The organism is Blautia sp. AM42-2, from assembly GCF_003480245.1.
Classification (GTDB): domain Bacteria; phylum Bacillota; class Clostridia; order Lachnospirales; family Lachnospiraceae; genus Fusicatenibacter; species Fusicatenibacter saccharivorans.
Genome location: NZ_QUIM01000001.1, coordinates 288,358 through 403,700 on the forward strand (window position 1 = coordinate 288,358; position 115,343 = coordinate 403,700).

Sequence of the window (115,343 nt, forward strand, 5' to 3'; positions counted from 1 at the left end):
GCTACGGCATCGACGAGGACGGTTTCCATGCAGCAATGGAAGAGCAGAGAGAGCGTGCAAGATCGAGCCGTGAAGTAACAAACTACATGGGTGCTGATGCAACCGTTTACGATGAGATCGACCCGTCCGTAACAACTGAGTTTACCGGATACGATCATCTGGAGGATACCTCCAAAGTAACCGTTCTGACGACAGAGACTGAGATTGCAGAATCTCTGATGGAAGGCCAGAAGGGAACTATTTTCGTAGAGAAAACTCCGTTCTACGCTACCATGGGCGGTCAGGAAGGCGACTGCGGTATCATCAAAGGAGCAAATGGTGTATTCGAAGTAGAAGATACCATCAAACTCCGCGGCGGAAAATACGGCCACGTCGGTGTCATGAAATCCGGTATGATTTCAAACGGCGAGGAAGTTACACTTCAGGTCAACGAAGAGGCAAGAAAAAATATCGAGAAGAACCACAGCGCAACACACCTTCTGCAGAAGGCATTAAAGACTGTTCTCGGTGCACACGTAGAGCAGAAAGGTTCTCTCGTAACCCCGACCAGACTCCGTTTCGACTTTGCCCACTTCCAGGCTATGACACCGGAAGAACTGGAAAAAGTTGAGAATCTGGTAAATGAAAAGATTCAGGAGCAGATCCCGGTTGTAACCGACATCATGGATACTGAGGAAGCAAAGAAATCCGGCGCGATGGCTCTGTTCGGTGAGAAATACGGCGACAAAGTACGTGTCGTTTCCATGGGAGACTTCTCCAAAGAGCTCTGCGGTGGTACCCATGTAAAGAATACCGCTGAAATCGGACTGTTCAAACTTGTTTCTGAGGCAGGCGTTGCAGCAGGTGTCCGCAGAATCGAAGCTCTGACCGGACCGTCTGTTACTGCATATTATAAAGCACAGGAAGAGAAAATACATGAGGCAGCAGCTCTCTTAAAGACAACACCGGCGGATCTCCTCGAGAAGATCGCTCATCTGCAGGCAGAGGCAAAAGCACTCCAGGCAGAGAATGAGTCCTTAAAGAGCAAACTGGCAAAAGAAGCGCTCGGCGATGTTATGGATAAAGTAACCGAAGTCAAAGGTGTAAAACTTCTCGCTGCATCCGTACCGGATGTCGATATGAACGGACTGCGTGACCTTGGCGACCAGCTGAAAGAAAAACTGGGAAGCGGCGTTGTTGTTCTGGCATCTGCAAAGGACGGTAAAGTAAGCCTTCTTGCCATGGTAACCGATGATGCGATGAAGAAAGGTGCACATGCCGGAAAACTGATCAAAGAAGTGGCAGCCGTTGTCGGCGGCGGCGGCGGTGGACGTCCGAACATGGCACAGGCCGGCGGAAAGAATCCGGAGAAGATCGACGAAGCAGTTGCAAAAGCTGCTGAGGTACTGGAAGGCCAGATCGCATAACAATAAGCAGGAAAAACAGCACAAAATCCTGCCGCCTGCAGGGCAGAAAAAGGAGCCAGGCAGGCGGCAGGGAAAAATTTTGCAAAAAAATGAAAAAACTTGTTGACGTACGAGATTTTTCTGGTATAATAAAAACAGTGCAAAAAATACCCATACAGTTGTATTATGCACAATCTACAACTGGAGGGAGGTTAGGTGTGAGACTATGTCAAATGTAATCGTTAAAGAAAACGAAACGTTGGACAGCGCTTTACGCAGATTTAAGCGTAGCTGTGCAAAAGCTGGCATTCAGCAGGAGATTCGTAAAAGAGAGCATTACGAGAAACCAAGTGTTCGTCGTAAAAAGAAATCTGAAGCTGCCAGAAAACGTAAGTATAATTAATGTGCAAAAAATCCCCGGCGATCTGTTTTGCCGGGGATTTTTATACTTGTAACTTAAAGTCGCAGGTTTTGACAAAACAGCAAGGCGGTGACAAATGAGAATTTTGTACAAAATAGCAAACAAGCTGTTTCGTATCGTGAAAAAGATTCTGAAGCTGCTTACCAGCCGTATGGTCATTATCGGTGTTGCACTTCTTCTGGAATTTTGCTGGCTGGCCGGAATTATGATGCAGCTCAATGAAAAATCTGTCTACATCAACTATGCGGTCACGATCCTTTCCCTGATTGCAGTGCTTTCGATTATCAATAATCCGAAAATGAATCCCGGCTACAAACTGATGTGGGCAGTCTGTATCCTGGCGCTTCCGGTAACCGGAATCTGCCTGTACGGCATTCTCGGCCATTCCAGTGTGGCAAGAAAATTCCGTACACATTACGATACAGTTCTGCTTTCGCAGGGAGGCGTTCTTGGAGAGGAAGAAGAGACGCGTAAAAAGCTCGAGGAAGAAAATATCCTGGCAGCGGGGCAGTCTTCCTATCTGACCAATTATGCGCATTATCCTGTTTATGAAAACACAGAAACAGAGTATTACCCGCTGGGAGATGTATGGTTTGAGCACTTTATTGAGGAACTCAAAAAGGCAGAACACTACATTTTTATGGAATATTTCATCATCAGCGAGGGGTATCTGTGGGATACGGTGCTGGAGATTCTGAAGGAAAAAGCGGCCGCCGGTGTGGATGTGCGGCTGATTTACGATGATTTCGGCTGCGTGACGACGCTGCCGTATCAGTATTATAAATCGCTGCAGCAGATGGGCATCAAGTGTGCGGCGTTCAATCAGTTCCGACCGGTGCTGAATGTCATTTTAAATAACCGTGACCACCGGAAAATTGCCGTGATCGACGGTCATACGGCTTTCACGGGCGGCATTAATCTTGCGGACGAATACATTAACCGCAAGGAGCGGTTCGGCCACTGGAAGGATTCCGGAATCTGTCTGCATGGTGAGGCGGTATGGAGTTTTACGGTGATGTTTCTGCAGATGTGGAGCACAATCACCGGTATGGAATGCAATTTCGAATCATACCGGCCGGAGATCTATCACGAGGAAGCGTTTAAAAAAGACGGTTTTGTGCAGCCGTACGGCGATTCCCCGCTGGATGGAGAGACAGTAGGCGAGCATGTTTATCTGAACATTATTTCACAGGCGAAAAAATATCTTTATATTTTTACTCCGTATCTGATTCCGGACAACGAGACGCTGACCGCTCTCTGCATGGCGGCAAAGCGCGGAGTCGATGTGCGGATTGTAACGCCGGGCATCCCGGATAAGAAGATTGTCTATATTCTGACGCAGGCCAATTACGAGATCCTGCTGGAATCCGGCGTTCAGATGTACCAGTATACGCCGGGCTTTATCCATTCCAAGAGCTTTGTCTGTGATGATGAAGTTGCGACGGTCGGAACGATCAACATGGATTACCGGAGCATGTACCTGCATTTTGAGTGCGGTGTCTGGATGTACGGCAGCAGTGCGGTTGCCCAGGTAAAAGAGGATGCGCTGATCACGTTTGAACAGTGTGAGCAGATCAATATGGACTACTGCCGAAAGAAAAATTTTGCAGTCCGTGCACTCCGCGGTGCGCTGAAGTTTCTGGCACCGCTGCTGTAAACGGAACAGACAGCATAGTTCTGCGGTCGTCTGCATAGCCTGTAGGGAAGAAAGAGCAGATGTTTCGGGGGAATATGAAGAGAAGAACACGAAATATCGTCTGGAGCCTGCTGATGATCCTGGCGCTTCTTGCAGCGCCCTTGAAAGTGACTGCGGCAGAGCAGAATGGAGAATCTTCCGACAAGCAGCAGAACGAAACAACGGAACAGAAAACAGAAGAGACGGAGGAGACAGCACCGGAGATGACACCGGACCTTGGGCTGACTTCGCCGTCTGTTCTTTTGATGGAGGCACAGACCGGAACTGTTCTGTACGAGAAAAATGCGTCGGAACAGCGAAGCCCGGCGAGCATCACAAAAATCATGACGCTGCTGCTGATTTTTGAAGAGCTCGAAAAAGGGACGCTCCAGCTGACCGACGAAGTGACGACGAGTGCGCACGCCAGAAGTATGGGCGGGTCCCAGGTTTTTCTGGAAGAGGGCGAAAAGCAGACCGTTGAGACGATGATCAAGTGTATTGTCGTTGCTTCGGGAAACGATGCATCTGTAGCGATGGCAGAGCATATTGCGGGGACAGAAAGCGAGTTTGTCAGCCGGATGAACCAGAAAGCAAAAGAACTCGGCATGAACGACACGAAGTTTGAGGACTGCTGCGGCCTCACGGATTCCGACGGCCATTACACGACAGCGGCAGATGTGGCGAAAATGTCTCGGGAGCTGATCGAGCGCTTTCCGCAGATCCTGAACTATTCCTCTATCTGGATGGAAGAGATTACGCATGTCACACAGAAGGGAAGCAAACCATTCACCCTCACCAATACAAATAAGCTGATCCGCGGCTATGAGGGCTGTGTGGGACTGAAAACAGGAAGCACCTCGAAGGCGAAGTACTGCGTCTCGGCAGTGGCGAAGAAAAATGATCTGACAATGCTGGCAGTCGTGATGGGAGCACCGGACTACAAGGTGCGGTTTGCAGATGCGGCGTCACTGTTCCAGTATGGGTTTTCGTCCTGCAGCATCTACATAGACCGGGAACGCGATCCCCTGCCGGAACTTTCGGTTGTTTATGGAAAGCAGGATACGGCAGAACTGGAATATGCGGAAGAATTCCGCTATCTTGCGACGGGCGGGACGGTGATCGGTGAAGTGGAAAAAACGATAGAACTGCCGGAAGAGGTGCAGGCCCCTATCCAGAAAGGCGAGTGTGCCGGAAGAGTTGTTTACAAAGCAGACGGTGAGGAACTTGGTTCCGTTGCGATTTTATATGGAGCAGACGTGGCAAGAGCCGGCATGTGGGACCTGTTCGGATGTACGATGAAACAATATTTTCTTGGGACGGCATAAAGCCGGAGTATCATGCGCGAAAAGGAGAAAAACATGGCAAAGAAAAATTACTATGCGGTAAAACAGGGAAAGGTTCCGGGCATCTACCGGACATGGGATGCGTGCAAAGCGCAGGTACACGGTTATCCTGGCGCAATTTACAAGGGATTTGAGCGTCTGGAGGAGGCAGAGGCCTTTCTGGGCGGCGGTAAAATGCCGGAACCATTGCTGCGGGAAACAATCGGAACGTATTTCGCTGCCCCGGAACGAAAGGCAGTACAGAGCACGGCAGCACCCGATCCTTCTTCTTGGGACTGGGAACACCTGATTCTGGCAGAAAAACCATGCGAAGACCCGGAATACGCCGGTGTCGGCAGGAGCGCCGTCGCATACGTGGATGGAAGCTATCAGCATGCGCTCGGAAAGTTCTCCTGCGGTGTGGTCCTCTTCCTGGACGGAAAAGAGTTGAATCTTGCAGAAGAATACAGCGACCCGGATCTCGTCTCCATGCGGAATGTGGCAGGCGAGATCAAGGGCGCAGAGCTGGCCATGGCTTACTGCCTGACACATGATATTCCGGAGCTGGCCATCTATCACGATTACCAGGGAATCGCAAGCTGGTGTACGAGAGAATGGCAGGCGAAAAAACAGGGAACCATCGATTACCGGAATTTTTACGATCTGGCATCGGCCAAAGTTGCGATCCGCTTCTGCAAAGTAAAGGGCCACACCGGCGTCACCTACAACGAAAAAGCCGATCAGCTGGCAAAACAGGCATTGGGCTTATAAACAGCAGGGAAAACGGGTTGTCATACACCGAAAAATCAAGTATAATGAACGGTATGAGAAAATTTACAACGACCTATTACAAACTTTCGTCAAATGGAAAATTTCCGGAAGGAAACGGTTTTCGTCTGGCGTTTATCAGTGATCTTCACAATATGGAGTTTGGCCCGGATAACACGGTGTTAAAGGCAGTCATCGATGAGGCGGCTCCGGATCTTGTCATCATCGGCGGGGACCAGATTGTGGCAAAGCCGGGGGAGAACCTCGACCCGGGTCTGAGTTTCGCGGAACGTCTTGCGGAGGAATACCAGGTAATCTATGGCTGCGGAAACCACGAATACCGTCTGAAGCTGTATCCGGAACAGTACGGCGATCTGTATGAAAAGCTCCGGGAGCGCCTGAAAAAGGCAGGAATCTGCTATCTGGAAAATGAGACGGCGGATCTTACCATCAGCGGCTGTCCGGTCCGGATCTACGGCTATGCCATGGACCGCACCTATTACAACCGCTTTTACCGCGGACCGCTGCCGGTTTCGGAACTGACGGACCACCTTGGAAAACCGGATCCGGCGCGCTACGGCATTCTGCTGGCGCATCACCCTGCCTACCGCAGCTCCTATGCATCATATGGAGCCGATCTGACGCTTTCCGGCCATTATCACGGCGGCGTGGTGGGCCTTGGCGCGCACCGGGGGCTTGTGACGCCGGATTTCCGCCTTTTTTCGAAAAACTGCCGCGGGCTGTTCCTGACGGGCGGCACCTGCCAGATCATCAGTGCAGGAACGGGCGAACACACCATTCCGGTCCGCATCTGGAACAGAAGAGAATTGATTATTACAGATATCGGGAAAACGTAAGGGAGAACAGAGCACATGGCGATACCAGTAAAGCTTCCGGTGTTTGAAGGACCGCTGGACCTTCTTCTTCACCTGATCGATAAAAACAAAATAGATATTTACGATATCCCCATTGTAGAGATTACGGACCAGTATCTGGAATACATTCATCAGATGGAGCGGGAAGACCTCGACATCATGAGCGAGTTCATGGTCATGGCGGCGACGCTTCTGGATATCAAATGCCGCATGCTGCTTCCGAAAGAAGTGAATGAGGAAGGCGAGGAAGAGGACCCGAGAGCCGAGCTGGTGCAGCAGCTTTTAGAGTACAAAATGTACAAGTACATGTCGTACGAGCTGCGTGACCGCATGAACGAGGCGAGCCGTTCCGTGTACAAGGAGCCGACGCTTCCAAGAGAAGTGCTGGAGTACAGGACGCCGGTCGACACCTCCGAGCTTCTCTCGCAGATTTCTCTCGCGAAGCTCCATACGATCTATAAAATGATTTTAAAGCGCCAGGAGGACAAGATCGACCCGATCCGAAGCAAGTTCGGAAAGATCGAAAAAGAAGAGGTCAGCCTGCCGGACAAGATGACGTATGTCGAGCAGTTTGCTGTTAAAAAACGCCGCTTCAGCTTCCGCGACCTTTTGGAATCCCAGCCGGGCAAGGTGCATGTGATTGTCACCTTCCTTGCAATCCTGGAGCTGATGAAAACCGGCAAAATCCGGATCAGCCAGGAGGAGCTTTTCGGGGATATCCTGATTGAATCCCTGGAGGATGAAGACACCGTAGTTGTGCCGTATACAGACGAGACAGACAGTGAGGACAAGACAGATGGAAGAACAGAACAGGAATAAAGAAACTGCCCTGGGTGAGGCAAGACGCCCCTCTTCGGTCGAGGAGGCGGAAGCAGCCATCGAGGCAGTCCTTTTTGCGATGGGAGATTCCGTGGAGCTGGGAAGGATTGCAAAAGCGATCGGCCATGACACGGAGACGACCCGCAGGATTCTGAACCATATGATGGAAAAATATAATACGAAAGACCGCGGCATCCACATCGTGGAGCTTGAAAATGCGTATCAGATGTGCACGAAACAGGAATATTATGATTATCTTGTCAACATCGCCATGCAGCCGAAGAAGGCGGTTCTGACCGACGTCATGATGGAGACTCTCTCGATCATTGCCTACAAGCAGCCGGTCACGAAGCAGGAGATCGACAAGATCCGCGGCGTCAAGAGCGATCACGCGGTCAACAAACTGGTGGAGTACAATCTGGTGCAGGAGCTTGGCCGCCTCGACGCGCCGGGCCGCCCGATTGTGTTCGGCACGACCGAAGAATTCCTGCGGAACTTCGGCGTCGATTCCACCGACAATCTGCCGGAGATCAGTCCGGTCAAGATGGAGGACTTCCGCGCAGAAGTGGAAGAGGAAATGCAGATCAAGCTGGATGTCTGATCCGGCAGGAGAAAAAAGAAGGGAGATACCGATATGCCTACTACGTACGCACACGACAGGTTCGGAAGAGAAGTCTATGAACAGCTTCCGGCAAATTTGAAAAAGATCATTCGAGAAAACAAAAAATTGTATCTGATCGGACTGCACGGGCCGGATATCTTCTTTTATTACCATCCGTTCTCGAAAAACCGTGTGTCTGATTACGGAACGCTTCTGCATGAGCAGACGGCTTCCGTTCTGTTCGAGGATGAGGTGAAAAAGTATCAGCAGAGCCCGTCAGAGGCGATGGAAGCGTATCTGTTAGGCTTTGCCTGCCATTACCTTCTCGATTCGACGTGTCATCCGTATATCGGGAAATTTGTGGATCACACTGGAATTTCCCATGCAAAGATTGAGACGAGCCTTGACCAGTACTTCATGCTGGAGGACGGCCTCGATCCGCTCGTATACCGTCCGGCATCGCCGATCTGCCCGCACACCGACGGCAACAAGGTCATCCACCGCTGTTTTCCGGAAATCGGGGAAACAGAAATTGTCGAATGCCTGAAGGGCATGAAGCTCTGGACGAGAATCACGATCTGCCGCAGCAGTGCGGTAAGAAGCCTTCTTCTTGGAGCGATGAAACTGGTCGGCTGCTATGATTCGATGGGCGGCCGTGTGATGCCTGGAAGGCCTCAGAAGGAATGCGAAGCGGGCACACGGAATCTTGTCCACCTGTACGAAAGAGCGCTTGCAGAGGCGCCGCAGGAGCTTGTAAAGCTGGATGAAGTGCTCCATGGAAACGGAACGCTTTCTCCGCGCTTTGACCACAATTTTGATTAAAACAGACTTTTGAGAGCAACAGTAAGAATAGAAAAATCCCGGCAGGAATCTTTCCTAAGAATTCCTGACCGGGATCTTTTTTTGTCCGAAAGCAGATCTTTAATTTGATTTTACTTCACGCCACAGCTGGTTGTAAACCTCATCGGCATCATCGCCAAGATACGTAAAGGTTTCGCACCGTGCAAGCGTTTCCTCATCCGGGAAGGCGATTTCACTGTTTCGGATATCGTCATCCTCAATCAGTTCACGCGCCGCATCATTCGGCGTAGAGTAGGTAATATACTCAAAGTTTTTCAGTGCGATGTCCGGCCGGCAGAGGAAATTCAGGAATTTCTCTGCGTTCTCGACATGCTGCGCATCTTTTGGAATGCACCAGGAATCGATCCAGACGTTAGAGCCTTCTTTTGGAACAACGTATTCCAGATCCGGGTTTTCACGCTTCGTGTAGATAGCTTCACCGGAGTAAATAACGCCGATAGCCGCCTCATTTCCGATCATCTTGTCACGCACCTGATCCACAACGTACGCCTGCACGAGAGGTTTTTGTGTCACAAGCAGATCCTTCGCCTCCGTCAGCTCCTTGATATTGGTGGAGTTTAAGGAGTATCCCAGATCCTTTAAAGCAACAGCAAACGCATCGCGCACGCTGTCCTGCATCAGAATGCTGTCGCGGTAATTGGTATCCCACAGAACAGACCAGGAGTCGATCGGCTCGGTTACCATTTTTTTGTTGTACAGAATACCAACTGTTCCCCAGCAGTACGGGATCGAGTAGAGATTGCCCGGGTCGAACTGCTCGGAAGTCTCGTAGTACATATCTCCAATGTTGGAAGCGTTCGGAATATGGTCAAAGTTGATCGGCTGCAGCAGATCGTTCTGGATCATCTTCTGAATCATATAGTCGGACGGGCAGACAAGATCGTAGGAAATCGCACCGGATTTGATCTTCGGATACATGATTTCGTTCGTCTCATACTCCTCGTAAACAACGTGGATACCGGTTTCTTCCTCAAAGATATCGATGACATCAGAATCCATATATTCGCCCCAGTTGTACACAATCAGCTGCTGGGAGCCGCCGGCTGAAGCATTCTGGCTTCCGTAGTAAATACCGCCGCCGCCGATGACAAGCACCATGGCGATCGGAAGAATCCGGCGGAAGACCACACGTTTCGTGATGCGGAAACGGATGCCCTTCTTCGCCATAGCCTCGCGCTCTTTTGCCTCCTCTTTTTCTTCCTTCGGAGAAGGATTCACATTCACAAGGAGCAGCAGAAGCAGTACGGTAACAAAAAGAATCGTGGAGAGCGAGTACATCTCCGGCTTGATTCCCTTGCGGACTTCGGCATAAATCTTTGTGGAGAGCGTATCAACGCCCGGTCCCTTGGTGAAGTAGGTGATAACGAAATCATCGAGGGACATCGTAAAGGAGAGCAGAAAGCCCGAAACAACGCCTGGCATGATGTCCGGGAAGATAACTTTCCAGAATGCATACAGCGGAGAGGCACCAAGATCGAGAGCTGCCTCGTACGTCGATTTGTTCGTCTGCTTTAATTTCGGCATAACGCTCAAGATAACGTAAGGAACATTGAACGTAATATGTGCCATCAGAATGGTACCGAATCCAAGCTGAATGCGGCAGATGATAAAGAGCAGCATCAACGAGATACCCATGACGATCTCACCGTTCAGCATCGGAATATTGGTGATGCCCATGAAAACCGTCCGGCTCTTTTTCGACATGCTGTTGATGCCGATGCACGCAAGCGTTCCCAGCACAGTCGCAATCGCAGAGGCAAGAAGCGCGATGATCAGTGTCGTATACAGCGCATTCATGATCTCTGTATTGGCAAACAGTGAGCGGTACCAGTGCAGGGTAAAGCCGCCCCATTTGGCACGCGTTTTTGAAGCATTAAAGGAGAGCACCACAAGGGTGACAATCGGCGCATACAGAAGAATAAAAATGAGTGCCATGTAAATTTTTTCCAGTTTCTTTCTCAAAATGCCGTTCCCTCCCCGTCTTTATCGTATTTGTTCATCAGAACCATCGACAGGATGATGAAGATCATCAGGACTGTGGAGAGTGCACTTCCGGCATTCCAGTTGTTGGTCTGTTTGAACTCCTGCTCGATGACGTTTCCGATCAGAAGGATCTTGCTTCCGCCGAGCAGGTCGGAAATAACAAAGGTTGTAAGCGCCGGGATGAATACCATGGTAATACCGCTTACGATACCCGGCGTGGTGAGCGGCAGCGTTACTTTCAGAAACGTCTGCACACTGTTTGCTCCGAGGTCCCTTGCTGCGTTGATGACATCACGGTCGATCTTAATCAGAACATTGTAGATCGGCAGAACCATAAACGGCAGGAAGTTGTACACCATACCGAGAATGATCGCTCCCGGTGTATTGATGATAGAAATGCCGGGCAGATGGAAAAACGCGAGGATGCTGTTGATGACGCCGTTTTTCTCAAGCAGTGTCTGCCATGCAAGCGTACGGAGCAGAAAATTCATCCACATCGGGAGAATGAAGATCAGCACAATAAAGCTGGTCTGATTGACATTCCGGTTTGCCAGAATCATGGCAAGCGGATAGGCAAGCAAAAGACAGAGCGCGGTGCTAAGAAGCGACAGCCACAGCGCCAGGCCGAGTGCCTTGATGTTTTCCTTCGTCGCAACGTAGGCGAAATTCGAAAGGGTAAAGCCGCCTTCTTCCCCGGTGAACGCATAGTAGAGAATCAGGATCAGCGGGATGATGATGAAACCGGCAGCCCAGACGGCATACGGTGCTGCCAGCCATTTCTTTAATTTATTACTCTTCAATGGCTGCCGCCTCCTCATCTTCGGATTCCGGTTTGTTCATAATCTGGATATCGAACGGATCGACGTGAATGCCGACTTCCTGTCCGACCGGGAACAGATCGGTAGAGTGAACGAGAAGCTCAAAGCCGTTCACCGTAACCTCCATCTCATAGTGAACACCTTTGAAAATCAGATGGGTGACACGTCCGCGGATGGTACCTTCCTCCGGCTTCACAAGATCAATATCCTCCGGGCGGATCACAACGTCGATCGGTTTGTTTTTGCCGAATCCGACATCAACGCACTCGAACTTCGCACCGAGAATCTCGACGAGACGGTCCTCAATCATGATGCCGTCGAGAATGTTGCTGTCACCGATGAAGTCTGCAACGAATGCGTTCTGCGGCTCATTGTAGATGTCTTCCGGTGTGCCGATCTGCTGGATATAACCCTGGTTCATGACAACAATCGTGTCCGACATAGTAAGCGCCTCTTCCTGATCATGGGTGACATAGACAAAGGTGATACCAAGCTCGTTTTTCAGACGGATCAACTCGTACTGCATATCCTGACGGAGCTTTAAGTCAAGTGCGCCGAGCGGCTCATCCAGAAGCAGAACTTTCGGTTCGTTGACAATCGCGCGCGCAATGGCGATTCGCTGCTGCTGGCCGCCGGAGAGAAGCGCCGGGGAGCGGTTTTCGTAACCCTCAAGGTTAACAAGTTTTAATGCGTATTTGATTTTGTCATCGATATATGCTTTGGGTTTTCCTTTGATTTTCAGCCCGAAAGCAATGTTTTCCGCAATTGTCATATGCGTGAAAAGAGCATATTTCTGGAACACCGTATTTAACTGGCGTTTGTTCGGCGGAAGCTGGGTGATATCCTGTCCGTTAAATAAAACCTTTCCGGCATCCGGTGTCTCAAAACCGCCGAGGATACGTAATGTGGTTGTTTTTCCGCAGCCGCTCGGGCCAAGGAGGGTAAGAAATTCGTTTTCACGGATATAAAGATTCAGATCATCCAGAATGGTAACTCCGTCGTACGATTTTGTGATGTTGACCAGATCAAGTAATTTGGTACTCATGTGTAATATGCTCCTTTCGGGTTGTGAAATTTGGAACACCGTTTCTCGTGAAAATCACGCGGTGTAAAAAATCTAAAAATAAGGCGGTGAACTGACCCAGAGAATGATGGCCGGCGTTTTACCCGGATTTTCCAGATAGTGATTACAGGAAGCGGGATAGTAGAAGCTTTCCCCTTTCTTCACTTTGTGGCATTCATCTCCAAGATGAAGGAGAATACGGCCGGAAAGTACATAGCCGAATTCCTCGCCTTCATGCGGTGAATCAATCTCGGTGCACGCGCCGCTTTGCAGCGTCAGCCGGATTGGCTCCATCCTGTTTTTCTGTGCATTCGGAACGATCCATGCGATCTCGTTGCCCTGCGCTTCAGCGGTCTTTACAAAGTAATCTTCTTCGCAAAAGACAACCTGATTGTCCTGCTCTTCGCCGAAAAACGTTTTTAGATCCGTTCCAAGGCAGGTAAGAACATCAACCAGCGTGGCGATCGAGGGAGAGGTCACATCGTTTTCAAGCTGGGAAATAAATCCCTTTGACAGCTCGCTCCGATCTGCCAGTTCCTCCTGCGTCAGCCCTTTCCACATCCGCAGTTCCCTGATTTTTTTTCCGATTTCCATAAAAAATCCTTTCTGCATCCAAAGTCTTTCCCGGGATCCTTTTGCTGAATACGGATTCTCAGGAAATCTCAGTAAAAATAAACAAAAAGTTTAGTAATTCTATACAAACATGGGGAATTATACATGATATGGATCGCAGTGTCAATAACTTTGTGAAATTTTACCATGATTTTACAGGAAACCTCATATAATGAAGAAGAAGCAGACAAAAAGCCGGTCCCAAAAGAGCGTCCGGCTTTTCCGTTTTTAAAGAGAAAAAACACAAGGGGGATCTGATTTTGAACAGAAAAAGAAGAAACAAGACAGGTTTTTTCCTGGGAATCCTGCTTCTGTTTTTGGGAAGTGTGTCCGTGACTGCGACAGAGCAGGAGAGCGAGCCGAATCAGCTGTTTGCAACGGCGGCATGCCTGATGGATGGCGATACCGGCCGTGTGCTGTTCGGAAAACGCGAGACAGATCCTATGGCAATGGCGAGCACAACGAAAATCATGACATGCATTCTGGCACTGGAAAACGGACAAGAGCAGACGGTCGCAACTGCATCGGCTAAAGCAGCCGCAGCGCCGAAAGTACATCTCGGTGTGAGGGAGGGAGAACAGTTTCTGCTTGGCGATCTTCTGTATTCCCTGATGCTGGAATCGCATAACGACGCGGCGGTAATGATTGCAGAGACCATCGGCGGAAGTGTAGAGGAATTTGCATCGCTTATGAATGAAAAAGCCGCAGCAATCGGCTGTACAGATACGCATTTTGTGACGCCGAACGGTCTCGATGCTTCTGACGCAGGCGGAGATCACCACACGACAGCAGCTGATCTGGCACGGATCATGCGATACTGTGTCTGGATTTCACCGAAAGCCGCCCAGTTTCTCGCAGTGACGCAGACGCGGTCCTATACCTTCTGGGATCTGGAAAAGAAAAACATGTTCAACTGCTATAATCACAACGCACTGCTGGATCAGATGGATGGAGCTGTTTCGGGAAAAACCGGCTTCACGGCAAAAGCCGGTTACTGTTATACCGGTGCGCTGGAGCGGGATGGAAAGCGTCTGATTGTGTCGTTGCTTGCGTGCGGATGGCCCAGCCATAAAAACTATAAATGGGCGGATGCCGCAAAGCTTTTAAACTACGGGCTGGAATCGTATATGTATCGTGACGTGCTGGACCATAGCTGGAACCCAGGGCAGATTGAAGTAGCAGACGGTGTTTACGACGGGATGCTGCAGGTAAAAAGCAGCGCCCGCCTTACCCTTACAAGCCCGGCGCTTGATCCGGCGCGCTCGCTTCCCGCTCTTCTGAAAGAGACAGAAATACCGGAAAAAGACATTTTTTTACCGGAGCTTTTGAAAGCCCCGGTAAAGAAAGGAGAAAAGGTCGGTTCGGTTACGTATTCGATCGACGGGATTCTTCTCGCGGAATATCCCGTCTATGCAGCCGAAACGATCGAGAAAATTGATTATGGGTGGTGCATGGAAAAGGTCGCAGAGCGCCTCTTTTGTCATTCTTCGGTATGAGTCACTTTTGCAAGTGTTTCTGTTGAAAGAATTTTCCGGATATTGCAGAGAAACAGCGTAACGGCAGTGATAACAGAACATACATCAGCGATCGGTTCTGCATAGTAAACGCCCATGACACCGAAGAAATGCGGCAGAATGAGTGCAAGCGGAATCAGAAGGATGACTTTTCGAAGCAGTGCAATAAAAAGAGAAATCTTCGCCTGGCCAAGACCGAGGAAGGAACTCTGTACGCCGCTCTGCAGTCCGAAAATTGCCATGCCGGCAATGTAAACCGGAAGTACCTTCTCTACGATGACAATCAGTTCCGGGTCAGTCGTGAAAAGACCGGCAAAAAGAGCCGGACGAAGCATTGCGAATACAACGTAGACGAAAGCGGCAGTAAAAGTAATGGCGATCATGCGCCGGATTGTCTGGCGGACACGGTCAAACTGGCCTGCACCAAAGTTGTAGCTGATGATCGGCTGTACACCGTTCGTAAAGCCGTTGACCGGTACGAAAATCAGCTGCAGCACCGACTGGAGAATTGTCATCGAGCCGACATAGAGGTCGCCGCCGTACGTCTGTAGCCCGTGGTTCATGACGATTGTGATGGCACTTTCCGTTGCAGACATGATAAATGGTGAGATGCCGAGTGCCATGACAGAGCCTAAAATGGAAAAATCCGGTTTCATGGTGCGAAGAGAAAGGCGGACACCTGATTTTTTTGAGGTAAGAAACCGAAGAACCCATGCAGCACTTAAAGCCTGGGAGAGAATGGTAGCAAGTGCGGCCCCGGAAACACCCATATGAAGAACGAAGATGAAAACCGGGTCAAGACCAATGTTGATAACAGCGCCAATGAGAACGGAGCACATGGCCGTGCGTGCGTGTCCCTGACAGCTGATAAAAGTATTCAATCCGACAGCCAGCTCGACAAATACGGTTCCGACAAGATAAATGGAAATATACGTGGAAGCGTATCGGATTGTGTTGCTGCTTGCACCAAAGAGGTACAGAAGCGGTGTCTGAAAGAAAAAGAAAAACGCCATCAGACACACGGAGAAAAAGAGCAGCAGGGAAGTGGAGCTTCCAAGAATTTTTTCTGCGCGGTCCCGGTTTTTCTGTCCGAGTGCGATGGCGGCAAGAGGAGCACCGCCTCCACTTGCGAATCCGGCAAAGGCGGAGATGATTGTGATAATCGGAAACGTGACGCCGACACCGGTCAGTGCCAGGGAACCAACATCAGGAATCCGGCCGATATAAATGCGGTCTACAATGTTATATAGTACATTTACAATCTGTGCGAGGACAGAGGGAAGGGCCAGTTCGAGCATCAGTTTCCCGATTTTTTCGGTGCCGAGACGGCCATCTTGCTTGGTCTGCATGAAAAAAACCTCCAGTTTTTTTGTTGATGAAACGTATATTTTTCTGCGTCCTTTTCGTGGACATTGCTTCTATTATAGCTTTTTAAGGGCAATCCTGCAAGAAAAAAACGAAAAACTTTGCAATCCGTTGTGAAAGTCTACAGGCTTTTCCCGGAAACGCAAAACAGGGTGTACGGAAGAAAAAAAATATGGTACGCTATAGGACGAAGCGAAAGTGATTTCGTGAAAAACTTTTAGAAAGTAGTGGGAATAGATGGAGGAAAATCATATGCGAAATCTGTTAGTAGCGCAGTCTGGCGGACCGACCGCGGCGATCAATGCAACGGTGGCAGGAGTTGTTTCCTGTGCTGTACTGTCCGGAAAAGTAGATCATATTTATGGTGCGGTAAATGGAATTGAAGGCGTGCTTGCAGAAAAATTTCTTGATCTTGGAAAAAAACTGGATTCAGCAGAAAAAATCTCTCTTCTGATGCAGACCCCGGCAGCAGCGCTTGGCTCCTGTCGTTATAAACTGGGCGATCCGGAAGAAAACAAGGAGGATTTTGAAGAAATACTTCAAATTTTTCGCAGACATGAGATCCGTTATTTTATTTATATCGGCGGAAATGATTCGATGGATACCGTAGACAAGATGTCAAAGTACTGCAAAGAAAACGGTGTGGACGATGTGTTTGTTGTCGGGGCGCCAAAGACGATTGACAATGATCTTGTCGAAACGGATCACTGCCCGGGCTTTGGATCTGCGGCAAAATATCTGGCAGCAACCTTTGCAGAGCTGGAGAGAGACTGCCATGTATATGAAAAGAAGGCTGTGACCATCGTGGAGGTCATGGGAAGAAACGCAGGATGGCTGACGGCAGCGTCTGCACTGTCCCGTGTCAACGGCGGAGAAGGGCCGAGCCTGATCTATCTTTGCGAGCCGGTCTTTGACACCGAACAGTTTTTAAAGGATGTGCAGGAAAAACTGGAACAGAAGGACAGTGTTCTGGTTGCAATCAGCGAGGGCATCCATGACAGCGAGGGCCGCTATGTTTCTGAGCAGGTGCAGAGCGATGCACAGGATCAGTTTGGGCACAGCTACATTGCAGGTTCTGCAAAAGTACTCGAAGAGCTGGTGCGTGACCGTATCGGCTGTAAGGTAAGATCGATTGAACTGAACCTGATGCAGCGGTGCGCGGCTCATCTTGCGAGTGCGACCGATCTTGAGGAGTCCCGTATGCTCGGCATGAAAGCCTGCCAGTGTGCACTGGAAAAACAGGGAGGACAGATGGCATCGATCCGAAGAATCTCCGCGGATCCTTACCGCGTGGAGTATACCTCCGTTCCGGTATCGGAAGTGGCAAATAAAGAAAAGAAAGTGCCGCTTTCCTGGATTACAGAAGATGGTCATGATGTGACCGAGGAGATGATGGCGTATCTTCGTCCGCTGATTCTTGGCGAACCGGCGATGCAGTATGAGAATGGAATTCCGGTTCACATTGAACTATATTAAACCGAAGGAAAAACGTGTAAGAAAAGCCGCCGCCGGGCGGCTTTTTTGTACGATGCGGAAAGAAAACAGGACTTTTTGAAAAAGGAAAGGCCGGGAAAAATCAAGTTTGACCTTCCATTTATAATAGGAAAAATCTGAAATTTTTCTGTCTATTTTCTGTCAAAAAGGTGAGAAAAAGTATTGAAAAAAAACGAAAAAACAGATATGATAGACTTGTATAAAATTTGTTTAAAATTTTATAATGAAAATAGAAAGATGGAGGTTTGAAGAATGAGTAACACAGCACAAAGTTTAGCGAGCACAAGAATCGCCTCTTTGCTGGATGAAAACAGCTTTGTGGAAATCGGCGGACAGGTTACTGCCAGAAGCACAGATTTCAACATGACCGGCATGGAGACACCATCCGATGGTGTAATTACTGGTTACGGTGTGATCAACGGCAGCCTGGTATACGTATACAGCCAGGATGCGTCTGTGATGGGCGGTACCATCGGCGAAATGCATGCAAAAAAAATCGCGAGACTGTATGAGTTTGCACAGAAAACAGGTGCTCCGGTCATCGGACTGGTAGACTGTGCCGGTATGCGTCTGCAGGAGGCAACTGATGCTCTGAACGGTTTCGGCGAAATCTATATGGCGCAGGCAATGGCATCCGGCGTGATTCCACAGATCACAGCAGTATTTGGTACCTGCGGCGGCGGTATGGCACTCATCCCGGCTATGACAGACTTCACGTTCATGGAGTCTAAAAACGGAAAACTTTTCGTAAACTCCCCGAACGCACTGGACGGAAACCACGTATCCAAATGTGATACCGCATCCGCAGATTTCCAGGGCGAAGAAGCAGGTCTTGTTGACTTTGCTGGAACCGAGGAAGAAATCCTCGGACAGATCAGAAACCTGGTATCTATGCTTCCGGCAAACAACGAGGACGAAGCATACACCGAGTGCGAGGATGATCTGAACCGTGCATGTGCAGACCTTGCAAACTGCGCAGGCGATACCGGAATCCTTCTTTCCCAGCTCAGCGACAACGGCATCTATTTTGAGACCAAAGCCGCTTACGGAAAAGATGTTGTAACTGCATTTATCCAGTTAAACGGAGCAACCGTAGGAGCAGTTGCAAACCGCTCTGAAATCTACGGCGAGGACGGAACGGTAAAAGAGAAAATGGATGGAACCTTAAGCGCAAGAGGAGCCAAAAAAGCAGCAGATTTCGTAAACTTCTGCGATGCTTTCTGCATCCCGGTACTTACCATCACAAACGTAACCGGATTCAAGGCAACCAAATGCTCTGAGAGAACCATGGCTAAGAACGCAGCAGCCCTGACCGCAGCTTTCGCAAACGCAACCGTTCCGAAAGTAAACGTTGTTGTCGGCAAAGCATACGGAAGCGCATACGTTGTCATGAACAGCAAATCCATCGGAGCAGACATGGTATTTGCATGGCCGAACGCAGAAATCGGAATGATGGATGCAAAATCTGCAGCAAAGATCATGTACGAAGGATCTGACGCTGCTACCATCAACGAGAAAGCAGCTGAATATGCAACCCTTCAGAACAATGTAACTTCCGCAGCCAGAAGAGGCTATGTGGACACCATCATCGAGCCGGAAGACACCAGAAAATATGTTATCGGCGCATTCGAGATGCTGTATACCAAGAGAGAAGACAGACCGGACAGAAAACACGGAACAGTCTAAGGAAGGTGGCATACGATGAGAAAGAACTGGAAAAAATTAGTAAGTCTCGTCCTTACCGCAGCCTGCACCATGGTTGTGACCGTAGCTCCTGTTTTTGCGGATGCGGCATCTACACCGGCTTATTCACCGGTTGAGGCATCTACGGTAGATTCTCTGCTCTCCTCCAGTGTTCAGTGGGTAGGACAGAGCCTGATGACCTACAGCGATGACGATCTTGCCAATATGGAAGCTTCCGACCAGCAGTTCTATGCAAGAGCAGCTGAGGCATGGGAAGAGGCAAAGGCTGACCTCGGAGAGGTAAAAAGCCTGGAAGACGGTACTCTCGAAGTAGACGGAGATTTTGTAACCTGCACAATTCCGGGTGAATTTGAAAAAAATCCTGGTATTGTCCGCGTATTCTGGAACATCAGCACCGGAACACCAGTTCCGACCGACCTCACCATCACCGTTGAGGAGTCAAAGGGCGTTCTGATCGGCCAGGCCGGCATGAACACCATCATCGGAATCGGTACCGTATTTGTTATGCTGATTTTCCTGATTTTCGTTATTTCTTCGTTTGATTACATTTTGGGAGACAAGAAGAAGAAAAAAGCACCGGCAGCACCTGTACAGGAAGCACCGAAGGCTGTCGCAGCACCGGTTGTTGAAGAGACAGCACCGGAAGCAGACGATATGGAGCTGCAGGCTGTTATTACAGCTGCAATCGCCATGTATGAAGAAGATATGGCTTCTGCATCCGGAGATGCTTATGTTGCACGTCCGATCCGCAGAAAAGGCAAAAGAGCTTAAGGAGGAAATTTTCAATGAAAAACTACACCATTACCGTAAACGGAAATGTATATAACGTAACTGTAGAAGAAGGAACCACAGCAGGCGCAGCTCCAACAGTCAGCGCAGCAAAAGCAGCTCCGGCACCAAAAGCAGCACCGGCAGCACCGAAAGCAGCAGCTCCGGCAGGCGCAGCAGGCAGCGTAGAGGTTACTGCTTCTGTACCTGGTAAAATCTGCAAAATCGAAGCAGCAGCAGGCACCGCTGTAAAAGCAGGAGATGCTGTTCTTGTACTGGAAGCCATGAAGATGGAAATCCCGGTTGTAGCACCGCAGGATGGCACAGTAGCAACCATCAATGTAGCAGTAGGCGATGCAGTAGAATCCGGTGACGTTCTTGCAACCATGAACTAATGCCCGTTGTAAGAAAAAACCGGAGGTGAAAAAATGATTACTGAAACTTTAAACAACCTGCTTCACCAGACGGCGTTTTTTAATCTGGACTGGGGCAATTACGTTATGATCGCAGTGGCTTGCTTCTTCTTGTATCTTGCGATTAAGCATGAATTTGAGCCGTTGCTTCTTGTACCGATCGCATTCGGTATGCTGCTTGTAAACATTTACCCGGACATCATGGCTGAGCCTTATACCGACGTACAGGGTCTTGAGCATGCGGGCGGTCTGTTCTACTATTTCTTTACTCTGGACGAGTGGAGTATCCTTCCATCCCTGATCTTCATGGGTGTAGGTGCGATGACAGACTTCGGTCCGCTGATTGCAAACCCGATCAGCTTCATCATGGGAGCTGCAGCACAGCTTGGTATCTATCTGGCGTACTTTTTCGCTATTTTCATGGGATTCAATGGAAGAGAGGCAGCAGCTATCTCCATCATCGGCGGTGCCGACGGCCCGACTTCTATCTTCCTTCTGAACAAGCTCGGACAGCAGCACCTGATGGGACCGATCGCAGTAGCAGCATATTCCTATATGTCACTTGTGCCGATCATCCAGCCGCCGGTCATGAAGCTTCTGACTACAGAAAAAGAGCGTAAAATCAAAATGGAGCAGCTTCGCTCCGTATCCAAACTTGAGAAGATTCTGTTCCCGATTGTCATTACAATCGTTGTCTGCATGATTCTTCCGTCTACCGCTCCGCTGGTAGGTATGCTGATGCTTGGTAACCTGTTCCGCGAGTGCGGCGTTGTAAAACAGCTTCAGGAGACAGCTTCCAACGCCATGATGTACATCGTTGTTATCCTTCTTGGTACTTCCGTTGGTGCATCCACAAGTGCGGAGGCATTCTTAAATGTCAGCACTTTAAAGATCGTTGCACTGGGTCTGATCGCATTCGTATTTGGTACTGCAGGCGGTGTCCTGTTAGGAAAAATACTGTGCAAGGCAACACATGGAAGAATCAACCCGTTGATTGGTTCTGCAGGTGTATCTGCGGTTCCGATGGCAGCCCGTGTATCCCAGAAGGTTGGCGCTGAGGCAGATCCGACGAACTTCCTGCTGATGCATGCGATGGGACCGAACGTAGCCGGTGTTATCGGTACAGCAGTAGCGGCCGGTACCTTCATGGCGATCTTTGGTGTATAACTTCTTAAGACAAACAAAAGTGAAAAACACTTCATTTAGGAGGATAGAAATGGCAGTAGAAAAGAAACCTGTCAAGATTATGGAAACTGTTCTGCGTGATGCACATCAGTCCCTGATCGCGACAAGAATGACAACAGAACAGATGCTTCCGATCATTGATAAAATGGATAAAATCGGATATCACGCAGTAGAGTGCTGGGGTGGCGCAACCTTTGATGCTTCCTTACGTTTCCTGCATGAAGATCCATGGATGAGACTGAGAAAACTTCGTGACGGATTTAAAAACACGAAACTGCAGATGCTGTTCCGCGGACAGAATATCCTGGGATATCGTCCGTACGCAGACGACGTAGTAGAGTATTTCGTACAGAAATCCATCGCAAACGGAATCGACATCATCCGTATTTTTGACTGTATGAACGATCTGCGCAACCTGCAGACCGCTGTCAGCGCAGCAAACAAAGAAAAAGGCCACGCGCAGGTAGCACTTTCCTATACATTAGGAGACGCTTACACCCTGGATTACTGGACCACCATGGCAAAGAGAATCGAAGAGATGGGTGCAGATTCCATCTGTATTAAAGATATGGCAGGCCTGCTCGTTCCGTACAAGGCAACTGAGCTGGTAACCGCGCTGAAAGAAGCAACCGATCTTCCGATTCAGCTGCACACCCACTATACTTCCGGTGTTGCATCCATGACGTACCTGAAAGCAGTAGAGGCTGGTGTTGATATCATCGATACCGCAATGTCTCCATTCGCTATGGGTACTTCACAGCCGGCAACTGAGGTTATGGTTGAAACCTTCAAAGGCACTCCATACGATACTGGTCTGGATCAGAACAAACTGGCTGAGATCGCAGATTACTTCCGTCCGATGAGAGACGAAGCGCTCGATACAGGCCTCTTAAATCCGAAGAACCTTGGCGTAAATATCAAGACTCTTCTGTATCAGGTACCGGGCGGTATGCTCTCCAACCTGACAAGCCAGTTAAAAGAGCAGCACGCAGAGGACAAATACTACGATGTACTCGAAGAAGTACCGCGCGTAAGAAAAGACCTCGGCGAGTGCCCGCTGGTTACTCCGTCTTCCCAGATCGTTGGTACCCAGGCTGTATTCAATGTCCTGATGGGCGAGCGTTACAAGATGGTAACGAAAGAGACAAAAGACGTTCTTGCCGGAAAATACGGTGCAACTGTAAAACCGTTCAATCCGGAAGTACAGAAGAAATGCATCGGCGATACCGAGCCGATCACCTGCCGCTACGCAGACCTGCTTGAGCCGGAGCTTCCGAAACTGGAGAAAGAGATCGAGCAGTGGAAACAGCAGGATGAGGATGTATTAACCTACGCTCTGTTCCCGCAGGTAGCTGTAGACTTCTTCAAATATCGTGAAGCGCAGCAGACAAAAGTAGATCCGGCAGCCGCTGACAAAAAAGACGGCGCATATCCGGTCTAAATAAAATCTGAGTAAAAAAATCAGCCGGTGTTCTGTGTTCCCTGTAAAAAGGGAATGCAGAACACCGGCTTTCCTTTTCAGCTTTTCAGCCATTGCGTCAGTAATTTATTCGTGTTATAATTCAAAAGATCGAGGTGTGTCCGAAAAAGAATCAGGATGCTCCCAAAAGAAAAAATGTGGATGCCGAACGGCATTTGCAGATCGGAAAAACAAATCAGGAAGAAAATAACATGAAAAAAGAAAAAGAACAGTCTTCTTCAGAAGAGCAGAAGGCAGCGAACGAGAATCTCCTCATTCGTCTGAATCAAAATTACGGAAAGTTGAGCAAAGGACAGAAGAGGCTGGCAGATTTTATTACGGCACATTATGACCAGGCCGTATCGATGACGGCAGCGCGCCTGGGACAGCAGGTCGGCGTCAGCGAATCGACAACGGTTCGCTTTGCGATGCAGCTTGGCTACGCGGGATATCCGGAGTTCCAGCGCGCACTGGAGGAGATGGTGATGAATCGTCTGAATTCAGTGCAGCGGATGCAGTTTACGTATGGCCGCGTGCCGCAGGGAGAAATTCTGGAGACCGTCCTGCAGTCGGATATTGAAAAAATCAAGATGACGCTGGAAGAAGTGGACCGGAGCGCCTTTGAGCGCGCTGCGGATACGATTCTTTCTGCGCGGACAATTTACATTGTCGGCATTCGGAGCTGCGCGCCGCTTGCGAGCTTTCTGGCGTTCTATTTCCATATGATTTTCCCGGATGTGCGCCAGGTACAGACAAACAGTTCCAGCGAGATTTTCGAGCAGATGATCCGCATCACGGAGGATGATGTGGTGATCGGCATCAGCTTCCCGCGGTATTCGATGCGTACGATGAAGGCACTGGAATTTGCGAACAGCCGCAAAGCGAAGGTGATTACGATCACAGACAGTGTGCATTCACCGATGAATGTTTATGCAGCCTGTACGCTGATTGCCAAGAGCGATATGGCATCGATCGTTGATTCTCTGGTGGCCCCTTTGAGTGTAATCAATGCGCTTGTCGTGGCGCTCTGCATGAAACGCCAGGCGGATGTGAAAAAGACACTTGAGAGCATGGAAAAACTGTGGGATGAGTACCAGGTTTACAGCAACGATGAAATCAACGGGCTGGACGATGCACGTCCCATGGGCGGAAAAAAGGCAGCTCTGCCGGTAAAGGAGAAAGCATGAGAAAAGCAGCAGTAATCGGCGGAGGCGCCGCCGGAATGATGACCGCCGTGCTTGCCGCCGGCGAAAAGACAGAGATTCATCTCTATGAAAAAAATGAAAAGCTGGGAAAGAAGCTGTTTATCACAGGAAAGGGCCGTTGCAATGTGACAAACGACTGCCCGACAGAAGAGTTCTTCACGAATGTGGTGACAAACCCGAAATTTCTGTACAGCTCCGCCTACAGCTTTGACAGCGCCCAGGTGCAGGAGTTTTTCGAAGCGGCAGGTGTCCGCTTAAAAGTGGAGCGCGGAAACCGTGTCTTCCCGGAGTCAGATCACTCCTCGGATATTATCCGCGCGCTGGAGACGGAACTGAAACGGAAAAATGTGCAGGTGCATAAGAATACAAAAGTAAAAGAGCTTCTTTTCGAAGGAGACCGCGTGAAAGGAATCCGCCTGGAAAACGGGAAAGAGCTTTTTTACAATGATGTCGTTGTCGCAACCGGCGGTATGTCGTACCAGACGACGGGATCGGATGGAGACGGCTACCGTTTCGCAGAAAAGGCAGGACTTGCCGTCACTCCGCTCCGCCCGGCGCTGGTGCCGCTGGAAACAGAGGAAGCGTACATCCGTGAGCTGCAGGGACTCTCCCTGAAAAATGTGACGATGACGATTAAAAACGGCAAAAAGACGCTGTTCGATGGATTCGGCGAGATGCTGTTTACACATTTCGGAATTTCCGGCCCGCTGGGGCTTTCTGCGAGCTCCTACATCGGAAAAGCACTGGAACAGCAGCCGCTGAAAGGATATCTGAACCTGAAGCCGGCACTCACGGAAGAACAGCTGGATGCGCGGATCCTGCGTGAATTTGAGGAAAACCGGAACAAACAGTTCCGCAACGTGATCAACAGTCTGTTCCCGGCGAAACTGCTTCCGGTGATGCTCTCTCTTGGCGGGATCGACCCGTACAAACAGGTCAATGCCGTATCGAAAGCGGAGCGTCAGCACTTTGAAGAGCTGATCACGCATTTCCCGTTTACAGTAACCGGAACACGGGGTTTCCGTGAAGCAATTATCACACAGGGTGGTGTTTCCGTGAAAGAGATCCGTCCGGGCACGATGGAGGCAAAGAAAAAAGAAGGTCTGTACTTCGTAGGAGAAGTGCTCGATCTCGATGCACTGACCGGCGGCTTCAATCTGCAGATTGCCTGGGCAAGTGCCCACGCTGCAGCCGAAGAGATCCGGGCAAAGGAAGAACAGGAATAAAATATGGATCACAGATTTTAGAATTTTCAGGAGGAAGAGAGAAGATGAGATTTAATCTTGCAATTGACGGACCGGCAGGCGCTGGCAAAAGTACAATCGCAAAACGTGTGGCAAAGGAGCTTTCGTTTGTCTACGTTGATACAGGAGCAATGTACCGTGCCATGGGCATCTATTTTTCAGATCTTGGCATTGCACCGGAAGAGCAGGAAAAAATTGAGGCAGCCTGCAAAGATGTGAAAATTTCCATTTCCTACGAAAACGGAGAGCAGCAGGTTTATTTAAACGGCGTCAATGTCACCGGAAGACTGCGCACCGAGGAGGCTGGAAAGATGGCATCCGCGACAAGCGCCTATCTGGAAGTACGGAAAAAACTCGTGGAGCTGCAGCAGGAGATGGCGGAGAATACGGATCTTGTGATGGACGGCCGCGATATCGGAACTGCCGTTCTGCCGAACGCACCGTTGAAAGTCTATCTGACAGCAAGTGCCCATGTCCGCGCACTGCGCCGCTGGAAAGAGCTGACCGAAAAGGGACAGACAGCCGATCTTGCGAAAATCGAGGAAGATATCAATGAGCGTGATTATCAGGACATGCACAGAGAGCATTCCCCGCTGGTACAGGCAGAAGACGCCGTACTCGTTGACAGCTCTGAAATGACGATCGATGAGGTTGTGGAAAAGATCTTAAGCCTTGCCCGCGAGCGTATGTAAACGCGGCAGAGAAAAGAGGAGAAGAAAAACAGATGGAAGTAACTGTTGCAAAAAGTGCAGGCTTCTGCTTCGGCGTCAAACGGGCGGTCGATACGGTATACCGTGAAATTGAGAGCGGTGAAAAGCCGGTCTACACCTTCGGGCCGATTATTCACAACGAACAGGTTGTGGAGGATCTCGAAAACCGCGGCGTGCAGGTGATCCATTCGGAAGATGAACTAGAGGGGCTTTCCGGCGGAACCGTTGTGATCAGGTCGCATGGCGTGTCGCGGGATGTCTGTGAAAAGATCGAAGCGCGCGGCATGAAGATTGTAGATGCGACGTGCCCGTTTGTCAAGAAGATCCACCGGATTGTGGACGAGGAGGGCAGAAAAGGCCGCCACGTCGTCATCATCGGAAGCGCGGATCATCCGGAGGTACAGGGCATCATGGGATGGGCGAGCGGCCCGGTTACCGTGATGCATACCGCCGAAGAAGCGGAAAGTTTTGTGCCCGAAAATGGAAAACCAATATCTATTGTGGCACAGACGACATTTAATTACAACAAATTTAAAGATTTAGTTGAAATTTTTTTGAAAAAGAGTTATGATAGTACTGTTTTAAAGACTATCTGCAACGCTACCGAGGAAAGACAGACGGAAGCGAGAGCAATTGCCAGGAAGGTTGATGCCATGTTTGTCGTGGGAGGCAGACATAGTTCAAACACGCAAAAGCTGTATGAGATATGTAAAGAAGAATGTAAAAATACTTACTTTATAGAGACACTCGTTGATTTGGAATCTAAGCCTTTTCAATCATTTGGTCGCGTAGGTATTACAGCTGGGGCATCCACCCCGAATAAAATAATTGAGGAGGTTCAAAAAATGTCAGAAATGAGTTTTGAACAAATGCTGGATGAATCATTTAAAACAATCAGAAACGGAGAAGTCGTTGAGGGTACTGTAATCGATGTCAAAGACGATCAGATTATCCTGAATATCGGATACAAAGCCGATGGTATTCTTACCAAAAACGAATATTCCAACGATTCTTCCATCGATCTTCACACCGTTGCACAGCCAGGTGACAAAATGGAAGTCAAAGTTCTGAAAGTAAATGATGGAGAGGGACAGGTCCTTCTTACTTACAAGAGACTTGCTGCTGAAAAAGGCAACAAGAGACTCGAGGAAGCATTCGAGAATCATGAAGTTCTGAAAGCAAAAGTAACACAGGTACTGAACGGAGGATTATCCGTAGTTGTTGAGGAGACCAGAGTATTCATTCCGGCCAGCCTTGTATCTGATGTATATGAAAAAGATCTGTCTAAATATGCAGATCAGGAAATTGAATTCGTTATTACCGAGTTCAACCCGAGAAGAAGACGCATCATCGGTGACCGCAAACAGCTCATCGTTGCTGAGAAGAAGAAACTGCAGGAAGAACTGTTCGCACGCATTGCAGTTGGCGATGTTGTAGAGGGAACTGTTAAGAATGTTACCGATTTCGGCGCATTCATCGATCTGGGCGGAGCTGACGGACTGCTTCACATCTCTGAGATGTCCTGGGGCCGCGTAGAGAACCCGAAAAAAGTATTCAAAGTTGGTGAGACTGTAAAAGTTCTGATCAAAGACATCAACGGCGACAAGATCGCTCTTTCCTTAAAATTCCCGGAAGAGAATCCGTGGCTGAACGCTGCTGACAAATACGCTGTAGGCAACGTAGTAGAAGGCTGTGTTGCCCGTATGACTGACTTTGGTGCATTCGTTGAGCTTGAGCCGGGCGTAGATGCTCTGCTTCATGTTTCCCAGATCTCCAGAGAGCACGTTGAGAAACCGTCTGATGCACTGAAAATCGGACAGGAAATCACTGCAAAAGTAGTTGATTTCAACGAGGAAGACAAAAAAATCTCTCTGAGCATGAAAGCTCTGGAAAACGAAGAGCCAGTAGAAGAGTAAGAATAATTTAACTTGCAGGTGCTGCAGTTGGATGATTAGAATGCCGTAGACAACCGGGTTTCCTGAACAGACAGGAAACCTGTTGCCTGCGGTATTTTCTTATCATCCTGTTTTTGGCACCAGAAAAGAAAAAGGGGATGAAAGTTTATGTGGGAGACGAAGATTCTGGGTGTGGATCTGTACCACGTTCTAGCATGGTTCTGGCTGTACAGCTTCTGCGGATGGATCTGGGAGAGTTCCTATGTATCGATCCGGCAGAAAAAACTGGTCAACCGCGGTTTTGTCAATGGTCCGCTGCTGACACTGTACGGCACCGGCGCTGTTATGGTATACTTGATCCTGCGCCCGTTTGAAGCGAACGTCTGGGCACTGTATTTCGGAGGTGTCATTGTAGCGACGGTTCTGGAATATGTAACCGGCGTGCTGATGGAGACCATTTTTCATGCGCACTGGTGGGACTACAGCAATCAGAAGTTTAATTTTCAGGGAAAGATCTGCCTCAGCAGTTCGATTGCCTGGGGATTCTTTACACTGGGGCTGTTCTATATTCTGCAGCCGATTGCCGTGAAAGTAGTGAATCTTGTTTCGGATACTACAGGAGAGATCATTGTTTCCGTTGTTACCGTCTGCTATCTGGTAGATTTTGGATTTTCCGCAGCCGCAGCATTCCAGCTGGGACAGAAGATGCGCAGTCTGGAGAAAACGTGGGGAGAATTTATGAAATATCTGCAGAAATCCCGCTTTAACCAGCTTGCCGAGGAGATGAATGCGAAAGTACAGCAGTATCGTGCAGAGTATTCCAGAGATAAGATGAAAGAATATCTGGCCGAGAAACGCCAGACACTGTCTGAGGCAATGGAGCAGATGCAGAAGCTGGAGAAGGAGCGGAAAGAAGCCGAGGGAAGAAGAAATCCGCTTTCCGAGTCGAAGAACCGCCTGATGGAGTTCGGAGCAGAGCAGAAGGAACGCCTGACCGAGTTCGGAGCAGAGCAGAAAGAACGGTTTGCGGCACTTGGATTTGATGTGCGCAGCGATAAGATGCCGGATCTTAAAGAGCTGCTGGAGCGCTTTGACCAGATGACAAAACCGCAGCTTCCGACCAACTGGCTGATGCGCCTGACAACGAAACGTTATCTGCGCGCCTATCCGCATCTGCAGGGAACGCATCATGCTTCTCTGAAAAAGGAAGAAAAAAAGGTAGAAGAGAAAGAAGAGAAAAAATAAAGGACTGCTTGGAAAGGACAGTCCCGGAAAAACGGCCGTGCATGCAAAAACGTGTACGGCTGTTTTATTTTCTGGTTTTGCTATCGTATTTGAAAAAGAGCTGAAGCTCGGAACAGAGATACTCTTTCAGGAGATTTTCCTGCGAAAGAAAGGCATCGGACCACTCAAAATAGTAAGGGCGGCTTTTGAAATCCTCGCGGAAGGCCGGGGTGAAAAACTCTTTCTGCTGCGGAAGAAATGTACCGGTCCGCCGCTGATAGCAGTTGGCAGCCTTTGCTTTCTGACGGTGTTCCGGATCGACAAACGCGCCAACGCTCTTGTGAACAGCCTGATCCTCCAGCGGAAGATAATAGTAATTCTTATAGTCCGGGAAGAAATATTTCAGCTCCGCCGTATGCGTCTGCAGGGAGAGAGAAACCCGTGAACCAAAGGCTGTAAGAGAACCATCCGCGCAGACACGGGAGAGGAAAACCGGAACTTCCCGCTCGGGCTGCAGTGAAACTTCCAGTGTCTGTCCGGTAAAACGACACGACTGGACAGAAAAATCGCCGTGAAACAGGGCAGGAAGCGCGAGCAGTTCCAGAACAGAACCCATGCCGAGGACATCCTCATAATTGTGAAGGAAAAGCAGTTCCAGTTTCTTTTCATCCAGTGTCTGAAGATAGTCGTGGTAAACAGAAATCAACTGTTTTCCGTTAAGTTGATCCTTCCGTGGGAATGAGAGATACTGTTCCACATTTTTCTGTTTCATTGAAGAAAGTCCCAGGATTGACTGAAACGGGCGGAGTGCCTGATAAAGATCCAGGGATGCGATTGACGAAAGCGGATCTTCCATCTGATAAAACAGTGCTTTGTGTGTGAGGTAAGGAAGATCAAATGTCGTTCCATTAAAATGCACCAGCTGCTTCACGTCGGAAAGAAACGTGAAAAAAGAGACAAGCATCTCTTTTTCTTCGGTCGGTCGATCAAGAAACCACTGGCGCAGTGTGAAAGCATCCGCGGCCGGGTCAAAGAACAGCGCACCAATCAGATAGAGATGCGAGGTACGCCAGGAAAGGCCGGTCGTCTCAATATCGAAAAAGACATCGCCGTTTCTCAGATACATCTGAAGATTGGCAGAGAGAGCAGCGGGGGTAGAATCTATGATCTGCATAAGGTTTTTTGTCTCCTTTGAAAAACTTTTTTGAATCTAAAGATATTATAAGACGAAAAAATCTGACATGCAAGAAAGACAGCGACTAATCGTTGCGTGATGAGAAAAGTTCTGCTATAATAGAATGTGCGTTCGCTTTCGAAAAAAGAAAACGGCGCTTTGGAGGAAAAACATGATTGCATTTATCAAAGGAACTGTAGATTCTCTTTCGGAAGGAAAAATGATTCTCGAAAGCCATGGAATCGGCTATGAGCTGAATATTCCAGCGAGTATGTTCGACGCAGGCATCCGGGAGGGAGAAGAGTTAAAGATATATACCCATATGAGTGTGCGGGAAGACGGAATTTCCCTATTCGGCTTTCTGTCCCGTGAAGATCTTGAAATATACCGTATGCTGATCGGCGTAAGCGGCATCGGACCAAAAGCGGCGCTTGCGGTGCTGTCCACGCTTACTGCAGACAATCTGCGCTTTGCCGTCCTCTCGGAAGATGTCCAGGCGATTGCCAAAACACCGGGCATCGGAAAGAAGACCGCGCAGAAGCTGATTCTGGAATTAAAAGACAAATTCGACCTGCAGGAAGCGTTCGAGCAGAAGCTGGCAGGAAATCAGGCGGCTGCGGCGGTACGGCAGACAGGCGAACCGGATGCCTTCCAGGATGCGGTACAGGCGCTGACTGCGCTTGGCTACTCCGGAACGGAAGCACTGCAGGCAGTAAAGAAAGTCGAAATCACCGAAGGCATGGACAGCGAGGCTGTGCTGAAAGCGGCATTGAAGCATATGTTTTAGCAGATGGTCCTAAATTGTGGAAGAAGGAAACCTTATAACGATGGAAAGAAGAATTATCACAACTGACGTTCTCGAGGAGGACGTGAAAATCGAAGGTTCGCTCCGTCCCCAGCACCTGGACGACTACATCGGACAGGAAAAGACGAAAAAGAACCTGAAAGTATATATTGAAGCAGCAAAACAGCGAAGTGATGTTCTCGATCATGTGCTGTTTTACGGCCCTCCGGGACTTGGAAAAACAACGCTGGCGGGCATCATTGCAAATGAGATGGGAACCCATATGAAGGTAACGAGCGGCCCGGCGATCGAAAAACCGGGTGAGATGGCAGCGATCCTCAACAATCTGCAGGAGGGCGACGTCCTGTTTGTTGATGAGATCCACCGCCTGAACCGCCAGGTCGAGGAGGTTCTTTACCCAGCGATGGAGGATTTTGCGATTGATATCATGATCGGAAAAGGCTCTTCGGCGCGCTCGATCCGCCTGGATCTGCCGAAGTTTACGCTGGTCGGCGCAACAACGCGTGCAGGTCTTTTGACTGCCCCGCTCCGCGACCGGTTCGGTGTCATCCACCATCTGGAATTTTACACGGAGGAAGAATTGGCCAACATTATCCTGCACTCCTCAAAAGTACTGAATGTGGAGGTGGACCCGCAGGGAGCGCTTGAGATGGCGCGCCGTTCCAGGGGAACACCGCGTCTGGCAAACCGGATTTTAAAGCGTGTCCGCGACTTTGCCCAGGTGAAATACGATGGAAGAATCACAAAAGAGGTCGCATCATTTGCTCTCGATCTGCTGGAAGTAGACCGTTACGGACTGGATCAGACTGACCGGCTGCTTCTTACCACCATTATGGAAAAGTTCCAGGGCGGTCCGGTGGGACTCGATACCCTGGCAGCATCGATTGGAGAAGATGCCGGCACCATCGAAGATGTCTACGAGCCGTTCCTGATCAAATCCGGATTTATCAACCGCACTCCGCGCGGAAGAGTGGCAACGGAATTTGCCTGGCACCACCTGGGGCTGGAGGCACCGCGTAAGATCGAAGAGTAAAAGCCCTGAATCTTTCATTTTCTGTCGCTTTTTGCAGAAAAAGGTTGTTTTTCTTCCATTTTCGGTATATGATAGGTTATATTAGCCGGAAGTTTGGTCCGGTTAAATTCAGTGGAGGAAAAGCAAAAGAATGGCTGTAAAAAATACAACACAGGTTTTAATAGATGGAAAAATTATCACACTGGGAGGCTATGAGAGCCCGGAATATCTGCAGAAAGTAGCTGCTTATCTGAATCAGAAGATCAGCGAACTTTCCCAGTCAGCCGGATACAACCGCCTGTCGGTGGATACGAAGCACACACTGCTTGCACTGAACATTGCAGACGACTATTTCAAAGCAAAAAGCCAGGTAGATACCCTCGAAGAGGATATGGAAGCCAAAGACCGGGAAACCTACGATATGAAGCACGATCTGATCGCAGCGGAAATCCAGGCCGGCGATCTGAAAAAAGAGCTGGAAGAGAAACGAATCGAGCTGGAACATGTGCGCGGCGAGATGGAAGAACTGCAGCGGCAGCTTGATAAGGCAAATAAGGATCTGGAAGATTTATTAAAAGCGTAAAAGAAGGAAAAACGGGGGATTGCGGAACAGGTAATCGCCCGTTTTTAGGAGATAAAGATGAAGACAGAATTATTAGCACCAGCCGGTTCGATGGAAGCGTTAAAAGCGGCGGTTTCCGCCGGTGCGGATGCCGTCTATCTCGGCGGAGCCGCATTCGGCGCAAGAGCGTATGCAAAAAATCTGGATGAGCAGGAGATTCTCTCAGCCATCGATTACGTCCATCTGCGGAACCGGAAACTGTATCTGACGGTCAACACCCTCTTAAAAGAGGAGGAACTGGAAGAGAAACTGTATCCGTATCTGCGTCCGTACTATGAGCAGGGACTGGATGCCGTGATTGTCCAGGATATGGGCGTTTTAAAGGCGGTCCGCTCCTGGTTCCCGGATCTCGACATTCATGCGAGCACACAGATGACAGTGACAGGATCTGCGGGAGCGCGTTTCCTGGAGAGCCTTGGCGCGACGCGTGTGGTACCAGCCCGTGAGCTTTCGTTTGCGGAGATCCAGAAAATCCACCGGACGACCAACCTTGAAATTGAATGCTTCGTCCACGGGGCGCTCTGCTACTGCTATTCGGGACAGTGCCTTTTTTCCAGCCTGATCGGCGGGAGAAGCGGAAACCGCGGAAGATGCGCGCAGCCGTGCCGTCTGCCGTACGAAGCGTACGATAAAGACAACCACCGCATGGGGGAGCCGGGCGACCGCTATCCGTTAAGCCCGAAGGATATGTGTACGGTAGAACTGCTGCCGGAGATTGTAAAATCCGGGATTATGTCCCTCAAAATCGAAGGCAGAATGAAAAAGCCGGAGTATACAGCGGGCGTTGTCAGCATTTACCGCAAATACCTCGATCTGTACGAGAAAAAGCCGTCCCGTTTCCACGTTCTGCCGGAGGACATGAAAAAGCTGTATGAGCTGTATAACCGTGACGGTTTCAACAAAAGCTATTATACCGTAAGAAACGGACGCGATATGATGGCGCTGAAGAACGAAAAAGAGCAGGAAAATAAAAAGAAACAGCGCAGAAATGAGCAGCTCTTTTATGAGATCCAGAGAGATTATATCGAGACTGAGGCAAAAGAGCCGATTTCCGGCTTTCTGACCCTGTATCCGGGCCAGCCGGCGTTCTTAAGTGCAGAAAGCGGAAAATACAGCGTAACAGCAGAGGCGGGCATGGTAGAACCGGCAAAGAAGCAGCCGCTGACCGAGGAACGCGTAAAAACACAGCTGGAAAAGACAGGCGAGACACCATTCTATTTCAAAGAACTCGATGTCTGTATGGATGACAACTGTTTCGTGCCGATGCAGACGTTAAACGAGCTGCGGAGAGGCGTTTCGGACCAGCTGGTGAAAGAGATGACAGAGCCATACCGCAGAAAAGCAGCGGAAAAGCCGGAACAGGAAGCAAAAGCATCTGGAAAACTGGACCAGGAGAACAGGGCAGAAAAGAAAATGGAGCTGACCGCATCTGCCGAGACGAGAGCCCAGTGGAATGCACTGCTCGAGATTCCGGAGATCACGACGATCTACGCCGGCATGGGATGCTTCAAACGGGAAATTTTCGAAGAGCAGGCGGAAAAAGGCATCCTGCAGGCGAAAGAACTGGGAAAACAGGTTTATCTGATGCTGCCGCACGTTGTGCGTGAAGGCGATCTGAAGGAATACCGCGACACGTTCCGCTGTCTGAAGGAGATCGGTCTTGGCGGTTTCCTGATCCGCAATCTCGAAAGCTTTTCATTTTTGAAAGAGATGGGAATGGAAAAGGATATCCGGCTCGATTACAGCGTTTACACGTACAACAGCCGTGCGCAGGCATTCTGGCAGGAGCAGGGCGTGCAGCGTGATACCGTTCCGTATGAGCTGAACGAGCGGGAAATCGGAAAACGTGACAATACGAACAGCGAAATGGTGGTCTACGGCTACCTTCCGATGATGGTTTCCGCCCAGTGTGTCCAGAAGAACCTGAACGGCTGCAATCACAGTTATTCTCTGGTACGCTTAAAAGACCGGATGGGAAAATACTTCCCGGTGAAGAGTTACTGCACCTCGTGCTACAGTGTGATCTACAACAGCCTTCCGCTCGGCCTGGTAAAAGAAGCCGATGAGATCCGGTCCATGCATCCGGCTGCGGTGCGGCTGAATTTTACCATCGAGACACTGGAGGAGACAAAAGAAATCGCCGCTGCGTTTGCTGGAACGTACTGTAAAGGAATCGCAGTTCCGGCCGAACAGGAATATACCAAAGGCCATTTCCGCCGGAAAGTAGAGTAAACGGTGAGAAAAAATAAGGGGAATTTATGGAAAATACCATTGTTCAGTTATCAAAATATGTGATTACCTTCCTCATGATCTGTTTTACCGTGCAGTCGTTTGCTGCACTCAAAGAGCGGGATGAGGATGAGCGCCATTACATTCTGATGCGGCAGATCATCATGATCATTCTGATGAATTTCATCTGTTTCTTCGTGATGTTCCTCCAGGAGGGCGAAGTATCAACGATTCAGATGTTTCTGCTCACGATGGCGTATATCCTGGGCGTACAGATCCTGTACCGCCTGATTTACCGGAAGGCATCGATGATCCTGGTAAACAACATGTGTATGCTGCTCTCGATCAGCATGATTATTCTGACGAGACTGAGCGTGTCAAAGGCGATGTCCCAGTACAAAATTCTGGCGGCATCCACACTGCTCTGCTTCATCATTCCGGTCATTGTCCGAAAGGGCAAGTTCCTGAAAAATCTGACTTGGATTTACGCTGTGCTCGGAATTGCCATGCTTTCCGTCGTTATGGTGCTTGGCTTTACTTCCGGCGGTGCGAAGCTGTCGATCGAAATCCACGGCATTACGTTCCAGCTCTCCGAGATTGCCAAGCTCACACTCGTGTTCTTTATGGCAGGCATGCTGCGCGAGGATAATTCCTTTGGAAACGTTGTGAAAGCAACGGTCATTGCGGCAGTTCATGTGCTGATCCTTGTTGCATCCACCGACCTTGGAACTGCGTTCGTCTTCTTTATGGCGTACGTGGTTGTAATCTATGTGGCAACGAGAAAAGCCAGATATCCGCTTTTGGGACTTGCGGGAATGAGTGCCGCCTGCGTTGTGGCATATTTCCTGTTTTCCCATGTACGGAACCGTGTGGCACTCTGGCAGGATCCGATCGGAAACTGGGATATCAGCAGCCAGTTAGCACAGGGCCTCTTCGGCATGTGCTCCGGCGGATGGTTCGGAACCGGCCTTTTCGAGGGACGGCCTGACATTATCCCGGTTGCAACGAAAGACTTTATTTTCTGTGCGATCTGTGAGGAGATGGGCATTATCTTCGGAATCTGCCTGATTCTGCTGTGCATGTCCACATTCCTTCTGATTATCAATATTTCCATGAAGATGAGCAAACGGTTCTACAAACTGATTGCCATGGGTCTTGGAACGGAATATGCGACACAGGTGTTCCTCACCATCGGAGGAACCATTAAATTTATTCCTATGACAGGTATCACGCTGCCGCTGGTCAGCTATGGAGGAAGCTCTATGTTCTCCACGGTGCTGATGCTGTCGATCATTCAGGGATTGTACATCTTAAGGGAAGACGAAGGTGAGGAGCTTGAGAAAAGACGAAACAAGAAGAAACGAAACCAGCAGAAAAACGACCCAGGCGCCAAGAAAAAACGACGCCCGGACGAAGAGACCGAAAGACGAAAGAAGAGCGGCAGCCGGAACGATGGACAGGGAACCCGCCAGAAGTACCGCGAGCAGCCGGATGAATTCGAACGGCGGATCGAAGAGCAGACCGAGAACAGCCTCCACTGGTAAGGCGGCAAACAACGGCGCAGGGCCGTATCTGATCGTTTCGTTCCTGTTCGTGGCCATGTTTCTTGGGCTGATCGCGTATCTCGTTTACTTTAATGTCGTGCGGAAAGAAGAATTTCTGAATAGTTCTTACAATACGAGACAGAATAACTATGCAGAGCGCGTGATCCGCGGAACAATCTATTCTGCGGACGGCCAGGAACTGGCAAAGACGACGACAGATGAAAACGGGGATGAGGTAAGAACGTATCCGTTCGGCAGCCTGTTTGCGCAGGTGGTTGGCTACACGGGAAAAGGAAACAGCGGCCTCGAATCTTCCTACAACTATATGCTGATGGAGTCCCATACAAGTAAGTTAAAGCAGGTAAAGAATGAATTCAGCGATGCGAAGAACCCGGGAGACAGTCTCCATACAACGCTGAATACAACACTCCAGCAGGCCGCGGCCGATGCACTGGACGGATACCGCGGTGCAGTTGTCGTGCTGGAGGCAAAAACGGGCCGTGTACTTGCCAATGTGAGCAATCCGGTTTTTAATCCTAATACGATTGATGAGGACTGGGAGGCACTGAACGCAGACGATGAGAGCGGCGTGTTTCTGAACCGCGGTCTGCAGGGAAGATATCCGCCGGGATCTACGTTCAAGATTGTTACTTCGCTTGCGTATCTCCGTCAGAACGGCACACTGGACGGTTTTTCGTTCGACTGTGACGGTGAGCTGACAGCAGGAAACTATACGATTCACTGCTCCGGCGGTGAAGTGCATGGACCGGAAGATTTTGCAGGTGCGTTTGCACATTCGTGCAACTCTGCCTTTGCACAGATTGGCCTTGGGCTGGATAAAGATGCCTTCCGCTCGCTGGCGGATTCCCTGTATCTGAACAGCCGTCTGGATCTGGAGCTTCCGACCAGCAAAAGTTCTTTCGACCTTGATTCGACAACGGCGGATGCTCTTGTGATGCAGACCTCCATTGGCCAGGGCGATACGCTGGTAACACCGATGGAGATGGCACTGATCGCCTCCGCGGTTGCAAATGATGGAGAAATGATCAAACCGCGTTATGTGGACAACATTGTGTCTGCGGGCGGACAGGCAGTCAAAACCTTTTACAAAGAGTCTCTTGGCACGGTAATGTCCGAGAGCGAAGCCAATACGCTGACAGAGCTGATGAAAGGCGTTGTCCAGAGCGGAACTGCAGTTTCACTTTCGGATCTGCCGTACAATATCGCCGGTAAAACAGGAACCGCAGAACACGGAAGCGACGGAGAGACACCGCATTCCTGGTTTGTCGGATTCTCCAATGCGGATGATCCTGATATTGTCATTGCTGTTGTGGCAGAAAACGGCGGATATTCGAGTGAAGTCGCTGTACCGATTGCAAGACAGGTAATTGAAGCATATTATGCACAGCAGTAAACGATGAAAAAAACGCGTTCGAACCGGAAAGGATGGGTTCGGGCGCGTTTTCTGAATTTTTAGAAAAATGTTAGAAAAAGGATGCGGTTTTAAGGTTGCGCGGGGGCGGGAAAAGAGGTATACTTTTTAACAGAAGATCTGGCGGCAAGCGGGAAGAAAAGAGCTGTCAGGGAATGGAAAAAGCCAGAAGGAGCTTAAAACGTATGATCGAAGCAGTAAGCTGCGGAGGTATCGTAATCTACCGTGGAAAAATATTGACGCTTTACAAAAGCTACCGCAACAAATATGAAGGCTGGGTTCTGCCGAAAGGAACCGTTGAGCCGGGAGAAACCCATGAACAGACTGCTGTCCGCGAGGTATATGAGGAGTCCGGCGTACACGGCACCATCATCAAGTACGTGGGAAAAAGCCAGTACAGCTTCAGCATTCCGGAGGACACCGTGGAAAAAGAGGTGCACTGGTATCTGATGGTCTCATCCGGCTACTACAGCCGTCCACAGAGAGAAGAATACTTTGTGGATTCGGGCTATTACAAGTATCACGAAGCATATCATCTGCTGAAGTTTTCCAATGAACGGCAGATTCTGGAAAAGGCCTATCAGGAGTATCTGGAACTGAAGAGAGCAAATTTATGGAAGGTTCAGCCACAGGCTCAGGGAAAATATGGTAAACTGGTATAAAAATCTGTACGTCGGGGATACTGCAAAAAAGAAACAGAAAAAATGGATGCGCCGGATTGAGAACAAAAAAGCAGTTCCGGGAGTCTGGCTCCTCACACTGCCTTCCAATCAGCAGAACAATCTGGATGTAATTCCGGCGGATCTGCTTTTGCAGCCGGCCGTGCGGAGAAACTGTCCGATGATTGTCGGACTTGCCGTGTCGCGCGAGGAAGCTTTTGAGCTTGTGGAGGCGATCGCATTGGAAACTTATCGGGAAACCGGAGAAGTAAAAATCCGGGAATGGCTGCTGAACCGGATTGAGGGATGTGAATGATACATATACTATTCATGATTTTGAAGGCACTGGGGATTTTAATCCTTGTTTTACTGTTTCTCGTGCTTCTTATCGTCTGCACCGTCCTGTTTCTTCCTTTTTGCTACCGGGCGCAGGTTCTGAAAGAAGAAGAGGGATTTGCCTGCGTAAAAGCGAGCGGAAGAGTATCGTGGCTTTTCGGAGCTGTCGCGCTGACGGCCTCGTATGAGGAACAGAAGCCGGAGGCGCAGATTCTGCTTTTCGGGGCATCACTGGAAACATGGAAACGGCGGCTGAAAAAGATCCGCCGGGGAGAAGCGTCCGTGCCCCGGACGGAGGAAAATGAGACAGAAAATGCGCTGGAAGCAGAAAAAACAGCAGAGCAGAAAGCACCGGACCAGAAAGAAAAGCAGCAGAAGGTGACAGCACAGAAGGAGCAGCCAGAGCAAGAGCAGGAACCGGATGCGCCGAAAAAAAGCATTCTGGAACGGTTTTTCGGAAGGATCGAATATCTTCCGGAAAAACTGCTGAATCTTGCCAGCCGTCTGCTGCAGACAGCTTTCCGGCTGTTGGAACTTCCGTTCCGTCTGCTTGAAAAACTGGAGCAGAAAATCCAGGCAGGCAGACGGTTAAAAAGAAAGTGGGAGAGTGTGAAAAAATTCTTCCGTTCGAAGATGTTCCGTGAGGCGCTGCTCCATGCAAAGAAAGAAGTGCTTTATTTCCTGAAGAAAGCAGCACCGAAAAAAGTAACCGGCACAGTCCGGTTCGGATTTAACGATCCGGCACTGACCGGAGAGACACTCGGCATTCTGGGTATGATTTATGGAAAACTGCCGAAAGACCTTTCCATCCAGCCGGATTTCGAACAGGAAATTCTCCAGGGCGATGTCCGGATGAAAGGAAGTTTTCAGGCTGTGACAGCAGCCGGCATTGCACTTCGATTATTCCGGGATCAGAATCTTCGGAAAACCATACGACATTTCAAACACAAGGAGGCCTAAAAGATGGCAGAAAAGGACAACACATTTCAGAATACCGTAGAAGCACTGTTCCGCGGAATGGACAGTTTTATCACAACAAAGACGGTCGTAGGTGAGGCGATCCACATTGATGATACGATTCTTCTGCCGCTGGTAGACGTTTCCTTCGGCGTGGGAGCGGGTGCATTCGCAGAAAATGCAAAGAACAATGCAGGAGGCGGTATGGGCGGAAAAATTTCTCCGAGCGCCGTTCTTGTCATCAGCAAAAACGGAACGCGTCTGGTCAACATCAAAAACCAGGATGCTGTCACCAAAATCATTGACATGGCTCCGGATCTGATCAGCCGCTTTACCGGCAAAAAGGAAGAGGACGGGTATACCGCAGAGAAAGTAGAGCATATAATAAACCAAGAGGCGGATAAGGAGTAAGCTCGTTTGTGCAGAATTTTAGGTTTTCTGCTGTTTTGGATGGGGGTCGGGCTTCTCATCAGCCTGATGATCCGCAGCTCATTTCTTACGGTTCTTGCGGCCGCTCTGCTGCTGTGCGTGGGATATCATCTGTTCTGCAATACAGGGGAATAGTGAAAGATGCACAAAAAGATCGGAAATGAACTGGCTGATTTGTACAGAGAAATACTTGCAAAATGAAGAAAGCTGCGCTATAATAAGTCCATCTTAAATGAATCAGCCAACTATACTAATATCATAGATCAAGACGAGGGCGTCTTACCAGAATGAAAGTTTCGGTAGGATGCTCTTTTTCTTTTGCTAAGCATATGGATCGTTGGCAGGTTCAGCTTAAGAGACCACGCTATTTTTTTCTCCCTTTTAAAATATAAAAAATAGAGCACAACAGGGCATAAGCGAAAACTTATGTCCTGTTTGCTCTTCCCAGAACTTTTTTTAAAATCTTAATTCTATTTTTAAACAGCAAAAAAGCCTTCCCGGACTGGAAAGGCCTTTTAACCATTCAACTTATGCACGCTCTACTTTTCCGGATCTTAAGCAGGAAGTACATACGTACATTTTCTGCGGTACACCGTCAACTTTAACTTTGACAGATTTTACGTTAGATTTCCACATTTTATTGCTTCTTCTATGTGAATGACTTACGTTGTTTCCGAAATGAGCACCCTTCTCACAAATTGCACACTTTGCCATGATTGCACCTCCTTGACATACGTACTTGAGTCAAAACGCATTTTAGACTCACAACATAAGTCATTCTAACAGATCTATACCGGTTTTGCAAGTAAAAAATGAAAAAATTATATGAATTTTGAAGGTTTTTCATTTTAAACTTTCTTTTTTGCGGAAAAGCGGTTATAATGTATCGTAGAGTGGAGTCAGTTATTCCTGTCTCCATGTGTTTTGAATAGTATGATGGAATTGGAGGATACAAGGCATGAAAGGTCGTATGAATACAGGCTTGGGAGAAATCGTAATCAATCCGGATGTAATCGCCCTGTATGCGGGCAGCGTTGCTGTGGAGTGCTTCGGCATTGTCGGAATGGCAGCGGTAAACATGAAAGATGGACTGGTCAAACTTCTGAAAAAAGAGAGTCTGACACACGGAATCAATGTATCGATTTCGGAAAATAAAATTTCCCTGGATTTCCACGTGATTGTTTCTTACGGAGTCAGTATTTCTGCCGTAACAGATAACCTGATCAATAATGTGAAATACAAGGTGGAAGAGTTCACCGGAATGGAAATTGAAAAAATCAACATCCTGGTTGAAGGCGTTCGCGTCATCGACTGATGGTAATAGGAGGAAATGAAGAAAGTGGCTACAAATACAATTGATGCCGGCTTACTGGCAAAAATGTTTCTGGCTGGTGCAAAAAATCTGGAAGTAAAGAAAGAGTGGATCAATGAGCTGAACGTGTTCCCGGTACCGGACGGCGACACAGGTACCAACATGACGCTGACGATCATGTCCGCAGTCAAGGAAGTAAACTCGCTCACAGAAGTGAACATGTACAACCTTTCCAAGGCAATCTCTTCCGGTTCTCTGCGCGGTGCCAGAGGTAACTCCGGCGTTATTCTTTCCCAGCTCCTTCGTGGCTTTACCAAGAAGATCCGCGACTATCAAGAGCTGAATGCAGAGATTCTTGCAGAGGCAATGGAAAAAGCAGTCGAGACTGCATACAAAGCCGTTATGAAGCCAAAAGAAGGTACCATCCTGACCGTGGCAAAGGGAGCAGCAGAGAAAGCAGCAGAGCTTGCACCGGAAAGCGAAGATCTGAACGCATTCATCGAGGACGTTCTCGCGCATGCAGAGTACGTGCTCTCCCAGACACCAGAGATGCTGCCGGTATTAAAAGAGGCAGGCGTTGTGGATTCCGGCGGACAGGGTCTCTTAACCGTACTGCAGGGCGCATATGACGCGTTCCTCGGGAAAGAGATTGATCTGAATTTCGAGATGCCGGAAGCAAAGACAGAATTTGTCAGACCGTCCAAAGAGACAGAAAAAGAAATCAAATTCGGCTACTGCACCGAGTTTATCATTATGCTGGAAAACCCGCTTCCGGATGAAGAGGTTTATGCATTCAAAGATTTCCTGAACGGAATCGGAGATTCGATCGTTCTCGTTGCAGACGATGAGCTGGTTAAGGTACACGTACATACCAACGATCCTGGAAAAGCAATTTCCAAGGCGCTGACGTACGGACAGCTGACCAGAATGAAGATCGACAACATGCGTGAGGAGCATCAGGAGCGCCTGATCAAGAACGCAGAAAAGATCGCAGCACAGCAGGCAGAGGAAGATAAGAAGAGAAAAGAAGCAGCAAAACAGCCGCCGAAGGAGAACGGATTCATCGCCGTGTCCATCGGAGAGGGAATCAAAGAGATCTTCCAGGGACTCGGTGTTGATTACCTGATCGAGGGCGGTCAGACCATGAACCCGAGCACCGAGGATATGCTGACTGCAATTGAGAAGGTCAATGCAAAGAATATCTTTATTCTGCCGAACAACAAAAATATCATCCTCGCAGCAAATCAGGCAAAAGCCATGACTGAGGACAAAAATATCATCGTTGTTCCGACCAAAACCGTTCCGCAGGGCATCACAGCCATGATCAGCTATGTGCCGGAGAAATCTGCAGAAGAGAACGAGGAGGCCATGACAGAGGGCATCCAGATGGTAAAAACCGGTCAGGTAACGTACGCGGTACGTGATACCCACATCGATGAGAAAGAGATCCATCAGGGCGACATCATGGGACTTGGCGATCATGGACTTCTCGCTGTCGGACAGGATATTCTTACCGTTGCAGAAGAAACCATCCGCGCCATGGTCGATGAGGACAGCGAGCTGATCAGCATCTACTACGGTGAAGATATGAGTGAGGAAGATGCCGAAAGCCTTGGCGAAAAAATCGAGCAGGCATATCCGGACTGCGATGTGGAAGTAAACTATGGCGGACAGCCGATTTACTACTGTGTCGTTTCGGTTGAATAAGAGTAAGGAAAGAAAAATATGAATACGGAACCCCTGACAACACTGAAGGGGATCGGTGAAAAAACGGAGAAGCTGTTTGCAAAAGTAGGAATCTACAATTTGCAGCAGCTTCTGCATTATTATCCAAGAGATTATGACTGCTATGCAGAGCCGGTTCCCCTTCGCGAATGCAGACAAGAGGAAAAGAATGCGGTATACGGAAGAATTGTCCACAGTCCGTCGGTAAAAGGAAACCAGAGAAAGAGCGTCGTTGTCCTGGAACTCTACGAGGAGCCGGTGCGGCTGCAGCTTACCTGGTTTAATATGCCGTTTCTGCGGAGCACGCTGAAGAAAGGCAGTGTTTTTATCTTCCGCGGAAAGATACAGGAAAAATCAGGCCGTCTCGTGATGGAGCAGCCGGAAATCTTCACTCCTGCCGCATACCATGAGCTTCTGGCAAGTCTTCAGCCGGTTTATGGGCTGACAGCCGGTCTCACGAACAAGATGGTGAGCAAGGCCGTTGCACAGGTGCTGGAACGATGCGCACCTGCGCAGGACTATCTGCCGGAAAAAATCCGTGCCCGGTATGAACTCTGTGAAATCAATTATGCCCTCCATGAGGTTCATTTTCCAAAAGACCAGGAGCATCTGGAAACGGCGCGGCGCAGAATTGTGTTCGAAGAGTTTTTTCTCTTCATCCTGTCCCTGCGGCAGTTAAAAGAGCAGACGGAGGGAATTACCAATGTGTTCCCGATCCGCGCCGTCTGGAAGACGGAGGAAGTCATCGAAAATATGCCGTACCGTCTCACGAATGCACAGATGCGCGTGTGGGGCGAACTGGAGCGGGACTTAAAAGGCCATACCCGCATGGCGCGGCTGGTACAGGGAGATGTCGGAAGCGGAAAGACGATTCTGGCATTCCTTGCAATGATTATGACAGCTGAGAACGGCTACCAATCGGCGCTGATGGTTCCGACGGAGGTTCTGGCGCGGCAGCATTATGAATCGCTCTGCACTCTGTTGAAAGAAAACAATCTGACGGGATACAATCCCCGCCTTCTGACTGGATCCACGAAAGCAAAAGAACGCCGGGAATTCTATGCCAGTCTGGAAGACGGAAGCTGCAAAATGGTGATCGGCACACATGCACTGATTCAGGAAAAGGTACAGTACAAAAATCTGGCGCTTGTCATCACAGACGAACAGCACCGCTTCGGTGTCCGGCAGAGAACGGCACTTGCTGAAAAAGGGGAACCGCCGAATGTTCTCGTTATGAGTGCAACGCCGATTCCAAGAACCCTGGCTATCATTCTGTACGGAGATCTTTCGATTTCTGTGATTGATGAACTTCCGGCGAAGCGTCTGCCGATCAAAAACTGTGTGGTGGATACGTCTTACCGTCCAAAAGCTTACCGCTTTATCACGCGTCAGGTCGAACTGGGCCGTCAGGCGTATGTGATCTGCCCGATGGTGGAGGAGAGCGAGGGTCTGGAAGCGGAAAACGTCACCGACTATACACAGCTCCTGAAAAAAGAGCTGCCGGGCATCACAGTAGAGATGCTGCACGGACAGATGAAGGCGGCGCAGAAAAACGAGATCATGGAGCGGTTCGCCAGCGGAGAAATCCAGGTACTCGTCTCGACGACAGTCGTGGAGGTCGGTGTCAACGTGCCGAATGCGACGGTGATGATGGTGGAAAATGCCGAACGGTTCGGCCTTGCACAGCTCCATCAGCTCCGCGGACGTGTCGGAAGAGGAGAGCATCAGTCCTACTGTATTTTCATCCGCGGAAACAAAGATCAGGAGACCGCCAAACGTCTGGAAATCCTGAACCATTCGAACGACGGGTTTTATATTGCTTCGGAAGATTTGAAACTGCGCGGCAGCGGCGATCTGCTGGGAACGCGCCAGAGCGGGGATATGGAATTCCAGATGGCAGATATTTTCCGGGATGCCGATATCCTGCAGAAAGCGAGTGAGGCGGCTTCAGAACTGCTTGCCGACGATCCTTATTTTGAAAAACCGGAGCATGAACTGCTGAAAAAGGTAATGAAATCGTATCTTGATCTGGAAAACCACGACATTGGATTGTGAAAAATTACAAAAAAAATCCGGCTTTAAAATGCAAAATCGGATAAAAGTAACAGCCTGATTGGATAGTATGGAAAATGACTGTACAATTTCGTGGAAAATTCGTGCGAAATCAGATATTACTTGAAATGACAAAAAAATTCATGTATCATAAACAAGGAATCAAAAAATGTGCGGACCGTGAGTGTCAAGCGTTCGCCTGAATAATAGTTCGCAGGATGGCTCTTCCAAAATATACAGGGCCGGTCCAAATGGGAGGAAACAGATATGGTAAAGAAAAAACCAGCTGCCCAGGCTAAGACAGCAGAGAACGAGACAGTAAAAGTAGAGACCAAAGCAGCAGAAAAAACAACCGCAGCAGAGAAAGAAGCTGTAAAAGAAGTTGCAAAAGAAGTTGTAAAGGAAACTGCAGCAGCAGAGGAAGCACCTGCAAAAGCAGAAGAAAAACCGGCAGCAAAAGCTGCAAAAACAACCCGCACAACAGCAAAGAAAACAACGACAAAGAAAGCGGCTGCACCGAAAAAACCAGCAGCAGTGAAAAAGCCGGCAGAGAAAAAATCACCTGCAAAAGCAGCAAAGAAAGAAGCGGAGCAGGAGATGATTCTGCAGTTCGGCGGAAGAGAAATCAAGGAGAAAGATCTGTACGAGAGAATCCAGCAGATCTGGATCGAAGGATATGGCAAGAAAGCAGAGGAATTAAAGAGCCTGAAGGTTTATGTAAAACCGGAGGAATTTACTGCTTACTACGTAATCAATGATGATGTAACCGGAAGCATTGATCTGTAAGTATTATGTACCAGCTCTGCAGGAGCAAGAAAAAAGCGTGAGCTTTTCCGAAAAGAAAAGAGCTCACGCTTTTTGATGCCTGTTCCGGCATCAGGATGTTATACCGGGATGATTAGTACTGGCCAGAAGAACCGCCGGACATCTGGCGTTCCTGCTGCTCAATCATCTTTTTGACCATATAACCTCCGACAGAACCATTCTGTTTGGAAGTCAGGTTACCGTTGTAGCCATCACTGAGCGGCACGCCGAGTTCGCTTGCCACCTCAAATTTGAATTTGTCCAGAGCGCCTTTTGCTTCTGGTACTGCTGCGGTATTCGATGAACGATTCGCCATGTTCATTCCCTCCTTTATCTTTGTGCTTGTTAAAAGCTGCTGTGAAGCAGATCCGGATGTGTTTTTCATCTGTTCTGCTACGGTCATAGTATGTGGAAAGAAAACAAAAATAAACTTCCAGATTCTGTATTTTTTCCGGAAAAGCGGAGAAAGTAAAAGAAGAAGGAAAAATGGAACGTCAGAAAAAAATATAAAAACTGTGTAAAAAATTCACAAAAAGAATTGCGTATTGAAAATAAATTTGTTATAATTGCTGTACATGGTAGTAAAAACAGGAGAAGGGGCGGTTTGCAGTAATGAATATTGGAATCATAGCACACAACAGCAAGAAGAGTTTGATCGAGGATTTCTGTATTGCATACAAGGGAATCCTCATGAAACATGAGGTGTACGCCACCGGAACCACCGGACGGCGGATTGAAGAGGTGACGAACCTTCATGTACACAAGTTTCTGCCTGGAAGCGTAGGCGGAGACAAACAGTTTACCGAGATGATTGAACGCGGCGATATGGATATGGTAATTTTCTTTTACAATCCGACGATGATCAATCCGAAAGAGCCGGATGTCTACAAAATTATCCGTACCTGCGACCAGTACAATATCCCGATTGCAACAAATATCGGAACCGCGGAGTCTCTGATTTTGGGACTTGCAAGAGGAGATCTGGACTGGAGAGAGCAGTTGAAAGCCGACTGATCCATCAAACAAAAACAGTAAGGACGAAAATAAGACCAACATGAGAGTAATAGCAGGAAAATGCCGGAGTCTTCCATTAAAGACGGTTCCCGGCAGACAGACCCGGCCGACGACGGACCGGATCAAAGAAACCTTATTTAATATGCTTCAGCCGTATCTGCCGGATGCGCGTTTTCTCGATCTGTTCGCCGGAAGCGGGGCGATCGGAATCGAGGCGTTGAGCCGCGGCGCCGAGCGCGCGTGGTTCGTAGAGCAGAACAAAGCTGCAGCAGACTGTATCCGGCAGAATTTAAAATTTACGAAGCTGGAACAGCAGGCAGTGCTCCTGCCCATGGAAGCGCATGCAGCTCTGCAGTCGCTTCAGGGACAGGAGCCTTTTGACTGCATTTTTATGGACCCGCCATACGATAAGGGACTGGAAAAGGACGTGCTGTATGCGTTCCGCGACGCCTCTTTTATCGGTGAGGATACCTTAATTATTGTAGAAGCATCGCTGAATACTGATTTCGACTGGGCGGAGGATGCCGGATACGAAATTCTGAAGAAAAAAATCTATAAGACAAATGTCCATGTATTCCTTACCCCGAAAAGCAAACACGAAGGAGTAAAAGAATCATGAAGACAGCCGTATACCCGGGAACTTTTGACCCTGTAACGTATGGTCATCTGGATGTTATCTTGCGTGCATCCAAGCTTTTTGACCGCGTAATCGTGGGAGTTTTACATAATTCCTCAAAATCTCCGTTGTTTTCTGTGGAAGAACGTGTTAATATACTAAAGAAAGCGACCCAGGACATTCCAAATGTCGAAGTCCGTTCTTTCAGCGGGCTCGCTGTTGATTTTGCGAAGGAATGCCAGGCGCATACGATCGTCCGCGGACTCCGCGCGATCACAGACTTTGAATATGAACTGCAGATGGCACAGACGAACCGCGTTCTGGAACCGGAAGTAGATACCACGTTTCTGATTACCTCGCTGGAGTATGCGTACCTCAGCTCCACGGTAGTAAAAGAAGTAGCTGCTTTTGGCGGCGACATTCACAAATTTGTTCCGGATTTTGTGGAAAAAGAAATCCGCGCAAAGTATGCCGCCCGAAATTCAGAAGGAATGCCGCAGGATAAAAGATAAGGAGAATTAAAATGAGCAGCAGAATTGAACAGATCATCGAAGAAATTGAGGAGTATGTAGAGAGCTGTAAATATCAGCCGCTGTCTACCACCAAAATCGTTGTAAATAAAGAAGAATTAGAAGAGCTTCTCCGTGAGCTCCGTCTGAAAACACCGGACGAGATCAAACGGTACCAGAAGATCATCAGCAACAAAGATGCGATTCTGGCAGATGCACAGAACAAGGCAGATGCCATCATTGCAGAGGCACAGGCAAAGGCAAGAGAGATGGTAGAGCAGAGTGAAGTGATGCAGTCAGCATACGCACAGGCAAATGAGACCGTCAACAATGCAAACCAGCAGGCACAGGAAATCCTGGATGCTGCAACCAACGATGCCAACAGCATCCGTCTCGGTGCCATCGGATATACCGATGATATGCTTGCCAACTTAAGCAATATTATGACGACTGCATTAAACGATGCAGGAGAGAAATACAACAGCTTTGTAGAATCCCTGACAAGCTGCTACAATACCGTTGTTCAGAACAGAAGTGAGCTCTCCCCGCAGGGTGCTCCGGAAGAAGAGCAGCCAGAGGAAGAAGTTGTCGTACCGGAATATGATCCGGCATCAGAAGAGGAAAGCGAAGAGGAATAAACCAAGCGTTCCTGCGAAAGCAGCACAGCAGAGCTTCCCGGCAAGATAAGGCCAGAGGGGCAGACCGCTGTTATGGATCATACAGTTTGTCTGGGCAGCGACAGAGAGACCGCCGAAGGCGGCGCAGGTAAGGACAGCAGAGACTTTTCCGGCGTAAGGAAGAGAGGACGCGGTAAGCTGTGCGATTCCCGTCGTGATTTCCAGCACGCCGCAGAGCAGGGGCGAGGCGGAACCAAACGGATGCAGATCCATCAGAAGTCCGGACAGAATGGAAAACAGGATGATGTATCCGCCAAGCTGTGTAATGATTTCAAATCCGTTCATGATAGAGGTGTCCAGCAGGTTTCCTTTGGAAGTCTGTTTTGACATCTCTTTTTTTTCCACGGAATGTGTCCGATGGGCGGTGTGCCGGTGCAGGCGGAAGCGGCGGAAAACAAGCCGGAACAGAAAACCAGTTAGAAAATTGGAACCGTAGAGCACGCCGAAGACGAACCCGGGATGGATCTGTCCGGAAAACGCAGTTAAGATAACATAGGAAGACAGAAAAGCAGGACTCGGACTGCTGCAGAAGGTTAAAAGATAGCACGCTTCGTTCCGGTCAATTTCTTCTGCCTCATAGAGCTGGGCAGTGATGCGCGCTCCCATGGGAAAACCGCAGAAAAGACCGAGAAAAAGTGCATAAAACCCAGCCGGGGAAAGACCGAAAACCGTTTGAAAAAAAACTTCTGCACGGGCAGAGATCCGCCGCGCGGCTCCTGTTTCCAGAAGAAGAGATGTCAGAATCAGAAACGGCAGAAGTGACGGAAGAATGGTATGAAACCAGAGATTGACACCCTCGCAGGCATAGAAAAAAGTCCGCGCGGGAAAGATAAGAAGACAGAAAAAAAGAAGCAGGGAAGAGAGAAATAAAAGTGATTTTTTCATGACGTTCGAACCTCCTCCCGCTTTCTAAAATAGAGTATGACGAAGCTTTGAAAAAAAGAAGATGGGAGAAGAAAAAATGAGCGTATTAGCAGGATTAAAACCAGAACGTGTATTTTATTATTTTGAAGAGCTCTGCCGCATTCCGCACGGCTCCGGAAACACAAAAGAAGTGAGCGACTATCTGGTTCAGTTTGCAAGGGACCATGAATTATCCTGGTATCAGGATGCGTCCAACAACGTGGTCATCCGCCGCCCGGCATCGAAGGGATGTGAATTGGCTCCGACCGTGATTCTGCAGGGCCACTGCGATATGGTCTGCGAGAAGAAGCCGGGCAGCAGCCACGATTTTACGAAGGACGGCCTTGAGCTTCACATCGACGGCGATGAGATTTATGCCAGGGACACGACGCTTGGCGGAGACGACGGAATTGCCGTTGCCTATATGCTGGCTGTGCTGGAATCGGATGATCTGCAGCTTCCGGCCATCGAGGCACTGATTACGACGGATGAAGAGATCGGACTGCTCGGCGCAGCAGCATTAAACGGGAATGAATTAAAGGGAAGAACACTGTTAAATATGGATTCTGAAGAGGAAGGCATTCTCACCGTATCATGCGCAGGCGGTATGACAGCCATGATGGATCTGCCGGTGCGCAGAAGCGAAGTGATGGGTGAGCAGATGGAAGTGACGATTTCCGGTCTTGCCGGTGGCCATTCCGGTACGGAAATCCACAAAAACCGTGCCAACTCCAACATTCTGGCGGGCCGTTTCCTGTACGAACTGGCAGGAAAGATGGATTATGCCCTGATCGAGCTGGAGGGCGGTTTAAAAGACAACGCCATTCCGCGGACAACCCGCATGCTTCTTGCCATCGACGGCGGAGAGAAAGAGATCTTAAAAGAGGAAGCATCACGCTTCACCGAAAATCTTTGCAGAGAGTACAGCGGAACAGATGACGGTATTACCGTTACGGTAGCGAAAACAGGCGAGGGCGCTGCACCGGCGCTTCATCCGGTCAGCCTGCAGAAAACCGTCTTTTTCCTGATGAATCTTCCGAACGGGGTACAGAAGATGAGCGGCCAGATCCCGGGACTGGTGGAAACATCCCTGAACCTCGGTATTCTGAAATTAGAGTCGGATCACCTGCATGCGTGTGCAAGTGTGCGGAGCTCCGTGGGAAGTGCAAAGGAAGCCCTTTCCGACAAGCTGGAGTATCTGATCGGTTTCCTGGGCGGTGAGTTCCACGTAGAGGGCGCGTACCCGGCATGGGAGTATAAAGAGGATTCTGCCCTCCGCGATCTGATGGTGGCGGAATATGAAGCCATGTATGGACAGAAACCGGCAGTGGAAGCGATTCATGCCGGACTGGAATGCGGTCTGTTCTATGAAAAGCTTTCCGGTCTTGACTGTGTATCTTTCGGCCCGAACATGAAAGCAATTCACACGACCGAGGAGCGGCTTTCGATTTCCTCCGTGGAGAGAACGTATCAGTACCTGTGCCGCGTTCTGGAGCAGCTTTCGAAACGGCAGGCATAAAAAACTGCCCGTGTCTATTTCAAAAAAGTTTCTGAAAAACAGTCATAAAACAGAAAAGACAGGCATAAAGTAACAGGGTGGGGATTGAATTTCCAAAGCGTTTACCATCCGATAAGAAAAATGGCTGAAAGCAGGAGCAAAAAAGGAGATTAGGGGACATGGATATACTGTTATGGCATGAGATTCTGGAACCATACGAGCTGGCTGTCAAGGAATTACAGGTGAAATTCCGGCATCTGATCAAGGAGCACCACGGAAAAGGGCTGTACTCACCGATCGAGAGCGTGAGCGGCCGTGTGAAGAGTGTTTCCAGTATTCTGGAAAAAATGCAGAGAAAGGGCATTGTGCCCGAAGAGATGGAGGAGCAGGTGGAGGATATCGCGGGCATCCGCATCATCTGCCAGTTCGTTGAAGATATTGAAAAGGTTGCCGACCTGATCCAGAAGCGGTCGGATATTGAGATTAAGAGCGAGAAAGACTACATCCGCCACATGAAGGACAGCGGTTACCGGAGTTATCACCTCATTGTTTACTATACCGTGGAGACGATGAACGGCCCGAAGCGCATCCAGGTGGAAATCCAGATCCGCACGATGGCGATGGATTTCTGGGCGACGATTGAGCACTCGCTGCAGTACAAATATAAGGCAAACATTCCGGATCACATCCGGGAGCGCTTAAGCGCAGCTGCAAAGGCGATTATTGTGCTGGATAATGAGATGTCCTCTGTGCGGAGTGAGATTATGGATGCACAGAATTCCTCCCAGATACAGCGGAATCTGATCACGGATATCCTGAATAATATCGAGAATCTTTACAAGGTGACGAACAAACGCGAAGTAGAAAAAATTCAGGATGAGTTTTATCACATCTATGCGCAGAACGATCTGCAGGAGTTAAAACGGTTCCACAAAGAACTGGATCTGATTGCAGAGGGATACCGCGCACAGGCAATTACAGACGAACTTTAGAACAAAAGGGGATAAACGGATATGATCACACTGCCGGAAGCCTTTGAGCAGGAGATGAAACAGCTGCTCGGTGAGGAAGAATATGAGGCATACCGCAAGACATTTGACGAGGCGGTACATAGAGGACTGCGGGTAAACAACGGAAAAATTTCGACAGAAGAGTTTCTTAGGCGGACCGATATTCCGCTTAAGAAGGTTCCGTGGATCCCAAATGGATTTTATTACGATGAAGAGAGCTGCAATCCGGCAAAGGATGCCGATTACTATGCGGGCCTGTATTATCTGCAGGAGCCGAGTGCGATGACACCGGCATCCCGCCTTCCAATTGAGCCGGATGACCGTGTGCTCGATCTCTGTGCGGCACCGGGCGGAAAGGCAACGGAGCTGGGAAGCCGGATCGGTGAGGGCGGCATGCTGCTGGCAAACGATATCAGCAATTCGCGGGCGAAGGCGTTGCTGCGCAACCTGGAAATCCAGGGAGTGGGACGTCTTCTCGTGACGAGCGAGGATCCGGAAAAATTAGTAACCTTGTATCCGGCCTTTTTTGACAAGATCCTTCTTGACGCGCCGTGCTCTGGGGAGGGCATGTTCCGAAAAGAGAGCTCAATGCTGCGCTACTACAGTGAAAATGGGCCGGAGCATTATGTGCCGATCCAGAAAAAACTGATCGAGCAGGCGTATCAGATGCTTGCAGAGGGCGGAGAGCTGCTGTACTCTACCTGTACGTTTTCTGTAAAGGAGAACGAAGAGGTCATCGCAGGGCTGCTGGATGCGCATCCGGATATGGAAGTACAGGAGATTACCCCGGGTTACGAAGGGTTTGCGCCGGGAGTATCCGTGAATGGCCGCGATCTTTCCCGGTGCGTTCATATTTTCCCGCAGCGGATGGAGGGAGAAGGCCATTTCGTGGCGCTCCTGAAAAAGCAGGGAGAGAGCCGGAAACGGCAGCCTTCCCGCCTTTTGGAAACGACAAAGAAGCTGCCGAAAGAGGCGGAAGAGTTTCTTGCTGGCGTGCGCATGGACTGGAAGAATGGTTCGTTTGCCCTTGTGAAAGACCAGCTCTATTTTCTGCCGGAAGGTGTCTGTGCGGCAAAGGGTCTGCGCTATCTGCGGACCGGACTTTCGCTTGGCACCGTAAAGAAAAACCGCCTCGAGCCGTCCCAGGCGCTGGCGGCGTATCTGAAAAAAGAAGAATACGTTTCGTGTTTGACCATTCCCAAGGGAGATGACCGTGTCATGCGCTACTTAAAGGGTGAGACACTCTCGTTTTCCGAGGAAGAGTGTCAGGGGAAAAAGGGCTGGGTGCTTGTGTGCCTGGATGATTTCCCACTTGGCTGGGGAAAAATAAACAACGGAACGTTAAAGAATAAATATTATGCAGGATGGCGGATGGTATGAGTAAATTACGACTCGATAAATATCTGGCGGACATGGGTGTGGGAACACGCCAGGAAGTAAAGGCCCTGATCCGGAAGGGACGGGTGGCCGTAGACGGAATTACGGCAAAAGCCCCGGAACTGAAAGTCGACCCGGATGAAGCGCAGGTGACTGTGGACGGAAACAGCATTTCCTATGTGAAAATGGAATACTGGATGCTCCACAAACCGGCGGGTGTCGTCTCTGCGACGGAGGACCGCCGTGACCGGACCGTACTCGATCTTTTAAGTGATGCGGCAAGAAAAGACCTCTTTCCGGTCGGACGGCTCGACAAGGACACCGAAGGGCTGCTGCTGATTACGAACGACGGAGCCCTTTCCCACCGGCTGCTCTCTCCGAAATCGCATGTCTCGAAAGTGTATGAGGCCGTGATTGACGGAAAAGTGAAAGAAGAAGATCGGCAGGCATTTGCCGAAGGACTCGACATTGGGGACGACAAACCGACACTTCCGGCCGAGCTTACCATTCTGGAAACGATAGAAAAAGAGCCTGGCATTTTTGAAAGCCGGATCCGCATTACCATCTGTGAGGGCCGCTTCCACCAGATCAAGCGCATGTTTGAGAAGGTCGGAAAAACGGTCGTCTATTTGAAACGGCTGTCGATGGGGAGCCTGGAACTTGATCCGGCGCTGCCAAAGGGCAGTGCCCGTCTCCTGACGCAGGAAGAAAAAGCGGCGCTTGGCATAGCGGACGCCGAAACACAGAAAGGAAAGTAAAGCATGCCTTTTTTACCAATTACAAGAGAAGAGATGAAGGAACGGGGAATCGAACAGTTTGACTTTGTCTATGTCATCGGAGATGCCTACGTGGACCATTCCTCGTTCGGACCGGCAATCATCAGCCGTGTGCTCGAGGCGAACGGCTATTCCGTCGGCATCATCTCACAGCCGGACTGGAAGGACGAGAACAGCATTTCGATTTTCGGTGAACCGCGTCTTGGCTTTCTTGTCTCTTCCGGAAATATGGATTCCATGGTCAACCATTATACCGTGGCGAAAAAGCACCGAAAAACAGATGCCTTTACGCCGGGCGGTGTCATGGGAAAACGGCCGGACCGCGCGGTTACCGTGTACGGCAATCTGATCCGGAGAACGTATAAACATACACCGATGATCCTCGGCGGCATCGAGGCATCGCTCCGGCGCCTTTCGCATTACGATTACTGGTCTGACCAGGTGCGCCGCTCCGTCCTTCTCGATTCCGGTGCGGATCTGATTTCGTACGGAATGGGAGAACTTTCGATCGTAGCGATTGCAGATGCACTTGCGGCCGGCATTGACGTTCATGACATCACCTTTATTCCGGGAACCGTTTATCGGAGCAAAACGCTGGATCACCTGATTGACCCGGTGGTGCTGCCGTCATTCGAGGAGGTGCGGGAGAGCAAGCGGACGTATGCGGAGAGCTTTGCGATTCAGTATAAAAATACCGATGCCATCAATGCGAAGCCGATGGCAGAGCCGTATGAGGGCCAGGGCTACATTGTACAGAATCCGCCTTCCCGTCCTTTGACAGAGCAGGAGATGGATGATGTCTATGCGCTTCCATACATGCGCGCCTATCACCCAAGCTATGAAAAAGACGGCGGTGTGCCGGCGCTTGGAGAAATCAAATACAGTCTGACGAGCAACCGCGGCTGCTTTGGATCCTGCAGTTTCTGCGCGCTGACGTTCCACGAGGGACGCGTTGTGCAGACAAGAAGCCACGAATCCATTCTGGCGGAAGCGCGGCAGATGGTTCAGGAAAAAGAATTTAAAGGCTATATTCACGATGTCGGCGGCCCGACGGCGGATTTCCGCGGTCCGGCATGCAAAAAGCAGCTCACCAAAGGCGCCTGCCCGAACCGGAACTGTCTCTTCCCGGAGCCGTGTAAAAATATGGTGGCAGATCACAGAGATTATGTGAAGCTGCTGCGGGAATTAAAAGACATTCCGGGCGTGAAGAAAGTCTTTATCCGCTCCGGCATCCGTTTTGACTATGTCCTGGCCGATAAAGACCAGACGTTCCTTTCCGAGCTGGTAAAGGATCACGTCAGCGGTCAGCTCCGCGTTGCGCCGGAGCACGTTTCGAACCGTGTGCTTTCCTATATGGGAAAACCGCGCCACGAAGTATATCAGGAATTTATCCGCCGCTTCGATGCGTGCAACAAAAAGACGGGGAAGCAGCAGTACGCACTTCCGTATTTTATGTCGTCCCATCCGGGGTGTGACTTGGAGGATGCGGTGGAGCTTGCCGAGTACATCCGCGATATGGGATTTATCCCGGAGCAGGCACAGGACTTCTATCCGACGCCTTCCACACTTTCCACCTGTATGTACTATACCGGTCTTGACCCGCGGACGATGGATCCGGTTTACGTGCCGAAATCGCCGCATGAGAAGGCGATGCAGCGTGCGCTGATTCAGTACCGGAATCCGGAGAACTATGAGCTCGTCTGCGAGGCACTGCGCCGGACACACCGGGAGGATCTGATCGGATTCGGACCGAAATGTCTCGTACGGCCGAGAAAGATGGCCGGGGAGGCAGGAAAACCGTCAAGAGGAAAAGGGTCCAACGGAAAAGGCTTTGGCCAGAAGACGGCGAATGACCGTTCCGGACAGGGAAAAGCCAAAACAGGCGGACGGCCGAAAAAGACGCTCCGCAACGTGCACAAAAAGAAATAAACACGCAGAAGATGAGCGGGGATCTTATCGAAGAAGGGAAATGACAGAAGAATGAAGATCAGAAAAGGGGATTACGGCTATATCCGCCGGGAAAAGAAAAAAAGACTGCTTGTGACACTGGGACTGTTCGTCCTTCCGGCCATCGTTTTTATTGTCGGACTTGTGCTTGCAGACGGAAACAAGAGCAACATTTTTACGGTTGTCGCCGTAGTAGGCTGTCTGCCGGGCTGCCGCGCCGCCGTCGGTTTTATCATGATGGTTATGCAAAAGCCAGTGGACAAAGCAGTGTACGATGCCATTGAGGCAAAAAAAGGAAAACTGCTGATGGGATATGAAATGTATATCACACAGGAAAAATCGAGTCTGATGATCGAAGCAGCGGCGTTCTGCGGTGAGGAGATCGCCTGCTACACCACGCGCGCCAAAGACCAGAAACAGATCGAGGACTGCACTACGTATCTGAACAAGATCATCCGTGCCAACGGCTACAAATGCCATGTGAAGATTTTTGATCGGGAAAAAGCATTTCTGGAGCGCCTCGATTCCCTGAACCGCAACTACGATGAGCTGGAAAAGAGCGCCAGTGAAAACTTCAAACCGGATGAGCGGTACCCGGATCTGTCCCGCACGGAACTGGTGAAACACACGATGCTGGCGCTGGCACTGTAGGAGACCATTGCTATGAGAGAACTGACCGTGACAGAAAAAGACTGCGCGCAGCAGCTCATCAAATATCTGTCCAAATATATGGAGGAGGCGCCAAAGAGTTTCTTCTATAAAATGCTGCGAAAGAAAAACATTGTGCTGAACCAGAAAAAGGCGGACGGCAGTGAAAAGCTGAAAACAGGCGATACGATCCGGCTGTATCTGGCGGAAGAGACCATCGAAAAATTTCGGAAAACACCGGAAAAACCGGCGGCTGGAAAACAGGTAAAGTATCCGAAGCTGGATATCGTCTATGAAGACGAAAAAGTAATTTTCCTGAACAAGCCGGCAGGTGTCCTCTCACAGAAGGCGAAAGAGACGGATGTGAGCCTTACCGAAGCGCTCGGCGCCTATCTTTCGGAAAAAAATGCCGGGGAGGAGACCATGTTCCGCGCCGGACTCTGCAATCGTCTGGACCGGAACACCAGCGGTCTGATTCTTGCCGGAAAAACCGTTGCGGCGACGCAGCAGCTTTCAGAACTGATCGCAGAGCGGGCTGTTGGAAAATACTATCTGGCGGTTGTAAAAGGAACCGTGACAGAGACAGAGCGGATCCGCGGATACCTCACAAAAAATGAGAGGACAAACCGTGTTTCGATTCAGAGAGAGCAGCAGGGAGATGCTGTTTACATAGAAACCGCATACCGGCCGCTCTGTGCCGGAAGAGGCTGTACGCTGCTGGAGGTTGAGCTGGTGACCGGAAAGAGCCATCAGATCCGCAGCCATCTCGCGAGCATCGGTCATCCGCTTGCGGGAGATACGAAATACGGGGATGCGGAGTTTAACCGCCGCTTCCGGGAAAAATACGGACTGAAATACCAACTTCTCCATTCGTGGAAGGCGGTATTTCCAGAGCTTACGGGCACCTTATCGGATCTGTCCGGAAAAACCTTTACAGCGCCCCTGCCATCATCCGTGCGCCGGATTTTACAGGGAGAACATTTGACGGGAGAAGGATTATGAGCCGAAAAGACAACGAAAAGAAAGAAACAAAACCAAGAAAAACGGAGGAGACGAGCATCGGACGGGAAATCTGGGAATATGTAAAAATGATCGCCATTGTCGTGGCAGTCGTTGTTTTTGTGGAGCAGGTCATTGTCATCAACGCAAGAATCCCATCTCCTTCCATGGAAAACACGATTATGACCGGAGACCAGATCTTCGGTAACCGCCTTGCTTATGTAAAGAGCGATCCGCAGCGGTATGACATCGTTATTTTCTATTATCCGGACGACGAGAAGCAGAAGTTTATCAAGCGCGTCATCGGACTGCCGGGAGAGACGGTTACGATCCGCGACGGAAAGGTGTATATCAACGATTCCACCGAGCCGCTGCGCGATGATTTCTGCCCGGAAACACCGGTCGGCGATTTCGGACCGTATGAGGTGCCGGAGGGCTGCTACTTTATGCTCGGCGACAACCGGAACGTATCAAAGGATTCCCGCTACTGGCTGAATCCGTACGTAGAGAAAGACAAGATCATCGGCAAGGCCTTTCTGCGCTACTGGCCGCTGAACAAAATTTCTCTGATTGAATAAGAACAGAACGAAGACGAGGACAGGAATTATGGCATGGACATCGAGGGGACTCCGCGGATCAACGCTGGAGGAAATGATCAACCGCACAAACGAGCAGTACCGTGACAGGCATCTGGCACTGATCCAGAAGGTGCCGACGCCGATCACCCCGATCAAAATAGATAAGGAGAGCAGACACATCACGCTGGCTTATTTTGAAAAGAAGAGTACCGTTGATTACATCGGCGCTGTACAGGGCATTCCCGTCTGCTTCGATGCAAAAGAGTGCAAAACGGATTCCTTTCCGCTCGCAAACATCCACGAGCACCAGGTTACGTTTATGAAAGATTTCGAGCAGCAGGGGGGGATTTCCTTCCTGCTGCTGTATTTTACGGCGCGGGACGAATATTATTACCTGCGGTATGAAACGATGAAAACCTTCTGGGACCGCGGACAGAACGGCGGAAAGAAGCATTTTTCCTACACCGAGCTTGAAACGTCATTCTTCCTTCCCAGAACGGGAAGCAGCGTTCTCGTCCCGTACCTGAACGGAATCCAGAAGGATCTGGAGATACGGGATTCGAAAGCGGATTAAAATTTTGGGTTGACAGGGAAAATGTTTTCCGATATACTAACCATAGTTTTAAATTCAATATGGTAATATGGTAGCGAACTAAAGCGAAAAAGTGAGGACAACAAAACATGGATCGATTAATTCATACCCCGGAAGGCGTCCGGGATGTCTACAATCAGGAATGTACGAAAAAATTATACCTGGAGAATCAGATTGAGCAGGTATTTCATGCGTTTGGATATCAGGATATTGAAACACCGACGTTCGAGTTTTTTGATGTATTCGGAAGAGAAGTGGGAACAACACCGTCCCGCGAGCTCTACAAATTCTTTGACCGCGACGGCAACACCCTTGTGCTCCGTCCGGACTTTACCCCGTCGATTGCACGCGCAGCCTCCATGTATTTCATGGAAGAGACGATGCCGATCCGCCTTTGTTACAGAGGAAGCAGCTTCGTCAACAGCAGCAGCTATCAGGGCCGCTTAAAAGAGTCCACCCAGATGGGTGTCGAGCTCTTAAACGATGATTCCGCAATGGCAGACGCAGAGATCATTGCGATGACCGTAAAAGTTATGCTGGATGCCGGTCTTACCGATTTCCAGATCAGCATCGGCCACGTAGGTTTCTTCCAGGCGCTCGCCGAGGAAGCTGCTCTCGCCGAGGATGTTCTGAACGAATTAAAAGAACTGATTTCCATTAAAAATCATTTTGGCGCCGAGGAGCTGCTGGCAAAACAGAACCTTCGAAGTGATCTGTTTGAAGCACTCCGTGATGTTCCGCAGCTGTTCGGAAATGCAGAGATTCTCGAAAAGGCAAAAGGCCTTACAAGAAATCCGGCGGCAAGAGAGGCACTCGATCGTCTGGCTACGATCTATGAGATCGTTAAAGATTACGGCTATGAAAAATACGTCTTCTTCGATCTCGGCCTTTTAAGCAAATTCCATTACTACACTGGTATTATTTTCCAGGCCTACACCTACGGCACCGGCGAGCCGATCGTAAAAGGCGGCCGCTACGATGCACTGCTGCAGCACTTCGGAAAGAAAGCGCCGGCGATCGGATTCTGTACTGTCATGGAATCTCTGATGAATGCACTGGAGCGCCAGAAAATTTCTCTTCCGATTGCCAATACGAAAACGATGCTGCTCTACCCGGATTTTCTTCAGCCGCTGGCCGTAAAACTTGCTAACGAGCACAGAAGCAAGGGCATGGATGTCGCGCTGGTCTGCTTTGCAAGGGACAAGGTTCTTGCAGATTATGAAGAATACGGCAGAAAGAACCAGTTCGGCGGCATTGTCTATATTCAGAAGAGCGATTCGGTGCTTGCTATCGATTTGTCGACAGGAGAAGTACAGCCGGTGGAGCTGTAGGAGAGGAAGGGTACGAAAAAGATGAGATATTTGACCATTGCACTGACAAAAGGACGCCTGGCGTACCAGACGCTGGAGCTGCTGGAAAAAGTCGGCATCACCTGCGATGAAATGAAAAATAAAGATACGAGAAAGCTGATTTTCACGGACGAAGAGCATAAGCTCCGTTTCTTCCTCGCCAAAGGTCCGGATGTGCCGACCTATGTGGAGTACGGCGCAGCGGATATCGGAATCGTCGGAAAGGACACGATTCTGGAGGAAGGAAGACGCCTCTACGAGGTATTGGACCTTGGCTACGGCAAGTGCCGCATGTGTGTCTGCGGACCGGAATCCGCGCGTGAGCTGCTGCAGCACAACCAGCAGATCCGTGTGGCAACGAAGTACCCAAACATTGCCAAGGATTACTTCTACAACCGCAAGCACCAGACCGTTGAGATGATCAAGCTGAACGGCTCGATCGAGCTGGCACCGATTGTCGGACTTTCCGAAGTGATTGTGGATATTGTAGAGACAGGAAGCACTTTACGGGAAAACGGCCTGACCGTTCTCGAGGAGGTCTGCCCGCTGTCTGCGCGCATGGTTGTCAACCAGGTGAGCATGCGGATGGAAAATGAGAGAATTACTAAATTAATTCAGGATCTGAAAGGAGCACTGGTATGAGAATCGTAAAACTGACAAAAGAGACTACAGAAAATATTCTGGAGAATATGCTGAAACGAAGCCCGACACAGTACGGAACGTACGAGGCTTCCGTGCAGGAGATCATTGAGAATGTAAAAACAAGAAAAGACGCAGCCGTTTTCGAATATACCGAGAAATTCGACCACGCGGTACTCGATGCTTCTACCGTAGAAGTAACACAGGAAGAGATTGATGAAGCGTACAACATCGTAGATCCAGAGCTGATCGGTGTCATCCGCAGATCCATGAAAAATATCCGTGAATTCCACGAAAAACAGAAACAGAACAGCTGGTTCACCTCTACCGAGAACGGAACGATGCTTGGCCAGAAGCTGACCGCCCTGAACCGTGTCGGCGTATACGTTCCGGGAGGAAAGGCAGCGTATCCGTCCTCCGTTCTGATGAACATTCTTCCGGCAAAAGTGGCAGGAGTCAAAGAAATCTGCATGACAACGCCGTGCGGCAGAGACGGAAAAGTCAACCCGGTTGTCCTTGCGGCAGCAAAAGAAGCCGGTGCGGACCGCGTCTTTAAAATCGGCGGTGCACAGGCAATTGCAGCCCTTGCTTACGGAACCGAGAGCATTCCGAAAGTCGATAAAATCGTAGGACCTGGAAACATCTACGTTGCCCTTGCAAAGAAAGCCGTATACGGAAATGTCAGCATCGACTCCATCGCAGGCCCAAGTGAGATTCTTGTCCTTGCTGATGAGACTGCAAATCCGCGGTTCGTGGCAGCCGATCTCTTAAGCCAGGCTGAGCATGATGAGCTTGCAAGTGCGATCCTCATTACCACCTCCCAGGAGCTGGCAGAGAAGGTAAGTGAAGAGGTAGACGGTTTCTTAAAAGTCCTCTCCAGAAGCGACATCATCTCCAAATCACTGGACAACTTCGGCTACATCCTTGTCACCGATTCGCATCAGGAAGCGATCGACACCGTAGATGCCATCGCACCGGAGCACCTCGAGATCGTGACGAAGAACCCGTTTGAGGATATGATGAAGGTACATAATGCCGGTGCTATTTTCCTCGGCGAGAACTCCAGCGAGCCTCTCGGTGACTATTTTGCCGGCCCGAACCATATCCTGCCGACGAACGGAACCGCAAAATTCTTCTCCCCGCTGTCCGTAGACGATTTCGTGAAGAAATCCAGCATCATCTATTATTCCAGAGAAGCCCTTTCCGAGATCCACGAGGATATTGAGAGCTTTGCAAAATCAGAGAGCTTGACGGCACACGCCAATTCGATTGCCGTCCGTTTTGAGGGGGAAGAGTAAGTGGAGAACAGAACAGCCAGCGTAGAACGCGTGACAAAAGAAACAAAGATCCGCATGACATTAAATCTGGATGGAACGGGAAAGAGCGACATCCACACCGGCATCGGCTTTTTTGACCATATGCTCGACGGCTTTGCCCGCCACGGTCTTTTCGACCTTTCCGTTTCTGTAGACGGAGATCTTGATGTAGACGGCCACCACACGATCGAGGACACCGGTATCGTGCTCGGAACTGCAATCCGCGAGGCAGTCGGCGACAAACAGGGCATCCGCCGCTACGGCGACAGAATCCTTCCGATGGACGAGACACTGGTGCTCTCGGCCATTGACCTCTGCGGCAGACCGTATCTCTCTTTCCAGGCAGAATTTACACGGGAGAAAGTAGGAGAGATGGAGACTGAGATGGTAAAAGAATTCTTCTACGCCGTTTCCTATGCGGCGCAGATGAATCTGCATATCAAAGTGCTTGACGGCGGAAATAACCACCACATCATCGAGGCGATGTTCAAAGCATTTGCGAAGGCACTCGATGAGGCAACTTCCTTCGATCCGAGAATTGCCGGCGTGCTCTCGACCAAGGGCAGCCTGTAAGAGCAGAAAAAGAGGAGAACAAGAGATGAAACAAGCATTAAAATGTGATTTTACCTGGGCGGATTTTAAAACAAACAGCGACGGCATGGTTCCGGTTGTTGTACAGGATGCGGAAAATGACGAAGTGCTGATGCTCGCCTACATGAATGAAGAAGCGTTTGAGACGACACTGTGCCTTGGAAAAATGACGTACTGGAGCAGAAGCCGCAATGAGCTCTGGACGAAGGGACTGAGCTCCGGCCATGTGCAGTATGTAAAACAGCTTCTGATCGACTGCGACAACGATACAATCCTTGCCAAAGTAGAACAGGTCGGCGCAGCGTGCCACACCGGAAACCGCACCTGCTTTTACCGGACCCTGGCAGAATAAAAATTTTTGATTCAGAGCATAAAAAGAGCTCCTGTTTCACAGAATAAAATCTGTGGGACAGGAGCCTTTTTATGCGGTTCTGTATCGTTAAAAAGCCATTACAGAAGAAGGTATTTTAAGATAAACAGAACAGCCAGGATGTACATGATCACGCTGATCTTTTTTTCTTTTGCTTTTCCGCTCAGGATCTGGATTGCAACGTAGGAGATAACTCCCATGGCAATACCTTCGGAAATGCTGTAGAAGAACGGCATAGCTCCGATGCAGATGTAGCACGGAATCGCCTCGGAAAGATCACTGAAATCAATGTTGACTACGTTGGTCAGCATGTAGAAGCCTACCACGATCAGTGCCGGAGCCGTTGCAAAGGACGGGATGGCAAGGAAGATCGGGGAGAGGAACAGAGCGAGGCCGAAGAGGATTGCAGTGGTAACAGCGGTAAGACCGGTACGGCCGCCTTCGGAAACGCCGGAAGCACTCTCAACGAAAGTTGTTGTGGTAGAAGTACCAAGAACAGCACCTGCGCAGGTAGCAACAGCATCTGCCATCAGCGCGCCCTTGATGCGCGGAAGTTTTCCGTTTTTGTCGAGCATGTTTGCCTTGGAAGATACACCGATCAGAGTTCCGATGGTATCAAACATATCGACAAACAGGAATGCAAACATGATCACGAAGAACTCGCCTGTTTTCAGAATGGAGAAATCCAGTTTTCCGAAAATCGGGGCAAGGCTTGGAATGGAAAGTCCGTTGGAAAAATCCGGGAACAGGCTGTAGAAGCCGTTTGCCGGGTTCGGAACGTAGAGACCGCATGCCTGGCAGATCATGCCGAGGATCCAGGTTGCAAGAATTCCCCAGAGGATGTTTCCCTTTACATTGCGTACGACAAGAACGGCGGTGAGGATAACACCGATGACTGCGAGCAGAACGGTGATTCCGACATCGTTAAACGTTCCTGCCACATACTCTGTTCCGTTTAATGTGGCTGCAGACTGCAGGTTGGCATTGTAGGAAGACAGGGAATAGAGGCCTGCCACGGTTGAAGAGTTCGGCAGTACAATTTTTGCATTCTGAAGTCCGATGAATGCGATGAACAGACCGATGCCGACGCTGACTGCAGATTTCAGGCTGACCGGAATGGAGTTGAAGATCGCCTCACGGACGTTGGTCAGAGAAAGTACAATAAAGATGATACCTTCTGCAAAAACGGCGGTCAGGGCTGCCTGCCAGCTATATCCGTAGCCGAGAACAACGGTGTAGGCAAAATAGGCGTTGAGGCCCATTCCAGGTGCCAGAGCGAATGGATAATTGGCGAAAAGTGCCATGAGCAGGGTGCCAAGGAAGGCTGCCAGAGCCGTTGCTGTAAAGACAGCGCCGTGGTCCATGCCGGTGGAGGAAAGGATGTTCGGGTTGACGGCAAGAATGTACGCCATCGTCATGAACGTGGTGACACCGGCGATGATCTCGGTTTTGACCGTTGTTCCATTTTCCCGCAGCTTGAATGTGTTTTCCATCAGCTTGCTAAACTTTTCCATAGTTTTCTCTCCTTTTGAATTTTGTAGGCGGAAATGTCGCCTCATAATATGGAAACATCCTAAATGTTACAATATTATCAAGTAGAATGCAAGAAAGAAACGAAAAGAATCTGAAAATTTCTTGTCGAAATTTTTAATTTTTCTATAGACAAATGTCATGATTTCTTTTATGATAAAAAAGGTGTCGTGTAAAATCTACGTTAAGGAAATGTAAAATATCGAGATAAAAAATGCGAAACTACTTGGCGGAGATTTGGAAAGAGACATCAGAAAAAGACAAGGAAGAAAAAAGAATATGAGTGTAATAGTGTCTTTGATGGGCGGTCTGGGCTTCTTCTTATATGGAATGAAGCTGATGAGTGAAGGACTGCAGAAGGTTGCCGGATCCAAGATGAGAAGCATTCTGGAGGTATTTACGAAGAACCGTGTGATCGGTCTTCTGGTCGGTATTTTCTTTACCGCGCTGATTCAGTCCTCCAACGCTACAACCGTTATGGTGGTCAGCTTCGTAAACTCCGGTCTGATGAAACTGGCACAGGCTCCTGGAATTATCCTCGGAGCAAACATCGGTACGACAGTTACCGGACAGCTGATTGCGTTTGACCTTGCGGATATCGCGCCGCTGTTTGTCATCATCGGTGTTCTGATGGTTATGTTCGTAAAGAACAATCTGACGATCAGCCGTCTCGGCGAGGTTATCTTGGGATTTGGTATTCTGTTTATGGGTATCTCTGGTATCTCAGGAGCCCTGAACGAAGCAAAAGAGATCCCTGCAGTCGTCAACGCCCTCGGATCCCTGACGAATCCGTTTCTTGCGTTCTTAGTCGGCTGGGTGGCTACCGCGATTCTGCAGAGTAACTCTGCAACGGTCGGAATCATCATGCTTCTTGCAAGAGAGGGCTTGATGGGACTTCCGATCTGTCTGTTTATGATGCTTGGATGCAACATCGGATGTACGATGTCCGCTATTCTTGCCAGCTTCGGCTGCAAAAAAGATGCAAAACGTGCGGCATGTGTCCACCTGCTGTTCAACATCTCCGGAACGATTGTCTGCTCCATTATTTTCCTGCTGTTTGGAAATCAGGTAGTTGACTTCTTTATGGGTATTTCCGGAAACGAAGCAGGCCGTATGATCGCAAATGCAAACTCGATCATCAAAGTATGCCAGGTACTCCTGATGCTGCCGTTTACCCCGCTTCTGGTGAAGGCAACGTACTTTATCATCCGCGGAAATGACGAGGAAGACAAAAAGTTCGAGCTTGCCTACATCAGCTCGAAACACGCGATGTCCCCGACGACTGCAGTTCTGCAGGCTGTCCGTGAGATGGAGCGTATGGCACAGATGGCAGAGACCAACTTGATTCGCGCGATGAATACGCTGGTGACCCGCGATCAGAAAGAAATCGACGAGGTCTACCGTGTCGAGGAAAATATTAATTTCCTGAACAAAGAGATTACGAACTATCTGGTTCACTTAAATCAGGCATCGCTGCCGACATCAGACGTTATGCGCATCGGTGCGCTGTTCCATGTGGTCAATGATATCGAGCGGATTGGTGATCATGCCGAGAATGTCGCAGATTCTGCTGTGCAGATGACGAATGACAATGTGACCTTCAGCAAACAGGGCGAACTGGATCTTTCCGAGATGCTGGATATGGTATTAAAAATTCTCGATGAGTCGATCGAAATGTTTGCAAAGAATGATCTGCAGCACCTGCAGGAGATCATTGATATTGAAAATTCCATTGATCAGGAGGAGCGGGATCTGCAGCAGAAGCATGTAGAGCGTCTGACCCGCAACGAATGTACGCCGGAAGCCGGCATGATCTTCTCCGATCTTGTATCCGGACTCGAGCGTGTCGCGGACCATGCAACCAATATTGCATTCTCCATTCTGGATGAAGATCCGGAAGAGAAAGCAGCCCGCGAGGCAGTTGCAGGAGCAGAAAAATAAGAAATGGATTAAGAGAATAGGAGAAAGGCCCCGAAACATTGGAGTTATGTTTCGGGGCCTTTCTTTCATGCTTATGATGTTTTTTATTTATGGATTTCTTTCACGGGAGAGCGGGCAGTCAGATCGAAGGAGTAGCGGAGGTCAGGGTATTTCCACCCTCTGCAGAGCGGGATGAACCCGCATTCTGCTGGGAATCGCTCTGCTGATCATCTGAAGAGCTGGTGCTCGTTCCGAGGGTCAGGGAGAAGGTCTTTGTCTCATAGGATCCGTTGTCTGGAACCTGTACTTCCACCTCGACGGTTTCGCCGGCAGAGTAATACTGCAGCAGGGATTTCAGCTCGCTGGTGGAGGTGATGGAATGTCCGTCAAAGCTGGTCAGAACGTATCCGGATTTCAGACCTGCATTTTCAGCGGCACTGCCGGAGGTTACTTCGGAGATATAGACGCCGGCCGGCATATTGTATGCCTGCTGGATCTGGCTGCTGACATCGAGGCATTTGATGCCGATCGTTCCCTGATCTTCTGCGGCAACCTTTGTTCTGGTCTGCTCATTCATCAGATTTTCAATGATATCGGAAACACGGGAGACCGGGATTGCATAGCCCATGCCCTCTACCTCTGTAGAAGCAAGTTTTGCGGAGTTGATACCGATGACCTCTCCGTTCATGTTCAGAAGAGCGCCGCCGCTGTTGCCAGGGTTGATGGCTGCATCGGTCTGTAAGTAGGTCTTTCCGGTTGTATCAGTGGAAGAAGTATCTGCCGTTGTTCCATCGGAGCTTCCGTCAGAAGAGGAATCGCTGTCGATCACACGGTTTGCAGCACTGATGATACCGGTCGTAACGGACTGGCCGTAGCCGAGTGCGTTGCCGATCGCAACGACCTGCTCGCCGACCTCAACGGAATCAGAATCGCCCATCGTGGCAACAGCGATGCTGCTCATCGTGTCATCCGGGATCTCGGAGAGCGGAACGGCGATGACGGCAAGATCGTTATCGGCATCGGTACCTTTGATATTTGCCTTGCAGACCTGATTGTTTACAAAACTAACAGAAAGAGTATCGGCATCTTCTACTACATGGTTATTGGTGACGATCAGAAGCTCGGTGTCATTCTTTCCGATGATGATACCGGAACCGCAGCTTGTGGTCTCCTCGGTCTGCGGAGTCTGGGCACCGTAACCGAACATGCTGAAGTAGTTCTGTACTTCCTGTACGGACTGGTTTGTGATGGAGACGATCGACGGCATTGCGTTTTTCGCAATCGTGGAAACATCCATCGTTCCGGTGGAAGTGGAGCTTGAGGATGTGGCAGCGGCTTTTAAGAGGCTGCTGTTGGAAGTCGTCTGCTGTGCAGTGGTTGTTGTTGCAGCGGCTGTCGTGCTTCCGGCAAAGTGGTTGACTGCCTGGAAGGTACCGCCGGCAACACCGCCGAACAGAACTGCGCTTAAGGCGATGGCTCCGATTTTTTTTGCAAGCTTAGCAGCTTTTTTATTTTTGGAAGAAGGTTTCTTTCCGTTGAAGCTGTTCTGCTCTGCTGCCATCATGTTCTCATTATTGGTTTCGTTTTCGTTATTGTAGTTGTTTCTGTAGTCCATCATAATAAATACTTCCTTTCTGGTATCTGTATTTTAAACTGTGTTCCGGAATCGGCTTCCGGTTTTGTTTGCTTCCTTTTTTGTTTCTATGCTTTGCAGTATAATGGGAATCTGTGATGGAAATGTAGTAAAAATGTGAAAAAAATAAGTTCTCTGGAAAAGAGAAAAGTGCTACAATAAGAAACAGAAAAATGATCAGGAAATGAGGAAGTAATAATGAATAGAGGAGTAACACAGAAACAGTATCTGGAGTTGGTCCCGCCGACGGAGGAGGACGCCCGCTCCAGCCAGATGCGGATACTGGATGCATTAAAAGAGAAAGGAATCACCGCATCATTTACCCTTCCAGCGCTGCAGAAACTGTATCCCATCTGCGATGAGGCAGACTATAACATAACGGTTTCCCTCGCATGGAATGGAAGCATCTGGCAGGTGGTTGATCTGGAAGCGGGCGATACAGCAGCAGAGCATTACGGCTATGCCGCTGATCTTGGAAGTACGACCGTCGTTGTGCGCCTGGTAAACTGCAGCGACGGTACCGTGCTTGCCGAGGAGAGCGAATACAACCGCCAGACTGCCTATGGAACCGATATTCTGACGAGAATCTTTGCCTGTAAGGATAAACCGGAGGTACTGCAGGACATCCGTGCGTGTACGATGGAGACATTTACACTGCTCTTTGAAAAACTTCGCCAAAAGACAGGAATTGCGCCGTCGGATGTTCTCTCAATGGTCGTATCCGGCAACACAACGATGATCCATTTCCTGCTGGGACTGGATCCGTTCTGCGTCTTTTCATCCCCGTACGCCGTGCGCGCAGACCGCGTCGGATTCCTTCCGGCGAAAGAGATGGGATTTCCCATGAAGGGATGTGTCTACTGCGTGCCGGGAAAATCCAATTACCTGGGCGGTGATATATTAAGCGGTATGATCGCAACGGAACTCTATAAAAAAGAAACGATCAGCGTTTTTTTTGATATCGGAACGAACGGCGAGCTTGTCGTCGGAAACCGGGAATTTCTGCTCTGCGGCGCAGGCGCTGCCGGTCCGGCGCTCGAGGGCGGCGTGGTCAAAACCGGCATGCGAGCTGCAGAAGGCGCTGTTGATACGGTAAAAATAGAAGACGGGAAAATCCAGTGCCATGTAATCGGAGAGGGTAAGCCAAAGGGCATCTGCGGTTCCGGCATTATCGATCTGCTCGCGGAATTATTCCTAAATGGATGGATCAACCTGTTCGGTACCCTGCAGCCGGAGCGGTCAGAAAAGATCAAAGAAGATCCGAAGACGGGAGAATGGTGTGTCGAGTACAGGGAAGGACTGAACTTTTATCAGAGCGATATCGCCGAATTTCTGCGGACGAAATCGGCCGCCTATACGATGGTTGAGTACATGATGCGTGAATCCGGCATCTCCATGGAAGATATCGACCGGTTTTACGCGGCGGGCGCGTTTGGAAAACACGTCTCGAAGGAGTCAGCCATCACAATCGGCATGTATCCGGATATGGACCGGGAACGCCTCATCTGCGCTGGAAATACGTCGTTAGAGGGAGCGGAAAAAATTCTGCTGGACAGAACCCGAATCGAAGAGATTGACCGGATTCTCGAGGAGATGGTTTATATTCAGTTTGGTCAGGTCTCTGACTTTATTTCCATGATGGTAGCCGCCCAGGCAATTCCACACACGGATCTCGAGCGGTTTCCAAGTGTACAGAAAAAACTGGAAGAAAGAAAACAGTAAATAGCGGCAGGCGCTTGACCGCAGTCGAATCGTGTCATATACTTGTTAATGATAATGAGAATCAACAAGGAGAGACAGATATGACATTGAAAGAACTGCCGATCGGAAAAACGGCGACTGTCCGTACCGTAGGAGGAGAGGGTGCGCTGCGGCAGCACTTCCTCGATATGGGAATCATTCCAGGTGCGGAGGTAACAATGGTAAAGTATGCACCGATGGGAGATCCTGTGGAAGTACGGATTCACAGCTATGAGCTGACACTTCGCCTTGACGATGCCGGACGGATTGAAATTGATGAGGTGCGGGATACCGTAAAAGAAAAGGAGCAGCCGGATGCCAGAGCGATTCCGCATCCCGGCTTTGGAGAGGGCGGAAAGTATCACAATAAGGCAGAGGAGCATCCACTGCCGGAAGGAGAGCTGCTGTCCTTTGCGCTGGCCGGAAACCAGAACTGCGGCAAGACCACCCTGTTCAACCAATTAACGGGATCCAACCAGCACGTCGGAAACTTCCCCGGCGTGACCGTAGACCGGAAGGACGGTGAAATCCGCGGCCAGAAAAACACGCTGGTCACCGACCTTCCCGGCATTTATTCGATGTCGCCGTATTCAAGCGAAGAGATCGTCACCCGGAATTTCGTTCTGAACGAGCATCCGCGCGGCATCATCAATATTGTAGATGCGACAAATATCGAACGAAACCTGTATCTGACGATGCAGCTGATGGAACTCGACGTTCCGATGGTACTGGCCCTCAACATGATGGATGAGGTACGCGAAAACGGCGGTTCTGTGCTCGTGAACCAGATGGAAGAGAGACTTGGCATCCCGGTTATCCCGATTTCCGCTGCAAAAAACGAGGGAATCGATGAACTGGTTGCCCATGCTGTCCATGTGGCCAAATACCAGGAAAAACCGGGCAGAAAGGACTTCTGTGAGGCGAATGACCACGGCGGTGCCGTCCACCGTGCGTTGCATGCGATCATGCATCTGATCGAGGATCACGCCGCAAGGGCGGATATTCCGGTGCGGTTTGCGGCGAGCAAGCTGGCAGAGGGCGATGCGCTGATCCTGGAGCAGCTGGCCCTCGATGAAAACGAGAAAGAGATGCTCGAGCATATCGTCTGTCAGATGGAGACGGAGCGCGGCCTGGACCGCGCGGCGGCGATTGCGGATATGCGTTTTAATTTTATTGAAAAAGTCTGCCGTGAGACCGTGGTAAAACCAAAAGAGAGCCGCGAGCATGTGCGGAGCACAAAAATTGACCGTGTGCTGACCGGAAAATATACGGCTCTGCCATGTTTTGCCGGGATTATGGCGGCTGTCTTTTTCCTGACCTTCCATGTGATCGGAGCATCGCTGCAGAGTGTGCTGGAGGTTCTGATCGGAAAACTGACCGAGCTCGTGGACAGCGCCATGACAGCATGGGGCGTCAATCCGGTGCTTCATTCCCTTGTGATTGACGGTATTTTTAACGGCGTCGGAAGTGTCTTAAGCTTCCTTCCGATCATCGTCACCCTGTTTTTCTTCCTGTCCATTCTGGAAGACAGCGGCTATATGGCGCGCGTGGCATTTGTGATGGATAAGCTGCTCCGGAAAATCGGCCTCTCCGGCCGCAGTATCGTGCCGATGCTGGTCGGTTTTGGCTGTACCGTGCCGGGCGTCATGGCGAGCCGCACCCTGCCTTCCGAGCGTGACCGGAAAATGACGATCCTATTAACTCCGTTTATGAGCTGTTCGGCAAAACTTCCGATTTACGCGTTCTTTACCGCCGCATTCTTCCCGAAATACAGTGCCCTTGTGATGGTTCTTCTGTATTTCGGTGGTATCTTCATGGCTGTCCTGATGGCGATGCTGATGCAGGGAACTTTATTCCAGGGGGAAGCCGTTCCGTTTGTCATGGAGCTTCCAAACTACCGCATGCCGGGGGCAAAAAATGTCGGACAGCTTTTGTGGGATAAGGCAAAAGACTTCCTGCAGCGGGCATTCACCGTCATTTTTGTTGCCACGATTGTGATCTGGTTTTTACAGACCTTTGGAACGCATCTCAATGTCGTGGAGGACTCCAAGGACAGCATTCTCGCCGTTGTCTCCGGCCGTCTCGCCCCGGTTTTTCGGCCGCTTGGATTTGGAGACTGGAGAGTATCGACCGCCCTTCTAACCGGATTTATGGCAAAGGAGAGTGTCGTCTCCACACTTTCCGTACTGTTCGGCACGACCGCGCAGCTGACCGAAATTCTGACACCGGTTTCCGCATTAAGCCTTCTGGTTTTCTGCCTCCTCTATACGCCGTGTGTGGCGGCAGTCGCTTCCATCAAGCGGGAGCTTGGCGGCAGATGGGCAGCCGGTGTTGTCGTTTCCCAGTGTGTGATCGCCTGGCTGGCAGCTTTTGTCGTACATGGCTTTGCACTGCTGTTTGGCATGTAAAAAAGAACATTAAATAAGAAAAGCTCTGCAGAACAGAAAATGCAAAATTCTGATCTGCAGAGCTTTTGATATATGGCTGGTAAAAAAATGCCGGTTTTAAATTTTTCGTATCACATGCTTTAAAATTCTTGTCTTGTGGAGCAGAAAGATCGAGCAGTCCATAAACAGATGGGCAAGAAAGGTGCTCAAAATGACGCCATTTGATTTCAGCAGAAAGCCGACATGGAACCCATACCAGCACACGAAACCGGAGTAGGCGCTCATGATGACAAGAAGCGGTAGATTTTCCAACACGCCCCGCATCGTTTCAAGAAAACTCTTGACCGTAAAGTCGAAATACAGGAAGCGGCCGACCGTCAGCGTCAGGAAATAGAGAATCAGCCCGTCATAATTCGTGTCCTCGTAGATAAAGCGGATGTACAGGAGAATCAGTACAATATAGAAGACCGAAATCAGCCGCACCGATGCTTTCTGATCCGGCTCAAGATGCGTGAGCTTTACGAGAACCACATCGAGCCAGCTTGTCAGAAAGACGGAGAGCACGATAAAGACAAGAAGCACCACATCCTGATACTTCTCCCAGTACATCGAAATCTGCGGCAGACGCTCGTCGATAATGTAGTAGAGGGAGAGGAAGAGAAGAATCGAAGTGCCGGAGAAAACCAGCTCATAAAAGCTTTCCACAATCTGATACTGCCTGCGCTGGTGTTTCTTCCGGCGTATTTTTTTCGCTTTTTCCTCTGTCTCCTCTTTTAGCTGCCGCTGAATCTGCAATTTTGCAATCAGAAGCACAAGGGCAAGCACCAGAATCAGGCCGAGCAGTGAGACAAGCAGAAAACTGCCCACATTGGCGGGATCAAAATAGTGAAGAATATAGTATCGTTTCAAATAAAATCACCTCTTCTGGAAATTCTTTTTTTGATTTCTCTTCACTTTAGTACCAAATCCGGAAAAAGTAAAGTACAAAAATGAGAACAGAAAGAAAGTGTCTGATAAAAAATGACCGAAATGGAGAGAATAAAGTGATCAATGCGTGACAGGGAAGAAAAGATGACGATCAGTCAAAGTCGGTCAAAACAGGGCGATAAACCGGGAAAATCCGTCACAAAACTCTAAACTTATGCAAATGTGACAAAAAGAGAAGGGAAAATTCATGAAATATTAATGATTGATTTTGAATGAATATGACGATATGATAATCTTATCAAAGCAAAAACGATCAAAATAAAGCAGGAGGGAAATATGATTTACACAGTGACATTCAATCCGTCTCTGGACTACATTGTATCGGTGGAAGACTTCAAGCTCGGCCTTACCAACCGCACAAGCTCCGAGCTGATGCTTCCGGGCGGAAAAGGAATCAACGTATCGACCGTACTTGGAAACCTTGGAATTGAGAGCACAGCGCTCGGATTTCTGGCAGGCTTTACCGGAAAAGAAATCGCGGGACGGCTCGACCAGATGGGAATTAAAAACGGCTGCATCTGGCTGGAAGAAGGATATTCCCGCATCAACGTCAAATTAAAGAGCATTGACGGAACTGAGATCAACGGACAGGGACCCGAAATCCCGGAGAAAAAAGTGGAAGAGCTGATGAAACAGCTTTCCGCACTCGGCGAGGGCGACGTTCTCTTCCTCGCAGGCAGCATCCCGTCATCCATGACAGATGATGCCTATCAGAAAATTATGGAAATGCTCGACGGCAAGGGCGTCCGCATCGTCGTAGACGCGACCCGTGATCTGCTGATGAAGGTTCTGCCGTACCACCCGTTCCTCATCAAACCGAACAATCACGAACTCGGCGAGATTTTCGGTGTGGAATTAAAGACAAGAGAGTCGGTTGTTCCGTATGCAAAACAGCTGCAGAAAAAGGGCGCACAGAACGTTCTGGTTTCCATGGCAGGCGAAGGAGCCGTTCTCGTTGCCGCATCCGGTGAGGTCTTTGAAGCTCCGGCCCCGAAAGGAAAGCTTATCAACGGCGTCGGCGCAGGAGACTCGATGGTAGCCGGATTCATGGCAGGCTACATGGAAAAAGAAGATTACCTCCATGCGTTCCATATGGGAATCGCAGCGGGAAGTGCAAGTGCTTTTTCTGAAAACCTTGCAACCCGGGAGGAAATTGCATCTGTCTACGAACAGATTACAAAATAAAAGGGAGGACGTCTCATGAGAATCACAGAGTTGCTGGACATCCGCAGTATTGCGCTGGATGCCGCACCGAAAAGCAAACAGGAAACGCTTGATGCAGCCGTAGCGCTGATGGTCAAAAGCGGAAAGATCACAGACGAAGATGCGTACCGTGCACAGGTTTACGCAAGAGAAGAAGAGAGCACCACAGGAATCGGAGAGGGAATTGCGATTCCGCACGGAAAATGTGATGCAGTAAACAAACCGGGCCTTGCAGCCATGGTGATCCCGAACGGCGTTGATTTTGATTCTCTCGATGGAGAGCCGGTCACCCTGCTGTTCCTCATCGCAGCGCCGAACACAAAAGACAACGTTCACCTCGATGTCTTAAGTAAACTTTCCATGATGCTGATGGATGAAGAGTTCACCAAGAGCCTTCGAAACGCAAGGACACCGGAAGAGTTCCTTGCCATTATCGACCGCGCCGATGAAGAGAAAAAGAGCGTAGATGAGCGTCTTGCAGAGCCGGTGGAAGCAAAAGAAAATCAGGTGAAGATTCTCGCCGTTACTTCCTGCCCGACCGGTATTGCCCACACTTACATGGCAGCCGAGGGAATCGAGAAAGCAGCGAAAGCAAAAGGATGCTTCGTAAAAGTCGAGACACGAGGCTCCGGCGGAGCGAAAAACGTGCTGACTGCACAGGAAATCGCCGATGCGGACTGCATCATCGTTGCAGCCGACGCACAGGTTCCGATGGATCGTTTCGACGGAAAGAAAGTCATTCAGCGCCAGGTATCCGACGGTATCAGCAAAGCAGATGAGCTGATCGAGCTTGCGATGTCCGGAAACGCACCGGTTTACAAGAGCGGCAATGCGCAGACAGCCGCAGCAAGCACGAAGAAGAACAGCGGCGGTATCGGCCACCAGCTGTACACCCAGCTGATGAATGGTGTTTCCCATATGCTTCCGTTCGTTGTCGGCGGCGGTATTCTGATCGCAATCGCATTCCTGATCGACGGACTTCTTGTTGATATGAACTCCCTTGATGCCGCAGCCAGATCAAACTTCGGTACGATTACCCCGGCTGCAGCGATGTTCAAACAGATCGGCGGCGTGGCATTCGGTTTCATGCTCCCGGTTCTTGCAGGCTACATCGCCATGGCAATCGGCGACCGGCCGGCACTTGCCCTTGGTTTTGTCGGCGGTATGATGGCATCGAGCGGAACCTCCGGTTTCCTTGGAGCACTCGTTGCCGGTTTTGCAGCAGGCTACATTATCCTTGGCCTCCGCAAAGCATGTGAGAAACTTCCGGAAGCACTCGAAAAGATTGCGCCGGTTCTGATTTACCCGGTAGTCGGCATCCTTGCGATGGGACTTCTGATGCTCTTCATTGTAGAGCCGATCATGGGAACCGTCAACACGGTACTGAACAATGGTCTTGCTTCCATGGGCGGATCCAGCAAGCTGATCCTTGGCATGATCCTCGGCGGCATGATGGCCATCGACATGGGCGGCCCGTTCAACAAAGCAGCTTACGTATTCGGAACAGCAGCCATCGCAGCAGGAAACTACGACATTATGGCATCCGTTATGATCGGCGGTATGGTTCCTCCGTGTGCGATTGCACTTGCAACCCTGCTGTTCAAAGATAAATTTACAAAAGAAGAAAGAGAATCCGGTCCGACCAACTTCATCATGGGACTCGCCTTCATCACCGAGGGTGCGATTCCATTCGCAGCAGCAGACCCGATCCACGTTCTTCCGGCCTGCATCATCGGCTCTGGCCTCGCAGGTGCGCTCTCCATGGCATTTGGCTGTACCTTAATGGCACCGCACGGCGGCATCTTCGTTGTACCGGTTATGGGAAATGCGCTGCTTTATCTGGTGGCAGTTGTCATCGGAACAGTGGTATCCGCAGTTCTGCTTGGAGTTTTAAAGAAAAAAGTTGCATAAAAGAGTAGAAAAAAGACAGAAAACAAAGTAAAATAAAAATATCAAAGATCCTATGGGAGGAAAAAATCATGAAAGAATTTAAGTATGTTGTAACAGATCCAGAAGGAATCCACGCTCGTCCGGCAGGAATGCTGGTAAAAGCAGTCAAAGAATTTTCCTGTGATATCAAGATCGCAAAAGACGGAAAAGCCATGAACTGCAAAGCCATCTTCGGCATCATGGGACTGGCTGTAAAACAGGGCGAAGAAGTTACCCTGACCTTCGATGGAGCAGATGAAGATGCTGCATACGAAGCAATCAGCAATTTCATGAAAGAGAACTTGTAATTCTACAGAGCCATGCGGAATGGAAGAAAAAAGTGCGAATCATGCTTGCATGAATGAGTGCTTTTTTCTGGAATTCCATATGGCGAGAAGCCACATCGAAATGGAGCGTAAGCGGAATTGAGATGGGGCTCTGGAGAATTACAATATAGTAATCGGCAGGAGCGTGTTTGAAAAACTTTCTGAAACTAAGAAATCCTTTTTAAACACGCTCCGGCTGTCTGGACAGAAAATTCGGATATCGAGAACAAAGGTGGAGAAAACTTATGCAGATTTATCAGGGAAAAAGCGTATTTTCCGGCATTGCGATCGGAAAGATCCGCGTATACAAAAAGAATGAGCGTCAGGTAAAACGTGTGAAAGTAGAAAATCCGGATGCGGAGATGGCACGGTTTGAGGAAGCAAAGGCAAAAGGAATCGCACAGCTTGGCGTTCTGTATGAAAAAGCATGCAAAGAGGTTGGCGAGGCCAATGCAGCGATCTTCGAGGTACATCAGATGATGATGGAGGACGACGGCTACAACGAGTCCGTCGAGAATATTATCAAGAGCCAGGGCGTCAACGCTGAGTATGCCGTTGCAACGACAGGCGACAACTTTGCGCAGATGTTTTCTGCCATGGACGATGATTACATGAGAGAGCGCGCGGCAGACGTAAAGGATATTTCCGAGCGTCTGATCTCCATCTTAAACGGAGACGACACCGACGCATCCTTAAACGACGAACCGGCGATCATCGTGGCAGATGACCTTGCGCCGTCTGAGACGGTACAGATGGATAAGGACAAAGTTCTTTCTTTTGTTACCGTACACGGTTCTTTAAATTCCCACACCGCTATCCTTGCAAGAACCATGGCGATTCCGGCACTGGTCGGAACACCGCTTCCGCTGGATGAGAGCGTAGACGGAAAGCTCGGCATCGTAGACGGATCGGATGGAACCATCTATGTTGATCCGGACGAGGAGACTCTTGCTGCCATGCAGAAGCGCCGCACCGAGGAGGAGGAAAAGAAAAAACTGCTCCTCACCTTAAAGGGAAAAGAAAATATTACACTGGACGGACAGAAAATTCTGCTGTATGCTAATATTGGAAACATCAAAGACCTTGCGGCTGTCATGCAGAACGACGCGGGCGGCATCGGCCTGTTCCGAAGCGAGTTTATCTATCTGGAGCAGGATCACTATCCAACAGAGGAGGAGCAGTTCCGTATCTACAAACAGGCAGCAGAGACGATGGCGGGAAAACGCGTCATCATCCGTACCCTCGATATCGGTGCTGACAAACAGTGCGATTATTTCGAGATGGAAAAAGAGGAGAATCCGGCACTTGGCTGCCGTGCGATCCGCATCTGCCTGACGCGGCCGGAGATCTTCAAGACACAGCTTCGCGCGCTGTTCCGCGCAAGCGCATATGGAAAAATTGCCATTATGTATCCAATGATCACAAGTGTCGGCGAGGTTCGCCAGATCAAAGCGATTGTGGAGGAAGTAAAAGCTTCTCTCGCTGAGCAGGGCATTGAGTACGGAAATCCAGAGCAGGGTATCATGATCGAGACCCCGGCGGCTGCCATCATCAGCGATGAGCTGGCAAAAGAGGTTGATTTCTTCAGTATCGGAACGAACGACCTCAGTCAGTACACCCTCGCGATCGACCGCCAGAACACAAAGCTGGATCCGTTCTTTGATCCGCATCACCCGGCGATCCTGCGCATGATTCAGATGGTTGTGGAGAATGCACACAAAGCCGGCATCTGGGCCGGTATCTGCGGCGAGCTCGGCGCTGACCAGGAGCTGACAAAAGAGTTCCTTGCGATGGGCGTAGATGAACTTTCCGTTTCTCCGGGAAGCATCCTTCCGCTCCGCAAGATCATTCTGGAAACAAATGTGGCAGAATATAAGGCAGGAAAGAAATGTTAACACAGCAGAGACATGAGATAATTTTGAAACTGTTAAAAGAAAAGGGAAGCATCACCGTGACGGAAGTCCGGGATCTTCTCGATACATCGGAGTCCACGGTACGCCGCGATATCACAGCGCTCGACAAGGAGGGCAAGCTGGAAAAGGTATTCGGCGGCGCCGTGGAAGCCGGCCAGAAGGTGACGGCACACGAGTACACCGTTGCGCAGAAAAATGAGCTGAACTGCGATGCCAAACGGAAAATCGCAGAATATGCGGCATCCCTCATCGAGCCGGACGATTTCGTCTTTCTCGACGCGGGAACGACAACGGCGCATATGATCGATTTCATCCGGGCAACCTCCGCCGTTTTCGTGACAAACGCTGTTGCCCACGCACAGCGGCTGGCATCACGCGGGTTTAAGGTCATTCTGGTAGGCGGCGAGCTCAAAAGCTCCACAGAAGCTGTCGTCGGAAACCAGGCAATCCGCACGATCCAGGAGTATCATTTCACCAAAGGCTTTTTCGGAACAAATGGCGTAACCCGAAGAAGCGGCTGCACAACCCCGGACGTCAACGAGGCCGTCACCAAAAAGACCGCCATGGAACAGTGCCGCCAGTGCTACGTCCTCTGCGACGCAAGCAAATTTAACAGCATCAGCTCCGTCACCTTCGCAGACTTCGAAAAACCAATCTTCATCACCGACCGGAAAGCGATCGGATATGAGAAGAGCAAACATATCATCGCGTGCGACGAAGAACAGAAATAAAAGGCCAATATCTTACACACACATAAATAGAGAGGAGTCCCTGACCTGCAAAGGAATTGTTTGCAGCGTCAGGGGCTTTTTGCATTCCATAATAGGAAAAAAGGTGAATGGAAAAAGGCAAAGGAAACTGCTCTTTCCATGGCAGAAGACGGCATGGATGTTGAAAGAATTGCCCGCCTGATTAAGGTGAGTGAAGACGATGTTCGGAAATGGATCGATGAGAATTTCTGTGTTGTCAAATAATACCAGGATAAAAATAGTGAGAGACTCTGCTTGATGCAGGGCCTTTTCCAATGCTTTATAGAAAAAAAGAACGATTAGCAATACTAATCAATACGATAAGAAAAAAGTTTTGATTTCAATAGAAAAATTGACTATCATAAAGTCAACAAAAGAAATCATTTGATAAGGAGGAATCAAAAATGGCGAAGAATCCGAAAATTCTGGAGAGTGTTTACAGTATCCGTGATATTCAGATTTTCGGTGCGGGTTTCCGGCGGATGAAGGAGGTTGACGAGGCAAACCGGAACGTGAATCATGCATCCTTCTGGCTGACCGTACACCGCCAGACGATTGCCTCATTCCCGAACTTCTTTGTATATCTCGCCAGAATCCTGATTCTCGTCTGCGCGGGCGTGCTTGCCTCCCGCGGGATCAATCATCCGGTCGGAACGATTGCGATCTCGTTTGCAGCGACGGCATCCCTTTCATCGACGTTCAATCTGACCTTTGTTGTGACGAGTCTTCTGGAAACGTATGGAGCGGCGGAACGGATCTTTAAAATCGAGGATACGATGTCGGAGACAGAAGAACCGGCAAATCCAGTTTCCTGCGGGGAGATTCAGACGATCGAGTTTTCGGATGTGACCTTTTCCTATCCGGGAACGGAGAAAAAAGTGCTCGATCACTTTAATTTTAAGATTCGGAAGGGAGAGAAGATCGGCATTGCCGGAGCATCGGGGGCCGGAAAATCGACGATTCTGCGTCTGCTGCTGCGGTTTTATGCGCCGGCGGAAGGTGAAATCCGGATCAACGGCATTCCGCTGGAACAGATCAGCTTTGCGGAACTGCATCAGAGGATTGCGTTTCTGGAGCAGGACACCTATCTGTTTGATGCAACGATTGCCGAGAATATTGCCATTGCAAAACCGGATGCTTCCATTGAAGAAATCCGAACAGCGGCAGAGCGCGCCGGTATCGCGGAGTTTATCGAGACACTGCCGGAGGGCTATCAGACCGATATGGGTCAGATGAGTGCACGCCTTTCCGGCGGAGAGCGCCAGAGAATCGGCATCGCACGGATTTTCCTGCGCGATCCCGATCTCTGCCTGATGGATGAGCCGTCCAGTACACTGGATGCGCAGCATGAGAAGGAGCTGCTGCATACGCTGAAAACAGAGTACGGCAAAAAGATAAGTTGTTTTAATGTGTCAGGTTTCATTCCACATTTTTAAAAAATCCCGAAGCTCGGATGGAAGGCGCCCTTTGCGCCAGGCGAGCAGGATTTCCGTTGTAAGGTCTGCGTCCGTGATGGCGCAGGCCTTTAATTGATGGGAAAGCGGCAGCATGGAGGCGGGCAGAAGAGCAATGCCAAGCCCTTTTTCCGCCATCGTCATTGCCGTGCGGGCATCCTCGCAGGTCAGATAGATGTCGCAGAACAGACCGGCCTGTTCGAAAGCGGAGAGCATATATTTTCGGTAGCGGTTGGAAAGAATCAGCGGCTGTTCGGCAAGTTCGGTAAGAGAAAGCGTGTCGCGCTCCGCAAAAAGCGGGTGGTCCGGGAGTGCCATGGCGGTGATGCTTTCTTTTAGGAGTGTTTTTGTTTCACAGCCGTTTAAAACGATCGGTGTGCGCAGCGTAGTAAGATCGATCACATGATTTTCCAGCTGATCCTTGAGGGCAAAGGTGGAACCCTCGTGTACATCGAAGTGGACCTGCGGATGCTGTTTTGAAAACCGGAGCAGGTAGTCGGAAAGAAGGGACACGGTGGAAGGCGTCATTCCGATGTGCAGAGTTGCCGCCTGGCTGGATTTTACGACTTCGCGTTTCGTAAGATCCGCGAGCATCAGAAGTGTACCCGCCTGCTCGTACAGTGTTTTTCCCGCCTCAGTCAGTGTGATTTTCTTTGTACCGCGCACGAGAAGCGGCACCTGAAGCTCTTCCTCGAGCATTTTAAGCTGATAGCTTAACGGCGGCTGTGTCATATGCAGCATGCGTGCCGCCCCGCTGATGGTTCCGGCGTCCACGATGGCGCGGAAGTATTCGAGCTGTCGAAGTTCCATGGGAATCCTCCTTTGTAAGATAAAGCATATAAAAATTGTTTAAATCTAATATAAAAACAATAATTTACATATAGTATATGACATGATATACTGAAAAGCAAGTGAAAAGAAAAGGAATGATAGAACAATGAAACGAATTGATTTCGAACATGGAACCGTAACCGGAAACATTTTAGGGGCAGCGCTCCCGATGCTGGTTGCTCAGATTTTAAGCCTTTTGTACAACATCGTAGACCGCGTTTACATCGCGCGGATCCCAGATGTGGGAACGGCGGCGCTCGGCGCGGTCGGCCTGTGCTTTCCGCTGATCGTTGTCATCACGGCATTCAGCAACCTGTTCGGAAGCGGCGGCGCTCCGCTGTTTTCGATCGAGCGCGGAAAAAACAATCCGCAGAAGGCGGAAACGATCATGAATACATCCTACTCCATGGTCTGCGCCTGTGCCGTTGTCCTCATGGTCATCGGCTTTCTGTTTGCCCGTCCGCTGCTGACGCTGTTCGGCGCATCGGCAGATGCGATGGTTTACGCCTATCCTTATATGATGCTTTATCTGATCGGAACGCTGCCGTCCATGATTGCGACCGGCATGAACCCGTTCATCAATGCGCAGGGCTATTCAACGGTCGGCATGCTCTCCGTTACGATCGGAGCTGTCGCAAACCTGCTGCTTGATCCGCTGTTTATCTTTGTGCTTGGCTTCGGCGTGCAGGGTGCCGCGATTGCCACCGTCATTTCCCAGACGCTCTCAGCTGTGTTCGTTCTGTATTTCCTGACCCGGAAAGCGGAACTGAAAGTACGGTTTATACGGAAAAATGAAATCTCCGAGTGTGCGGGCTATGCAAAAAATATCGTCAGCCTCGGAACGGCCGGTTTTATCATGCAGCTCACCAACAGCCTTGTTACCATCTGCTGCAACAACGTGCTTTCCGTGACCGGCGGCGATATTTACATATCTGTTATGACAATTGTATCAAGTGTCCGTCAGCTCGTAGAGACCCCAATCTATGCGATGAATGAGGGAACCTCTCCGATCTTAAGCTACAACTACGGTGCCCGCCGTCCGGCCCGCGTACGCAAAGCCATGTGCGTGATGAGTGCGATGATCCTTGGCTATACCGCAGTGATGTGGAGTGTTATTATTCTGATTCCGCATGTACTGATCGGTATTTTTAGTTCAGACGCTGTACTGATTCAGGATGCGGTGCCGGCGCTGAAACAGTATTTTGCAGCATTTATTTTCATGGATCTGCAGTACATCGGCCAGACCGTATTCAAATCACTGAATAAAAAGAAACAGGCGATCTTTTTCTCCCTGCTCCGCAAAGTATTTATTGTTGTGCCGCTCACCTATCTGATGCCGTATGCGCTCCACATGGGAACCGACGGTGTCTTCCTCGCCGAGCCGGTATCGAACGTAATCGGCGGAAGCCTCTGCTTTATCACCATGCTGGCTCTGATACTGCCGGAACTGAAGCGGATGGAAAAACAGAATATGGCAAAATAAAATGAAATAAAATGAAATAAAATCTGCCGGCCCTGTGGAGACAAAAACTCCGCGGGGTTTCTTTTTGATGAAATAATCCATAGCTGAAAACTATGCGGCAGTATAAGAGATAGGTATTTGATCTTTTCCCTGTTGGCGTGTAAAATGAAATTAACGATATTGAAAAAAGAGAAGAGGGTTTTTTATGGAAGAAAACAAAATGGGAACAGTCCCGGTCAGCCGCCTGGTGATTTCCATGGGGCTGCCGCTGATGCTGTCGCTGCTGATCAGTTCACTTTACAACTTTGTGGATTCTGTGTTCGTCGCACGGGTCTCCGAGGATGCCCTGACAGCGATCTCGCTGGCAGCTCCGATGCAGCTGATCGTGTCATCGCTCGGCCTCGGCAATGCCGTCGGCCTGAACGCCGTGATTTCGCGGGCACTCGGAGAAAAGAATCCGAAAAAGGTAAAAGATGCGGCGAGCGCGGCAATTTTTATCGCATGCTGTTCGTGGATCTTAAACTGTATTCTATGTCTTGCCTTCGCCCGCATTTATTTTGAAAGCCAGTCCGGCGGAAATGAAGCGATCGCATCATACGGCATGCAGTATTTAAGCATCTGCATGTTGGCATCCCTTGGCCAGATGGGACAGTGGGTCTTTGACCGGTTTGTCATGGCAAGTGGAAAATCGCACCTCTTTATCTTCACGCTGTCCGCCGCATCACTGACCAATCTGATTCTCGATCCGATGTTCATTTTCGGCTGGTTCGGTCTTCCGCGCATGGAGACGGCCGGAGCTGCGCTTGCAACAGTCATCGGTCAGTTCATGGGCTGCCTTGCCGGAATGCTGATCAATAAAAAATGGAATCCGGAGATTCCGTTTGCCTTTACCTTGAAGCCGGATTGGGAGAGCGTGAGAGAGATTATTAAAGTCGGCTTTCCATCCACGCTGGTGCAGATTTTTACCTCCGTTGTCAACATGGCGATGAATGCGATTGTCATTACGTTCTCGTCTACAGCTGTTGCGGCTTTTGGTATCTGCACGAAAATTCAGAACATCACAACGGTTGGCGTCCACGGTATCACAAATGGTCTGATTCCGATTGTGGCGTACAATTACGGTGCAAAACAGAAAGAACGAATTCGCCAGTCGATCCGTTACGGCATTCTCTACGGCGGCGGACTGTTCCTGATCTTTTTCGCCGTGCTGGAATCCTGCCCGGGATTTGTACTGAAACTTTTTGATGCCTCCGACAACCTGATGAACATCGGAGTTCCGGCGCTTCGCATTCTCGCCGTCGCCTATCTGCTCTCCATCCCGGGGCTGATCTATCAGGCATCGCTGCAGGGACTTTCCCTCGGAAAAGAAAGCATGTACATATCCATGACCCGCCAGGCTATCCTGCCGCTGGTGTTCGCTTTTATTCTGAAATGGTTTGGAAATCTGAATCTGATCTGGGTATCTTTCGTTCTGGCCGAGCTCTGCGGCATCCCGCTTGCGATGATGCTCTGGAAGCGGAAAGGGGAAAAACAGATACAATTTTAAAAGAGTTGATAAGAAAAAGGCTGTTTCTTGCAAAGGGCAGCCTTTTTGCATACCATAAAATAAGAATACGCCGGAGCTTTGCGATGAACGAGCAGAAAATTCTGACAGGACAAGGAATTACCGTGGCGGTGCTGGATACAGGGATTTTTCCGCATATTGATTTTGATAACCGGATTGCGGCGTTCCGGGATCTGGTGTACGGGCGGGAGACGCCTTACGATGATAATGGGCATGGGACGCATGTCTGCGGAATCCTCGGCGGAAGCGGAAGAGCATCCGGCGGGAAGTACCGGGGTACGGCACCGGAATGCAGATTTGTGGTAGCAAAAATTCTCGACCGCAGGGGAAACGGCAGAAAGCAGGATATCCTTGCGGCGATTGACTGGGTGTGCAAAGAGCGAATAAGACTTAATATCCGCATTTTAAATATTTCAGTGGGAACAACAGAGCAGGAAAAATCGGTGGATGATCTGCTCGTGCAGGCGGTGGAGCGCGCCTGGGATGACGGGATCACAGTTGTGACAGCGGCCGGAAATCTGGGGCCCGCTCCGGGCAGTATTACGGCGCCGGGGAGCAGCAGAAAAGTGATCACTGTGGGAGCGGGCGATCTGCTGGAGCCAAGAAGAGGAATCTCCGGATGCGGCCCGACACGGGACTGCGTCTGCAAACCGGATCTTGTCGCGCCTGGAAAACGTCTCATTTCCTGCGCGCCTGGAAGAAGCAGGAAGGAATATGTGGTGAAGAGCGGCACCTCGATGGCGGCACCGCGGGTGTCCGGAGCCGTGGCTTTGGCACTTGAACGGGTTCCGGATCTTACAAATGTCCAGGCGAAAATGCTGCTTTGCGAATCGGCGAGAGACCTTGGCCTTCCGCGCAACCGTCAGGGGCATGGGATGCTTCAAACAGACCGTTTTCTGTCTCTTCTGTGAGACACTGTGCGGCAGCATAAAAAAAGAAAAATGAAGGAAAACACCTCTCATCCTGCAAAAATTGTGTGAATTTATGGGAAAACGCCAAAAAATCAGGCGAATTTTGACTTGACAAGCTATAGGATACTTTATACAATAAACGGGAATAGAAAAAGGAGGCCTACTATGGAAAAAATTCAGATGACCACTCCTCTGGTAGAGATGGATGGAGATGAGATGACCAGAATTCTCTGGAAAATGATCAAAGATGAGCTGCTTCTCCCGTTTATTGACCTGAAAACGGAATATTACGATCTGGGACTGGAACACAGAAACGAGACGAACGATCAGGTAACCGTAGATTCCGCAAACGCTACCAAGAAATACGGTGTAGCAGTCAAATGTGCCACCATTACGCCGAATGCAGCGCGTATGACCGAGTACAATCTGAAAGAAATGTGGAAGAGCCCGAACGGAACGATCCGTGCCATGCTCGACGGAACCGTTTTCCGTACCCCGATTGTCGTAAAAGGCATCGAGCCGTGCGTGCGCAACTGGAAAAAACCGATCACGATTGCCCGTCATGCATACGGGGATGTCTATAAAAATGCAGAAATGCGCATTCCGGGACCGGGAAAAGCAGAGCTGGTTTATACGGCTGAGGACGGCACCGAGACAAGAGAGCTGATCCACAACTTCACCGGCGCCGGTGTCATTCAGGGCATGCACAATCTGGATAACTCCATAGAAAGCTTTGCGAGAAGCTGTTTCGAGTACGCACTGTCCACGAAACAGGATCTGTGGTTTGCAAGCAAGGATACGATTTCCAAGAAGTATGATCACCGCTTCAAGGATATCTTCCAGGAGATCTTCGATGCAGAGTACAAAGAGAAATTTGCAGAAGCAGGCATTACCTACTTCTACACTCTGATCGACGACGCCGTTGCCCGCATCATGAAAGCAGAGGGCGGCTTTATCTGGGCCTGCAAGAACTACGACGGCGATGTCATGAGCGACATGGTATCCTCCGCCTTCGGTTCCCTTGCGATGATGACTTCTGTTCTCGTATCCCCGCACGGATATTACGAGTACGAGGCTGCGCACGGAACCGTACAGCGCCACTATTACCGTCACTTAAAAGGTGAGGAGACATCCACCAACTCCGTGGCCACCATTTTTGCATGGACCGGCGCACTCAGAAAACGCGGGGAAATGGATGGAAACGCAGAACTTTCCGCATTTGCAGACCGTCTGGAAAAAGCAACGATCGCAACGATCGAGAGCGGAAAAATGACAAAAGACCTTGCGCTGATCACCACCATGGAAAATCCGACCGTATTAAACAGCCGTGATTTCATCCTGGCCATCCGCGAGGAGCTGGAGAAATAATTAAACGAAGCAAAAAAGAAAGCCGATCCGGCATTCCCGCAAAAAGGGATGCGCCGGACCGGCTTTTTCTGTTTTGAATTTTTCCGGGGAAAACCAGGCCTACTCGGCAAGCTCTTCCCATTTTTCATACAGCTCTTCGAGTTCCGCGGCAATCTCTGCTTTCTCTTTGCTTAATTTCACACACTCTGCCACATTCGTTGCGACTTCCGGTTTCGACATTTCCTCATCAATTTCCGAATCGCGTGTCTCAAGCTCTTCAATTCGTTTCTCCGTCTTTTTCAGCTCGTTCTCTTTCTTGCGGAGACGTGCCTGTTCTTCTTTCTGCGCTTTCCAGTCCAGCTTTGTGGAGGAGGCTTCGGAAGGAGCCGCTGTTTCTTCCGGAGCGGCGGCATCGGCAGCAGGAGCATAGATGCGGGTCAGCTCTTCTTTTTTCTCCAGATAGTAATCGTAATTTCCGATATAGTTGACGAGTGTCTGTCCCGTCAGCTCCAGAATCCGGGTTGCAGTCTGATTGATAAAGTAACGGTCGTGGGAAACGTACAGTACCGTTCCAGTGTAATCCTTCAGCGCGTTTTCCAGAATCTCCTTTGATACGATATCGAGGTGGTTGGTCGGCTCGTCGAGGATCAGGAAGTTGGCGTTCGAGAGCATCAGCTTGGCAAGAGAAATTCGTCCGCGCTCACCGCCGCTCAAGGTATGAATCGGTTGGAAGACATCGTCGTTTGTAAACAGGAAGGCGGCCAGCACATTTCGGATTTCGGTGTTTGTCAGATACGGATACGCGTCGGAAATCTCCTGGAAAATGGTCTTTTCCATGTGGAGTACCTGATGCTCCTGATCGTAGTAACCGATCTGTACACGGCTTCCAAGTGTAAAAGAGCCGGCATCCGGTCGGATGACTTCGTTTAAGATCTTTAAGATCGTCGTTTTTCCCGTTCCGTTGTTTCCGATGATTGCGACGCGCTCCCCGCGCTTGATTTCGAAATTCAGATCCTGGAAAAGCGTCTGTCCCGGGAAGGCTTTGGAGAGATGCTCGACAGTCAGCACATCGTTTCCGCTTGTGATGCGCGGCTCCAGACGGATCCGCATATCGGAGCGTACTTCCGTCGGTTTTTCGAGAACATCCATTTTGTCCAGCATCTTTTCACGGCTCTCGGCACGCTTGATGGATTTTTCCCGGTTGAAGGATTTCAGCTTTGCGATGACTTCCTCCTGATGGTGGATTTCCTGCTGCTGGTTGACCCAGGCATGGTAAGCGGCCTCGCGGAGCATTGCTTTTTTCTGACTGTAGGCGGTATAGTTTCCCTCAAAAGTTGTTACTTTTTTATTGTCCACTTCAACGACTTTTGTGACAACGCGGTCGAGAAAGTAACGGTCATGGGAGACGATCAGGACGGCTCCGCTGTAATTTAAAAGATACGTTTCGAGCCAGGAGATCGAGTCCATATCGAGGTGGTTGGTCGGCTCGTCGAGCAGAATGATGTCCGGTTTGGTGAGCAGCAGTTTACCAAGTGCCACGCGGGTCTTCTGACCGCCGGAGAGGGAGTCCACCTGTTTTTCAAAATCGCTCTCGGAAAAGCCAAGACCTTTTAAAACACCGACGACTTCACTGCGGTACGCGTATCCGTTTTCCAGTTCAAAGGTATGGGAGAGGCGGGTATAGGTGGAAAGAAGTTCATCCAGCGCTGCACCGGATTTTGTCTTCATATCACTTTCCATCTGACGGAGGCGTTCCTCCATATCGATCAGATTCTGTTTCGCGGTCAGCACTTCCTGGTAAATGGAAAGGTGTCCGGTCAGATCCTGATGCTGGGCGAGATAGCCCATCGTCTTTCCTTTGGAGAGGATGACCTCTCCCTCATCGGCCCTCATTTCGCCGATGATGATTTTTAACAGCGTCGATTTTCCGGCACCGTTGATGCCGACCAGTGCGGCTTTTTCGCGTTCTTCTATATGAAAAGATGCATTTTTGATAATTTCCGTTGTCCCGAATGCTTTCGAGATATTCTGACATGCAAGAATCATGTGGTTCCTCCAGATAACATATTTCTGTATTTTGACATAATACACCATCCTTATTATAGAGAGTAATACACAAAATTTCAAGAAATCTTTGACAATTTTCTATCAACCATATATAATATGAATATATGCAGGTGTAAATAAGGAGGAATTTATCTTGGAAGAAAAAGGAATTTCGCGGGCAGTTATCAAAAGACTTCCTAGATATTATCGTTACCTGGGCGAATTGCTGGAGGACGGAGTAGAACGGATCTCTTCCGGTGAGCTGAGCGAGCGGATGAAAGTGACAGCTTCCCAGATTCGCCAGGACTTAAATAATTTCGGCGGCTTCGGCCAGCAGGGGTATGGTTATAACGTGCGGTATCTGTACAGCGAGATTGGAAAAATCTTAGGTCTGGACAGAGTCCACAATATGATTTTTGTCGGAGCCGGAAATCTGGGACAGGCGCTTGCCAATTATGCGGCCTTTGAAAGAAGCGGATTCAAAACGGTCGGTATTTTTGACGTCAACCCGGTATTAAAAGGAATCTCCGTGCGCGGAATTGAAATCCGCATGGCGGACGAGCTTCCGGAATTTATCAAGGAACACCATGTGGAGATTGCGGCTTTGACACTGCCAAAAGCAAAAGCGGTAGAGATGGCAGAGATTCTCGTGGATAACGGTGTAAAAGCAATCTGGAATTTTGCACATACCGATCTAAACTTAAAACTTCCGAAAGATGTGATCGTCGAGAACGTCCATCTTTCCGAAAGTCTGATGCGTCTCTCCTACAATCTGACCAGATATGAGGCGGAGCATCCAAAGAACAATTAAGAAACCAAAACAAAAGCAGGAGAGTCTTCGGGAAACCGGAGACTTTTTCTGTTCACTTTCCGGATAAGGCAGGAAAAGGAGGAAAAGCGATGAAACGGATTCTTACAGCAGCACAGATGAAGCAGGCAGACCGCAATACGATCGAAACCATGGGGGTACCGTCCCTGGTACTGATGGAGCGCGCGGCGCTGTCCTGCGTGGAGGAGCTTCAAAGTGGAACATGGAATACAGGAAAAGTCCTTGCTGTGTGCGGTCCCGGAAATAATGGCGGGGACGGTGCGGCAATTGCACGGATTTTAAAGACGAAAGGGGTGGATGCGGAACTGTTCTGTCTTGGAAATCCGGAAAAATACAGTGAAGGCATGAGAGTACAGAAGAAAATTGCGGAAAATTATGGGGTCCGTGAGGTTAAGAATCCGGATTTCCGGGAATATACTGTTATCATAGATGCCATCTTTGGAATTGGCGTATCCCGTCCGCTGGCAGGGGAGTACCGGAGGGCAGTGGAAGCAATCTGCGCAAGCGGTGTTCCTGTTCTTGCCGTGGACATCCCTTCGGGGATCCACACGGATACCGGAGAGGTCCTTGATGCGGCGGTGAAAGCCAGAGCCACGGTGACATTTGCCTGTGCAAAGCCAGGGCTTCTTTTTGATCCCGGAAAACGATATGCCGGAGAGGTCCTGGTCCGTGATATTGGAATCGGCTTTGATGCAGGAGAAGAGGAGACGCCCTGGTACGGTTCAGTGGAAAAAGAAGATCTGGACCGGTTTCTTACCCGCACGCCGATGGGAAATAAGGGAACCTTCGGAAAGGTGCTGGTACTTGCCGGTTCCGGTGCCATGTGCGGAGCCGCTGTTTTGTGTGCCAGGGCAGTCCTTGCATCCGGTGCCGGCATGGTAAAGGTTGTGACAGAGGAAAGAAACCGTACGCCGCTTTTCTGTGCCCTGCCGGAAGCAATGGCGGATTTCTGGAAGGAGGATGAGCCGCTTCCGGAAGAAGCCCTGCTGCAGGATCTCGCCTGGGCGGACGCTGTTGTTGCGGGACCGGGACTTTCCAAAAGCCGGACGGCAAAAGAACTGCTCGTTTTTACGGTGCAGCACACAGAAGTTCCTCTTGTTCTGGATGCAGATGCGCTGAACCTGATTGCAGAAGATGCAGAGATTCTTTCGGGCTATCGGGCAGAAAAAATTTTAACGCCTCATGTAGGAGAGCTTGCACGGCTGCTGCACATGACTATTGCAGAATGCCAGCGTGACCCGGCAGGAAGCGCCGGAAGGGCAGCCGAAAAATACCAGGCCTGCTGTGTACGAAAGGATTCCGTAACCGTGACAGCAGAGGAAGGGCGTGAGCAGTATTACATAAACACAAGCGGAAGCAGTGCGCTTGCGACGGCGGGAAGCGGCGATGTGCTCGCGGGAATCACAGGCGCCTTTGCAGCAAAACGTCAGTGTGAAAAAAATGAGAAAAAAATCAGCCTTGCCAAAACAGCGGCACTGGCGGCATATGCGCATGGAAAGGCGGGAGAGGCTGCGGAAGAAAAAAGCAGTGCTTCCTATGTAACAGCATCCGAGATTATCAGAGGATTGCAGTCAATCTGAGCAAAGCAGATCAGAATCACGGGTTCCCAAAAGGACTCCGGGCGGACTTTTTTGAAGTGCCGGATGAAATTTGTGAATACCTCCGGAAAAACAGGCAATATTAAATACATGGAAACGATTTTAAAAGGCGTAAAACGCCGGATCGTTATCGTATGGGAAAGCAAAACGGAAAGAATCGGAGAGTGAGCACAAGTGGTAATCAAGCGTGGCGATGTATATTATGCCGACCTGCGGCCCGTTGTGGGAAGTGAGCAGGGCGGTGTCCGTCCGGTGCTGATCATTCAGAATGACATCGGCAACCGGCACAGTCCGACGGTGATCTGTGCGGCGATTACATCGAGGATGAATAAGGCGAAGCTGCCGACACACATTGAGATCGAAGCGTCCGCCTATGGGATTGTACGGGATTCTGTTATTTTACTGGAACAGCTTCGGACGATCGATAAGAGAAGGCTGAAAGATAAAATCTGTCATCTGACGCCGGAACAGCTGGCCCTTGTGAACGAAGCACTGAAAATCAGCCTGGATCTGTCTACATAAGGGGTATTTTTGGCGCGGTTCACGGTTGACGAATGAGAAAGATCGTGCTATATTCTATATTATATGGGCTTCTGCCGTTTTTCGGGGAAACCTTTTTACAGAAAAGCAATACTTTAAATAAAGGAGACAAAAGAGGTATGTCAGGACATTCAAAATTTGCCAATATTAAGCATAAGAAAGAAAAAAACGACGCAAAAAAAGGTAAAATCTTTACCATCATCGGCCGTGAGATCGTAATCGCTGTCAAAGAGGGCGGACCGGATCCGGCAAACAACAGCAAGCTGCGTGACGTTATCGCAAAAGCAAAAGCAAACAACATGCCGAACGATACCATCGACCGCGGTATTAAAAAAGCTGCCGGAGATGCAAACGCAGACAACTACGAGCGTATCACCTACGAAGGTTATGGCCCGAATGGTATCGCGATCATCGTAGAGACTCTGACCGACAACAAGAACCGTACCGCAGCAAACGTAAGAAGCGCTTTCACCAAAGGAAACGGAAGCGTTGGAACACCGGGATGCGTATCCTACATGTTCGACAAAAAAGGCCAGATCATCATCGACAAAGAAGAGTGCGAAATGGATGCTGACGATCTGATGATGCTTGCTCTGGATGCAGGCGCAGAAGACTTCGCAGACGAAGAGGACAGCTATGAAATCATCACCGATCCGGATGACTTCTCCGCAGTACGTGAGGCTCTGGAGAAAGACGGCATCGCCATGGCAGAGGCAGACGTTACCATGATCCCACAGACCTACGTAGAGCTGACCGATCCGCAGGCATTAAAAGACCTGAACCGTACCCTGGATCTGCTGGATGACGACGACGACGTACAGTACGTATACACCAACCTGGACGAGTAATTTCACTGGAAATTACATAGAATCATAAGAATCTGCGCATACTGATGAAGCTATTTTGGAATAGCAGAAAAGAGGAAATCCGTATGGCAGAATCACAGAAAAACCAGACAGAAAAAGAAAATATTGTAGAACTGAAGACCAACATTTATCTGCTGTCCATCATCGGCGAGGTGGAGGGGCATGAATCACTCGGCGAGCGCACGAAAGCGACGCGCTATGAGCACATTCTCCCTGCTCTTGCCCGTGCCGAGGAGGACAAAAGTATTGATGGTCTTCTGATTCTCCTGAATACCGTAGGCGGAGATGTGGAGGCCGGTCTTGCAATTGCAGAGATGATTGCGTCCATGCGAAAGCCTGCGGTATCGCTCGTTTTAGGGGGCGGTCATTCGATCGGTGTCCCGCTCGCCGTTGCAGCAGACTATTCGCTGATCGTGCCGAGTGCCACCATGGTCATTCACCCGGTGCGTACAAACGGCATGTTCATCGGTGTTGCACAGACGTACCGTAATATGGAAAAGACGCAGGATCGGATCACAGGTTTTGTATCGGCCCATTCTAAAATCACCAAGGAACGGCTCGAGGAGCTGATGCTCGATACGAAAATGCTGGTCAAGGATGTCGGAACAATGCTGGACGGCCCGCAGGCAGTGGAAGAAGGCCTGATCGACGAGGTCGGCGGCATTGCCCGCGCACTCGAAAAGCTGAATGAGCTGATGAAAAAGGCAGCAGGGACAGAAAATTGACTTCACGGCGCGGCTTGTGTTTCAGGGGATTTTGTGTTAGAATGAGTTCGCTGTGAAAATTCGAACGGAAGTTTTGTCCGGACTTTCACAAAAGAGAAAAATAAGGGAACAGGATAAAAAAATGACAGTAATAGAAGCTTTATTTCTGGGCCTGATCCAGGGAGTCACGGAATTCCTGCCGATCAGTAGCTCCGCACATCTGATTATCTTCCGTCACTTTATGAAGATCGAAGATACGCAGACGGTGTTTTTCAATGTGCTTTTGCACTTTGGCTCCATGATTGCAATTCTGCTCACATTTTCGAAGGAATGGAAACGTCTCTTCCTCGCGCTGTGCGGAATCATAATCGATCTGTTTCATAATTTAAAGGAACACTTTTCCAGTCAGCATCAGGAGAGAAAGCAGTACCGGAAGGTACTCGGCAGCAACTACCGTATGCTTGCTTTCCTGCTGATTCTGACCACCATCCCGACTGCTGTAATCGGCGGCATGATTCAGAGCCTTGTCACACTGACCTCCTCGAATCTGCTGGCACCTGGCGTTGGTCTGTATCTGACGGCGATTCTGCTTGTGGTGGCAGATATGCTTCCGGAGGGAGAAAAAACGCAGAAAAATTTGAAGCCGAAAGATGCACTGATTGCCGGATTCTTCCAAGGCTTTTCCACGATTCCGGGTCTTTCCCGTCTTGGTTCGACTATTTCTGCGTGTGTGATCGGCGGCATGACCCGTTCGTACGCTGTGAAATACTCTCTGATTGTGAGTGTTCCGGCGATTATCGGGGCAACGATCGTTGAAATTGCGACCATGGGAAAAAATAAAATTGTTTTTCATCCGGTATATCTGGTCGGCGTTTTCATGGCGGCACTTGCCGGTTACTTTACGATCCGCATTCTGATGCGTGTGGTGAAAAAACGGAAACTGAAATATTTTGCTTTGTACTGTCTTCTTGTCGGGACATTCTCCATTGCAGGATATTTTCTGCTGTAATACGAGAAAGGGGAGAAGTTCTGCATGGCAAATACAACAAAGGGAAGCGGGAAGACAAAGAAAAAAACTTCTGCTTCCGGAACAGCAAAAAAGAAACAGACCCAAACAACGGCCAGAAAAACAACGGCGAAAAAGAGCAGTACCGCAAAACGTACCTCCGGCACAAGGAAAAACACAGTCCGTGAGCCGATGGACGAGGGAGTGCGCGCAGAAATTATTCTGCTTTCCGTGCTTGCTGTTTCGATTCTGCTGATGCTCAGTAATTTCGGTATGGGCGGCGTGATCGGACAGGCTGTCTGCGACTTCTTTTTCGGCCTTTTCGGCGTGACAGAGTGGGCAGCACCGGTTCTGATCTTCTTTGGAACAGCATTTTACATAGCAAACAGACAGAACTTTTTAATTGTGCGGAAAACCGGGGGAGCGATCAGCTGCTTCGTCTTTTTCTGCGCTTTTATGCAGCTTCTGGCGTCCGGCTATACGAGAGATACGACATTTCTGGATTACTATTTTGACAGCGCCTACGATCATCTCGGCGGAGGAATCTTAGGAGGGTCTGTCGTGAAAATTCTCGGCATGGGATTCGGCCAGATCGGTGCGTGGGTGATTATTGTGATCGCCATCGTGATTTCCGTGATCGTGATGACGCAGAAGCCGATTCTCGCGCCGATCCATGAAAAGACGAATGACCACCGCCGGATGGCGGAGGAGCGCCGCCAGGAGCGTCTGGCGCGCCAAGCTGCGATGGAGGAAGAGGAAGGAAAAGAGCTGATTCTTGAGCCAGTGGAGGAACCGAAAAAAGCCGGGAAGAAAAAGAAATCCCGCCTTCTTTCTCATGTGGAATCGAAGGCTGATTTAAACGAAAACGACGATACCCATCAGATGGAGATGCCGGAGCTTTCGATTCACCGTGGTTCTGTGCCGGCTGAAGAGCCGGAAAAGACAGGACCGGAGATGACACGGCAAGCTGCAGAAGAGGCGAAAAAAGAGAAAACGTCTGCGGATCATACGAGAAATCCGCGGTCTTCCTGTGAAGAGATCGAGGCGGATATAGACGGCATTCGTCAGGAAATCGGGAAAAAAGCAGAGGAAAAGCGGCCGGAGTACAAAACACCGCCGATGAATCTTCTGAAAAAAGGGATGCGCGGTGCCATGGGCGATTCCGATGCGCATTTGCGGGAAGTAGCGCGGAAACTGGAGGAGACGCTGGACAGCTTCGGTGTCAAAGTTACAGTCAATAACGTAAGCTGCGGACCGACCGTCACACGGTATGAGCTGATGCCGGAACAGGGCGTGAAAGTAAGCCGGATTGTCGGATTGACCGACGATATCAAGCTGAGTCTTGCAGCAGCAGATGTCCGCATTGAGGCACCGATCCCGGGAAAATCCGCAGTCGGAATCGAGGTTCCAAATAAGACGAACACGGCCGTGATGCTGCGTGATCTTCTTGAAACACCGGAGTTTAAGAACTTTTCTTCGAATCTGGCCTTTGCTGTCGGAAAAGACATCGCCGGTCAGCCGGTCATCGCAGATATCGCGAAAATGCCTCATCTTCTGATCGCCGGTGCGACCGGTTCCGGTAAATCGGTCTGCATCAACACACTGATTATGAGTATTATTTATAAGGCAAAACCGGAAGACGTCAAACTGATCATGATCGACCCGAAGGTCGTTGAGCTTTCTGTTTATAACGGCATTCCGCACCTTTTTATTCCTGTTGTCACAGACCCGAAAAAGGCTTCCGGAGCTCTGAACTGGGCGGTTGCGGAGATGACAGACCGTTATAACAAATTTGCGGAATTCAACGTGCGCGATATGAAAGGCTACAATGCAAAAGTTGCCGAGCTGCCGCCGGATGAAAACGGCAAAAAACCGGAAAAACTGCCGCAGATCGTCATTATCGTGGATGAGCTTGCCGACCTGATGATGGTTGCGCCGGGAGAAGTGGAGGATGCGATCTGCCGTCTGGCACAGCTTGCCCGTGCGGCCGGCATCCATCTGATTATTGCAACACAGAGACCTTCCGTCAATGTCATCACTGGTCTTATCAAGGCAAATATGCCGTCCCGTATTGCATTCTCGGTTTCTTCCAGCGTAGATTCCCGTACGATCCTCGACATGGGAGGTGCGGAAAAACTGCTTGGAAAAGGCGATATGCTCTACAAGCCGCAGGATTACCAGAAACCGGCCCGTCTGCAGGGATCCTTTGTTTCGGATAAAGAGGTCAGCGATGTCGTTGCCTACTTAAAAGATCACTACGGCGAGAACGCTTATGATCCGGATATCGAAAAACGGATTCACACCGTAAGCCTGGATGGCGGTTCTGCCGCAGGCGGCGGAGATAACCGCGATAATTACTTCGTGGAAGCCGGAAAATTTATCATCGAAAAAGATAAGGCATCGATCGGCATGCTCCAGAGAGTGCTGAAAATCGGTTTCAACCGCGCGGCCAGAATCATGGACCAGCTCGCGGATGCCGGTGTCGTAGGACCGGAGGAAGGAACCAAGCCGAGAAAAGTTCTGATGTCCATGGAACAGTTCGAAAATTATCTGGAGGAACACGGATGATGGGAAAAGATGTTGTCCGTTGTTTACAAATAACCGGAAACGTGATAAAGTATTAACATAAAATGCGCGAAAATCCAAGTCGTGCTTTTGTTAAAATATTTCTAACAAGATTAGGAGGATATTATGTACAAGATTCAAGAAGCGGAAATGCTCGCGAATAATATCTACCGTATGGTAGTAGAAGCACCGCGAGTAGCACAGCACTGCCTCCCTGGACAGTTTGTTATTGTCAAGGCAGATGAAGAAGGAGAAAGAATTCCTCTGACCATTTGTGATTACGATAGAGAAGCAGGAACTATCACCATCGTATTCATGCCGATCGGAGAATCTACCAAAAAAATGAAAGATCTCAAAGCGGGAGATGCTTTCATGGATTTCGTAGGACCTCTGGGGCAGCCGTCCGAGTTCTGCAGCGAAGATATCGAAGAACTGAAGAAAAAACGGATCGTATTCGTAGCCGGCGGTGTTGGAACTGCACCGGTTTACCCGCAGTTAAAATGGCTGCATGAGCATGGAATCACTGCTGACGCCATTGTCGGAGCAAAGACAAAAGATCTCGTTATTCTCGAGAAAGAAATGTCTGCTGTCAGCAATCTGTACATAACCACAGACGATGGTTCTTACGTAAGAAAAGGTATGGGTACCGATGTACTCCGCGACCTTGTACAGAACCAGGGCAAACAGTATGATGTCTGTGTTGCCATCGGACCGATGATCATGATGAAATTCGTATGTCTTCTGACAAAAGAACTGAACATCCCGACCGTTGTCAGCATGAACCCGATCATGGTAGACGGAACCGGTATGTGCGGTGCCTGTCGTCTAATGGTAGGCAATGAAGTAAAATTTGCCTGCGTAGACGGACCGGAGTTTGACGGTCATCTGGTAGACTTCGACCTGGCTATGAAACGTCAGCAGATGTATAAGACAGAAGAGGGAAGAGCTCTCTTAAGATACCAGGAAGGCGCAACCCATCACGGTGGATGCGGCCAGTGCGGAGGTGACAAATAATGGCAAAGGGATTAAACAGAGTACCGGTACGTGAGCAGGAGCCGAAGGTACGTGCCACAAATTTTGACGAGGTATGTCTTGGATACAACAAAGACGAAGCAGTAGAAGAAGCACAGCGCTGCCTGGGCTGTAAAAATGCAAAATGTATCACAGGATGCCCGGTTAATATCAACATTCCGGCATTCATTGCACAGGTAAAAGAAGGAAACTTCGAGGAAGCATACAAAATTATCGGTGAGTCCAGTGCACTCCCGGCAGTCTGCGGCCGTGTATGTCCGCAGGAGAGCCAGTGCGAGGGCAAATGTGTCCGCGGAATCAAAGGCGACGCTGTTTCCATCGGTAAACTGGAGCGTTTCGTTGCTGACTGGGCAAAAGAAAACGGTATCAAACCGGTTCCGGCAGCAGAGAAAAACGGCCACAAGATCGCGGTTATCGGTTCCGGCCCTGCAGGTCTTACCTGCGCAGGAGACCTTGCAAAACTTGGCTACGATGTAACCATCTTCGAGGCACTTCACAAAGCCGGCGGTGTATTAAGCTACGGTATTCCGGAGTTCCGTCTTCCGAAAGACAAAGTAGTTGCCGCTGAAATCGAGAACGTAAAATCTCTCGGTGTTAAAATTGAGACCAACGTTATCATCGGAAAATCCGTTACCATCGACGAGCTGTTAAAAGACGAAGGATTTGAAGCAGTCTTCATCGGTTCCGGTGCAGGCCTTCCGATGTTCATGGGAATCCCGGGTGAGAACGCAAACGGCGTATTCTCCGCAAACGAGTTCCTGACCAGAAACAACCTGATGAAAGCATTCCGCGATGATTACGATACCCCGATCGCACACGGCAAGAAAGTTGCTGTAGTCGGCGGCGGCAACGTAGCTATGGACGCTGCAAGAACCGCACTTCGTCTCGGCGCAGAGGTACACGTTATTTACCGTCGTTCTGAGGCAGAGCTTCCGGCCCGTGCAGAGGAAGTTCATCATGCAAAAGAGGAAGGTATCATCTTCGACCTTCTGACCAACCCGGTAGAAATTCTGACCGACGACAAAGACTGGGTAACCGGTATCCGCTGCATCCGTATGGAGCTTGGCGAGCCGGACGCTTCCGGAAGAAGAAGACCGGTTGAGATTCCAGGATCTGAGTTCGAAATTGAAGTAGACGAAGTTATCATGTCTCTTGGCACTTCCCCGAACCCGCTGATTTCTTCCACCACCTACGGTCTGGATGTCAACAGAAGAAAATGTATCGTAGCTGAGGAAGAAACCGGAAAGACCAGCAAAGAGGGCGTTTACGCCGGCGGTGACGCTGTAACAGGTGCAGCAACCGTTATCCTTGCTATGGGTGCCGGAAAAGCCGGAGCTAAAGGAATTGATGAGTATATCAAAAGCAAAAATGCATAAGGCATTGCTTTTCTAAACTAAAAGCCATATAGACGCGGACAAAAAGTGATCTATATGGCTTTTGGTGTTTTTGACAGATATCCGAAAGGGTTTTAAGATTACAGAATGAAAATTACGATATTAACAGTAGGAAAAATCAAAGAGAAATATCTGCGGGATGCGATCGCCGAGTATTCGAAGCGCCTCAGCCGCTATGCAAAGCTGGAAATTATCGAGGTGGCGGATGAAAAAACGCCGGACAACGCGAGTGAAACCGTAGAGACGAATATCAAAAATAAAGAAGCAGAGCGCCTTCTCAAATATATCCGGGATGACGCTTATCTGATTACATTGGAAATTAAGGGAAAACAGCTCACATCCGAGGAGCTGGCCCAGAAAATAGATACGCTCGGCGTGCAGGGAACGAGCCATATTATTTTTGTGATCGGTGGTTCCTTAGGGCTTGGCGAGGAAGTTCTGAAGCGTTCGAACTATGCGCTCAGTTTTTCGAAAATGACATTTCCGCATCAGTTGATGCGAGTTATTCTGCTGGAACAGATTTACCGGAGCTATCGCATTAACTGCGGGGAGCCATATCATAAATAGCTGCGAATAAGAGAGGTGTGATTGCGATGCGTGAAATGCGTTTAAAAAAGCGGGAGATTACAGATCCTGAAATTTTAAGAAAAATTCTGGAAAGCTGCGAGGTTGTGCGGATCGGGGCGATGGATGAGGAAGGCATGTTTATCGTGCCGATGAATTATGGATATGATGTCCGGGAAGAAGATGGAACTCTTCACGTCTGTCTGTACCTGCATGGGGCAAAAGAAGGGCGGAAGGCGGCTGCATTTGCAGCGGATCCGCGCGTGGCGGTGGAGATGGATTACAACCATGAAGTGATTACAGGTGACTATACGTGTGCGTATTCCTATGCGTACCGCAGTATCATGGGAAACGGAACCATCACGGAGGTGACAGATCCGGAGGCAAAGAAGAAAGGCCTGGGAAAAATCATGGCGCATATCGCACCGGAGGCGAAGATCGCTTTTCTGCCGGAGATGGTGGAGCGCGTTGCCGTATGGCGCATAGACATCGATACATTTACCGGCAAAGAGCGCAGACGAAAATAGAGTGTTCGAAGCTCCGCAGGCTGCAGACGGAAAAAGACAGCAGAAAGGACAGCAGAAATGATTAAAATTGATCTGATTACAGGCTTCCTTGGCTCAGGGAAGACGACTTTTTTGAAACAGTACGCAAAGTATCTGATGGCGCAGGGAAAGAACATCGGCATCCTGGAGAATGATTTTGGGGCAGTCAATGTGGATATGCTGCTTCTGCAGGAACTGCGCGGCGATCAGTGCGAGCTGGAGATGATTTCCGGCGGATGCGACAAAGAGACACACCGCAGACGGTTCCGCACGAAACTGATCTCGATGGGCATGAGCGGCTACGACCGCATTCTCGTGGAACCGTCGGGGATTTACGATGTGGATGAGTTCTTTGACACGCTGTACGACGAGCCGCTGAACCGCTGGTATGAGGCGGGAAGCGTCATCACGATTCTGGATGCCGGGCTCGATGAGAAGCTGTCGGAGGAAGAAGAGTATCTGCTGGCTTCCGAGGCAGCGAACGCTGGTAAAATCGTGCTGAGCAAAGTACAGAATGTTTCGGAGGAAAAGAAAGAAGAAACGATTGCCCATCTGAACCGCACGCTCGAGCAGGCAGGCTGCAGAAGACAGTTTTCTGATGCAGAAATTTTACAGAAAAACTGGGATGATCTGACAGAGGATGATTTCAAAATGCTCTCCGAATGCAGTTACCGTTCGGAGGATTACCGGAAGCTGGATTTCGGCGAGCAGCAGACATTTGATTCGCTCTGCTTTCTGGAGCCGAAGATTACGGAAGAAGCGCTGAAAAAAGCAGCAGAAGCAATCTTTGCGAATCCATCATGCGGTAATGTATTCCGGATCAAAGGAATTGTAAAGACGGGTGAAACTGTGTGGAGCGAAATCAATGCGACGCGGGAACAGATGACATTCCAGGCAGTGCCGGAGAGCCAGGAAGTGCTGATTGTAATCGGCGCGGGGCTTTCGAAAGAGCGGATTAGTGGAATTCTCGGAATTGAGTAAAAAATGGAGCATGACGGAAAGGGGTATTTTCCATCATGCTCCTGCTGGTTGGGCTAAATAGCAGTTACTGTGAAATGCGCTGCCGTTCTGACAGTGTGGGGAACGGAATGATTTTGGAATCCCGTGCATCATCCGGTGTACAAAGAGCAGTCAACGGCTGCGGCTGATTTTCCATGGTCTGGAAGGAGAGAATGCCATCTTTCCATAAAACGATATCATCCGGTGAATGGACGGCAAAATAGCGGTGCAGCACATCGAAAAGAGAGGATGGAACTGCCGCAAGATCGTGCTCGGGATCGCTGGAATATAGAAAGATCCGGCTTCTCGGAAAACGACGGGAATAGATACCGGCAGAGGGAGCGGTAAAATCCGGGTTTTCGGTAAAATATAAGGATCTTTCTGCGGGTCCGGAAAACGGAATAGACAGCGTTGTGGAAACAACTGGCGCTTCTTCTGTAAGGGCTGGCTGCTTCTGAAATTTGCACAGGAATGGTATATTTTGAAAAAATGTATATTTCTTTCTCATAAGACTCACCTTTCAGCCGGAAAAGATCTGGCATTTGGCAGGGTGGATGTTATCGTTTACTTTAATTTTATCTTATCAGAAGTGCAGAAATAACAGGGTTAAACATTTGTAAAAAGCGTGTAAAACATCTTAAAGAGAAAGAAAAGAGAGGGGAAATCATATGGAACAGGAAGTAATGCAGGCCATTCGGGCAGAACTGGAAAGCAATATAGATGCAAAATACCGGGAATTTCACAGCTCTCTTGTTCCGGGACAGAACTGTCGGATTCTTGGTGTCCGCATTCCGGTTTCGCGACGGATTGCAAAAGCGACAGCAAGAGACCACTATGAAGTTTATACTGAACAGTTTAATCCGGAAGTCTACGAGGAGCTTCTGATCCGCGGAATGATGATCGGCTACGGAAAGCTGACCTGTGAAGAACAGACGGCAGAACTGGACCGCTTCGTGCCGATGATCAACAGCTGGGGAATCTGTGACAGCTCCTGTGCAACGTGCCATTTTATGAAGAAAGACCAGGAGTATTGGTATGGATATCTGCAGAAATGGCTGAAAAGCAGCCGGGAATATGAAATCCGGTTTGGTGTTGTGTGTCTGCTGGACTTTTTTATCAACGAAGCGTATATCGATGCTGTGCTGGAGGAGATGAAAAAGATTCATCACGATGGCTATTACGTAAAAATGGCCGTCGCCTGGGCAGTATCGATCTGTTATATTCATTTTCCGGAAAAAACACAGAAACTGCTGAAAGAAAACAGTCTCGATGACTGGACACATAACAAAACAATTCAGAAAATCAGAGAGTCGCTGCGGATCAGCAAAGAAGAAAAAGAGATGCTGAAAACCTGGAAGAGATAAAAAGAAAACCGTATCGCCGCGTTTCGAATATCGCAGCAATACGGTTTTCTTTCTCTTTTTTGAACTTATTCGTCCCATCCCTCAAAAAGCCGGATGTTGACGGCAATATTTCTTGCAATTTCACCTTCGCTTTTCCCGAGATCTGCCACATCCGATACCGGCGGAAAATCAGGTTCTTCTTCCGTCAGTTCCAGAGAGATCCAGTCATAGGCGGAGTGAATGGCATCTTCCAGCGCCTCGTCGAGGGTATCCCCTTTTGCATAGCAGCAGGCGAGATCTGGAAAATAACCTTCGTAGGTTCCCTGTTCGGTTTTATGAAAAACGGCTGGATAAGTAAATTTCATAGTGTTTCTTCCTTCTTCCTTTTCTTTTTCACGGAAATTCTTTTTTATCGTAGCACTTTTTCTCAAAAGATACAATGCCTAAAATACAATTGATCGTATTTGTAATCTATGCTAGAATGAAAAACAGATAATTGGAAAATACAAATGAAATCAAGGGAGGATTTCTCTTTGATAAAAGTAATTTTGTGGGACATCGACGGAACACTTCTGAATTTTAAGATGTCAGAACGATATGCAATTGATTACTGTTTCAACAAGTTTCATATGGGAACCTGCACGGACGAAATGCTGCAGCGCTACAGCGTGATCAACCGCGGTTACTGGGAGCGGCTGGAGACGGGAGAGCTTACGAGAGAACAGGTGATGCTTGGACGGTTCCATGAATTTTTTGAATCGGAAGGACTGCCGACGGATCAGGTAAAGGTATTCAATGATGAATATCAGATCCGCCTCGGCGATAAGGCTTTCTTCTGCGATCACGGAGATGAACTGGTAAAACAGCTGAAAGCTACCGTAAAACAGTATGCAGTAACAAATGGAACCACTGTTGCACAGGAGCGTAAACTCCGCTTTTCCGGGCTTGATCAGCTTCTGGACGGCGTTTTTATCTCGGAACAGGTCGGTGTGGACAAGCCGCAGAAGGCTTTTTTTGATGCGGTATGGAACGAAATCGGAAGTTATGCACCGGATGAGGTTGTGATCGTCGGCGACTCCCTCACAAGTGATATCCGCGGCGGAAAAAATGCAGGAATCCTGACCTGCTGGTACAACCCGGATCATCTTCCGAACAAAATTGAAGTTACACCGGACTGTACCATCGACAATCTTCAGGATATCCTTTCGTATCTGGATGAAAGCAGGTGATTTGCTAATGAGAACACGCGTATTACAGGAAAAAAATTATGCGGAGCGGATGCAGAATGGTGTGGAGCCGTACCTCGCCGCTCATGCAGAAGAATTTTACTGGGAAAGGGAGAGCGGTCATCCGATTCATGTTCTTCGTTACCGCGCATTCCGCCCGAGAGGTGTTGTTGTAATCTCACACGGTTTTACGGAAAATGCAGAGAAATATAAAGAGATCGTGTATTATTTTATCAAAGAGCATTTTCATGTTTATCTGCCGGAACACTGCGGCCACGGAAAGAGCTACCGTCTGGTGGAGGATCCGTCGCTTGTTTATGTCGATTCCTACCATCGTTATGTAGAAGATCTGCTCTTTGTTGCACGAAAAGCAAAAGCAGAGGCATGCGGTCTTCCGCTCGTTCTCTATTCTCACTCGATGGGCGGCGGAATCGCAGCAGCAGCGGCCGCCAAAGCGCCGCATCTGTTCCGGAAAGTGGTCTTGAGTTCGCCGATGATCCGTCCGCTGACCGGAAAAGTGCCGTTCGCCGATGCAAAACGGATCGCAGCTTTTGCCTGTGCCACAGAACGAGGCACACAGTATGTGGTAGGACAGAAACCATACCAGGGAATCGAAAACTTTAAACAAAGTTCATCCCTCTCCCGTCCGCGCTTTCTCTATTACCAGCAGAAGCGGGAAAAAGAGCCGCTGTATCACCTAAATGCCGCTTCTTACGGATGGCTCCATGCCGCCGCGCATCTGTACCGCGATCTGATGCGGAGCGGATGGAAACGGATCGAGGCTCCTGTCCTTTTATTTCAGGCGGAGAACGATCATCTTGTGTCCAACCGTGCCCAGGAGCGGATGATCCGGAAAATGGCAGAACGCCGTCCCGGCATGGCAAAAATGGTAAAAGTACCGGGCGCAAAGCATGAATTGTTTGGAACCAGAGGGCGCATGCTCCAGACGTACTGGAATATGGTATTTGCTTTTCTGGAAAAAGATCTGTAACAAAAGAGAAGGGATGACAAAATGACACAGACAGAAATCGAAGAATATATTACCCAGTTTCCTATCTATCAGTATGCATTTGTAAAACCGGAGGACATCGAATTCAATGACCGGGTCCGCCAGATCTGCAAAAAGGAGTGCTCCCGCTACGGAGCCTCCTGGTCCTGCCCGCCGGCGGTCGGCACTGTTGAAGTCTGTAAGGAGCGTTGCATGAACTACGATCACGTTCTGTTCTTCTCCAGCATCGCAGAAGTGGACAACATCATGGATATGGATGAGACATTAAAAACAAAATCGGAGCACGAAAAAATCACACGCGAAATCGAGCAGCATTTAAAAGACAAAACCCTGCTCACCTTCGCCCTTTCCTCCGATTCCTGCCAGCTCTGCGATAAATGTACCTACCCGAGAGGCGGCTGCCGCCATCTTGAACTGATGCATCCATGCATCGAGAGCCACGGCATCGTTGTTGCAAACCTGATTGAAAAAAACATGATGGATTATTACCTCGGTGAGCATATGGTCATATGGTTCAGCATGATTTTCTATAAAGAATCGTAATCTGTGATGTAATTTTCCATTCTTTCAAACGTATTTACAGTAGAGGATTTCGCTGTAAGAAATTCAGAAAATACACAAGAGGGGGAATGAAATATGCTGAGAAAGGCAGGAAATTTTCTCAGGTATCTGTTCGGTATTCTGATGATGCTGGCGGGAGCCGGTTACTGGAAAGAGGAGAAGGCATATGCATTGTCACTGCTGCTGCTTGGAATCTTCCTGCTTCCGGTTACCTGGAATACGATAAAGAAACGGTTTCATGTGGCGAAAGCACTTCCTGTGCTGCTTCCTGTGTTGCTGCTGGTTTCCGCCTGTGCGCTGACACCTGTGACGTACAGCAGTAAGGAAACACAGAAGGCATCTGCAGAGTCTGTTTCCGTCAGCGTTACGGCAGCGCCGACGAAAAAAGCGACGCCGACCCCGACTGAAACATCAACACCAACGCCGACAGCAACACCGACCGAAACACCAACGCCGACCGCTACCCCGACTCCGACTGCTACCCCAACTCCAACGGCTGACCCGACCGAGACGCCGACACCTGAGCCAACCATAGAAGCTGCGGCGGAAGAAACCGCTGAAACGCAGGCAGCGGAAGAATCACAGCCGGCAGTGACTGCTGAAGAACCACAGGTAACGGAAGCTCCGCAGGAATCGGATCCGTATGGAGGACAGCTCGTGTGGATTTCAGAGACCGGATCGAAGTACCATAACAAAAATAACTGCGGCAGAATGAATCCGGATCGGGCATATCAGATGACGAGAGAAAATGCAGAAGCCCAGGGGTATGAACCCTGCAAAAAATGTTTTTAAAAAAGAGAAATGAAACCCCGCAGCCTGATCGGGCAGGAAACCCCAGCGGCTGCGGGGTATTTTTGTGCTTTTTTCTGCATAAAATAGCGATAGAACAAAAAGCAGACCCGCAAAGCGGAGGAGGTTTTGGATGCGAAAAAAGAAAAAGCAGAAAAAATCACTCCATCCGCCGGGCGGGGAGCTGCTTTCGGCGATGCAGGTTCCGTCAGATCTTGCTTTTGGCGAGCCGGTTGTGACGTTTTACGGCGGGAGAGAAGTGCAGATTGAAAATTACCGCAGGATTCTGGAATATAATGCGTGCCGCCTCTGCGTGCTTACACAATATGGCAGGCTGCTCCTTGTGGGAGAGGGAATCCGGATTGTTTCGTATTCCGGGGAGGAGATGCGGGTGGAAGGGAGAATCGATCAGGTGACGTTTCAATAAGTGTAATGATTCCAATCATTCCAATGCTGAAAAGGGGGTGTGCGTTTGCAGAGGGGAAAGGCTTTCTGGAAAGGCAGTGTGCGGATTCGTGTGACGGGCCGTGAACCGGAGCGTTTTTTCAATCTGTGCGGGCACCATAACATCACACTGTGGGACGTGACAGAACACAAGGGCTGTTTTGAGATGAGCCTTCTGCCGGAAGATTTTTTCCGCCTCCTGCCGATCCGCCGCAAGAGCGGTGTGCGCATCCGAATACAGAAAAAACAGGGACTGCCTTTCTTTTACCGGCGAAGTTTAAAAAGAAAGGCATTTTTTATTGGCATTTTTCTCTGCCTGGCGGGACTTTACACGCTGTCGCAGTTCATCTGGAATATTCATGTGGAAGGAAATTACGCGAACAGTACGCAGACGATCTTAAACAGCCTTGACGCGGCCGGGATTCATCATGGAAGCTGGAAAAAACGTGTGGACTGCAGCCAGACCGCATCGTATCTGCGGGAGCAGTTTCCGAATCTGACCTGGGTGTCCGCAAAAATAGAAGGGACGCAGCTTGTCCTTGCGGTAAAAGAAAACGTAGACGGCTATGTGATCGAAGAAAAAGCAGATGATCCGCAGAATCTTGTGGCGAAAAAAGAAGGGACGGTCGTGCGTATTATCACACGGAACGGCATTCCGCAGGTGCTCCCCGGTGATACATGTCAAGCGGGAGACATTCTTGTAAAGGGCGAGATTCCGCTTGTGAATGACAGTGGGGAAACGTATGATTATTCTTATGTTCACGCAGACGCGGATATTGACCTTGAGACGACGTGGTACTATTATGATACCTTTCCGCTTTCCCATACGGTACGGACATATCAGAAAGCAGAGAAAAAAACGCCGGTATTCCAGATTTCTGCTTACCGATTTTTCCTTGGAAATCTGCTGCCGGAGAATTTTGTGGAGAGTTTGCGGAGCATGACCGGAACGACGGATCAGAAAACAGAGAAAAAGGAAAATGGAGCGGACGAGGAAGTGTCCCTTCAGCAGCTTTATCTGACAGAAAACTTTGCCCTTCCGTTTTATTTCGGCTACCGTCAGAAATTTCCTTTTGAAGTTCAGAAAGAAACCTATTCAGAACACGAGGCAAAAGAAAAAGCCTCGCAGAATTATCAGAAATTCCACAGAAATTTATCAGAAAAAGGACTTCAAATATCGGAAAATCATGTTACAATAGAACTTAACGATACGTCATGTATCACAAAAGGGACACTTCGTGTGATAGAACGGGCCGTAGAAGCACAGCCCTGCGAAATGCAGAAGGTGTCGGATGGAAAGGAATCAATGGTAGATGAACAGCAATAACAACATGATAGAACTGCAGATGGAACTGCCCATCGAACATGAAAAGAAAGTATTCGGCCAGTTTGATGAACACATCAAAATCCTGGAGAGATCCCTGGCGGTTACGCTGATCTCCCGGGACGGCGTTTTAAAAATTGTAGGCCCGGCATCGAATGCAGCGCGCGCAAAGGAATGTCTGACACAGCTTCTGGAGCTTTCACGCCGCGGAAACGATATCACGACACAGAACGTCAATTATGCAATCTCACTTGTTATGGAGGACAGCGGAAGCAGCCTTGCGGAAATCGACAGTGACTGCATCTGCCACACGGTCGCAGGCCGTCCGGTCAAACCGAAAACACTCGGTCAGAAAGCGTACGTGGATGCGATTCGGGAAAAGATGATCGTCTTCGGCGTCGGCCCTGCCGGAACCGGAAAAACGTACCTTGCGATGGCGATGGCGATCACGGCATTCCGAAACGATGAGGTAGGCCGTATTATCCTGACGCGTCCGGCGATTGAGGCGGGTGAGAAACTCGGTTTCCTGCCAGGAGATCTGCAGAGCAAAATCGACCCGTATCTGCGGCCGCTCTACGACGCGCTGTATCAGATCATGGGAGCAGAGAGCTTCCAGAAAAACATGGAAAAAGGCCTGATTGAGGTTGCGCCGCTCGCGTACATGCGAGGCCGTACGCTCGACAATGCGTTTATTATCCTCGATGAGGCACAGAATACGACACCGGCGCAGATGAAGATGTTCCTGACCCGTATCGGTTTCGGTTCCAAAGTCATTGTAACCGGAGATGCCTCTCAGAAGGACCTTCCTTCCGGTACACGCTCCGGCCTTGATGTGGCAATGCAGGTACTGAAAAAAGTAGACGGAATTTCCTTCTGCGAGCTGACGAGCAAGGACGTTGTCCGTCATCCGCTGGTGCAGAAGATTGTACAGGCTTACGATGAATATGAAAAGAAAGCAAAGCCGGAAAATCACAGCGGCAGAGCAAAAAGTACGACGAGAAAACGGAGGGAAAATAAATGACACTGACGTTTGAAAATGAACAGGATTTTGACCTTGGATTTGATCCGGAAGAGGTTGCAGCAGCGGTAATCAATGGTGTGCTGGATCAGGAAGCGTGCCCGTATGAGGCAGAAGTAGAACTGATTCTGACCGATCCGGAAAATATCCGCACCATGAACCGGGAACACAGAAACATTGACCGGGAGACAGACGTGCTTTCTTTCCCGATGGTAGATTATCCTTCTCCGGCTTCGTTCGATTTTCTGGAGACGGAAGAGGGAGATGACTGTTTTAACCCGGACAGCGGTGAGCTGATGCTGGGTGATATCGTAATTTCTGTTGCGCGCGCAAGAGCGCAGGCGGAGGAATACGGTCATTCTTTAAGACGCGAATTTGCTTTTCTTGTTGCACACAGTATGCTGCATCTTCTGGGTTATGATCATATGACACCGGAGGAAGCAGCCGTGATGGAGGCAAAGCAGGAAGAGGTGCTGCAGCGTCTCGGTATCACAAGAGACTGATTGAAAGCAGAAAGGGAGGGGTCTTTATCAAAAAGAGAGGGTTTTACACATTGGGGATTGCTCTGCTGGGAAGCATGATGCTGTTCGGATGCCGGAAAATTGGGGAAACGGCACCGGAAACTGCATCGGCAGGAACTTCTTATGTCTCAGAAGAGACAGCAGGGGAAAGCAAGACAGAAACGAAAGCTACGGAACCACCGGTCCCGACCGAAGATCCGGCACCGGAGCCGCTGGTTCCGGAAGCGATTGAGCCGACACCCGCGGAGGATGCGCTGCCGGAAGGTATGGTGAAAAGTTATCTGACAGGAGAACCTGTCGCCGAAGTACAGGGAAGAAGGCGCCCGGTGGCGGTCATGCTGAGCAATATCATCAGCGCCTGCCCGCAGAGCGGTATCAGCCGTGCAGGAGTGATCTATGAAGCGCCGGTCGAAGGCGGCATTACGCGCCTGATGGGGCTGTTTGAAAACTATGATGATCTCGAAAAGATCGGATCGGTGCGGAGCTGCCGCGAATATTATGTGTATCTGGCAGCGGGATTTGACGCTCTGTATTACCACTATGGACAGGCGGCGTATGCGATTCCGCTGCTCGAATCGGATCACATAGACAATGTGAACGGCATGGAGTATTCGGAACAGGTGTATTACCGGACGTCGGATCGTCCGTCGCCGCACAATGCGTATTTGGATGCGGCCGGGATTGCAGCGGGAATCGATCTCTGCGGCTACCGGACATCTTACAAAGACGGTTATGACGGATTTTTCCAGTTTGCATCCGAGACAGAACCGGAAACTCTGGAACGGGGACGAAATGCCGCCTATGTGGCACCGGGCGGATATTTCCACAATAATCCATGGTTTTCGTACGATGAGGCGAGCGGCACGTATTTGCGTTATCAGTTCGGGGAAACGCAAATCGATGAGATGACACAGGAACAGCTTGCGGTGAAGAACATTATCGTGCAGTACTGTTCCTGGAAAAAGTATGATGACAATGCGGAATATCTCGATATCGATGTGGTAAACGGCGGAACGGGAACGTATATCACAAACGGAAAGGCCATCGACGTGACATGGAGCAAGGATGATCCGTGGGGCGTCACAAAGTACCGGGACAGCAATGGAGAGGAGATTAAACTGAATCCTGGAAAAACATGGGTTCTGATTGTTTTGGATAATTATGCAGATGAGACTGAAATCCGGTGATAAAGCTGGAGTTCAGGATTTTTCTCAGATCGGCTGGACAGATCCTGTGTTTTGCGGTAAGATAAAGAGAAAATCCGGTCATTTAACCGAATCAAGCAAGTCCCTCGCTTCTAAAGCGGTGGGATGAATTGTTAAAAGAAACATAACGGCAGTGGCAGGCGGAGAGAAATCGGTATCCTCCACTGACATGAGGCGAGTCACAGTCGAACTATTTTCGACATGTCAGACTCCGTGAAAATACCGACTGTGAGTTGAAACAAACAAAGGAGAAAAATACAGAAAATGGAAATTAATATACAGAGAATCAACGAACTTGCCCGCAAGGCGAAAGCAGAAGGGCTGACACCGGCGGAGAAAGAGGAGCAGCAGAAGCTTCGGAGAGAATACATTGCAGCCGTAAAAATGAACCTCCGTACCCAGCTCGACAATATTGATGTGCAGGAGAAAGACGGAACAATTGTAAATCTGGGGGAGCGTTATGGAAGCAAAAGGAAACATTAGAAAAGAAGTTTTTGCCCGAAGAAGAGCAGCCACACAGGAAGAAATCCAGGAAAAGAGCCGTATGATTTATGAAAAAATCACGGCTCTGCCGGAATTTCTGGATGCGGACTGCTTTTTTGCGTATATGGACTTTAAGAAAGAAGTCATGACGCGGGATCTGATCGAAAAAGCGCTGGAAATGGGAAAGACGGTTGCTGTGCCGCGCGTGGAAGGCGACGATATGGTTTATTATGAGATCAAAGATTTCTCCACGCTGAAATCCGGCTATTTTGGCATTATGGAGCCGGACGGCGGAAAGGTCTGCACGCGGGAAGAGGGCTTTTTGCTGGTACCCGGCGTGGCCTTTGATCCGGCGCGCCACAGAGTCGGATATGGAAAAGGATTTTATGACCGCTTTCTTGCCGCACATCCAGGGTTTACAACGGTTGCGGCGGCGTTTGAGTTTCAGCTGTTTGACGCGGTGCCGTTCGAGGAGACGGACATTCTGCCGCAGATACTGGTGACAGAACAGAAAATTTACTGTTAAGCCAATCACGATAAGACAACACGAGGACTAGTTGTTAAGTAACCAAAAACATAGAAATATGTTTATAAATATAGATAAAAGTGGACATACGAAATCTCTTATCTATAGCTTAACAATAGGTCTCAAGCCTAAGTGACTGCTACTGTCGAAAGACATGTTGCAGATAGGAACTATGTTAAGTAGTAAGGTAAAGACACACCTTTAGATGTAATCTTCAGTCTGAAGCTCTGTGAGTACAAACCAGGAAACAATGCTAATGTCCTGCATTGATAACAGGGAAACACATATCCTCTGCTTGACTTTGGCACGAAGAGCAATTCTCCGAAAGGAAGGTGTCAGAAATGACAAGTTATTCTTTTGTATTAGATGCTAATGGGAAACAATTAGCACCGACAAAAGAACCAAAAGCATGGTTTCTTATCCGTAAGAAACGGGCAGCATTGGTAAGCAAATATCCAATGGTAATACAATTGATGAAAGAAATTCCAGAAAAGGAAATCTGTCAGGATGAGATTCACTGTGGAATCGATGATGGCGGACTCCATGTAGGGATTGCGCTGGTTCAGAAATGTAAAACGAAAAATAAAGTTGTTTTCAAAGGAACCATGGAGCAGCGCAATGATGTAAAGCATCTTATGGAAGTCAGGCGAGGTTATAGACGTTACCATCGTTATCACAAAAGATACCGGCAGGCGAGATTCGACAATCGTAAATCTTCTAAAAGAGAAGGACGAATTGCCCCAAGTATTTTACAGAAACGACAGGCTACCATAAGAGTGATCCATTGGCTTAATAAGTGGATAAACATAACAAATTATTGGCTGGAAGATGTTTCTGTTGATATCCGGGCATTAACAGATGGGTATCAATCTTATCGTTGGCAATACCAAAAATCCAACAGACTGGATGAAAATATCCGTAAAGCAGCTATTCTAAGAGATGGCGGCAAGTGTATCGAATGCGGAAAATCTAATTGTAGATTAGAGGTTCATCATATTAAGCCAAAAAGACGAAATGGTTCTAATACGTTAGACAATCTGATTACATTATGTGAAAGCTGCCATCAAAAAACCGAAGGCCAGGAAGAATTATATATGGATCGATATTTCTCCCTGTTAAAATCTTCTGATAATAAAAATCTGAATTATGCACAACATGTAATGATTGGTAAGATGTGGCTTCGAAAACAATTGTCAGGTTTGGGGGTATTATATCTGACGAGTGGTGGAGATACAGCCAACAAACGCATTGACTGGAATATTGAGAAATCACATGCCAATGATGCTGTCTGTATTACGGACTTGCGGCCTGATACCTGTGATGTGAAAGAATGGACAATGAAACCCATGCGCAGACAAAGCAAAGCTAAAACCGACCATGTTTTAGGAATTCATCATAGGGATTTGGTTGAATATACATTCAAAAATGGCAAAACTCACAGAGGATATGTAACAGCACTATACCCGGAACAAAAAGCGATTAATTTTCAAAGCCCAACAAAACATTGTAAAAAAGTTAATGCGAGAAAGTGCAAATTACTATGGAAATATTCAAAAATCTATTGGTTTGAGAATGCGAGCTAAACACACTTGTCTATGATTAGATGTAATTAACTATATTATTTTAGGGAGGAGACGAATATGATGAATCTGGAAGAAATCGGAACAAGAGCCCGCCAGGCGGAGCCAGTGCTTCGAATCATGGAGACGGAGAAGAAAAACTGTGTGCTGAAAAAAGCAGCGGAAAATCTTGTGGCAGACGCCGAAACGATTATCGCGGCCAATGCGCTGGATATGGAGCATGGAAAAGAAAAAGGCATGTCTCAGGGACTTCTGGATCGGCTCTTTCTGGACAAAAGCCGGATTGAAGCAATGGCAGAAGGCATGTGTCAGGTAGCCGAACTGGATGACCCAATCGGGGAAGTGCTGGGAATGAAAAAACGCCCGAACGGTCTTCTGATCGGACAGAAACGTGTTCCGCTCGGTGTTGTCGGCATCATCTACGAGGCACGCCCAAATGTGACGGCGGATGCATTTGCACTCTGCTTCAAAACGGGAAATGTCGTGATTTTAAAAGGCGGAAGCGATGCAATCCACTCGAATACGGCGATTGTTGCCTCTCTTCGGAAAACACTGAAAGAGGAGCAGGTGCCGGAAGACGCCCTGCTTCTGATCGAAGATACCTCCCGCGAGACGACGGCGCAGTTTATGAAGATGAACCGCTATGTCGATGTCCTGATCCCACGCGGCGGCGCCGGACTGATCCGCGCTGTCGTGGAAAACAGCACGATTCCTGTCATTGAGACGGGAACCGGAAACTGTCATATCTACGTGGATGAGACAGCCGATCTTTCCATGGCAGTAGATATTATTCTGAACGCAAAAACACAGCGCGTCGGCGTATGTAATGCGTGTGAATCGATTGTGGTGCACGAAA

109 protein-coding genes and 1 pseudogene (2 of these 110 only partly in view) are annotated in these 115,343 nt (G+C 49.4%); 94 read left to right on the forward strand and 16 right to left on the reverse strand.

Features of this window, described 5'->3' with window-relative positions; all coding sequences use genetic code 11:
* The 9 genes from alaS to DW915_RS01435 form a co-directional block, all read left to right on the forward strand.
* Window positions 1-1,406, forward strand: the 3' portion of a protein-coding gene (gene alaS, locus DW915_RS01395; protein ID WP_117801012.1) for an alanine--tRNA ligase. Its footprint begins 1,234 nt before the window's first position; only the last 1,406 of its 2,640 coding nucleotides appear in the window; its start codon lies off the left edge, out of view; the stop codon is at window positions 1,404-1,406.
* Between the two features lie 205 nt (window positions 1,407-1,611).
* Complete coding sequence (gene rpsU / locus DW915_RS01400; protein WP_004222305.1) at window positions 1,612-1,788, forward strand: 30S ribosomal protein S21; 177 nt, start codon at window positions 1,612-1,614, stop codon at window positions 1,786-1,788.
* Window positions 1,789-1,882: 94 nt separating this feature from the next.
* On the forward strand, window positions 1,883-3,463 hold the full coding sequence (cls, locus tag DW915_RS01405) for a cardiolipin synthase (RefSeq protein WP_118741419.1): 1,581 nt from the start codon (window positions 1,883-1,885) through the stop codon (window positions 3,461-3,463).
* A gap of 74 nt (window positions 3,464-3,537) precedes the next feature.
* Window positions 3,538-4,806 (forward strand): D-alanyl-D-alanine carboxypeptidase family protein, encoded by a 1,269-nt coding sequence (locus tag DW915_RS01410; protein ID WP_242991098.1) that lies wholly within the window; start codon window positions 3,538-3,540, stop codon window positions 4,804-4,806.
* A gap of 33 nt (window positions 4,807-4,839) precedes the next feature.
* Window positions 4,840-5,574: a ribonuclease H1 domain-containing protein gene (locus DW915_RS01415; protein ID WP_118659145.1), complete on the forward strand. Its 735-nt coding sequence runs from the start codon at window positions 4,840-4,842 to the stop codon at window positions 5,572-5,574.
* 53 nt (window positions 5,575-5,627) lie between these two features.
* The gene (locus DW915_RS01420) at window positions 5,628-6,428 is read left to right on the forward strand and encodes a metallophosphoesterase (RefSeq protein ID WP_158580997.1); all 801 of its coding nucleotides are present in this window, start codon (window positions 5,628-5,630) and stop codon (window positions 6,426-6,428) included.
* A 15-nt stretch (window positions 6,429-6,443) separates the two neighbouring features.
* On the forward strand, window positions 6,444-7,265 hold the full coding sequence (locus DW915_RS01425) for a segregation and condensation protein A (protein WP_022462320.1): 822 nt from the start codon (window positions 6,444-6,446) through the stop codon (window positions 7,263-7,265).
* The gene (gene scpB / locus DW915_RS01430) at window positions 7,243-7,866 is read left to right on the forward strand and encodes an SMC-Scp complex subunit ScpB (protein WP_055226398.1); all 624 of its coding nucleotides are present in this window, start codon (window positions 7,243-7,245) and stop codon (window positions 7,864-7,866) included. Before DW915_RS01425 ends, scpB begins: the two co-directional genes overlap by 23 nt.
* A 33-nt stretch (window positions 7,867-7,899) precedes the next feature.
* Complete coding sequence (locus tag DW915_RS01435; protein WP_055226396.1) at window positions 7,900-8,688, forward strand: zinc dependent phospholipase C family protein; 789 nt, start codon at window positions 7,900-7,902, stop codon at window positions 8,686-8,688.
* A 99-nt stretch (window positions 8,689-8,787) separates the two neighbouring features.
* Here the strand turns inward: DW915_RS01435 and DW915_RS01440 are convergent, their stop codons facing one another.
* From DW915_RS01440 to DW915_RS01455, 4 genes are all read right to left on the reverse strand, one after another.
* Entirely contained in the window at window positions 8,788-10,662 is a 1,875-nt protein-coding gene (locus tag DW915_RS01440; RefSeq protein ID WP_441140016.1) for an extracellular solute-binding protein, read from the reverse strand.
* Window positions 10,663-10,685: 23 nt separating this feature from the next.
* Window positions 10,686-11,528 (reverse strand): ABC transporter permease, encoded by an 843-nt coding sequence (locus tag DW915_RS01445; protein WP_055218051.1) that lies wholly within the window; start codon window positions 11,526-11,528, stop codon window positions 10,686-10,688.
* Entirely contained in the window at window positions 11,500-12,573 is a 1,074-nt protein-coding gene (locus DW915_RS01450; RefSeq protein WP_118741422.1) for an ABC transporter ATP-binding protein, read from the reverse strand. Before DW915_RS01450 ends, DW915_RS01445 begins: the two co-directional genes overlap by 29 nt.
* A 72-nt stretch (window positions 12,574-12,645) precedes the next feature.
* On the reverse strand, window positions 12,646-13,185 hold the full coding sequence (locus DW915_RS01455) for a cupin domain-containing protein (RefSeq protein WP_055226534.1): 540 nt from the start codon (window positions 13,183-13,185) through the stop codon (window positions 12,646-12,648).
* A gap of 278 nt (window positions 13,186-13,463) precedes the next feature.
* On the opposite strand from DW915_RS01455, the gene DW915_RS01460 reads away from it, so the two are divergent.
* The gene (locus DW915_RS01460) at window positions 13,464-14,699 is read left to right on the forward strand and encodes a D-alanyl-D-alanine carboxypeptidase family protein (protein WP_226906314.1); all 1,236 of its coding nucleotides are present in this window, start codon (window positions 13,464-13,466) and stop codon (window positions 14,697-14,699) included.
* Here the strand turns inward: DW915_RS01460 and DW915_RS01465 are convergent.
* Window positions 14,684-16,066: an MATE family efflux transporter gene (locus DW915_RS01465; RefSeq protein ID WP_055226390.1), complete on the reverse strand. Its 1,383-nt coding sequence runs from the start codon at window positions 16,064-16,066 to the stop codon at window positions 14,684-14,686. The two genes, DW915_RS01460 and DW915_RS01465, sit on opposite strands and share 16 nt — an antisense overlap.
* A gap of 268 nt (window positions 16,067-16,334) precedes the next feature.
* On the opposite strand from DW915_RS01465, the gene DW915_RS01470 reads away from it, so the two are divergent.
* The 11 genes from DW915_RS01470 to DW915_RS01520 all read left to right on the forward strand — a co-directional run bounded on the left by DW915_RS01470 (window position 16,335) and on the right by DW915_RS01520 (window position 29,404).
* Window positions 16,335-17,558 carry a 6-phosphofructokinase gene (locus DW915_RS01470; RefSeq protein WP_055226388.1) on the forward strand — a complete coding sequence of 408 codons (1,224 nt, stop codon included), beginning with the start codon at window positions 16,335-16,337 and terminating at the stop codon, window positions 17,556-17,558.
* A 270-nt stretch (window positions 17,559-17,828) separates the two neighbouring features.
* Window positions 17,829-19,262, forward strand: a complete 1,434-nt coding sequence (locus DW915_RS01475; protein ID WP_118741423.1) for an acyl-CoA carboxylase subunit beta — start codon at window positions 17,829-17,831, stop codon at window positions 19,260-19,262.
* 15 nt (window positions 19,263-19,277) lie between these two features.
* Window positions 19,278-20,051 (forward strand): OadG family protein, encoded by a 774-nt coding sequence (locus DW915_RS01480; protein WP_118659149.1) that lies wholly within the window; start codon window positions 19,278-19,280, stop codon window positions 20,049-20,051.
* Window positions 20,052-20,065: 14 nt separating this feature from the next.
* On the forward strand, window positions 20,066-20,443 hold the full coding sequence (locus tag DW915_RS01485; RefSeq protein ID WP_118741424.1) for a biotin/lipoyl-containing protein: 378 nt from the start codon (window positions 20,066-20,068) through the stop codon (window positions 20,441-20,443).
* Between the two features lie 33 nt (window positions 20,444-20,476).
* Window positions 20,477-21,628: a sodium ion-translocating decarboxylase subunit beta gene (locus DW915_RS01490; RefSeq protein ID WP_055226382.1), complete on the forward strand. Its 1,152-nt coding sequence runs from the start codon at window positions 20,477-20,479 to the stop codon at window positions 21,626-21,628.
* Between the two features lie 49 nt (window positions 21,629-21,677).
* Window positions 21,678-23,087, forward strand: a complete 1,410-nt coding sequence (locus tag DW915_RS01495) for an oxaloacetate decarboxylase subunit alpha (RefSeq protein WP_117804070.1) — start codon at window positions 21,678-21,680, stop codon at window positions 23,085-23,087.
* A 230-nt stretch (window positions 23,088-23,317) separates the two neighbouring features.
* The gene (locus tag DW915_RS01500) at window positions 23,318-24,292 is read left to right on the forward strand and encodes a MurR/RpiR family transcriptional regulator (protein WP_117509159.1); all 975 of its coding nucleotides are present in this window, start codon (window positions 23,318-23,320) and stop codon (window positions 24,290-24,292) included.
* Window positions 24,289-25,536 carry an NAD(P)/FAD-dependent oxidoreductase gene (locus tag DW915_RS01505; protein WP_117509003.1) on the forward strand — a complete coding sequence of 416 codons (1,248 nt, stop codon included), beginning with the start codon at window positions 24,289-24,291 and terminating at the stop codon, window positions 25,534-25,536. Before DW915_RS01500 ends, DW915_RS01505 begins: the two co-directional genes overlap by 4 nt.
* Before the next feature lie 44 nt (window positions 25,537-25,580).
* The gene (gene cmk, locus DW915_RS01510) at window positions 25,581-26,246 is read left to right on the forward strand and encodes a (d)CMP kinase (protein ID WP_022462337.1); all 666 of its coding nucleotides are present in this window, start codon (window positions 25,581-25,583) and stop codon (window positions 26,244-26,246) included.
* Window positions 26,247-26,278: 32 nt separating this feature from the next.
* On the forward strand, window positions 26,279-28,180 hold the full coding sequence (locus tag DW915_RS01515) for a bifunctional 4-hydroxy-3-methylbut-2-enyl diphosphate reductase/30S ribosomal protein S1 (protein WP_117509002.1): 1,902 nt from the start codon (window positions 26,279-26,281) through the stop codon (window positions 28,178-28,180).
* Between the two features lie 147 nt (window positions 28,181-28,327).
* Window positions 28,328-29,404 carry a putative ABC transporter permease gene (locus DW915_RS01520; RefSeq protein WP_117801018.1) on the forward strand — a complete coding sequence of 359 codons (1,077 nt, stop codon included), beginning with the start codon at window positions 28,328-28,330 and terminating at the stop codon, window positions 29,402-29,404.
* A gap of 64 nt (window positions 29,405-29,468) precedes the next feature.
* Here DW915_RS01520 and DW915_RS01525 read toward each other — a convergent pair whose 3' ends face one another.
* Complete coding sequence (locus DW915_RS01525) at window positions 29,469-30,557, reverse strand: ribonuclease H-like domain-containing protein (protein ID WP_117801021.1); 1,089 nt, start codon at window positions 30,555-30,557, stop codon at window positions 29,469-29,471.
* Window positions 30,558-30,729: 172 nt separating this feature from the next.
* Between DW915_RS01525 and ruvA the strand changes: the two genes are divergently transcribed.
* The 11 genes from ruvA to DW915_RS15845 all read left to right on the forward strand — a co-directional run bounded on the left by ruvA (window position 30,730) and on the right by DW915_RS15845 (window position 40,717).
* Entirely contained in the window at window positions 30,730-31,344 is a 615-nt protein-coding gene (gene ruvA, locus DW915_RS01530; protein ID WP_117508999.1) for a Holliday junction branch migration protein RuvA, read from the forward strand.
* Between the two features lie 40 nt (window positions 31,345-31,384).
* Window positions 31,385-32,395, forward strand: a complete 1,011-nt coding sequence (gene ruvB / locus DW915_RS01535) for a Holliday junction branch migration DNA helicase RuvB (RefSeq protein WP_022461905.1) — start codon at window positions 31,385-31,387, stop codon at window positions 32,393-32,395.
* Between the two features lie 130 nt (window positions 32,396-32,525).
* On the forward strand, window positions 32,526-32,957 hold the full coding sequence (gene zapA / locus DW915_RS01540) for a cell division protein ZapA (protein ID WP_055226374.1): 432 nt from the start codon (window positions 32,526-32,528) through the stop codon (window positions 32,955-32,957).
* A 57-nt stretch (window positions 32,958-33,014) separates the two neighbouring features.
* On the forward strand, window positions 33,015-35,228 hold the full coding sequence (locus DW915_RS01545) for a U32 family peptidase (RefSeq protein ID WP_118741425.1): 2,214 nt from the start codon (window positions 33,015-33,017) through the stop codon (window positions 35,226-35,228).
* A 26-nt stretch (window positions 35,229-35,254) separates the two neighbouring features.
* A complete protein-coding gene (locus DW915_RS01550) occupies window positions 35,255-36,769 on the forward strand; it encodes an FtsW/RodA/SpoVE family cell cycle protein (RefSeq protein WP_117801027.1) in 1,515 nt (504 codons plus the stop codon).
* Entirely contained in the window at window positions 36,678-38,183 is a 1,506-nt protein-coding gene (locus DW915_RS01555; protein ID WP_243033769.1) for a peptidoglycan D,D-transpeptidase FtsI family protein, read from the forward strand. Before DW915_RS01550 ends, DW915_RS01555 begins: the two co-directional genes overlap by 92 nt.
* 203 nt (window positions 38,184-38,386) lie before the next feature.
* The gene (locus DW915_RS01560) at window positions 38,387-38,863 is read left to right on the forward strand and encodes an NUDIX hydrolase (protein ID WP_117508996.1); all 477 of its coding nucleotides are present in this window, start codon (window positions 38,387-38,389) and stop codon (window positions 38,861-38,863) included.
* Window positions 38,847-39,176: a hypothetical protein gene (locus tag DW915_RS01565; protein ID WP_022461899.1), complete on the forward strand. Its 330-nt coding sequence runs from the start codon at window positions 38,847-38,849 to the stop codon at window positions 39,174-39,176. The genes DW915_RS01560 and DW915_RS01565 overlap by 17 nt, the downstream gene beginning before the upstream one ends.
* Entirely contained in the window at window positions 39,173-40,156 is a 984-nt protein-coding gene (locus DW915_RS01570) for a DUF2953 domain-containing protein (protein ID WP_118600638.1), read from the forward strand. The genes DW915_RS01565 and DW915_RS01570 overlap by 4 nt, the downstream gene beginning before the upstream one ends.
* A 3-nt stretch (window positions 40,157-40,159) precedes the next feature.
* Window positions 40,160-40,564, forward strand: a complete 405-nt coding sequence (locus DW915_RS01575; protein ID WP_022461897.1) for a GerW family sporulation protein — start codon at window positions 40,160-40,162, stop codon at window positions 40,562-40,564.
* Between the two features lie 6 nt (window positions 40,565-40,570).
* Window positions 40,571-40,717, forward strand: coding sequence for a hypothetical protein (locus DW915_RS15845; protein ID WP_167622772.1), 147 nt, complete (start codon window positions 40,571-40,573; stop codon window positions 40,715-40,717).
* Between the two features lie 393 nt (window positions 40,718-41,110).
* Here DW915_RS15845 and rpmB read toward each other — a convergent pair whose 3' ends face one another.
* Complete coding sequence (rpmB, locus tag DW915_RS01580; protein WP_022461896.1) at window positions 41,111-41,296, reverse strand: 50S ribosomal protein L28; 186 nt, start codon at window positions 41,294-41,296, stop codon at window positions 41,111-41,113.
* 244 nt (window positions 41,297-41,540) lie between these two features.
* Here rpmB and DW915_RS01585 point away from each other — a divergent pair, with 244 nt between their 5' ends.
* The 4 genes from DW915_RS01585 (at window position 41,541) to DW915_RS01600 (ending at window position 46,457) form a co-directional block, all read left to right on the forward strand.
* Complete coding sequence (locus DW915_RS01585) at window positions 41,541-41,897, forward strand: Asp23/Gls24 family envelope stress response protein (protein ID WP_022461895.1); 357 nt, start codon at window positions 41,541-41,543, stop codon at window positions 41,895-41,897.
* A gap of 24 nt (window positions 41,898-41,921) precedes the next feature.
* Window positions 41,922-43,601 carry a DAK2 domain-containing protein gene (locus DW915_RS01590; RefSeq protein ID WP_022461894.1) on the forward strand — a complete coding sequence of 560 codons (1,680 nt, stop codon included), beginning with the start codon at window positions 41,922-41,924 and terminating at the stop codon, window positions 43,599-43,601.
* An 18-nt stretch (window positions 43,602-43,619) separates the two neighbouring features.
* On the forward strand, window positions 43,620-45,674 hold the full coding sequence (gene recG / locus DW915_RS01595; protein WP_118741426.1) for an ATP-dependent DNA helicase RecG: 2,055 nt from the start codon (window positions 43,620-43,622) through the stop codon (window positions 45,672-45,674).
* Window positions 45,675-45,938: 264 nt separating this feature from the next.
* Entirely contained in the window at window positions 45,939-46,457 is a 519-nt protein-coding gene (locus tag DW915_RS01600) for a DUF6465 family protein (RefSeq protein ID WP_055265199.1), read from the forward strand.
* Window positions 46,458-46,569: 112 nt separating this feature from the next.
* Here DW915_RS01600 and DW915_RS01605 read toward each other — a convergent pair whose 3' ends face one another.
* On the reverse strand, window positions 46,570-46,791 hold the full coding sequence (locus tag DW915_RS01605) for an alpha/beta-type small acid-soluble spore protein (protein WP_022461891.1): 222 nt from the start codon (window positions 46,789-46,791) through the stop codon (window positions 46,570-46,572).
* A gap of 296 nt (window positions 46,792-47,087) precedes the next feature.
* Between DW915_RS01605 and DW915_RS01615 the strand changes: the two genes are divergently transcribed.
* From DW915_RS01615 to DW915_RS01630, 4 genes are read left to right on the forward strand one after another with little or no spacing between them, the layout of a single operon-like run.
* On the forward strand, window positions 47,088-47,489 hold the full coding sequence (locus DW915_RS01615) for a methylglyoxal synthase (RefSeq protein WP_022461890.1): 402 nt from the start codon (window positions 47,088-47,090) through the stop codon (window positions 47,487-47,489).
* Between the two features lie 40 nt (window positions 47,490-47,529).
* The gene (rsmD, locus tag DW915_RS01620; protein WP_022461889.1) at window positions 47,530-48,108 is read left to right on the forward strand and encodes a 16S rRNA (guanine(966)-N(2))-methyltransferase RsmD; all 579 of its coding nucleotides are present in this window, start codon (window positions 47,530-47,532) and stop codon (window positions 48,106-48,108) included.
* Window positions 48,105-48,617, forward strand: coding sequence for a pantetheine-phosphate adenylyltransferase (coaD, locus tag DW915_RS01625; RefSeq protein WP_055265195.1), 513 nt, complete (start codon window positions 48,105-48,107; stop codon window positions 48,615-48,617). The genes rsmD and coaD overlap by 4 nt, the downstream gene beginning before the upstream one ends.
* A gap of 11 nt (window positions 48,618-48,628) precedes the next feature.
* Window positions 48,629-49,252 carry a hypothetical protein gene (locus DW915_RS01630; protein WP_055265193.1) on the forward strand — a complete coding sequence of 208 codons (624 nt, stop codon included), beginning with the start codon at window positions 48,629-48,631 and terminating at the stop codon, window positions 49,250-49,252.
* Here the strand turns inward: DW915_RS01630 and DW915_RS01635 are convergent.
* Window positions 49,226-50,176: a nucleoside recognition domain-containing protein gene (locus DW915_RS01635; protein WP_118741427.1), complete on the reverse strand. Its 951-nt coding sequence runs from the start codon at window positions 50,174-50,176 to the stop codon at window positions 49,226-49,228. The genes DW915_RS01630 and DW915_RS01635 overlap by 27 nt on opposite strands.
* A gap of 76 nt (window positions 50,177-50,252) precedes the next feature.
* Between DW915_RS01635 and DW915_RS01640 the strand changes: the two genes are divergently transcribed.
* The 14 genes and pseudogenes from DW915_RS01640 to hisI all read left to right on the forward strand — a co-directional run.
* Window positions 50,253-51,713, forward strand: coding sequence for an aminoacyl-histidine dipeptidase (locus DW915_RS01640; RefSeq protein WP_118741428.1), 1,461 nt, complete (start codon window positions 50,253-50,255; stop codon window positions 51,711-51,713).
* Window positions 51,714-51,871: 158 nt separating this feature from the next.
* The gene (locus tag DW915_RS01645) at window positions 51,872-52,684 is read left to right on the forward strand and encodes a GTP pyrophosphokinase (RefSeq protein WP_055218019.1); all 813 of its coding nucleotides are present in this window, start codon (window positions 51,872-51,874) and stop codon (window positions 52,682-52,684) included.
* A gap of 24 nt (window positions 52,685-52,708) precedes the next feature.
* A complete protein-coding gene (locus DW915_RS01650; RefSeq protein ID WP_118640437.1) occupies window positions 52,709-54,082 on the forward strand; it encodes an RsmB/NOP family class I SAM-dependent RNA methyltransferase in 1,374 nt (457 codons plus the stop codon).
* A complete protein-coding gene (locus DW915_RS01655; RefSeq protein ID WP_055226362.1) occupies window positions 54,079-54,837 on the forward strand; it encodes a pseudouridine synthase in 759 nt (252 codons plus the stop codon). Before DW915_RS01650 ends, DW915_RS01655 begins: the two co-directional genes overlap by 4 nt.
* A 3-nt stretch (window positions 54,838-54,840) precedes the next feature.
* On the forward strand, window positions 54,841-56,784 hold the full coding sequence (locus DW915_RS01660) for a YgiQ family radical SAM protein (protein WP_055218016.1): 1,944 nt from the start codon (window positions 54,841-54,843) through the stop codon (window positions 56,782-56,784).
* A gap of 51 nt (window positions 56,785-56,835) precedes the next feature.
* A complete protein-coding gene (locus tag DW915_RS01665; RefSeq protein WP_022461880.1) occupies window positions 56,836-57,453 on the forward strand; it encodes a DUF4191 family protein in 618 nt (205 codons plus the stop codon).
* Window positions 57,454-57,465: 12 nt separating this feature from the next.
* Window positions 57,466-58,452: an RluA family pseudouridine synthase gene (locus DW915_RS01670; RefSeq protein ID WP_055218012.1), complete on the forward strand. Its 987-nt coding sequence runs from the start codon at window positions 57,466-57,468 to the stop codon at window positions 58,450-58,452.
* Entirely contained in the window at window positions 58,449-59,027 is a 579-nt protein-coding gene (lepB, locus tag DW915_RS01675) for a signal peptidase I (protein ID WP_022461878.1), read from the forward strand. Before DW915_RS01670 ends, lepB begins: the two co-directional genes overlap by 4 nt.
* 25 nt (window positions 59,028-59,052) lie before the next feature.
* Window positions 59,053-59,601 (forward strand): Holliday junction resolvase RecU, encoded by a 549-nt coding sequence (locus tag DW915_RS01680; RefSeq protein ID WP_118741540.1) that lies wholly within the window; start codon window positions 59,053-59,055, stop codon window positions 59,599-59,601.
* 107 nt (window positions 59,602-59,708) lie between these two features.
* Window positions 59,709-60,950 carry an ATP phosphoribosyltransferase regulatory subunit gene (gene hisZ, locus DW915_RS01685; RefSeq protein WP_118600646.1) on the forward strand — a complete coding sequence of 414 codons (1,242 nt, stop codon included), beginning with the start codon at window positions 59,709-59,711 and terminating at the stop codon, window positions 60,948-60,950.
* 21 nt (window positions 60,951-60,971) lie between these two features.
* The gene (hisG, locus tag DW915_RS01690) at window positions 60,972-61,610 is read left to right on the forward strand and encodes an ATP phosphoribosyltransferase (RefSeq protein ID WP_022461875.1); all 639 of its coding nucleotides are present in this window, start codon (window positions 60,972-60,974) and stop codon (window positions 61,608-61,610) included.
* Window positions 61,607-62,905 carry a histidinol dehydrogenase gene (gene hisD / locus DW915_RS01695; RefSeq protein WP_055226357.1) on the forward strand — a complete coding sequence of 433 codons (1,299 nt, stop codon included), beginning with the start codon at window positions 61,607-61,609 and terminating at the stop codon, window positions 62,903-62,905. Before hisG ends, hisD begins: the two co-directional genes overlap by 4 nt.
* A gap of 54 nt (window positions 62,906-62,959) precedes the next feature.
* Window positions 62,960-63,496: an imidazoleglycerol-phosphate dehydratase HisB gene (gene hisB, locus DW915_RS01700; protein ID WP_243033775.1), complete on the forward strand. Its 537-nt coding sequence runs from the start codon at window positions 62,960-62,962 to the stop codon at window positions 63,494-63,496.
* A gap of 55 nt (window positions 63,497-63,551) precedes the next feature.
* A pseudogene (gene hisI, locus DW915_RS01705) lies at window positions 63,552-63,863 on the forward strand (phosphoribosyl-AMP cyclohydrolase); the annotation flags it as partial.
* Between the two features lie 101 nt (window positions 63,864-63,964).
* Here hisI and DW915_RS01710 read toward each other — a convergent pair.
* Window positions 63,965-65,380, reverse strand: coding sequence for an NCS2 family permease (locus tag DW915_RS01710; protein WP_117509154.1), 1,416 nt, complete (start codon window positions 65,378-65,380; stop codon window positions 63,965-63,967).
* A 313-nt stretch (window positions 65,381-65,693) separates the two neighbouring features.
* On the opposite strand from DW915_RS01710, the gene DW915_RS01715 reads away from it, so the two are divergent.
* Window positions 65,694-67,355: a Na/Pi cotransporter family protein gene (locus tag DW915_RS01715; RefSeq protein ID WP_117508987.1), complete on the forward strand. Its 1,662-nt coding sequence runs from the start codon at window positions 65,694-65,696 to the stop codon at window positions 67,353-67,355.
* Between the two features lie 118 nt (window positions 67,356-67,473).
* Here the strand turns inward: DW915_RS01715 and DW915_RS01720 are convergent, their stop codons facing one another.
* Window positions 67,474-68,952, reverse strand: coding sequence for a S1C family serine protease (locus tag DW915_RS01720; protein WP_070103176.1), 1,479 nt, complete (start codon window positions 68,950-68,952; stop codon window positions 67,474-67,476).
* A gap of 213 nt (window positions 68,953-69,165) precedes the next feature.
* Here DW915_RS01720 and DW915_RS01725 point away from each other — a divergent pair, with 213 nt between their 5' ends.
* Entirely contained in the window at window positions 69,166-70,689 is a 1,524-nt protein-coding gene (locus tag DW915_RS01725) for an ASKHA domain-containing protein (protein WP_118741430.1), read from the forward strand.
* An 80-nt stretch (window positions 70,690-70,769) separates the two neighbouring features.
* Window positions 70,770-73,115 (forward strand): ferrous iron transport protein B, encoded by a 2,346-nt coding sequence (gene feoB, locus DW915_RS01730; RefSeq protein ID WP_118741431.1) that lies wholly within the window; start codon window positions 70,770-70,772, stop codon window positions 73,113-73,115.
* A 96-nt stretch (window positions 73,116-73,211) separates the two neighbouring features.
* Here feoB and DW915_RS01735 read toward each other — a convergent pair whose 3' ends face one another.
* A complete protein-coding gene (locus DW915_RS01735) occupies window positions 73,212-74,003 on the reverse strand; it encodes a hypothetical protein (protein ID WP_118741432.1) in 792 nt (263 codons plus the stop codon).
* A 354-nt stretch (window positions 74,004-74,357) separates the two neighbouring features.
* Here DW915_RS01735 and pfkB point away from each other — a divergent pair, with 354 nt between their 5' ends.
* The 6 genes from pfkB to DW915_RS01770 all read left to right on the forward strand — a co-directional run bounded on the left by pfkB (window position 74,358) and on the right by DW915_RS01770 (window position 81,637).
* A complete protein-coding gene (gene pfkB, locus DW915_RS01740) occupies window positions 74,358-75,266 on the forward strand; it encodes a 1-phosphofructokinase (RefSeq protein WP_118741433.1) in 909 nt (302 codons plus the stop codon).
* A 15-nt stretch (window positions 75,267-75,281) separates the two neighbouring features.
* Window positions 75,282-77,195 (forward strand): PTS fructose transporter subunit IIABC, encoded by a 1,914-nt coding sequence (locus DW915_RS01745; RefSeq protein ID WP_055265173.1) that lies wholly within the window; start codon window positions 75,282-75,284, stop codon window positions 77,193-77,195.
* A gap of 68 nt (window positions 77,196-77,263) precedes the next feature.
* Window positions 77,264-77,521 (forward strand): HPr family phosphocarrier protein, encoded by a 258-nt coding sequence (locus DW915_RS01750; protein WP_022463097.1) that lies wholly within the window; start codon window positions 77,264-77,266, stop codon window positions 77,519-77,521.
* Window positions 77,522-77,784: 263 nt separating this feature from the next.
* Complete coding sequence (gene ptsP, locus DW915_RS01755; RefSeq protein WP_055265171.1) at window positions 77,785-79,434, forward strand: phosphoenolpyruvate--protein phosphotransferase; 1,650 nt, start codon at window positions 77,785-77,787, stop codon at window positions 79,432-79,434.
* Entirely contained in the window at window positions 79,428-80,183 is a 756-nt protein-coding gene (locus DW915_RS01760; protein ID WP_118741434.1) for a DeoR/GlpR family DNA-binding transcription regulator, read from the forward strand. Before ptsP ends, DW915_RS01760 begins: the two co-directional genes overlap by 7 nt.
* A 422-nt stretch (window positions 80,184-80,605) precedes the next feature.
* Entirely contained in the window at window positions 80,606-81,637 is a 1,032-nt protein-coding gene (locus DW915_RS01770) for an ABC transporter ATP-binding protein (protein ID WP_118741435.1), read from the forward strand.
* On the opposite strand, the gene DW915_RS01775 is transcribed toward DW915_RS01770, so the two are convergent.
* Window positions 81,614-82,465: a LysR family transcriptional regulator gene (locus tag DW915_RS01775; RefSeq protein ID WP_022462580.1), complete on the reverse strand. Its 852-nt coding sequence runs from the start codon at window positions 82,463-82,465 to the stop codon at window positions 81,614-81,616. The genes DW915_RS01770 and DW915_RS01775 overlap by 24 nt on opposite strands.
* A gap of 127 nt (window positions 82,466-82,592) precedes the next feature.
* Here DW915_RS01775 and DW915_RS01780 point away from each other — a divergent pair, with 127 nt between their 5' ends.
* The 4 genes from DW915_RS01780 (at window position 82,593) to DW915_RS01795 (ending at window position 87,791) form a co-directional block, all read left to right on the forward strand.
* Complete coding sequence (locus DW915_RS01780; protein WP_118741436.1) at window positions 82,593-83,969, forward strand: MATE family efflux transporter; 1,377 nt, start codon at window positions 82,593-82,595, stop codon at window positions 83,967-83,969.
* Between the two features lie 184 nt (window positions 83,970-84,153).
* Window positions 84,154-85,494: an MATE family efflux transporter gene (locus DW915_RS01785; protein ID WP_118741437.1), complete on the forward strand. Its 1,341-nt coding sequence runs from the start codon at window positions 84,154-84,156 to the stop codon at window positions 85,492-85,494.
* Window positions 85,495-85,577: 83 nt separating this feature from the next.
* The gene (locus tag DW915_RS01790; protein ID WP_118741438.1) at window positions 85,578-86,423 is read left to right on the forward strand and encodes a S8 family peptidase; all 846 of its coding nucleotides are present in this window, start codon (window positions 85,578-85,580) and stop codon (window positions 86,421-86,423) included.
* Between the two features lie 165 nt (window positions 86,424-86,588).
* Complete coding sequence (locus DW915_RS01795) at window positions 86,589-87,791, forward strand: NADP-dependent isocitrate dehydrogenase (RefSeq protein WP_055217983.1); 1,203 nt, start codon at window positions 86,589-86,591, stop codon at window positions 87,789-87,791.
* Window positions 87,792-87,890: 99 nt separating this feature from the next.
* On the opposite strand, the gene DW915_RS01800 is transcribed toward DW915_RS01795, so the two are convergent.
* Entirely contained in the window at window positions 87,891-89,816 is a 1,926-nt protein-coding gene (locus DW915_RS01800) for an ABC-F family ATP-binding cassette domain-containing protein (protein ID WP_022462575.1), read from the reverse strand.
* A 154-nt stretch (window positions 89,817-89,970) separates the two neighbouring features.
* Here DW915_RS01800 and DW915_RS01805 point away from each other — a divergent pair, with 154 nt between their 5' ends.
* The 13 genes from DW915_RS01805 to DW915_RS01860 all read left to right on the forward strand — a co-directional run bounded on the left by DW915_RS01805 (window position 89,971) and on the right by DW915_RS01860 (window position 102,440).
* Window positions 89,971-90,627: a redox-sensing transcriptional repressor Rex gene (locus DW915_RS01805; protein ID WP_022462574.1), complete on the forward strand. Its 657-nt coding sequence runs from the start codon at window positions 89,971-89,973 to the stop codon at window positions 90,625-90,627.
* Between the two features lie 89 nt (window positions 90,628-90,716).
* Complete coding sequence (locus tag DW915_RS01810) at window positions 90,717-92,225, forward strand: NAD(P)H-hydrate dehydratase (RefSeq protein ID WP_118741439.1); 1,509 nt, start codon at window positions 90,717-90,719, stop codon at window positions 92,223-92,225.
* A 63-nt stretch (window positions 92,226-92,288) separates the two neighbouring features.
* A complete protein-coding gene (locus tag DW915_RS16235) occupies window positions 92,289-92,411 on the forward strand; it encodes a hypothetical protein (protein WP_256372849.1) in 123 nt (40 codons plus the stop codon).
* Window positions 92,412-92,417: 6 nt separating this feature from the next.
* The gene (locus tag DW915_RS01815) at window positions 92,418-92,765 is read left to right on the forward strand and encodes a type II toxin-antitoxin system PemK/MazF family toxin (RefSeq protein ID WP_118741440.1); all 348 of its coding nucleotides are present in this window, start codon (window positions 92,418-92,420) and stop codon (window positions 92,763-92,765) included.
* A 137-nt stretch (window positions 92,766-92,902) separates the two neighbouring features.
* The gene (locus tag DW915_RS01820) at window positions 92,903-93,631 is read left to right on the forward strand and encodes a YebC/PmpR family DNA-binding transcriptional regulator (protein WP_022462571.1); all 729 of its coding nucleotides are present in this window, start codon (window positions 92,903-92,905) and stop codon (window positions 93,629-93,631) included.
* A gap of 83 nt (window positions 93,632-93,714) precedes the next feature.
* Entirely contained in the window at window positions 93,715-94,374 is a 660-nt protein-coding gene (locus DW915_RS01825) for a ClpP family protease (RefSeq protein ID WP_022462570.1), read from the forward strand.
* A 121-nt stretch (window positions 94,375-94,495) separates the two neighbouring features.
* Window positions 94,496-95,362, forward strand: a complete 867-nt coding sequence (locus tag DW915_RS01830; RefSeq protein WP_118741441.1) for an undecaprenyl-diphosphate phosphatase — start codon at window positions 94,496-94,498, stop codon at window positions 95,360-95,362.
* Between the two features lie 24 nt (window positions 95,363-95,386).
* Window positions 95,387-97,927 (forward strand): FtsK/SpoIIIE family DNA translocase, encoded by a 2,541-nt coding sequence (locus DW915_RS01835; RefSeq protein WP_022462568.1) that lies wholly within the window; start codon window positions 95,387-95,389, stop codon window positions 97,925-97,927.
* Between the two features lie 123 nt (window positions 97,928-98,050).
* The gene (locus tag DW915_RS01840) at window positions 98,051-98,938 is read left to right on the forward strand and encodes a sulfide/dihydroorotate dehydrogenase-like FAD/NAD-binding protein (RefSeq protein WP_055217977.1); all 888 of its coding nucleotides are present in this window, start codon (window positions 98,051-98,053) and stop codon (window positions 98,936-98,938) included.
* Window positions 98,938-100,332 (forward strand): NADPH-dependent glutamate synthase, encoded by a 1,395-nt coding sequence (gltA, locus tag DW915_RS01845; protein ID WP_022462566.1) that lies wholly within the window; start codon window positions 98,938-98,940, stop codon window positions 100,330-100,332. Before DW915_RS01840 ends, gltA begins: the two co-directional genes overlap by 1 nt.
* A gap of 105 nt (window positions 100,333-100,437) precedes the next feature.
* Window positions 100,438-100,917 (forward strand): 23S rRNA (pseudouridine(1915)-N(3))-methyltransferase RlmH, encoded by a 480-nt coding sequence (gene rlmH, locus DW915_RS01850; protein WP_022462565.1) that lies wholly within the window; start codon window positions 100,438-100,440, stop codon window positions 100,915-100,917.
* Between the two features lie 26 nt (window positions 100,918-100,943).
* Window positions 100,944-101,441, forward strand: coding sequence for a pyridoxamine 5'-phosphate oxidase family protein (locus DW915_RS01855; RefSeq protein ID WP_118741442.1), 498 nt, complete (start codon window positions 100,944-100,946; stop codon window positions 101,439-101,441).
* Window positions 101,442-101,498: 57 nt separating this feature from the next.
* Window positions 101,499-102,440 (forward strand): GTP-binding protein, encoded by a 942-nt coding sequence (locus DW915_RS01860; protein ID WP_118741443.1) that lies wholly within the window; start codon window positions 101,499-101,501, stop codon window positions 102,438-102,440.
* A 64-nt stretch (window positions 102,441-102,504) separates the two neighbouring features.
* Here the strand turns inward: DW915_RS01860 and DW915_RS01865 are convergent, their stop codons facing one another.
* Window positions 102,505-102,966, reverse strand: a complete 462-nt coding sequence (locus tag DW915_RS01865) for a hypothetical protein (RefSeq protein WP_118741444.1) — start codon at window positions 102,964-102,966, stop codon at window positions 102,505-102,507.
* Window positions 102,967-103,126: 160 nt separating this feature from the next.
* On the opposite strand from DW915_RS01865, the gene DW915_RS01870 reads away from it, so the two are divergent.
* Window positions 103,127-103,822: a DNA alkylation repair protein gene (locus DW915_RS01870; protein ID WP_118741445.1), complete on the forward strand. Its 696-nt coding sequence runs from the start codon at window positions 103,127-103,129 to the stop codon at window positions 103,820-103,822.
* A 65-nt stretch (window positions 103,823-103,887) separates the two neighbouring features.
* Here the strand turns inward: DW915_RS01870 and DW915_RS01875 are convergent, their stop codons facing one another.
* Window positions 103,888-104,166: a type II toxin-antitoxin system HicB family antitoxin gene (locus DW915_RS01875; RefSeq protein ID WP_055228190.1), complete on the reverse strand. Its 279-nt coding sequence runs from the start codon at window positions 104,164-104,166 to the stop codon at window positions 103,888-103,890.
* 168 nt (window positions 104,167-104,334) lie between these two features.
* Between DW915_RS01875 and DW915_RS01880 the strand changes: the two genes are divergently transcribed.
* The 13 genes from DW915_RS01880 to DW915_RS01935 form a co-directional block, all read left to right on the forward strand.
* Entirely contained in the window at window positions 104,335-105,030 is a 696-nt protein-coding gene (locus DW915_RS01880) for a YjjG family noncanonical pyrimidine nucleotidase (RefSeq protein ID WP_158568525.1), read from the forward strand.
* 7 nt (window positions 105,031-105,037) lie between these two features.
* The gene (locus tag DW915_RS01885) at window positions 105,038-106,018 is read left to right on the forward strand and encodes an alpha/beta fold hydrolase (protein WP_118741447.1); all 981 of its coding nucleotides are present in this window, start codon (window positions 105,038-105,040) and stop codon (window positions 106,016-106,018) included.
* A 21-nt stretch (window positions 106,019-106,039) separates the two neighbouring features.
* Entirely contained in the window at window positions 106,040-106,579 is a 540-nt protein-coding gene (locus tag DW915_RS01890; protein ID WP_055217961.1) for a DUF2284 domain-containing protein, read from the forward strand.
* 93 nt (window positions 106,580-106,672) lie between these two features.
* Entirely contained in the window at window positions 106,673-107,389 is a 717-nt protein-coding gene (locus tag DW915_RS16285) for a hypothetical protein (RefSeq protein WP_118741448.1), read from the forward strand.
* A 130-nt stretch (window positions 107,390-107,519) separates the two neighbouring features.
* The gene (locus DW915_RS01900) at window positions 107,520-107,813 is read left to right on the forward strand and encodes a YabP/YqfC family sporulation protein (RefSeq protein WP_022462556.1); all 294 of its coding nucleotides are present in this window, start codon (window positions 107,520-107,522) and stop codon (window positions 107,811-107,813) included.
* A 45-nt stretch (window positions 107,814-107,858) separates the two neighbouring features.
* Window positions 107,859-109,157: a sporulation protein YqfD gene (locus DW915_RS01905; protein ID WP_158580998.1), complete on the forward strand. Its 1,299-nt coding sequence runs from the start codon at window positions 107,859-107,861 to the stop codon at window positions 109,155-109,157.
* Complete coding sequence (locus DW915_RS01910) at window positions 109,144-110,175, forward strand: PhoH family protein (RefSeq protein WP_022462554.1); 1,032 nt, start codon at window positions 109,144-109,146, stop codon at window positions 110,173-110,175. The genes DW915_RS01905 and DW915_RS01910 overlap by 14 nt, the downstream gene beginning before the upstream one ends.
* Window positions 110,172-110,675: an rRNA maturation RNase YbeY gene (ybeY, locus tag DW915_RS01915; protein ID WP_055228185.1), complete on the forward strand. Its 504-nt coding sequence runs from the start codon at window positions 110,172-110,174 to the stop codon at window positions 110,673-110,675. The genes DW915_RS01910 and ybeY overlap by 4 nt, the downstream gene beginning before the upstream one ends.
* 50 nt (window positions 110,676-110,725) lie before the next feature.
* Window positions 110,726-111,880 (forward strand): DUF3048 domain-containing protein, encoded by a 1,155-nt coding sequence (locus DW915_RS01920; RefSeq protein ID WP_118741450.1) that lies wholly within the window; start codon window positions 110,726-110,728, stop codon window positions 111,878-111,880.
* A 282-nt stretch (window positions 111,881-112,162) separates the two neighbouring features.
* On the forward strand, window positions 112,163-112,381 hold the full coding sequence (locus DW915_RS15850) for a DUF896 domain-containing protein (protein ID WP_055267865.1): 219 nt from the start codon (window positions 112,163-112,165) through the stop codon (window positions 112,379-112,381).
* Entirely contained in the window at window positions 112,359-112,907 is a 549-nt protein-coding gene (locus DW915_RS01925) for a 5-formyltetrahydrofolate cyclo-ligase (protein WP_199676765.1), read from the forward strand. Before DW915_RS15850 ends, DW915_RS01925 begins: the two co-directional genes overlap by 23 nt.
* Before the next feature lie 341 nt (window positions 112,908-113,248).
* On the forward strand, window positions 113,249-114,490 hold the full coding sequence (iscB, locus tag DW915_RS01930) for an RNA-guided endonuclease IscB (RefSeq protein ID WP_118741451.1): 1,242 nt from the start codon (window positions 113,249-113,251) through the stop codon (window positions 114,488-114,490).
* Between the two features lie 60 nt (window positions 114,491-114,550).
* Window positions 114,551-115,343 carry the 5' portion of a glutamate-5-semialdehyde dehydrogenase gene (locus tag DW915_RS01935; protein ID WP_118741452.1) on the forward strand. Its footprint extends 452 nt past the window's final position, so the window shows 793 of its 1,245 coding nt (coding positions 1-793); its start codon is at window positions 114,551-114,553; the stop codon falls past the right edge of the window.

Coding starts and splice junctions, on each gene's coding strand:
- DW915_RS01520 (WP_117801018.1), top strand. CDS start 28,328: ATGTGGGAGACGAAGATTCTGGGTGTGGATCTGTACCACGTTCTAGCA.
- DW915_RS01870 (WP_118741445.1), top strand. CDS start 103,127: ATGGAACAGGAAGTAATGCAGGCCATTCGGGCAGAACTGGAAAGCAAT.
- hisB (WP_243033775.1), top strand. CDS start 62,960: ATGACATTAAATCTGGATGGAACGGGAAAGAGCGACATCCACACCGGC.
- rpmB (WP_022461896.1), bottom strand. CDS start 41,296: ATGGCAAAGTGTGCAATTTGTGAGAAGGGTGCTCATTTCGGAAACAAC.
- DW915_RS01575 (WP_022461897.1), top strand. CDS start 40,160: ATGGCAGAAAAGGACAACACATTTCAGAATACCGTAGAAGCACTGTTC.
- DW915_RS01910 (WP_022462554.1), top strand. CDS start 109,144: ATGAACAGCAATAACAACATGATAGAACTGCAGATGGAACTGCCCATC.
- DW915_RS16235 (WP_256372849.1), top strand. CDS start 92,289: ATGAAATTTGTGAATACCTCCGGAAAAACAGGCAATATTAAATACATG.
- DW915_RS01885 (WP_118741447.1), top strand. CDS start 105,038: ATGAGAACACGCGTATTACAGGAAAAAAATTATGCGGAGCGGATGCAG.
- DW915_RS01410 (WP_242991098.1), top strand. CDS start 3,538: ATGAAGAGAAGAACACGAAATATCGTCTGGAGCCTGCTGATGATCCTG.
- DW915_RS01900 (WP_022462556.1), top strand. CDS start 107,520: ATGCGAAAAAAGAAAAAGCAGAAAAAATCACTCCATCCGCCGGGCGGG.
- DW915_RS01835 (WP_022462568.1), top strand. CDS start 95,387: ATGGCAAATACAACAAAGGGAAGCGGGAAGACAAAGAAAAAAACTTCT.
- DW915_RS01665 (WP_022461880.1), top strand. CDS start 56,836: ATGAAGATCAGAAAAGGGGATTACGGCTATATCCGCCGGGAAAAGAAA.
- DW915_RS01475 (WP_118741423.1), top strand. CDS start 17,829: ATGAGTAACACAGCACAAAGTTTAGCGAGCACAAGAATCGCCTCTTTG.
- DW915_RS01490 (WP_055226382.1), top strand. CDS start 20,477: ATGATTACTGAAACTTTAAACAACCTGCTTCACCAGACGGCGTTTTTT.
- hisZ (WP_118600646.1), top strand. CDS start 59,709: ATGGATCGATTAATTCATACCCCGGAAGGCGTCCGGGATGTCTACAAT.
- DW915_RS01565 (WP_022461899.1), top strand. CDS start 38,847: ATGGTAAACTGGTATAAAAATCTGTACGTCGGGGATACTGCAAAAAAG.
- DW915_RS01615 (WP_022461890.1), top strand. CDS start 47,088: ATGAATATTGGAATCATAGCACACAACAGCAAGAAGAGTTTGATCGAG.
- DW915_RS01795 (WP_055217983.1), top strand. CDS start 86,589: ATGGAAAAAATTCAGATGACCACTCCTCTGGTAGAGATGGATGGAGAT.
- iscB (WP_118741451.1), top strand. CDS start 113,249: ATGACAAGTTATTCTTTTGTATTAGATGCTAATGGGAAACAATTAGCA.
- ptsP (WP_055265171.1), top strand. CDS start 77,785: ATGCAGATTTATCAGGGAAAAAGCGTATTTTCCGGCATTGCGATCGGA.
- DW915_RS01635 (WP_118741427.1), bottom strand. CDS start 50,176: ATGAAAAAATCACTTTTATTTCTCTCTTCCCTGCTTCTTTTTTTCTGT.
- recG (WP_118741426.1), top strand. CDS start 43,620: ATGAATACGGAACCCCTGACAACACTGAAGGGGATCGGTGAAAAAACG.
- DW915_RS01465 (WP_055226390.1), bottom strand. CDS start 16,066: ATGCAGACCAAGCAAGATGGCCGTCTCGGCACCGAAAAAATCGGGAAA.
- DW915_RS01555 (WP_243033769.1), top strand. CDS start 36,678: ATGGACAGGGAACCCGCCAGAAGTACCGCGAGCAGCCGGATGAATTCG.
- pfkB (WP_118741433.1), top strand. CDS start 74,358: ATGATTTACACAGTGACATTCAATCCGTCTCTGGACTACATTGTATCG.
- DW915_RS01790 (WP_118741438.1), top strand. CDS start 85,578: ATGAACGAGCAGAAAATTCTGACAGGACAAGGAATTACCGTGGCGGTG.
- feoB (WP_118741431.1), top strand. CDS start 70,770: ATGACATTGAAAGAACTGCCGATCGGAAAAACGGCGACTGTCCGTACC.
- DW915_RS01640 (WP_118741428.1), top strand. CDS start 50,253: ATGAGCGTATTAGCAGGATTAAAACCAGAACGTGTATTTTATTATTTT.
- gltA (WP_022462566.1), top strand. CDS start 98,938: ATGGCAAAGGGATTAAACAGAGTACCGGTACGTGAGCAGGAGCCGAAG.
- rsmD (WP_022461889.1), top strand. CDS start 47,530: ATGAGAGTAATAGCAGGAAAATGCCGGAGTCTTCCATTAAAGACGGTT.
- ybeY (WP_055228185.1), top strand. CDS start 110,172: ATGACACTGACGTTTGAAAATGAACAGGATTTTGACCTTGGATTTGAT.
- DW915_RS01655 (WP_055226362.1), top strand. CDS start 54,079: ATGAGTAAATTACGACTCGATAAATATCTGGCGGACATGGGTGTGGGA.
- DW915_RS01785 (WP_118741437.1), top strand. CDS start 84,154: ATGGAAGAAAACAAAATGGGAACAGTCCCGGTCAGCCGCCTGGTGATT.
- DW915_RS15850 (WP_055267865.1), top strand. CDS start 112,163: ATGGAAATTAATATACAGAGAATCAACGAACTTGCCCGCAAGGCGAAA.
- DW915_RS01505 (WP_117509003.1), top strand. CDS start 24,289: ATGAGAAAAGCAGCAGTAATCGGCGGAGGCGCCGCCGGAATGATGACC.
- hisD (WP_055226357.1), top strand. CDS start 61,607: ATGAGAATCGTAAAACTGACAAAAGAGACTACAGAAAATATTCTGGAG.
- DW915_RS01810 (WP_118741439.1), top strand. CDS start 90,717: ATGAAACGGATTCTTACAGCAGCACAGATGAAGCAGGCAGACCGCAAT.
- lepB (WP_022461878.1), top strand. CDS start 58,449: ATGAGCCGAAAAGACAACGAAAAGAAAGAAACAAAACCAAGAAAAACG.
- DW915_RS01820 (WP_022462571.1), top strand. CDS start 92,903: ATGTCAGGACATTCAAAATTTGCCAATATTAAGCATAAGAAAGAAAAA.
- DW915_RS01515 (WP_117509002.1), top strand. CDS start 26,279: ATGGAAGTAACTGTTGCAAAAAGTGCAGGCTTCTGCTTCGGCGTCAAA.
- DW915_RS16285 (WP_118741448.1), top strand. CDS start 106,673: ATGCTGAGAAAGGCAGGAAATTTTCTCAGGTATCTGTTCGGTATTCTG.
- DW915_RS01770 (WP_118741435.1), top strand. CDS start 80,606: ATGGCGAAGAATCCGAAAATTCTGGAGAGTGTTTACAGTATCCGTGAT.
- DW915_RS01495 (WP_117804070.1), top strand. CDS start 21,678: ATGGCAGTAGAAAAGAAACCTGTCAAGATTATGGAAACTGTTCTGCGT.
- DW915_RS01840 (WP_055217977.1), top strand. CDS start 98,051: ATGTACAAGATTCAAGAAGCGGAAATGCTCGCGAATAATATCTACCGT.
- DW915_RS01725 (WP_118741430.1), top strand. CDS start 69,166: ATGAATAGAGGAGTAACACAGAAACAGTATCTGGAGTTGGTCCCGCCG.
- ruvB (WP_022461905.1), top strand. CDS start 31,385: ATGGAAAGAAGAATTATCACAACTGACGTTCTCGAGGAGGACGTGAAA.
- DW915_RS01560 (WP_117508996.1), top strand. CDS start 38,387: ATGATCGAAGCAGTAAGCTGCGGAGGTATCGTAATCTACCGTGGAAAA.
- DW915_RS01890 (WP_055217961.1), top strand. CDS start 106,040: ATGACACAGACAGAAATCGAAGAATATATTACCCAGTTTCCTATCTAT.
- DW915_RS01830 (WP_118741441.1), top strand. CDS start 94,496: ATGACAGTAATAGAAGCTTTATTTCTGGGCCTGATCCAGGGAGTCACG.
- DW915_RS01485 (WP_118741424.1), top strand. CDS start 20,066: ATGAAAAACTACACCATTACCGTAAACGGAAATGTATATAACGTAACT.
- DW915_RS01455 (WP_055226534.1), bottom strand. CDS start 13,185: ATGGAAATCGGAAAAAAAATCAGGGAACTGCGGATGTGGAAAGGGCTG.
- coaD (WP_055265195.1), top strand. CDS start 48,105: ATGAAGACAGCCGTATACCCGGGAACTTTTGACCCTGTAACGTATGGT.
- zapA (WP_055226374.1), top strand. CDS start 32,526: ATGGCTGTAAAAAATACAACACAGGTTTTAATAGATGGAAAAATTATC.
- DW915_RS01875 (WP_055228190.1), bottom strand. CDS start 104,166: ATGAAATTTACTTATCCAGCCGTTTTTCATAAAACCGAACAGGGAACC.
- DW915_RS01800 (WP_022462575.1), bottom strand. CDS start 89,816: ATGATTCTTGCATGTCAGAATATCTCGAAAGCATTCGGGACAACGGAA.
- DW915_RS01605 (WP_022461891.1), bottom strand. CDS start 46,791: ATGGCGAATCGTTCATCGAATACCGCAGCAGTACCAGAAGCAAAAGGC.
- DW915_RS01925 (WP_199676765.1), top strand. CDS start 112,359: ATGGAAGCAAAAGGAAACATTAGAAAAGAAGTTTTTGCCCGAAGAAGA.
- cls (WP_118741419.1), top strand. CDS start 1,883: ATGAGAATTTTGTACAAAATAGCAAACAAGCTGTTTCGTATCGTGAAA.
- DW915_RS01600 (WP_055265199.1), top strand. CDS start 45,939: ATGGTAAAGAAAAAACCAGCTGCCCAGGCTAAGACAGCAGAGAACGAG.
- DW915_RS01425 (WP_022462320.1), top strand. CDS start 6,444: ATGGCGATACCAGTAAAGCTTCCGGTGTTTGAAGGACCGCTGGACCTT.
- DW915_RS01445 (WP_055218051.1), bottom strand. CDS start 11,528: ATGAGGAGGCGGCAGCCATTGAAGAGTAATAAATTAAAGAAATGGCTG.
- DW915_RS01645 (WP_055218019.1), top strand. CDS start 51,872: ATGGATATACTGTTATGGCATGAGATTCTGGAACCATACGAGCTGGCT.
- DW915_RS01715 (WP_117508987.1), top strand. CDS start 65,694: ATGAGTGTAATAGTGTCTTTGATGGGCGGTCTGGGCTTCTTCTTATAT.
- rpsU (WP_004222305.1), top strand. CDS start 1,612: ATGTCAAATGTAATCGTTAAAGAAAACGAAACGTTGGACAGCGCTTTA.
- DW915_RS01500 (WP_117509159.1), top strand. CDS start 23,318: ATGAAAAAAGAAAAAGAACAGTCTTCTTCAGAAGAGCAGAAGGCAGCG.
- cmk (WP_022462337.1), top strand. CDS start 25,581: ATGAGATTTAATCTTGCAATTGACGGACCGGCAGGCGCTGGCAAAAGT.
- DW915_RS01720 (WP_070103176.1), bottom strand. CDS start 68,952: ATGATGGACTACAGAAACAACTACAATAACGAAAACGAAACCAATAAT.
- DW915_RS01855 (WP_118741442.1), top strand. CDS start 100,944: ATGCGTGAAATGCGTTTAAAAAAGCGGGAGATTACAGATCCTGAAATT.
- DW915_RS01780 (WP_118741436.1), top strand. CDS start 82,593: ATGAAACGAATTGATTTCGAACATGGAACCGTAACCGGAAACATTTTA.
- DW915_RS01865 (WP_118741444.1), bottom strand. CDS start 102,966: ATGAGAAAGAAATATACATTTTTTCAAAATATACCATTCCTGTGCAAA.
- DW915_RS01750 (WP_022463097.1), top strand. CDS start 77,264: ATGAAAGAATTTAAGTATGTTGTAACAGATCCAGAAGGAATCCACGCT.
- DW915_RS01440 (WP_441140016.1), bottom strand. CDS start 10,662: ATGGCACTCATTTTTATTCTTCTGTATGCGCCGATTGTCACCCTTGTG.
- DW915_RS01630 (WP_055265193.1), top strand. CDS start 48,629: ATGAGCAGCAGAATTGAACAGATCATCGAAGAAATTGAGGAGTATGTA.
- scpB (WP_055226398.1), top strand. CDS start 7,243: ATGGAAGAACAGAACAGGAATAAAGAAACTGCCCTGGGTGAGGCAAGA.
- DW915_RS01470 (WP_055226388.1), top strand. CDS start 16,335: ATGCGAAATCTGTTAGTAGCGCAGTCTGGCGGACCGACCGCGGCGATC.
- ruvA (WP_117508999.1), top strand. CDS start 30,730: ATGATTGCATTTATCAAAGGAACTGTAGATTCTCTTTCGGAAGGAAAA.
- DW915_RS01435 (WP_055226396.1), top strand. CDS start 7,900: ATGCCTACTACGTACGCACACGACAGGTTCGGAAGAGAAGTCTATGAA.
- DW915_RS01745 (WP_055265173.1), top strand. CDS start 75,282: ATGAGAATCACAGAGTTGCTGGACATCCGCAGTATTGCGCTGGATGCC.
- DW915_RS01760 (WP_118741434.1), top strand. CDS start 79,428: ATGTTAACACAGCAGAGACATGAGATAATTTTGAAACTGTTAAAAGAA.
- DW915_RS01570 (WP_118600638.1), top strand. CDS start 39,173: ATGATACATATACTATTCATGATTTTGAAGGCACTGGGGATTTTAATC.
- DW915_RS01670 (WP_055218012.1), top strand. CDS start 57,466: ATGAGAGAACTGACCGTGACAGAAAAAGACTGCGCGCAGCAGCTCATC.
- DW915_RS01550 (WP_117801027.1), top strand. CDS start 35,255: ATGGAAAATACCATTGTTCAGTTATCAAAATATGTGATTACCTTCCTC.
- DW915_RS01860 (WP_118741443.1), top strand. CDS start 101,499: ATGATTAAAATTGATCTGATTACAGGCTTCCTTGGCTCAGGGAAGACG.
- hisG (WP_022461875.1), top strand. CDS start 60,972: ATGAGATATTTGACCATTGCACTGACAAAAGGACGCCTGGCGTACCAG.
- DW915_RS01450 (WP_118741422.1), bottom strand. CDS start 12,573: ATGAGTACCAAATTACTTGATCTGGTCAACATCACAAAATCGTACGAC.
- DW915_RS01660 (WP_055218016.1), top strand. CDS start 54,841: ATGCCTTTTTTACCAATTACAAGAGAAGAGATGAAGGAACGGGGAATC.
- DW915_RS01775 (WP_022462580.1), bottom strand. CDS start 82,465: ATGGAACTTCGACAGCTCGAATACTTCCGCGCCATCGTGGACGCCGGA.
- DW915_RS01525 (WP_117801021.1), bottom strand. CDS start 30,557: ATGCAGATCATAGATTCTACCCCCGCTGCTCTCTCTGCCAATCTTCAG.
- DW915_RS01585 (WP_022461895.1), top strand. CDS start 41,541: ATGAAAGGTCGTATGAATACAGGCTTGGGAGAAATCGTAATCAATCCG.
- DW915_RS01480 (WP_118659149.1), top strand. CDS start 19,278: ATGAGAAAGAACTGGAAAAAATTAGTAAGTCTCGTCCTTACCGCAGCC.
- DW915_RS01415 (WP_118659145.1), top strand. CDS start 4,840: ATGGCAAAGAAAAATTACTATGCGGTAAAACAGGGAAAGGTTCCGGGC.
- DW915_RS01420 (WP_158580997.1), top strand. CDS start 5,628: ATGAGAAAATTTACAACGACCTATTACAAACTTTCGTCAAATGGAAAA.
- DW915_RS01545 (WP_118741425.1), top strand. CDS start 33,015: ATGAAGACAGAATTATTAGCACCAGCCGGTTCGATGGAAGCGTTAAAA.
- rlmH (WP_022462565.1), top strand. CDS start 100,438: ATGAAAATTACGATATTAACAGTAGGAAAAATCAAAGAGAAATATCTG.
- DW915_RS01825 (WP_022462570.1), top strand. CDS start 93,715: ATGGCAGAATCACAGAAAAACCAGACAGAAAAAGAAAATATTGTAGAA.